This window comes from Nostoc sp., assembly GCF_036917615.1.
Lineage (GTDB): Bacteria > Cyanobacteriota > Cyanobacteriia > Cyanobacteriales > Nostocaceae > Nostoc.
Genome location: NZ_JBALCZ010000084.1, coordinates 1 through 115,343, shown reverse-complemented (window position 1 = coordinate 115,343; position 115,343 = coordinate 1). Strand labels below are relative to the sequence as shown.

Annotated in this window: 101 protein-coding genes and 6 pseudogenes; 58 read left to right on the top strand and 49 right to left on the bottom strand. The window is 43.0% G+C overall.

Annotated features, from left to right (window positions below; translation table 11 throughout):
• Positions 1-2,066 precede the first annotated feature (2,066 nt).
• Both V7K85_RS30675 and V7K85_RS30670 read left to right on the top strand, forming a co-directional pair.
• A complete protein-coding gene (locus tag V7K85_RS30675; protein ID WP_334819579.1) occupies positions 2,067-2,228 on the top strand; it encodes a hypothetical protein in 162 nt (53 codons plus the stop codon).
• A gap of 157 nt (positions 2,229-2,385) precedes the next feature.
• Positions 2,386-2,616: a hypothetical protein gene (locus V7K85_RS30670; RefSeq protein ID WP_334819577.1), complete on the top strand. Its 231-nt coding sequence runs from the start codon at positions 2,386-2,388 to the stop codon at positions 2,614-2,616.
• Between the two features lie 170 nt (positions 2,617-2,786).
• Here the strand turns inward: V7K85_RS30670 and V7K85_RS30665 are convergent, their stop codons facing one another.
• The 3 genes from V7K85_RS30665 to V7K85_RS30655 form a co-directional block, all read right to left on the bottom strand.
• Positions 2,787-3,125 (bottom strand): ribulose bisphosphate carboxylase small subunit, encoded by a 339-nt coding sequence (locus V7K85_RS30665; protein WP_334819575.1) that lies wholly within the window; start codon positions 3,123-3,125, stop codon positions 2,787-2,789.
• A 46-nt stretch (positions 3,126-3,171) separates the two neighbouring features.
• The gene (gene rcbX, locus V7K85_RS30660; protein WP_334819573.1) at positions 3,172-3,579 is read right to left on the bottom strand and encodes a RuBisCO chaperone RbcX; all 408 of its coding nucleotides are present in this window, start codon (positions 3,577-3,579) and stop codon (positions 3,172-3,174) included.
• A 93-nt stretch (positions 3,580-3,672) separates the two neighbouring features.
• Positions 3,673-5,103 (bottom strand): form I ribulose bisphosphate carboxylase large subunit, encoded by a 1,431-nt coding sequence (locus tag V7K85_RS30655; RefSeq protein ID WP_334819571.1) that lies wholly within the window; start codon positions 5,101-5,103, stop codon positions 3,673-3,675.
• Positions 5,104-5,945: 842 nt separating this feature from the next.
• On the opposite strand from V7K85_RS30655, the gene V7K85_RS30650 reads away from it, so the two are divergent.
• On the top strand, positions 5,946-7,052 hold the full coding sequence (locus tag V7K85_RS30650; protein WP_334819569.1) for a ligand-binding sensor domain-containing protein: 1,107 nt from the start codon (positions 5,946-5,948) through the stop codon (positions 7,050-7,052).
• Between the two features lie 106 nt (positions 7,053-7,158).
• Positions 7,159-7,929: a 3-methyl-2-oxobutanoate hydroxymethyltransferase gene (gene panB / locus V7K85_RS30645; protein WP_334819567.1), complete on the top strand. Its 771-nt coding sequence runs from the start codon at positions 7,159-7,161 to the stop codon at positions 7,927-7,929.
• Positions 7,930-8,002: 73 nt separating this feature from the next.
• On the opposite strand, the gene V7K85_RS36720 is transcribed toward panB, so the two are convergent.
• The gene (locus V7K85_RS36720) at positions 8,003-8,215 is read right to left on the bottom strand and encodes a DUF6887 family protein (protein WP_442940634.1); all 213 of its coding nucleotides are present in this window, start codon (positions 8,213-8,215) and stop codon (positions 8,003-8,005) included.
• Between the two features lie 127 nt (positions 8,216-8,342).
• Between V7K85_RS36720 and V7K85_RS30640 the strand changes: the two genes are divergently transcribed.
• From V7K85_RS30640 to V7K85_RS30610, 7 genes are all read left to right on the top strand, one after another.
• Complete coding sequence (locus V7K85_RS30640; RefSeq protein WP_334819565.1) at positions 8,343-9,026, top strand: hypothetical protein; 684 nt, start codon at positions 8,343-8,345, stop codon at positions 9,024-9,026.
• A gap of 450 nt (positions 9,027-9,476) precedes the next feature.
• Positions 9,477-10,793, top strand: a complete 1,317-nt coding sequence (gene trmFO / locus V7K85_RS30635) for an FADH(2)-oxidizing methylenetetrahydrofolate--tRNA-(uracil(54)-C(5))-methyltransferase TrmFO (RefSeq protein WP_334819563.1) — start codon at positions 9,477-9,479, stop codon at positions 10,791-10,793.
• 231 nt (positions 10,794-11,024) lie between these two features.
• Positions 11,025-11,165 (top strand): hypothetical protein, encoded by a 141-nt coding sequence (locus V7K85_RS30630; RefSeq protein ID WP_334819561.1) that lies wholly within the window; start codon positions 11,025-11,027, stop codon positions 11,163-11,165.
• 257 nt (positions 11,166-11,422) lie between these two features.
• Positions 11,423-11,824 (top strand): fasciclin domain-containing protein, encoded by a 402-nt coding sequence (locus V7K85_RS30625; RefSeq protein WP_334819559.1) that lies wholly within the window; start codon positions 11,423-11,425, stop codon positions 11,822-11,824.
• A 204-nt stretch (positions 11,825-12,028) separates the two neighbouring features.
• A complete protein-coding gene (locus tag V7K85_RS30620; protein ID WP_334819557.1) occupies positions 12,029-12,364 on the top strand; it encodes a hypothetical protein in 336 nt (111 codons plus the stop codon).
• Positions 12,365-13,373: 1,009 nt separating this feature from the next.
• Positions 13,374-13,559: a hypothetical protein gene (locus V7K85_RS30615; RefSeq protein WP_334819555.1), complete on the top strand. Its 186-nt coding sequence runs from the start codon at positions 13,374-13,376 to the stop codon at positions 13,557-13,559.
• A gap of 122 nt (positions 13,560-13,681) precedes the next feature.
• Positions 13,682-14,425, top strand: a complete 744-nt coding sequence (locus V7K85_RS30610) for a calcium-binding protein (protein WP_334819553.1) — start codon at positions 13,682-13,684, stop codon at positions 14,423-14,425.
• Between the two features lie 102 nt (positions 14,426-14,527).
• On the opposite strand, the pseudogene V7K85_RS30605 reads toward V7K85_RS30610, so the two are convergent.
• From V7K85_RS30605 to V7K85_RS30570, 8 genes and pseudogenes are all read right to left on the bottom strand, one after another.
• Positions 14,528-14,620 (bottom strand): annotated as a pseudogene (locus V7K85_RS30605) (GNAT family N-acetyltransferase); the annotation flags it as partial.
• Positions 14,617-15,972: a UDP-N-acetylmuramoyl-tripeptide--D-alanyl-D-alanine ligase gene (locus V7K85_RS30600; protein ID WP_334819551.1), complete on the bottom strand. Its 1,356-nt coding sequence runs from the start codon at positions 15,970-15,972 to the stop codon at positions 14,617-14,619. The pseudogene V7K85_RS30605 and the gene V7K85_RS30600, both read right to left, overlap by 4 nt.
• A 210-nt stretch (positions 15,973-16,182) precedes the next feature.
• Positions 16,183-16,629 (bottom strand): tellurite resistance TerB family protein, encoded by a 447-nt coding sequence (locus V7K85_RS30595; protein WP_334819549.1) that lies wholly within the window; start codon positions 16,627-16,629, stop codon positions 16,183-16,185.
• 176 nt (positions 16,630-16,805) lie between these two features.
• The gene (locus V7K85_RS30590; protein ID WP_334819547.1) at positions 16,806-16,943 is read right to left on the bottom strand and encodes a hypothetical protein; all 138 of its coding nucleotides are present in this window, start codon (positions 16,941-16,943) and stop codon (positions 16,806-16,808) included.
• A gap of 451 nt (positions 16,944-17,394) precedes the next feature.
• The gene (locus V7K85_RS30585) at positions 17,395-18,315 is read right to left on the bottom strand and encodes a histone deacetylase family protein (RefSeq protein ID WP_334819545.1); all 921 of its coding nucleotides are present in this window, start codon (positions 18,313-18,315) and stop codon (positions 17,395-17,397) included.
• A 73-nt stretch (positions 18,316-18,388) separates the two neighbouring features.
• Complete coding sequence (locus V7K85_RS30580) at positions 18,389-21,022, bottom strand: EAL domain-containing protein (protein ID WP_334819543.1); 2,634 nt, start codon at positions 21,020-21,022, stop codon at positions 18,389-18,391.
• Between the two features lie 611 nt (positions 21,023-21,633).
• The gene (locus V7K85_RS30575) at positions 21,634-23,493 is read right to left on the bottom strand and encodes a ShlB/FhaC/HecB family hemolysin secretion/activation protein (RefSeq protein WP_334819541.1); all 1,860 of its coding nucleotides are present in this window, start codon (positions 23,491-23,493) and stop codon (positions 21,634-21,636) included.
• 402 nt (positions 23,494-23,895) lie between these two features.
• A complete protein-coding gene (locus V7K85_RS30570; RefSeq protein ID WP_334819539.1) occupies positions 23,896-25,668 on the bottom strand; it encodes an SWIM zinc finger family protein in 1,773 nt (590 codons plus the stop codon).
• Positions 25,669-26,157: 489 nt separating this feature from the next.
• Between V7K85_RS30570 and lpdA the strand changes: the two genes are divergently transcribed.
• From lpdA to V7K85_RS30550, 4 genes are all read left to right on the top strand, one after another.
• A complete protein-coding gene (gene lpdA / locus V7K85_RS30565; protein WP_334819537.1) occupies positions 26,158-27,588 on the top strand; it encodes a dihydrolipoyl dehydrogenase in 1,431 nt (476 codons plus the stop codon).
• A 287-nt stretch (positions 27,589-27,875) separates the two neighbouring features.
• Complete coding sequence (gene trpC / locus V7K85_RS30560; RefSeq protein WP_334819535.1) at positions 27,876-28,766, top strand: indole-3-glycerol phosphate synthase TrpC; 891 nt, start codon at positions 27,876-27,878, stop codon at positions 28,764-28,766.
• A 242-nt stretch (positions 28,767-29,008) separates the two neighbouring features.
• Positions 29,009-29,260 carry a DUF5340 domain-containing protein gene (locus V7K85_RS30555; protein ID WP_069072137.1) on the top strand — a complete coding sequence of 84 codons (252 nt, stop codon included), beginning with the start codon at positions 29,009-29,011 and terminating at the stop codon, positions 29,258-29,260.
• Between the two features lie 462 nt (positions 29,261-29,722).
• Complete coding sequence (locus V7K85_RS30550) at positions 29,723-30,391, top strand: carbonic anhydrase (protein ID WP_334819533.1); 669 nt, start codon at positions 29,723-29,725, stop codon at positions 30,389-30,391.
• 300 nt (positions 30,392-30,691) lie between these two features.
• On the opposite strand, the gene V7K85_RS30545 is transcribed toward V7K85_RS30550, so the two are convergent.
• Together V7K85_RS30545 and V7K85_RS30540 are read right to left on the bottom strand one after the other, a co-directional pair.
• Positions 30,692-30,850 carry a YqaE/Pmp3 family membrane protein gene (locus V7K85_RS30545; RefSeq protein ID WP_334819531.1) on the bottom strand — a complete coding sequence of 53 codons (159 nt, stop codon included), beginning with the start codon at positions 30,848-30,850 and terminating at the stop codon, positions 30,692-30,694.
• Positions 30,851-30,976: 126 nt separating this feature from the next.
• Positions 30,977-31,324: a translation initiation factor gene (locus V7K85_RS30540; RefSeq protein WP_334819529.1), complete on the bottom strand. Its 348-nt coding sequence runs from the start codon at positions 31,322-31,324 to the stop codon at positions 30,977-30,979.
• 288 nt (positions 31,325-31,612) lie between these two features.
• Between V7K85_RS30540 and trpB the strand changes: the two genes are divergently transcribed.
• The 5 genes from trpB to V7K85_RS30515 all read left to right on the top strand — a co-directional run bounded on the left by trpB (position 31,613) and on the right by V7K85_RS30515 (position 35,399).
• The gene (gene trpB / locus V7K85_RS30535; RefSeq protein WP_334819527.1) at positions 31,613-32,848 is read left to right on the top strand and encodes a tryptophan synthase subunit beta; all 1,236 of its coding nucleotides are present in this window, start codon (positions 31,613-31,615) and stop codon (positions 32,846-32,848) included.
• Positions 32,849-32,902: 54 nt separating this feature from the next.
• The gene (locus V7K85_RS30530) at positions 32,903-33,124 is read left to right on the top strand and encodes a hypothetical protein (RefSeq protein WP_334819525.1); all 222 of its coding nucleotides are present in this window, start codon (positions 32,903-32,905) and stop codon (positions 33,122-33,124) included.
• A gap of 185 nt (positions 33,125-33,309) precedes the next feature.
• On the top strand, positions 33,310-33,597 hold the full coding sequence (locus V7K85_RS30525) for a hypothetical protein (RefSeq protein WP_334819523.1): 288 nt from the start codon (positions 33,310-33,312) through the stop codon (positions 33,595-33,597).
• Between the two features lie 238 nt (positions 33,598-33,835).
• Positions 33,836-34,363 carry a CAP domain-containing protein gene (locus V7K85_RS30520; protein ID WP_334819521.1) on the top strand — a complete coding sequence of 176 codons (528 nt, stop codon included), beginning with the start codon at positions 33,836-33,838 and terminating at the stop codon, positions 34,361-34,363.
• Positions 34,364-34,850: 487 nt separating this feature from the next.
• Positions 34,851-35,399 carry a CAP domain-containing protein gene (locus V7K85_RS30515; protein ID WP_334819519.1) on the top strand — a complete coding sequence of 183 codons (549 nt, stop codon included), beginning with the start codon at positions 34,851-34,853 and terminating at the stop codon, positions 35,397-35,399.
• A gap of 673 nt (positions 35,400-36,072) precedes the next feature.
• Here V7K85_RS30515 and V7K85_RS30510 read toward each other — a convergent pair.
• Positions 36,073-36,480, bottom strand: coding sequence for a transposase (locus tag V7K85_RS30510; RefSeq protein WP_334819751.1), 408 nt, complete (start codon positions 36,478-36,480; stop codon positions 36,073-36,075).
• A 306-nt stretch (positions 36,481-36,786) separates the two neighbouring features.
• Here V7K85_RS30510 and V7K85_RS30505 point away from each other — a divergent pair, with 306 nt between their 5' ends.
• Entirely contained in the window at positions 36,787-37,416 is a 630-nt protein-coding gene (locus V7K85_RS30505) for a ribonuclease H-like domain-containing protein (RefSeq protein ID WP_334819517.1), read from the top strand.
• Positions 37,417-38,057: 641 nt separating this feature from the next.
• Here the strand turns inward: V7K85_RS30505 and V7K85_RS30500 are convergent.
• Together V7K85_RS30500 and V7K85_RS30495 are read right to left on the bottom strand one after the other, a co-directional pair.
• Positions 38,058-38,504 (bottom strand): annotated as a pseudogene (locus V7K85_RS30500) (rhodanese-like domain-containing protein); the annotation flags it as partial.
• A 382-nt stretch (positions 38,505-38,886) separates the two neighbouring features.
• Positions 38,887-39,033, bottom strand: a pseudogene (locus V7K85_RS30495) (NACHT C-terminal helical domain 2-containing protein); the annotation flags it as partial.
• Positions 39,034-39,130: 97 nt separating this feature from the next.
• Here V7K85_RS30495 and V7K85_RS30490 point away from each other — a divergent pair.
• The 3 genes from V7K85_RS30490 (at position 39,131) to V7K85_RS30480 (ending at position 41,770) form a co-directional block, all read left to right on the top strand.
• On the top strand, positions 39,131-39,256 hold the full coding sequence (locus V7K85_RS30490) for a hypothetical protein (RefSeq protein WP_334819513.1): 126 nt from the start codon (positions 39,131-39,133) through the stop codon (positions 39,254-39,256).
• Positions 39,257-39,915: 659 nt separating this feature from the next.
• Positions 39,916-40,635, top strand: coding sequence for a response regulator transcription factor (locus V7K85_RS30485; protein ID WP_334819511.1), 720 nt, complete (start codon positions 39,916-39,918; stop codon positions 40,633-40,635).
• Positions 40,636-40,783: 148 nt separating this feature from the next.
• Positions 40,784-41,770 carry a protein rep gene (locus tag V7K85_RS30480; RefSeq protein WP_334819509.1) on the top strand — a complete coding sequence of 329 codons (987 nt, stop codon included), beginning with the start codon at positions 40,784-40,786 and terminating at the stop codon, positions 41,768-41,770.
• Positions 41,771-41,825: 55 nt separating this feature from the next.
• Here the strand turns inward: V7K85_RS30480 and V7K85_RS30475 are convergent, their stop codons facing one another.
• Entirely contained in the window at positions 41,826-42,314 is a 489-nt protein-coding gene (locus V7K85_RS30475) for a hypothetical protein (protein ID WP_334819507.1), read from the bottom strand.
• Between the two features lie 398 nt (positions 42,315-42,712).
• Complete coding sequence (gene pdxA / locus V7K85_RS30470) at positions 42,713-43,801, bottom strand: 4-hydroxythreonine-4-phosphate dehydrogenase PdxA (RefSeq protein ID WP_334819505.1); 1,089 nt, start codon at positions 43,799-43,801, stop codon at positions 42,713-42,715.
• A gap of 206 nt (positions 43,802-44,007) precedes the next feature.
• On the opposite strand from pdxA, the gene petM reads away from it, so the two are divergent.
• From petM to V7K85_RS30455, 3 genes are all read left to right on the top strand, one after another.
• Positions 44,008-44,112, top strand: a complete 105-nt coding sequence (petM, locus tag V7K85_RS30465) for a cytochrome b6-f complex subunit PetM (protein ID WP_109009093.1) — start codon at positions 44,008-44,010, stop codon at positions 44,110-44,112.
• Between the two features lie 301 nt (positions 44,113-44,413).
• A complete protein-coding gene (locus tag V7K85_RS30460) occupies positions 44,414-45,412 on the top strand; it encodes an SDR family oxidoreductase (RefSeq protein ID WP_334819502.1) in 999 nt (332 codons plus the stop codon).
• 130 nt (positions 45,413-45,542) lie between these two features.
• Positions 45,543-46,460: an NAD(+) kinase gene (locus V7K85_RS30455; protein WP_334819500.1), complete on the top strand. Its 918-nt coding sequence runs from the start codon at positions 45,543-45,545 to the stop codon at positions 46,458-46,460.
• Positions 46,461-46,474: 14 nt separating this feature from the next.
• Here the strand turns inward: V7K85_RS30455 and V7K85_RS30450 are convergent, their stop codons facing one another.
• Entirely contained in the window at positions 46,475-46,630 is a 156-nt protein-coding gene (locus V7K85_RS30450) for a hypothetical protein (RefSeq protein ID WP_334819498.1), read from the bottom strand.
• A gap of 140 nt (positions 46,631-46,770) precedes the next feature.
• Between V7K85_RS30450 and nblR the strand changes: the two genes are divergently transcribed.
• The 3 genes from nblR (at position 46,771) to V7K85_RS30435 (ending at position 48,849) form a co-directional block, all read left to right on the top strand.
• On the top strand, positions 46,771-47,457 hold the full coding sequence (gene nblR, locus V7K85_RS30445; RefSeq protein ID WP_334819496.1) for a response regulator transcription factor NblR: 687 nt from the start codon (positions 46,771-46,773) through the stop codon (positions 47,455-47,457).
• 148 nt (positions 47,458-47,605) lie between these two features.
• A complete protein-coding gene (locus V7K85_RS30440; protein ID WP_334819494.1) occupies positions 47,606-48,112 on the top strand; it encodes a DUF192 domain-containing protein in 507 nt (168 codons plus the stop codon).
• A gap of 509 nt (positions 48,113-48,621) precedes the next feature.
• Positions 48,622-48,849, top strand: coding sequence for a DUF2949 domain-containing protein (locus V7K85_RS30435; protein WP_012410503.1), 228 nt, complete (start codon positions 48,622-48,624; stop codon positions 48,847-48,849).
• 509 nt (positions 48,850-49,358) lie between these two features.
• Here the strand turns inward: V7K85_RS30435 and V7K85_RS30430 are convergent.
• Complete coding sequence (locus tag V7K85_RS30430; protein ID WP_334819492.1) at positions 49,359-50,513, bottom strand: pyridoxal-phosphate-dependent aminotransferase family protein; 1,155 nt, start codon at positions 50,511-50,513, stop codon at positions 49,359-49,361.
• Between the two features lie 1,662 nt (positions 50,514-52,175).
• Between V7K85_RS30430 and V7K85_RS30425 the strand changes: the two genes are divergently transcribed.
• Together V7K85_RS30425 and V7K85_RS30420 are read left to right on the top strand one after the other, a co-directional pair.
• Positions 52,176-52,415 (top strand): hypothetical protein, encoded by a 240-nt coding sequence (locus V7K85_RS30425; RefSeq protein ID WP_334819490.1) that lies wholly within the window; start codon positions 52,176-52,178, stop codon positions 52,413-52,415.
• 14 nt (positions 52,416-52,429) lie between these two features.
• Positions 52,430-52,978, top strand: coding sequence for a hypothetical protein (locus V7K85_RS30420; RefSeq protein ID WP_334819488.1), 549 nt, complete (start codon positions 52,430-52,432; stop codon positions 52,976-52,978).
• 65 nt (positions 52,979-53,043) lie between these two features.
• On the opposite strand, the gene leuS is transcribed toward V7K85_RS30420, so the two are convergent.
• Positions 53,044-55,662 carry a leucine--tRNA ligase gene (gene leuS, locus V7K85_RS30415; protein WP_334819749.1) on the bottom strand — a complete coding sequence of 873 codons (2,619 nt, stop codon included), beginning with the start codon at positions 55,660-55,662 and terminating at the stop codon, positions 53,044-53,046.
• 176 nt (positions 55,663-55,838) lie between these two features.
• Here leuS and V7K85_RS30410 point away from each other — a divergent pair, with 176 nt between their 5' ends.
• The gene (locus V7K85_RS30410; protein WP_334819486.1) at positions 55,839-56,294 is read left to right on the top strand and encodes a gamma-glutamylcyclotransferase family protein; all 456 of its coding nucleotides are present in this window, start codon (positions 55,839-55,841) and stop codon (positions 56,292-56,294) included.
• A gap of 16 nt (positions 56,295-56,310) precedes the next feature.
• Here V7K85_RS30410 and V7K85_RS30405 read toward each other — a convergent pair whose 3' ends face one another.
• The 3 genes from V7K85_RS30405 to V7K85_RS30395 form a co-directional block, all read right to left on the bottom strand.
• Positions 56,311-56,925, bottom strand: a complete 615-nt coding sequence (locus V7K85_RS30405) for an anti-sigma factor family protein (protein WP_334819484.1) — start codon at positions 56,923-56,925, stop codon at positions 56,311-56,313.
• Positions 56,926-57,082: 157 nt separating this feature from the next.
• A complete protein-coding gene (locus V7K85_RS30400) occupies positions 57,083-57,739 on the bottom strand; it encodes a sigma-70 family RNA polymerase sigma factor (RefSeq protein WP_181928358.1) in 657 nt (218 codons plus the stop codon).
• Positions 57,740-58,107: 368 nt separating this feature from the next.
• The gene (locus V7K85_RS30395) at positions 58,108-58,260 is read right to left on the bottom strand and encodes a hypothetical protein (protein WP_334819481.1); all 153 of its coding nucleotides are present in this window, start codon (positions 58,258-58,260) and stop codon (positions 58,108-58,110) included.
• Positions 58,261-58,289: 29 nt separating this feature from the next.
• Between V7K85_RS30395 and V7K85_RS30390 the strand changes: the two genes are divergently transcribed.
• Positions 58,290-58,442: a hypothetical protein gene (locus V7K85_RS30390; RefSeq protein ID WP_334819479.1), complete on the top strand. Its 153-nt coding sequence runs from the start codon at positions 58,290-58,292 to the stop codon at positions 58,440-58,442.
• Between the two features lie 97 nt (positions 58,443-58,539).
• Positions 58,540-59,511 carry a L,D-transpeptidase gene (locus V7K85_RS30385; RefSeq protein WP_442940633.1) on the top strand — a complete coding sequence of 324 codons (972 nt, stop codon included), beginning with the start codon at positions 58,540-58,542 and terminating at the stop codon, positions 59,509-59,511.
• A 59-nt stretch (positions 59,512-59,570) separates the two neighbouring features.
• On the opposite strand, the gene V7K85_RS30380 is transcribed toward V7K85_RS30385, so the two are convergent.
• The 10 genes and pseudogenes from V7K85_RS30380 to modA form a co-directional block, all read right to left on the bottom strand.
• Positions 59,571-60,110, bottom strand: coding sequence for a late competence development ComFB family protein (locus tag V7K85_RS30380; protein WP_334819475.1), 540 nt, complete (start codon positions 60,108-60,110; stop codon positions 59,571-59,573).
• Positions 60,111-60,231: 121 nt separating this feature from the next.
• Positions 60,232-61,167 (bottom strand): M23 family metallopeptidase, encoded by a 936-nt coding sequence (locus V7K85_RS30375; protein WP_334819473.1) that lies wholly within the window; start codon positions 61,165-61,167, stop codon positions 60,232-60,234.
• A 790-nt stretch (positions 61,168-61,957) separates the two neighbouring features.
• Positions 61,958-62,650 (bottom strand): DevA family ABC transporter ATP-binding protein, encoded by a 693-nt coding sequence (locus V7K85_RS30370; protein ID WP_334819471.1) that lies wholly within the window; start codon positions 62,648-62,650, stop codon positions 61,958-61,960.
• A 133-nt stretch (positions 62,651-62,783) separates the two neighbouring features.
• Complete coding sequence (devC, locus tag V7K85_RS30365; protein ID WP_334819747.1) at positions 62,784-63,956, bottom strand: ABC transporter permease DevC; 1,173 nt, start codon at positions 63,954-63,956, stop codon at positions 62,784-62,786.
• A 96-nt stretch (positions 63,957-64,052) separates the two neighbouring features.
• A complete protein-coding gene (locus V7K85_RS30360; protein ID WP_334819469.1) occupies positions 64,053-65,252 on the bottom strand; it encodes an ABC exporter membrane fusion protein in 1,200 nt (399 codons plus the stop codon).
• 769 nt (positions 65,253-66,021) lie between these two features.
• A complete protein-coding gene (locus V7K85_RS30355; protein ID WP_334819467.1) occupies positions 66,022-67,989 on the bottom strand; it encodes a hybrid sensor histidine kinase/response regulator in 1,968 nt (655 codons plus the stop codon).
• A complete protein-coding gene (locus tag V7K85_RS30350; RefSeq protein WP_334819465.1) occupies positions 67,986-68,462 on the bottom strand; it encodes a response regulator in 477 nt (158 codons plus the stop codon). The genes V7K85_RS30355 and V7K85_RS30350 overlap by 4 nt, the downstream gene beginning before the upstream one ends.
• Entirely contained in the window at positions 68,459-70,843 is a 2,385-nt protein-coding gene (locus V7K85_RS30345) for a PAS domain S-box protein (RefSeq protein WP_334819463.1), read from the bottom strand. Before V7K85_RS30345 ends, V7K85_RS30350 begins: the two co-directional genes overlap by 4 nt.
• A gap of 4 nt (positions 70,844-70,847) precedes the next feature.
• Positions 70,848-71,021 (bottom strand): annotated as a pseudogene (locus tag V7K85_RS30340) (helix-turn-helix domain-containing protein); the annotation flags it as partial.
• Positions 71,022-71,586: 565 nt separating this feature from the next.
• The gene (gene modA / locus V7K85_RS30335) at positions 71,587-72,390 is read right to left on the bottom strand and encodes a molybdate ABC transporter substrate-binding protein (RefSeq protein WP_334819461.1); all 804 of its coding nucleotides are present in this window, start codon (positions 72,388-72,390) and stop codon (positions 71,587-71,589) included.
• A 94-nt stretch (positions 72,391-72,484) separates the two neighbouring features.
• Between modA and V7K85_RS30330 the strand changes: the two genes are divergently transcribed.
• Positions 72,485-72,928, top strand: coding sequence for a TOBE domain-containing protein (locus V7K85_RS30330; protein ID WP_334819459.1), 444 nt, complete (start codon positions 72,485-72,487; stop codon positions 72,926-72,928).
• 298 nt (positions 72,929-73,226) lie between these two features.
• On the opposite strand, the gene V7K85_RS30325 is transcribed toward V7K85_RS30330, so the two are convergent.
• From V7K85_RS30325 to V7K85_RS30310, 4 genes are all read right to left on the bottom strand, one after another.
• Positions 73,227-73,466: a hypothetical protein gene (locus V7K85_RS30325; RefSeq protein WP_334819457.1), complete on the bottom strand. Its 240-nt coding sequence runs from the start codon at positions 73,464-73,466 to the stop codon at positions 73,227-73,229.
• A gap of 83 nt (positions 73,467-73,549) precedes the next feature.
• Complete coding sequence (locus tag V7K85_RS30320) at positions 73,550-73,768, bottom strand: DUF433 domain-containing protein (RefSeq protein ID WP_334819745.1); 219 nt, start codon at positions 73,766-73,768, stop codon at positions 73,550-73,552.
• 118 nt (positions 73,769-73,886) lie between these two features.
• Positions 73,887-74,264: a hypothetical protein gene (locus tag V7K85_RS30315; RefSeq protein WP_334819455.1), complete on the bottom strand. Its 378-nt coding sequence runs from the start codon at positions 74,262-74,264 to the stop codon at positions 73,887-73,889.
• Positions 74,265-74,598: 334 nt separating this feature from the next.
• Positions 74,599-76,218 carry a cyclic peptide export ABC transporter gene (locus tag V7K85_RS30310; RefSeq protein WP_334819453.1) on the bottom strand — a complete coding sequence of 540 codons (1,620 nt, stop codon included), beginning with the start codon at positions 76,216-76,218 and terminating at the stop codon, positions 74,599-74,601.
• 194 nt (positions 76,219-76,412) lie between these two features.
• Here V7K85_RS30310 and V7K85_RS30305 point away from each other — a divergent pair, with 194 nt between their 5' ends.
• On the top strand, positions 76,413-78,068 hold the full coding sequence (locus V7K85_RS30305) for a B12-binding domain-containing radical SAM protein (protein ID WP_334819451.1): 1,656 nt from the start codon (positions 76,413-76,415) through the stop codon (positions 78,066-78,068).
• 29 nt (positions 78,069-78,097) lie between these two features.
• A complete protein-coding gene (locus V7K85_RS30300; RefSeq protein ID WP_334819449.1) occupies positions 78,098-78,703 on the top strand; it encodes a CDP-alcohol phosphatidyltransferase family protein in 606 nt (201 codons plus the stop codon).
• A gap of 334 nt (positions 78,704-79,037) precedes the next feature.
• Here the strand turns inward: V7K85_RS30300 and fdhD are convergent, their stop codons facing one another.
• Complete coding sequence (gene fdhD / locus V7K85_RS30295) at positions 79,038-79,877, bottom strand: formate dehydrogenase accessory sulfurtransferase FdhD (RefSeq protein ID WP_334819447.1); 840 nt, start codon at positions 79,875-79,877, stop codon at positions 79,038-79,040.
• A 143-nt stretch (positions 79,878-80,020) separates the two neighbouring features.
• On the opposite strand from fdhD, the gene V7K85_RS30290 reads away from it, so the two are divergent.
• Both V7K85_RS30290 and V7K85_RS30285 read left to right on the top strand, forming a co-directional pair.
• Positions 80,021-81,202 (top strand): serine hydrolase domain-containing protein, encoded by a 1,182-nt coding sequence (locus tag V7K85_RS30290; protein WP_334819445.1) that lies wholly within the window; start codon positions 80,021-80,023, stop codon positions 81,200-81,202.
• A 592-nt stretch (positions 81,203-81,794) separates the two neighbouring features.
• Positions 81,795-84,017, top strand: a complete 2,223-nt coding sequence (locus V7K85_RS30285; RefSeq protein WP_334819443.1) for an FdhF/YdeP family oxidoreductase — start codon at positions 81,795-81,797, stop codon at positions 84,015-84,017.
• Positions 84,018-84,451: 434 nt separating this feature from the next.
• Here V7K85_RS30285 and V7K85_RS30280 read toward each other — a convergent pair whose 3' ends face one another.
• The 3 genes and pseudogenes from V7K85_RS30280 to V7K85_RS30270 all read right to left on the bottom strand — a co-directional run.
• Positions 84,452-84,901, bottom strand: a complete 450-nt coding sequence (locus tag V7K85_RS30280) for an orange carotenoid protein N-terminal domain-containing protein (RefSeq protein WP_334819441.1) — start codon at positions 84,899-84,901, stop codon at positions 84,452-84,454.
• Between the two features lie 699 nt (positions 84,902-85,600).
• Positions 85,601-85,906, bottom strand: coding sequence for a hypothetical protein (locus V7K85_RS30275; protein ID WP_334819439.1), 306 nt, complete (start codon positions 85,904-85,906; stop codon positions 85,601-85,603).
• Positions 85,907-86,193: 287 nt separating this feature from the next.
• Positions 86,194-87,283 (bottom strand): annotated as a pseudogene (locus V7K85_RS30270) (adenylate/guanylate cyclase domain-containing protein); the annotation flags it as partial.
• Between the two features lie 235 nt (positions 87,284-87,518).
• Between V7K85_RS30270 and aroA the strand changes: the two are divergent.
• The 3 genes from aroA (at position 87,519) to V7K85_RS30255 (ending at position 91,764) form a co-directional block, all read left to right on the top strand.
• Positions 87,519-88,799: a 3-phosphoshikimate 1-carboxyvinyltransferase gene (gene aroA / locus V7K85_RS30265; protein WP_334819437.1), complete on the top strand. Its 1,281-nt coding sequence runs from the start codon at positions 87,519-87,521 to the stop codon at positions 88,797-88,799.
• 595 nt (positions 88,800-89,394) lie between these two features.
• Entirely contained in the window at positions 89,395-89,946 is a 552-nt protein-coding gene (locus tag V7K85_RS30260; RefSeq protein ID WP_334819435.1) for a PEP-CTERM sorting domain-containing protein, read from the top strand.
• A gap of 228 nt (positions 89,947-90,174) precedes the next feature.
• Positions 90,175-91,764 (top strand): alkaline phosphatase D family protein, encoded by a 1,590-nt coding sequence (locus V7K85_RS30255; RefSeq protein WP_334819433.1) that lies wholly within the window; start codon positions 90,175-90,177, stop codon positions 91,762-91,764.
• Positions 91,765-91,924: 160 nt separating this feature from the next.
• On the opposite strand, the gene V7K85_RS30250 is transcribed toward V7K85_RS30255, so the two are convergent.
• Complete coding sequence (locus V7K85_RS30250) at positions 91,925-93,607, bottom strand: DUF262 domain-containing protein (protein WP_334819431.1); 1,683 nt, start codon at positions 93,605-93,607, stop codon at positions 91,925-91,927.
• A gap of 774 nt (positions 93,608-94,381) precedes the next feature.
• On the opposite strand from V7K85_RS30250, the gene V7K85_RS30245 reads away from it, so the two are divergent.
• The 4 genes from V7K85_RS30245 to V7K85_RS30230 all read left to right on the top strand — a co-directional run bounded on the left by V7K85_RS30245 (position 94,382) and on the right by V7K85_RS30230 (position 96,266).
• Positions 94,382-94,561, top strand: coding sequence for a chlorophyll a/b-binding protein (locus V7K85_RS30245; protein ID WP_190892099.1), 180 nt, complete (start codon positions 94,382-94,384; stop codon positions 94,559-94,561).
• Positions 94,562-94,969: 408 nt separating this feature from the next.
• On the top strand, positions 94,970-95,293 hold the full coding sequence (locus V7K85_RS30240) for a hypothetical protein (RefSeq protein WP_334819429.1): 324 nt from the start codon (positions 94,970-94,972) through the stop codon (positions 95,291-95,293).
• A gap of 167 nt (positions 95,294-95,460) precedes the next feature.
• The gene (locus tag V7K85_RS30235; protein ID WP_334819427.1) at positions 95,461-95,682 is read left to right on the top strand and encodes a hypothetical protein; all 222 of its coding nucleotides are present in this window, start codon (positions 95,461-95,463) and stop codon (positions 95,680-95,682) included.
• Between the two features lie 287 nt (positions 95,683-95,969).
• Positions 95,970-96,266: a hypothetical protein gene (locus V7K85_RS30230; RefSeq protein WP_334819425.1), complete on the top strand. Its 297-nt coding sequence runs from the start codon at positions 95,970-95,972 to the stop codon at positions 96,264-96,266.
• Between the two features lie 710 nt (positions 96,267-96,976).
• Here V7K85_RS30230 and V7K85_RS30225 read toward each other — a convergent pair.
• Positions 96,977-98,194 carry a glutathione S-transferase family protein gene (locus tag V7K85_RS30225; protein WP_334819423.1) on the bottom strand — a complete coding sequence of 406 codons (1,218 nt, stop codon included), beginning with the start codon at positions 98,192-98,194 and terminating at the stop codon, positions 96,977-96,979.
• 283 nt (positions 98,195-98,477) lie between these two features.
• A complete protein-coding gene (locus V7K85_RS30220) occupies positions 98,478-98,696 on the bottom strand; it encodes a hypothetical protein (RefSeq protein WP_334819421.1) in 219 nt (72 codons plus the stop codon).
• 1,013 nt (positions 98,697-99,709) lie between these two features.
• Here V7K85_RS30220 and V7K85_RS30215 point away from each other — a divergent pair.
• Positions 99,710-100,441, top strand: coding sequence for a hypothetical protein (locus V7K85_RS30215; RefSeq protein ID WP_334819419.1), 732 nt, complete (start codon positions 99,710-99,712; stop codon positions 100,439-100,441).
• A gap of 434 nt (positions 100,442-100,875) precedes the next feature.
• Here the strand turns inward: V7K85_RS30215 and V7K85_RS30210 are convergent, their stop codons facing one another.
• Positions 100,876-101,031: a hypothetical protein gene (locus tag V7K85_RS30210; protein WP_334819417.1), complete on the bottom strand. Its 156-nt coding sequence runs from the start codon at positions 101,029-101,031 to the stop codon at positions 100,876-100,878.
• Positions 101,032-101,659: 628 nt separating this feature from the next.
• On the opposite strand from V7K85_RS30210, the gene V7K85_RS30205 reads away from it, so the two are divergent.
• The 7 genes and pseudogenes from V7K85_RS30205 to V7K85_RS30175 all read left to right on the top strand — a co-directional run bounded on the left by V7K85_RS30205 (position 101,660) and on the right by V7K85_RS30175 (position 108,653).
• On the top strand, positions 101,660-103,501 hold the full coding sequence (locus tag V7K85_RS30205) for a vanadium-dependent haloperoxidase (protein WP_334819415.1): 1,842 nt from the start codon (positions 101,660-101,662) through the stop codon (positions 103,499-103,501).
• Between the two features lie 63 nt (positions 103,502-103,564).
• Positions 103,565-104,413 carry a hypothetical protein gene (locus tag V7K85_RS30200; protein ID WP_334819413.1) on the top strand — a complete coding sequence of 283 codons (849 nt, stop codon included), beginning with the start codon at positions 103,565-103,567 and terminating at the stop codon, positions 104,411-104,413.
• Between the two features lie 9 nt (positions 104,414-104,422).
• Positions 104,423-104,578, top strand: a complete 156-nt coding sequence (locus V7K85_RS30195) for a hypothetical protein (RefSeq protein ID WP_334819411.1) — start codon at positions 104,423-104,425, stop codon at positions 104,576-104,578.
• Positions 104,579-104,795: 217 nt separating this feature from the next.
• Entirely contained in the window at positions 104,796-105,926 is a 1,131-nt protein-coding gene (locus V7K85_RS30190; RefSeq protein WP_334819409.1) for a tetratricopeptide repeat protein, read from the top strand.
• A gap of 36 nt (positions 105,927-105,962) precedes the next feature.
• A complete protein-coding gene (locus V7K85_RS30185; protein ID WP_334819407.1) occupies positions 105,963-106,235 on the top strand; it encodes a hypothetical protein in 273 nt (90 codons plus the stop codon).
• Positions 106,232-107,242: an aldo/keto reductase gene (locus tag V7K85_RS30180; RefSeq protein WP_334819405.1), complete on the top strand. Its 1,011-nt coding sequence runs from the start codon at positions 106,232-106,234 to the stop codon at positions 107,240-107,242. The genes V7K85_RS30185 and V7K85_RS30180 overlap by 4 nt, the downstream gene beginning before the upstream one ends.
• Before the next feature lie 421 nt (positions 107,243-107,663).
• Positions 107,664-108,653 (top strand): annotated as a pseudogene (locus V7K85_RS30175) (aldo/keto reductase).
• Positions 108,654-109,314: 661 nt separating this feature from the next.
• Here V7K85_RS30175 and V7K85_RS30170 read toward each other — a convergent pair.
• The gene (locus V7K85_RS30170) at positions 109,315-110,154 is read right to left on the bottom strand and encodes a class I SAM-dependent methyltransferase (RefSeq protein WP_334819403.1); all 840 of its coding nucleotides are present in this window, start codon (positions 110,152-110,154) and stop codon (positions 109,315-109,317) included.
• 248 nt (positions 110,155-110,402) lie between these two features.
• On the opposite strand from V7K85_RS30170, the gene V7K85_RS30165 reads away from it, so the two are divergent.
• From V7K85_RS30165 to V7K85_RS30155, 3 genes are all read left to right on the top strand, one after another.
• Entirely contained in the window at positions 110,403-110,591 is a 189-nt protein-coding gene (locus V7K85_RS30165) for a helix-turn-helix domain-containing protein (RefSeq protein ID WP_334819401.1), read from the top strand.
• A 643-nt stretch (positions 110,592-111,234) separates the two neighbouring features.
• Positions 111,235-111,906, top strand: coding sequence for a response regulator transcription factor (locus V7K85_RS30160; protein WP_334819399.1), 672 nt, complete (start codon positions 111,235-111,237; stop codon positions 111,904-111,906).
• A 138-nt stretch (positions 111,907-112,044) separates the two neighbouring features.
• Positions 112,045-113,853, top strand: coding sequence for a sensor histidine kinase (locus tag V7K85_RS30155; protein ID WP_334819743.1), 1,809 nt, complete (start codon positions 112,045-112,047; stop codon positions 113,851-113,853).
• A gap of 142 nt (positions 113,854-113,995) precedes the next feature.
• Here V7K85_RS30155 and V7K85_RS30150 read toward each other — a convergent pair whose 3' ends face one another.
• Positions 113,996-115,195 (bottom strand): ShlB/FhaC/HecB family hemolysin secretion/activation protein, encoded by a 1,200-nt coding sequence (locus tag V7K85_RS30150; RefSeq protein ID WP_334819397.1) that lies wholly within the window; start codon positions 115,193-115,195, stop codon positions 113,996-113,998.
• Positions 115,196-115,343 lie beyond the last annotated feature (148 nt).

The following is a 115,343-nucleotide window of genomic DNA, read 5'->3' as shown; positions in this document are numbered from 1 at the left end:
ATGAGTATTGAAGAAGCGGTAGAGGGCAGAGTTTGCACCTTTTGCTAAATCCTGATGATCGTACTCTTCCAGGTAAGGAATCGATGGTAGCATCCACATCCACACCTGCCGTGCCTTCAACCAGTGCTGGGGATGCATCCCGATATCGGCAAACAGCGCACCGTAATCCTCAACCGTGTCAAACGAATCCCCTTTTTCTGGAGGTACGCCCATTAAGGGTTCTCCAATTACATTCTGAGTTTCCGGCTGAAGTTGGTGTACGCAGTAATCAAACAACTCAAAGAAAAAGTCATTTACGCTGTTAATTGCTTCCCCGAAGATGTACTCTAATTCAGGTTCTTCTAGCAACAGGCGCTTCAAGAACTTTTCCATCTGCAATTCTTTCCATGCCCGCAGCTTGTTCCAAGCGTCTTTGACAATCACTTCTTCTTGCGGCGAGAGAGGAACAGATTCTGGCATCTCGAACTCGCCCTCTGTCTGAGTTCCTTTGCTCCCCGTGCGGCGAGTACCGTTTTGATTACCCAAAATTGTAAAGCTGCTGCTACTTCCCTCAGTGCTACTTTGAGTCAGGCGAGTTTTTAGCTTCAATTGGGGTGCCTGGTTCCAAGTTTTAATCGGAAATTCTAACTCAGTGCTGCGCTCTCCATTCAGGCACTCCTGGGTGGCAAACGCGACCGTTCCAGCATCCTGCCAAGGTTGAGTGATGTCCCCTTTCCGGTAACGCAAAGTAATGGCGATCGTGCAGTCTCCCTTGTTTTTCAAATCCACCAACCAACTGGGTTGCGTGCGGTTCAGCAGATCCCTTGACAACAAGCTTTGTCCCTCTTCGGAAACTACCTGCAAATGGCATTTATACTTATAATTATTGTCAGCCGGGAAATCAAGTGCAGAAACTTCGGTTAGGTGGATGATTCGTTGATTGTCATTCATGCTTGGAAAGTCAATGAGTTAAAAAACTGTGTAGTTAAATGTACTGAATCGCCAGAAATTTTATATTTTTCTTAATTTACCCTAATTCAAAGATAAATAATAAAATTTGATTTATAAAGTAAACATAAAGACGCGGTTTGAGAGTTGAGGTAATACTCAAGAGACGAGATCACAAAGCATTAGTCCGATCATAGCTGCAAAAATTATTATGCCAACTTACATCTGGCAATAAGTAAGTTGGCATAATAAAACTAACCTATGTAAACAAATATAACTAGGCTAAAATCCTTTTCCCTCACCACTGCTGTTGCCTTCTGCCTGCCTTATCCCAACGACAAATATTTACGCCGACCTACTTAGTTTATAATCCTTACTCAGGTATTGATCACATCGTAATTAATCCAAATTACGTTCAACTATCCATCGTCTCGGTAAAACCTAGAACCCAATTTAAGCGGTGGTGAGCGTCATCAACTCCAACAGTCAGTAAACCAAAAAGTTTTTTAGAAGCTCTACCATGTGGACATTTAAACCAAAGCCAGGGTTATCACAAAACAGCTCCGTGGTTCACAGCCCGTTGTACAAACAGTGCTAATTTTCACTTAGAGGGTGTTTCTAAAATAAATATGCCTTTGGCGTCTCCCTTTGGGAGAAGACTCGCTAACGCTTCTCTACGAGACGCGCAAGGGACGCTATCGGTGCAGCATCCAAATTATAGGCAATAACATATATAAATAGTTATAAGTGGGCGATCGCAAAATTAACGCTGCCTATGAACAGACAAAACAAGCCAGACTATAATTATCGCAAAAATGATATTACCCCTTTGTCGGGTGACACTTCACAATACAACCCGTAATCTTACCGTCAGTAAACCAAAAAGTATCGTAAACTACAAAAATTTCGAGAATCGCTCTTTTAGAAAAAACTTTTTGGTTTACTGAATTTGATAATAATTTGCAATTAAGATGTCATTTTTTATAAAGTAAATTATCAGGTAAATAAGAAGATTTCTTATTGACTTGTAATATATATCTGCGTTATTGACGACAATCGCATAAGTGATTTAGGCTTCCCTCTCCTCAAATAACCGCGATTTTCAGAGAATTTTTTCTCAACCAGGTGAATTCAGCAAGATGGATGATTACAACTTAGATACATCCGTCACTTGCAAGTTTGCGACAGGTAGCATCGCCCATCAACTCCTCATTGGCTTCGATTTATTTCGAGAGGTTAGCCGATATGAGGGTTCGACTCGTGCGATCGCATCACTTGATCTGTTTAATTCAGTCTACTAATGTCTCAACCCCCGATCCCAGAGATACTCAGTTTTCCATTCAAACTGGCGAACAACGCTTTCGCCATATTGAAGTTTAGAATTTTGATTTTAGATAATTTAGGAGCATTCACCATAAATCAAGACGACTTTCAAACTAATTCCTGTTTGTACCAAGATTGGGAGATATAGGTGATCGCGCTGGCGACCTTGCCAACTCCTACGATATTCCTAGCTATCTTCGCTTCGATAGTTCAATTTTCTACCAACGGGAGAACTGGCGAGTGCAACTGAACTTCCGTAATTTGTTCGACACAGAATATTATCTTGGCTCACCAAACAGCGATCGCTTAGGTGTGATTCCTGGCGCACCTTTCAGTATTGTGGGAACACTTTCTGTACAGTTTTGATCAGCATTAATACTCTCTTAAAAAAAGCAGAGGCACTCAGAGAATAACTCCACGCCCCTTTGCGTAAACCTCTGCGTCCCTCTGCGTTTCAAAATAAATCTAGTAAATAGGATAGGCAGATAATTCTACCTCTCCTATTGCATAAACCAATTAATTAAAGCTTGCTAACTTTAGTATTTGTTGGCTTTGTTGGGTTTGTGAACAATAAAGCTGAGAATTTGGCACTGCTTGATGTTGTCAAAACCCACAACACGGATATAGCTGGTGTTGAATTGAGAACGGCATCCTTGAACTTCGCTCAATACTTCTTGAGTAGATTTAGCACCGAACAGAGGCAGCTTCCACAGTGTCCAATATAATTCTGTTGGCTCAGAAGTTTCGTTAAACTCGATCGCTGGAATGTAACCTTGATTCAAAATGTACTGGATCTGCTTGGCAATTTGAGCGTCAGACAGAGGGGGCAGATAAGAAAGGGTTTCGTAACGACGCTCTTTTGGTAAAGTTTGCATAGCTTTTGATAATGGGTTGCGATTTTTTACTACTAGGTTGACCGAACTAATTGGATAAGTTATCCAAATTCGGATCTGAAGTTGCTTGCTGTTCTGGTTGCAGACTGGGGTTAGATGTGTCTATTTGTGTGATGCGTTCTAAATGCTGGCGACGCTGTTCCATGTTGGCTTGCTGAATGCCAGTGCGAACCATTTCCGGTAAAAATTCAATGATTTCTTCGGCAATGTGTTCTCTGACAGTCATGATTCGCAAAGCCAAATCTGGTTTTTCCCGCAACAGTTGCTCAATGTATGATTCCCCATTCTGAATTTTGCCAGACGAAAAGTTATGCAGCCAAAGTTCTAATGGAGGATTCGTTTCACCTAGCTGTGCCAGTACTGTCCTTAGAGCCTGATAAGTCAGGTAGCTTTGGAGAGTCTTGGCTGTGTCCTTGGCAATTTGCTTAAGATTCATGCTTGACCCCAGCCCTAAAGAGTTATGAGTTATGAGTTATGAATTAATGCAAATCTTAACTCTTAACTCTTAACTCTTAACTGTTAACTCAGATCAGACGGTATCCATTGCTTCAAATTCAAACTTGATTTCTTTCCACAGTTCGCAAGCAACAGCCAGTTCAGGAGACCACTTAGCAGCTTCGCGGATGATATCGTTACCTTCACGAGCCAAGTTGCGGCCTTCGTTACGAGCTTGAATAACTGCTTCCAAGGCAACGCGGTTAGCGGTTGCACCAGGAGCATTACCCCAAGGGTGACCCAGAGTACCACCACCGAATTGCAGTACGGAGTCATCACCAAAGATTTCTACCAGCGCGGGCATGTGCCATACGTGGATACCGCCAGAAGCAACTGCCATTACACCAGGTAGAGAAGCCCAGTCTTGCGTAAAGTAAATACCACGAGACTTGTCTTGCTCAATGTAGTTTTCACGCAACAGGTCAACGAAGCCCATTGTGATGCCGCGCTCACCTTCCAACTTACCAACTACGGTGCCGGTGTGGATGTGGTCACCACCGGATAACCGTAGAGCTTTAGCCAATACACGGAAGTGGATACCGTGGTTCTTTTGACGGTCAATTACAGCGTGCATAGCACGGTGAATGTGCAGCAGGATACCATTGTCACGGCACCAACGAGCCAATGTAGTGTTGGCGGTGAAGCCTGCGGTGAGGTAGTCATGCATGATGATGGGCTGTTTGAGTTCTTTAGCGTACTCAGCCCGTTGCAACATTTGTTCACAGGTGGGGGCGGTGACGTTTAGGTAGTGACCTTTAATTTCACCGGTTTCTGCTTGGGCTTTGTTGATAGCTTCAGAAACGAACAAAAAGCGATCGCGCCATCTTTGGAATGGTGCGGAGTTGATGTTTTCGTCGTCTTTGGTGAAGTCCAAACCACCGCGCAAGCACTCGTATACAGCGCGTCCGTAGTTCTTAGCGGAAAGACCCAATTTGGGCTTAATTGTACAACCCAGCAAAGGACGACCGTATTTGTTTAACTTGTCGCGCTCAACTTGGATACCGTGAGGAGGTCCTTGGAAGGTCTTGATGTAAGCTACTGGAAAGCGGATGTCTTCTAGACGCAGTGCCCGTAGAGCTTTGAAACCAAATACGTTACCGACAATTGAGGTCAAGACGTTGGTTACAGAGCCTTCTTCAAACAAGTCCAGAGGATAGGCAACGTAGCAGATGTACTGGTTGTCTTCGCCGGGAACTGGTTCGATATCATAGCAACGACCTTTGTAGCGATCTAGGTCGGTGAGCAAGTCTGTCCACACAGTTGTCCAAGTACCTGTGGAAGACTCAGCCGCTACAGCCGCACCTGCTTCTTCGGGAGGAACACCAGGCTGGGGTGTCATGCGGAACGCAGCTAGAAGATCGGTATCTTTTGGTGTGTAATCGGGTGTGTAATAAGTTAGTCTGTAATCTTGAACCCCGGCTTTATACCCAGATTTGCTCTGAGTCTTCGTTTGAGCGTAAGACATATTTTATCCTTCCCTGAAATCACTCTTTTTAATTATCAAATCACGTTTTGTGCAACTTCCCCTCATCCCGCTCTTTCCCCCTTCAACCAGGGGAAGATCAGGAAAAATTTTTGTTAAGGGTTGCCTTTAGCAGAGGTTAACAGTTTTTTTTGCGGCGGACACTTTGGTAGCGGTGGTAACCCTCCTCACCAGTGTTCTCACCTTCTAGGGGTATACGACCTAGCGCTTCTACTGTTCCCTCTTCCTACGAATCAAAATTCTTTTTACCTCTTCTTCTCACCCAACTAAACCTTCTCAATTTCATCAAAACTTCCGCGTTTTGCAAGCAGCATTTAGATAATGCCCTCACAAATCAGGGTATTCAGGGGATTGGGCTGGCTACCACACATTCTCGCCTCTACACTCCTTCTATCTTCCCCGTTGATGGAAAAGATACCACAAAAGAATCTACTTGACACAGATTTAGCAGAGTGATCAGCGAAAGATAAAAAATTGCACACCACGTAATTTGTAACTTGTCTCACAATATATCAAGAATTCGATAAGTTATTCTTTGAAAGTTTTTAACTTAACTATATGAATTTGTTATTACAGAAAGATTTAAACATTTTGTTACAAATACTTTACAAAGTGTCATCAATAACTGTAAGGAAGCTTTTCGGCAGTGGGGAGCAGGGAGGAAAGAAGTAATTTTTAATTCTCCCCCTTGCACCCAGCAAGAACTGCCGCTCTGCCTCTTCTGCCCAATCCCGATTGAATTTGAGAAAAATTGCCTATGACGTTTAAAAAATCCCAGCTAGGGGAACACTGGAATTAACCCAAAGCCAGTTTAGGTAAAGGCTATGGGTACTGTCTCTAAAGGAAATGTCACCGTGGTATTATTTTACAAGCGTACTAGTTTATTGATTACTTCTATTTTGCTGGGGTTGATAGGTTTGCCAAGTATGGGATGGGCACAAAAAACCTCTGACATTAATTCATCTGATGTAACCCCTGCTTACCCACCTTCCCCACCGCCACCGCGAGTAGAACCTTTACGCGATGATCGGGGAGTGCAAGAACATTCGCCAGAAACTGATTATCGTGTTGGTAACTTACTGGGAGATGTTACAGGCAATCTTTGGGTAGGTTCTTGGCGGGGACTATCGCGGATTGATCCTAAAACCGGCAAGATTATTTCTCGTGTTAATTTTCCGAATGTTAGCATTGGTGCTTTAGCCCAAGACAAAGTTGGACGCTTGTGGGTGGGAAGTTATGAGGGACTGATCCGAGTAGACGCCCGCACTAATGAAATCACCGCGCAGAATTTATTTTTACCTTCTAAACGGGTGTTGTCGCTATTACTTGACAAGCGAGGTTATTTGTGGACTGGAACTGATAGCGGTTTAGCTCTAATTAGTCCCGACCAAGGCTTGATTATGACAACATTAAAAAATCTGCCTGGTGTCAGCGCTAACACCCTAACTTTAGATGCTGAAGGTCAACTGTGGGTTGGCACCCTTGATGGATTAGTGCGGGTAAATACTGCTAGTGCTGCGATTATGAAGCGGATTGCCGATTTACCAGGGACGACTGTACAAGCCTTAGCTATTAGTCCAGAAGGATTAATTTGGGCGGGAATGCCAAATAATTTGCTAGTTATTAACCCAAAAACTGGTGCAGTGTTGCGGTCTGTGACTCGCCTACGTGGGCGTAACGTGACAGTAGTACGTTTTGCTAAAGATGGTAGTGTTTGGGTCGGGACTAACAATGGTTTGTTACGATTAAATCCAAATACAGGAGCTGTGTTAGACCCAGAAGTTGCTGGACTCCCTTCTAGTCGGGTTCTTGCCCTTGCACCTGATATCGCTAATAAATTATGGATTGGCACTAGTGAAGGTCTAGCTTGGTTAATGCCCAAAACGAGTAGTGCAAAACCCCATATTGCTTTCAGTCGCGCTGTTAAGTAGGGATTAAGTATTGGGTATTAGGAAAATTTATTCATAATACCCAATACTTAATAACCAATACCTAATCCCCAATCCAAAATCCAAAATCCAAAATCTAAAATTGGCAATGGCAATCACTACCCAGCAATTAATTCAATGGAAACAACAGGGACGTTCAATTGTGGCGTTGACCGCCTGGGATTATGCGATCGCTCAACTCCTCGACGCAGCTGGTGTAGACTTAATCCTCGTGGGTGACTCTATGGCAGTAGTTTTAGGGTATGAAACAACACTGCCGATAACTTTGGATGAGATGATATACCACGCAAAATCCGTGCGTCGAGGAGTTAAACGCGCATTAGTAGTTGTAGATTTACCATTTTTGACGTATCAAGAAAGTCTCCAGCAAGCAATGCACTCAGCTGGGCGGGTACTGAAGGAAACGGGCGCTCAAGCGGTAAAATTGGAGGGTGGCTATCCCGCGATCGCAGAAACTATTGCTCGTTTGGTAGAAGCCGGAATTCCGGTAATGGGTCATGTAGGTTTGACACCGCAATCAGTACATCAACTTGGTTTGCGACAACAAGGGAAAACGCAAGAAGCGAGTGAGAGGATTTTACTTGAAGCGATCGCTCTGGAACAAGCTGGTGTATTTTCTCTAGTGTTAGAGCATATCCCCGCAGATTTAGCAATGCAGATCACACAAAAACTGAGCATTCCGACAATTGGTATTGGTGCAGGGACTCACTGCGATGGACAAGTTTTAGTTACCTCAGATGTCATCGGACTTGCCGAGAAGCATCCACCATTCGCCAAAGTTTATACAAATTTGCGCGAGACGATTACCAAAGCCGTGCAAGATTATGCCGTAGAAGTGCGCGATCGGAAATTTCCATAGTAGTAGAATTTGAGTTGAGTCAAAATTGGCGCAAATGCTGAGAGACATGGGTGTAAATCCAGAGGAGTAAGCCTCAACTTGAAGAATTTTGCTTTCTTTGATTTGCTTGCTGAATGCGCTGCCTAATTGCTTCTTGTGCTATGCGAATATTTTCTTCTATTGGTGTACCATCTTCAGTCGCCATTGGGCGATACCATGTTGCTTCAGAGTCGGGAGGATTACGGCGGCTAAACAGAACACGAATAGCTTCATCATTATCTCGTTGTGCAAGTACATAAGCTGTCAGTTAATAGCAGGGATTGATGTTGTGAAATTTGTTGAAGTTCTTTACAAAGACACAGCAGGTCAAGCCCAGAAGCTTGTCTTCCAAGTGCAAAATAGTAAATTAGTTATACTCCCTTGAAAAAATTAATATGCACAATCAATCAATTGATAAAACAGAACCTCCAATCGCACCTCTAAATGACACCTGGGCAGGTAAAAAGAGTGCTGGTAAGTGGTTTATAGTTCCACCATTCGATTTTACTTCCCTCTCTATTCAATTAGTCAATGCTTGGTACATCGATAGCACCATAGGAACTATAGATGCTTTTGACGAGCTAGCAAGAGTTTGGGAAGTTTTCTTTAGCCCAAGCAGTGAATCAGATATTAAAGGAGTGGTGCTGGAGTGGCAACCAGGAAACTCCTATGAAGAATACATTGAACAGGTATTAAAAGCCATAGGCGAGTATCCTGCTGCCATTGAAGAGCTAGTGATGCAAGTCGATCTGCTGGTCTTTGTTCGCACTGAAGAATACCCCCATCAGCCAATTCGAGCCTGGGTGAGATACTTAGGCGAGTTGATGATTCGTGGTGGTCCAGAGTACGGAGAGCCATATCTCTGCTTATCTATGCATCACACACTTTTCTATCCATTTTCCTATCATAACGGCGCAAACAATAGCGAACTGTACTCACTCAATCAGCCGCTACTGGAAAATGCCCTACGACGTTGGGAGGAACGGTTTGGTTCAATAAGCGAAGTTGAGGGTTTAAAAGGAATTTATGAATACGGATTTAAGCCAGAAAAAGAATGGGCTGCAAAATTAACTGATTGACAAAACAACAGATATAATTCAGCCTTTGATTTACCAGTTTAGGGTTTTTGGAGTGGAAGTAAGGGTTTTAACTTCTCCCACTGTTCTGTACCTGTCGTCCTCGATTCATCAATACACTATGCCTGTGATCGCCTGTTTTTTAGGATACAACGAGTTTGAAAACACGCCTTATAACCTTGTCTACTTAACTAGTGGAGTTGTGACGGCATAGCTCCAAAAACTGCAACCATTCACCTAACACCAAAGGTGCGATCGCGCAGTTAGAGTTTTTGCCCAACGACGTTGGACAATTAGTGGTTAGCATCCTCCTGTTTATTTCAATAATTTGCTAGCATCGTTTTTGTATTTAGTACAAAAGTTTAGACTCAAACTCAGCAACACTCTACTTGTTGATGCGTCCTAGCGCTGATGCTGATGGATACTTATGATATAGGAACTAAAAATTTAACTATGGAACAACAACCGATACAAGTAATTGGAGGTGGACTAGCTGGAACTGAAGCAGCTTGGCAAATAGCCCAAGCTGGAGTGCCTGTAATTCTCCATGAAATGCGTCCAAAGCGCTTCAGTCCTGCTCATCATACCGAACATTTGGCAGAATTAGTATGTAGTAATTCCTTTGGGGCAATGGCAAGCGATCGCGCGGCTGGATTATTGCACGAAGAATTACGCCAACTTGGCTCTATCGTCATTTCTAAAGCTGATGAACACGCCGTTCCTGCGGGTGGGGCGCTAGCCGTCGATAGAGGACAATTTGGCCAAGACTTGACTCAAACTTTAACTAGCCATCCTTTAATTGAATTTCGCCGGGGTGAAGTGTCTGCGATTCCCGAAGGAATTGTGGTTTTGGCGACTGGGCCTTTAACCAGCCCCGACTTGGCCCAAGATTTGCGCCGCTTTACCGGGATGGAATACCTTAGCTTTTTTGATGCGGCTAGTCCGATTATTGTGGGAGAATCGATTAATCGTGACGTTGCTTTTATGGCATCACGTTATGACAAAGGTGAAGCCGCTTATCTCAACTGCCCAATGAATAAAGAGCAGTACTTGCAGTTTCGAGAAGAACTTTGTAAAGCTGAACAAACAGAACTCAAAGGTTTTGAACGCGAAACGGCGAAATTTTTTGAAGCTTGTTTACCCATTGAAGAACTAGCACAACGCGGGGAAGATACCATGCGCTACGGCCCCCTAAAGCCAGTGGGATTGTCAGATACTCGCACAGAGGAACGTCCTTATGCTGTGGTGCAGTTGCGACAAGAAGATAAAGCCGGTCAACTGTGGAATATGGTAGGATTCCAAACTAACCTGCGCTGGGGTGAGCAAAAGCGAATATTTCAGCTAATTCCAAGTTTGGAAAAGGCGGAGTTTGTGCGGCTGGGAGTGATGCACCGCAACACTTTTATTAATGCTCCTCAGCTAATGCATCCTACTCTGCAATTTAAAGAGCGTCCGACATTGTTAGCAGCTGGACAGTTAATTGGTACTGAAGGCTACACCGCAGCCTCTGCGGGTGGCTGCTTGGCGGGAATTAATGCAGCGCGGTTAGCTTTGGGTAAAGAACCTTTGGTTTTACCACCAACAACAATGATCGGTGCGTTATTGGAATTTATTAGTTCCGCTTCGCCGAAGCATTTCCAACCAATGCCGCCCAACTTTGGGATTTTTCCGGAACTGGGTGCGAAAATCAAAAGTAAACAGGAGCGTTACGGACGTTACCGCGATCGCTCTTTAATTGATCTAGCAAACTGGAAAGCTAATCATAATTAATCGGCATGGGGCACAAGAGGCGAAGGGGCACAGGGGAAAGATTTACTGCAATTTCCCCTCTGCTCCCTATTTATACCTTCAACACCCAGGCTTCACGATTTTCAAGACTAACAAAAGACGTTGGTACGATTTCGAGATTCACTCCGAGGGCTTTGAAAGAGTTAGAAAGTCAGTTTCCTCAATAGAGGGGTAGCAAAGACGTGTTTTTGAAACATCCATACTTGCGAAGCGATGAGTTTTATCCTAGACTACTTCGTTGTAGTCAATTTTCATCCTGGGGCGGTAAGACTTCATCTTGACAGTATAATCGAGCATTTGAATGAAGCGATCGCTGATAATCTGCCCATAATCTCAGTAGTGTATATCCCCTGACCCCATTTTATTAGAACATAGAAAGCCCAACCCACCGATAACAGTTACATTACTCCAGTTCCCAGAATTGCATACGTGCGATCAGACATTTGTTCTATACAGGAATTTTCCTAGAAACATCATCAGGTGATGTCTGACGGGAACTATACGTCTACGTGTAGTTTATTCAGCGTCTGATTTGAAATTTTTTTATTTAATAAAACTTAAAATAGGTTTATTATCCTTTAAAATCTTTTGCAGATATTTAGGTAAGATATATGGCTGATATTGTTGATATTGCAGTTACGGCTGAGTCTTTCAAAACACTGGTGGCGGCTGTACAAGCTGCTGGTTTAGTAGAAACATTAAAAAGTCCTGGTCCGTTCACTGTCTTTGCACCAAATGACGATGCTTTTGCCAAGTTACCAGCGGGAACTATCCAAACTCTATTACAGAATATTCCCCAGCTAACGCGGATTTTAAAGTATCATGTCGTTCCAGGAAAGCTGCTAAAAGCTGATTTAGCACAACTCGGTACGGTTAATTCTGTGGAAGGTTCACCCATTAGAATTGATTCTTCTGATGGTTTTGAAGTGAAAAATGCCACAGTTTTAGCAGCAGATATCGAAGCTGATAATGGTGTGGTACACGTTATCGATACGGTGATTTTACCAGGTTAATTCAGCCAGGGTGGGTGTTTTCCACCCTACTTATCCAAAATCTTTATAATTAACTAACTATTGGTAGGATCAAAACGCAGCTAAATAGTTTAACTTATGTTATATTTGCAATGTGATTACTCACTAAGATGTTAATGTATATTTCGTTATTTTAAAATACAATAAATTAAATTCTTAAAAAGCTAACACTATCCCAAGAAATGAATGCTCGATTTTAACAGCTTAGTTGAGTTCTCTCGTGGCAACTGCGTAAGTATTTGTACATTTCTCGTACCAGCGAACTTGCTTGTCACAATTTTAACAATGAGCTTGGTAGCGTTACGTCGCCCATCATATCAAGTGTGGCAATCTGCTGGAATTGCTAGCTTTTTCGCTTCTATAATGATACTTCACGTATATACTTGGTTCATGATTGGCGTGGTCATGGCTCCTACTTATATCTTGCTATGGCTAGCAATCACTTGTTTGGTGACTAATTTGGCAGCAATTCTTTTTCAAAGACGCTACGGTAACAGTCCTAGTCTTTCCAACAACGCCTGAAATCTATACATACTCTTGCTCGCACTATTTCTCAAACTCGCTGGTGTAACTAGTGCGTAAATGCGTAGCGGTGAAGGGGTCGCAATCTTCTCTACCTTGGGCTGTACCTTCTCGCAGAGAAGGAAAGGCAGTTCCCCCTCGTTAGCGCAGCCTCTTCTCTACGAGAGGCTATGCCAACGAGTCTTGTCTGCGATACGCTGTTCGCGAACGAACGTCTTGCGACCCCCTCACCCGTCAGCGAGTCTTGTCTGTCACACGCTGTTCGCGTTCGAGCGTCAGGGCTTGTCGGTAGACATTGCTCTCCAAATTTTAGATTTAAGACGATTTAAAATTCTGTACCCTTGCTTTGTGGTGCTGTTGGTAACAGCCGCAATGACTCGATTCCTGCTGCGTCGCGTAAGCTAAATCTCAACTTAGTCTTCAACTTATACAAACAGCTTTTAATATTATCATCTTAAATAAATCAGTATTCTCGCAGTTGTGGGTACAAATCTATCTAACCAAAGACTCGGACTATCAGTTAAATATTTATCTTCATAGCTAAAGATTAGACCAAGGGTATAAGTTTTTAACCCTGCTGTTCTAATTTTTGAAAGTGGTTTGACAACAATGTTTTTTGCGTTTCAGGTTCAGCTTTTCAGAGATAATTCTAGTGGTGCAAGGGCTAACTTATATACTAAGTTGCGGAAAACCGCAATGATGAATACCACATTAATAATGTAAATAACAACACTTAGCATCAAAAATTTTTGAGTATATTATCTTTTCAATTGCTGATCTAGAAGAAATAGATTTGACAAGTTGCTATGAGTTTCGATTAGCCACGCTACTGTACTCAAGTGTAGTCATAGAGATATTAATGTAGGAACAGAGATTTATGACATCAACGACAATATACACTTACGATGTCAATGGCAAACTGATATCTGAGAACATAGATAGATAACAACAGTGATGGGACAACAGACTCAGTTATTAGCTACGGCTATAATTTGACATCATTATAGGGTTGACGACAACGGAGATGGCATCGCTGATGATGTCGAAATCTATACTTATGATGCCAACAGCAACAGGATATACTCTAGTCATGACAACAATGGCGACGGCATCGCTAATTATACCTCAACCTATACTTATGATGCCAACGGCAACCAAACATCCTATAGCTATGACGACAACGGCGACGGCATAAATGATCACATTATAAGCTATACTTATGATGCTAACGGTAACAAAACATCCGAAAGTAATGATGACAGGGGCGACGGCATCACTGATACTCTCATAACCTATACTTATGATGCCAACGGCAAGTTGACATCTCAAAGCTTTGACTACAAGGGCGACGGCATCATTGATGAAGTCTCAACCTATACTTATGATCCCAACGGCAAGTTGACATCCCGAAGGTATGACGACGACAGCGACGGCATAGTTGATAATGAAACCTATACATATGGAGGCGCATCCGTTAGCTATGACTTCAATAATTATGGTGTGATTGATGCGGTTGGCAGCTACAGCTATGATTTTAGCGGCAAGCTGAGTTCACAGAAGATTGACAATAATCATGATCGGATCATTGATGAAGTGACTGCTTACAGCTACGATGCTAACGGCAAACTCACTGCACAGTTAGTTGACAAAAATAATGATGGCATCGCTGATCAGATTACCACTTACAACTACGATGTCAACGGCAAACTAACTTCCGCAGATATTGACAATAACAGCGATGGGATCACTGATGCAGTTGCCAGTTATCTGTTTGATGCCAATAGTCAACTGATCAGCAAGATTACCACAGAAGCAAATGTGCCAAACATTACCTTAAACGGTGGCAACTGTAAAGATAAACTGACTGCTGGGGCTGGTAATGACAAAATTTCTGGTAAAAACGGTAACGATCAACTCTTTGGATTAGCAGGAAATGACAGACTATCTAGTGGTAACGGTAATGACATCCTCAACGGTGGCGCTGGTGGTGATACCCTCACAGACGGTAATGGTGCTGATAAATTTGTGTTTAACAGCCTAAGTGATTCGCTACTCACTTAGCTATTGTCTAAGTTTAGTTACTTCAAAAAATTTGCTGGTATTGGCGGGTTGGACCCACGAATATATCAGCTCATATCAGAAAAAGCGATCGCTTGCAGGTCAAACTTCACGATCGCTAGCGTATTGATCAACCATTGGCCAATCTGATTCTACAAAGTCTCGTAGTATGAGACGTTGGGTTTCTAGCGGTATCATTTAGTAAATTCTGCATATAACTGATTGACTACCCGATCTAGTCCCACAGAATGGGCGGCTTTGAACAATAAACGATCGCCTGCTTGCACAAATGTCTTCAATCTAGCCACCAAATCAGCATGAGTTGCAAAGCACTCTGATGGGATACCTTCGGCACTAAGGGCGATCACTTCGGCATCTTGTCCATCTACCAAAACCAACAAGCCGTCTAAATTCAACTTTCGCACTGTTTCTCCCACTCGCTGGTGCAACTGCTGCGATCGCTCTCCCAACTCTTTCATTGCACCCAATACGGCAATCTTCCGCTTTCCGGGTGTGTCTGCCAATAATTGCAACGCTGCTATCATCGCTTCTGGTGCAGCATTATAAGTTTCATCTAAGATTACCACATCATTGGGTAAGGTAAACCGCTGCGCTCGCCCTGTGGGCATATCCACTATCACACCTGTTTTGAGGCTTGCCCAATCGATCCCCAACACTTTTGCCACCGCTAAAGCTGCCAAAAAATTAGTTGCATTGTGACGCCCAGGCAACGGCAGAGGTAGTTGGATTCCCGCAACTTCCACAGTCTGGTGATCAATTAACTGCCCTTGGATATCCCCGCCAGAAAAGCCGTAAGTCAAAACTTCTCCGTGCCCAACTTTCGCTGCTGTGGCCATTAATAAAGGATTGTCGTGGTTGAGAATTGCCACACTATCAGCAGGCATTTCGGTTAACAACTCACATTTTGCCTGAGCGATCGCTTCTTCAGAACCCAGTAACTCAATATGTGCCGTCCCCACATTGGTAATCACTCCAATTGTTGGACGCGCTATTTGCGTCAGTTCGGCAATTTGTCCTCTACCCCGCATCGCCATTTCAATCACGGCATAGTCATGTTCTGCGCCAAGTTCTATGAGAGTTTTCGGGACACCGATTTCGTTGTTGTAATTTCCATAAGTTTTGTGAACTCGTCCCTTTGTTCCTAAAACTGCGGCGATCAATTCTTTGGTTGTAGTTTTGCCCACGGAACCTGTAACCCCAATTACAGGAATGTTAAAGCGATCGCGCCACCATCTGCCAATTTTTTGATATGCCTTGAGGGTGTCTTTCACCTGTAATACAGGAAATCCGGGATTTTCGTATTCAAAATCCACAATTGCAGCTATTGCACCCTTTGCGATCGCAGTTGGCACAAATTCATGTCCATCAAACTTATCGCCTCGGAAAGCTACAAATACTTCACCTGGCTTCAGGGTACGGCTATCTGTTTGTATACCGCTACTTACTTGTGTTAAAGCAGTTTCAGATAAGTTTACAGTCCGAGCCAAAATAACTTCAACCAGTTGGATTAGGGTGGCAGAACAACGCATAAGTAATTTACAATTTAAAGTTCAAAATTATAAAATCGAATTATGACACAACACTGCATTGAACAACAAGATTTGCGACTTTTTCGAGAAATCGCAAATCTAAGCCTAGTCACAATAACACCAAAAATAGTGCCAAAGAAGCTTAACTCCTTTGGCACACTTTGTTTATCAGCTATTTATATAGTTTAATTAGGCATATGTTCTATCGCCCTATCCCCGGTTTTTAATTAAGATTACTTGCACAATTTGGATAGCTATCTCACTAGAAACACCTAAAGCTTGATATAAATCATTTAAGAAGTTTTTTTCTTCTTCAGCGACAATACCTTCAGCTAGGACTAAATCGGTAGCTACTGCAAAGGCTGCTTCCCGTAAGTCTTGAGATAGAGAATCTTTTGCTGCATTAAATAAAGCATTAAAACTATCACCCTGGAGAATGCCCAAGATTTTGTCAAACAGCCTGTTCATCATCTCATGGGAATAACTTTTAAAAAGTTTCGTCCGGGACAGCATAGAAGTGATAGAATTTGCCTGCTCAACAGAAAGATAACCGTCTGAGGCTGTTGCCATTAAGATAATGACAGCAAAAGCTTCCTCTGGATTAAGTGCTGCTTGGGTTTGGCTTTCTGTACCCAACACAGCGTCGAATAGACCCATTGTAGTAGCTCCTTAGTTAGAGTCCCAATAGCGCTACAGTTACCTGTGTGTTTGGTAGATTTCCAGGTAAGACTGCAACGCTGTGAGACTTTCATACTTTAGTGTTCCCAGGATTTATTCACGGCGAACACCAGCACCCAATGGTTTTGGCAAAAACTACATTGCCATCTGTAAACTTAGCCTTCTCCTGTCTTTTCTATTGTTTCAATTACCGCCAAACCTATACCAGAAGCTGCTATTAACAGTACTGCTGATATCAAATAGGCGTTGGTCAGCATCTGTAGGGCTTCATCGAAAAAAATGTAGGTGGTCATTGCTTCACCTTTAAATTTGTGCTGCTAGTACTTTTTATTTCTCCACACCCCGATAGGTGAATTTCGGTGAGAAATTGCTAGCAATTGCATCTTAACAAAACTTTAGCTCTTTCAGAACACTGCTCAAACTTTTTATTTTTGAAGATTTGATGAATTGTAGGGAGCACTTGTAAAATAAATTACTTATATTGAGTTGATAGCAAAAGTTTTTTCCCCTGAATTTACGTAAAGATGGTTATATAATTAGTTAACTAAGTCACCAATAATCATGACAATAAATATGCACAACTTGCCTATTTTTGCAGACTATGTTCTGAAATCTAAAGGATGATATAGAAGAAGATTCCCGACTTCTCTAAGAAACCGGGAATCTGAGCCACAAATCAAATAGGATTACTATAATCTCAGTGCATATAGGAAAATTACTTAATCAGGAATTCCGAGGTTCCACTTAAAGTAAACAGCGTTCAATCGTCGCTACAACTGATTGAGAAAGAGTCTCAAAGTCGTAACCACCTTCTAAGCCAAACAGAATTTTACGAGTTAACCCTAGACAATAATCAGTAAATAAAGCGTAGTCTTCTGGCTGCAAATTGATACTTGCCAAAGGATCTGCTGCATTAGCATCGTAACCAGCACTCACAATCAGTAAATCTGCCTGAAAGTTGGCTAAAAACGGTACAACCTGTCTTTCAAATAGTGGCTGATATTCTGCAATATCACTACCAGGGCGTACTGGTAAATTTAATACATTATTATGAAAGCCGCGTTCTGTCGATCTTCCAGTACCGGGATAGCATGGGTACTGATGTAGGGAACAGTAGGCGATGCGTGCTTCAGTTTCGACGATCGCCTGAGTACCATTACCATGATGCACATCCCAATCTAGGATGGCGACGCGGTTAATTTCGGGTTGTTCTAGAGCAAATAAAGCTGCGATCGCTGCATTAGAAAATAGGCAAAATCCCATCCCCGCATTACTTTCTGCATGGTGTCCTGGGGGACGCGCCACTACAAAAGCCGGATTAGCAGACTTTAACACAGCCTCAACTCCATCTAACCAGGCACTGACTGCCAACAATGCCACATCATAACTGCGCGGGGAAACTGGCGTATCTCCATCCAAAGGGCCGCCGCCACTAGAAGCGATTTGCCAAAGTTTTTTGATATAGGCTGGGCTATGCGCTTTAACCAACACAGACATCAGTGATGGCTGTTCTGATGCTGGTGTAGGCTGACGCCAGTCAATTTGATCTGCGAATTTAGCTGCTTTTAGGGCAGTGGCGATCGCGATCAAGCGTTCTGGTCTTTCGGGATGGTATTTTCCAGTCTTGTGATCTAAAAATTCGTCGGAATAGATGACTGGCAGCATAGAACGAAAAAGGTTGGCAGCAGGACAATGAATGCTATTGTATCGTTACTAGTAAAAACAGTTTTTCCTTGTGCTACATTGGTCGTTTACTTTCGAGGATTTCTGTTGCAATCTTTGCAGAAAGCGGCCGGTAGAATAAAAAGCCCTGTACATCGTCACAGTTGATAGATTTCAAGAAATCCAGTTCCTCTTCTTTTTCTACCCCTTCGGCTGTCAACTTCAATCCCAAGCTCTGTCCCAAGCCAACTATCGCCTTGATAATATGAGCTACTTTCACATCTTGCGTCAAATCTTGAATAAAAGACTTATCTATTTTCAGATTGTGGAGTGGCAAAAGCTGTAGGCGCGAGAGCGAGGAATGACCCATACCAAAGTCATCAATGGAGATATAAACACCCATCTGCTGTAGATTTTCTAACACCGTTCTGGTAAAATCTAAATCCTCAATGGCTGTGGTTTCGGTAATTTCTAATTCTAAAAAGCGGGCTTCTAGCCCCGTTTGCTCTAAAACTTCGGTTATAGTCTTTACCAATTTGGGTTGGCGGAACTGCTTAAGAGAAAGATTGACAGCGATCGTCATAGGTGGCAATCCTGTATCTTGCCAGGTTTTATTTTGGCTACAGGCTGTCCGCAGCACCCATTCGCCGATGGGGACAATTAATCCACTTTCTTCGGCGAGGGGAATGAACACATTGGGTGCGACCAACCCCATCTCTGGGTGCTGCCAACGCAACAGAGCCTCCATACCAGTAATTTCTCCTGTGATAATGTTCACGCGAGGCTGATAGTACACCATAAATTCTTTGCGTTCTAGGGCATAGCGCAAGCTTTTTTCTAAAGTCAGGAGTTCCGGATTTTTAGCGCTCAGGGAAAGACTGTAGAATTGGTAGTTATTCCGACCTTTGTCCTTGGCGTAGTACAAAGCGGTATCTGCGTGCTGGATTAGTGTTTCGGCGTCAGGACTGTTGTTATCAAGCAATGCAATACCGAGGCTGGCAGTCACATAAAGTTCATGCTCTTGGAGATGGAAAGCATCTTCTAAAGATTGTAAAATTTTGTACGCCACCAGGGTTACCTCTTCAATATCATTGACTCGCGGGAGTAAGATAGTGAATTCATCACCTCCCCAACGGGCTATGGTGTCTTTGCCTCTGAGTGAATCTTTTAATCTTTGAGCAACGCTTTGTAACAATTCGTCTCCCAGAGTGTGCCCTAGAGTGTCATTGATGACCTTGAAGCGATCCAGGTCAAGGAAGATTACAGCTAAACTTTCGCCATTTTGAGTAGCGTTGGGCAGGGTTTTGTCGAGCAGATCGTTAAATAGTAGGCGATTGGGCAACCCTGTCAGCAGGTCATGGAGGGCTTGATAGCGAATCTTTTCTTCTACTTGCTGACGCTGCCGCGCCCCAATGATACTGGCGGCCATCGTCAAAAGGGTAGATTCTTCGTGCCTTGACCAATGACGCTCAAAGGTGCAGTCTGCCAAGCCAAGGTAACCCCAGAACTCGTTCTCCAACCGGAGAGGTACCAACAAAAGGGATTGAATGCCATCTCGAATCAAGAATTCTTGTTCGGCGACAGGAAATTTTTGGGTGAGTCCGCTAATCGACTGGCCGCTAGAGAGAACAGTGTACCAACGGGCTAATCCAGAAACTTGATAAGGCTGATTCTGCCAATGGTGGTGGGTAGATTCAATAAAGGAGTGCGTCCATTCAAACCGCAGGCTGACTGCTATTTCCCCTGTAGCAGGATGGGGATGGTTTTGAAAGAGATAGGCACGATCTGCCTTGGCAGCTTCGCCCAATAAAGCTAGAGCTCGATCAATACCAGTTTCATAATTCATTTCCCCTAGCAAATAATTGGCGGCTTCCGCAACTGCCTGTAACAAGCGATCGCGCTGGCGCAGTTCGGCTGTGGCTTGCTTTTGCTCTGTAATATCCCTAACAATAAAAGTTCTAATTAAATCACTTTCAGGAAGGTAAAGAACGGATTGTTCAAAAACTTCTGTGCCTACTTCCACCTCCCGCACAAAAGAATTTTTTTCGAGATTGTTAACTGCACTCAGGAGTCCTGTTAAAATCGGGTGTGCTGTCCCAACTTCCCGAAGTTTGGGAAACTTGAGAGCGGCGGCTGGATTGAGATAAGTTACTGTTCCCTCAAAATCTATTTCAATAATTGGATTGGGGATGAGTTCAGGAAAGGATGCTAGGCGAGCTAGGGCGGACTCACTAGCTGCTTCAAAGGTAGGAGCGACAGCTAGGGTTTGAAAAGGATTGGCAGGACTGGCTTGCTCTGATAGAAAACTAGATAAGTCTTCAACATCACAAGATTCAGAAAACGCTTGTTCTGAGATGTTGGAAATAGCATAATATTTAGCTTGAGCTTGATTGCTGCCAAAGGCAATGACATCTCCGTTTCTAAGATTATGAGAGAAGCATTTAGTGCCATTCACAAATAAGCCATTAGTACTTGCTTTCCCCTTGTAGTTGCCATCAATAATCTGGAAGCCGTATTGCTCAGTCTCTGGAACAGTTACTCGCAATAAAATCGCATGTTGCATTGATACTGATCGGGAAGCCAAGACAATAGTGTTTGCGGAATGCCGCCCCAGAGAATAAGTAGTCTCTTGCAAGGGGATAGTTCGTCGCCCTTCCAGGTCTTGGATGACCAACAGATGGCGTATTTTTTCCCGCTCATTTCCTAGCATGGCTGTTCCTCAAATTCTCATATCTTTATGTCTTAGTCTGAAAAATACTACTCCCAGAAGTGCAGCCTGAAAGTCTGAACTTATGGAAAAATTTGCTCAATCAAAGTTGTCACCGTCTGTGAACCCAAAATTGGTATGAGGGTGCCAACCAGCCATTCTCTTCATGATTGACCTTCTGGAATGAGATGGCTAATTGCACAATTCAGTTTTTGCGGTAGAAGTTCTAGCTGTTTTCTCCACTCATACATAAGTTATAAACTTTGTCCTTTCGTCTATATCATCCAACCTTGTCTTTCTTAGGATACCCAGAATAAAATCAAACACTGAATAGAACACATGGTATATTTGCGGATTTTTATTCTGAGTAGTGGGAAAATTCCGAATTATAAAAATAACCGGATGAATTTTATTTTTTAATCAGTCAAATAGTAGTGCTTCAGTGAATTTTACGAAATAAATAGGAGCAAGGTAGGAATTAAATTAATTAGGTGCATTCCACTGGGTAAAAAATACCTGACGATTGGAAATCGCACGCCAGTAGCTTCAATGGCGGCAACCCCCCTTTGGCGCAGCCCAAAGTAGAGAAGGAAAGGAGAATGAACCCCTAAATTTTAAAAAGGATTATAGAATAAACTAAAATACAGACCGTTTTCTTGTAATGTTCTCTCATTTTCATTTGAGTTAACAGATACTAAAGGAATGCCCCAATCAAGACGAACGGTGAAGCGATCGCCTTGTGACCAACGCAACCCTAGACCAACAGCAGCTAGAGTATTATGTTCGGGATTCTCTCTACCAGAACTGTTCCAGCCAACACCGAAATCTACAAAGGGGATAACCTGTAACATACTATTTATCTGGGGTAAGCGCAGAATCGGTACTTGAACTTCAGCAGAAACAAAAGTGCCATTATCCGTCAGCAGGTAATCTTGACGGTAGCCTCGAACGCTATCTTGCCCACCCAAGCCAAATTGCTCTAAAGGCACAAGTGTTCTGGATGCTAGTTGCGTATTTAAATGTAATAACAATAAGGTTTCAGGAGCCAAAAGGCGTACCCACTGCGCTTGCCCTTGCCAAGCAAAAAAACGGCTATCGGGAGGATTTTGATTAATCGTGGCATTCAACACATCTATGCCCAAACTGAATTGAGAGCGTAGGGCGATGACTTCATGGCTGTTGCGACTCGTCCATTCTTGAAAAAATCGTAACGCAGATACCCTGGTGCGTCCCTCTTCATCAGCGCCTAAACCAGGGAAAGGCAGTCGCTCTCCCAAAGGGAAATAGGAGGCTTCACTTTCCCGTCGCGAAGCTGTTAACCCAAGGACGAATTCTTGTGTAGGAGTTTGAACTATTGGCTGGCGGAATGTCAATTCGTAATAGCGAGAAGCCGATTCGATATCTAAAACGTTGAAAGGAGGTTCAATGACATTACTCGACGTAGTGCCATAGTTGAAGGTGAGGGTTCCGTTTTTGGGATTGAGTGGTAATGTATAGCTGGCATCAAAGGAGTTGCTACCATCGGTATTAGTGTAAGCTACACCCAAAGCATCTCCCAGTCCCAGTAAGTTGGCTTCATTCAATTGTAATCGACGTCGGAAACTGCCAACACTAGGCGATCGCCCATTATCAAGAACTATTTGGCTACTAAGGGTTTTTGCCTCGCTGATCTTGACTTCTAACAGACTCGTACCAGTCTGCGATCCTGTTGAGAGTTCAGCAGTCACGTTTTGAATCAAAGGATTTTGTTGCAAAAGTTGCAGTGCCTCTAGTAGACGCTGGCGATTCAGAGGTGGTGATGTCGCTATTGCTAGTCGGCTGCGGATATAATTCGGATTCAACCGCCGAGTCCCAGTTACCTGGATATCTTCTAATTTACCTTCGATTACCTGAATTTTTACAATATAGGATTTGAGTGCTTCTAATTTACCTCCGACTACCTGAATTTTTACAACACGGGATTGGATTGTTTGGGGTGGAATCAAGGCACCAGAAGTAATGTAACCATTTTTGACGTATAGTTCAGTGATTTTAGTCCGTGCTTGAAACAATTCACTCTGTGAGATCGGTCGTTTGGTAAATTCAGCAGTGGCGAGAGCTAACTCTTTGGGACTGAAGACTGTGCTACCAACAACTTCAAACCGTTCAACAACAATATTTTCAGGAAAGTTGCCAGGGACTGGTTCCTCAAGTGTGGGAGTTGGGGCAGAGGGTGGAAATAGTTCTGCTGGTGGGGGGAGTGGCTGTGGCTGTTCAGGTGAGGGAAGTGGAGGAGGAAGTAGAGGAGATGGGGGTGGTTGGACATCCTGTGGTGGTGGGAGTTGTTGTTGTGACAGGATGAAATTACTAGTTGGTAATTGTGTAGTATCAACAGCCTGAGCTTTCAGTGGATTAGAGGATATGCTGCTGAGTAATAGAAGCATACTCAGCGGTAAGCAGGACACTATAAGATTCTGAGGATATTTATTAATCATCACACTGGATTATTTTTTGTCAGAAACTATAGGATTATACGGCGACTGCTTCAGATGTGAATCTTACTTCATCTTTTGTCGCTAAAGTTTATATCTTGGGCAAATCCAATTTAAAAGCTAAATCATCTGGTTATTGCAGACTTAAAAGTATCGATGGTGTTCGATCTGCATAAGCAAGCATATATGTTGTAATTATTTGTTGCTGCCGGAGAAATAGACCTAGAGTATTTGGATGAATCAGGGTTTTGTGTATGGTGCGATCCAGGTTACACTTATTACTTCAGAAGGTAAGCAAAAACATTTAGAGCAAATAAAAGTGTTGTAATGGCAGATTAAGCATTATCGAGTTTCTTCAGCCTCTAATCCTTTTTGTATATGGTTTCTGGTTACAAACAATAGTTCTCACTCCATACCCCTTTGCTTAAACATTCCCATCAGTTTATGTTTACGAATGTGGGTTTGTATCAAGTTTTCCCGATAGCTTAACCAGTCAGCTTTCTTCCCAGATTCCAAGTAGGCATTACGTGCCTTTTTCAACCATTCAACCGCGTAGTAGTAGTATTCGGCTTTACCTGCATCCATAATCTTTTCGGCACGGCGACGAGCATTAGTAATCACCCAACCAGGATTGTGAGAGATAGCAGCATCCATGACTCGGTGAATCAACTCTGAATAATAAGAACTGAGTTCACTGACGATCGCAATTGCATCATCAATTAGTCCTTCAGATAAAAATATATCCACCTTGGCTGATTCTGTTCCCCAACTACCATAAGTACGGACAATTCTCAGCAAGTCTGTTTTGAGACTTTCCCAGTTTTCCCCAGCCAATTCTTCCATCTTTTGGTAGTCAACAAAGCAAGGCTTCACTTGAAAAGCAGCCTTGATTGCTAATAAAGCAGCTTCACTATTACCCCATTCAAGAGCCAAATCACTTGTCCAAATTCCCAATTCATACTGACAATTACCCGGTAAATTTAATCCACTCTGGGCTATATCTAGCGCTTGCTGTAATGCCCCCTGAACGCTAAGTGTTTTCGCTAGGGCAAAGGCTTCTTCCATTGAGTTCATCTGGGTTTGAGCAGCATCAATTGCTTCTTCCACCCTGCCCAAACGCCCTAGCATTGTCAGATACTGCTGGGTTTGCCCTTCCGCTGCTGCTAAATACAAGTATTCTTGGTAACGTTCCTGACGTTCGAGAATTTTCAGCCGAATTAGTGCTAAATCATCTGCATAGTCTGGCACGTCTTCTTCCCAAGCTCCCCTTTCGGTGATATTACCTTGGAGAACTTGTACCAGCGGCGGATAATCCCAACCTTGGCGTAAAGCCTCCATAATCATGCCAAAATCAGCATTCCACTCATCTTGCCAGGCTTCCAAATTTATTTGAATATCAACTTTTTCTTCTGGGGTGAGTTCCACACTGAGAATTGCTTCACACCAGGCATTATTTAATTCCCCAACAATTTCATCGTTTTCAGCACCGTATTCTGCAACATTATCCCAATTCTCCACACAGGTAGATGTAATCACTTCCAAAATAGCGATCGCATTTTCACCCTCTCCTCGTTCGCTAAAATCTACCGCAGTTTGCACTACACTCAGCAATTCTTCGGCAATCGGGTCTTCTTCGTACCCCTCCTCAAAGTAGCGCACGGTATCCCGGAGAATCTGCCGCACTTGCCCCCGAAAGGGAGCCGGATCAATAGTACTGCGGCGCAAGGGTTTTGTCGTTTCCTGGACACCAGGATTAGTCATCCAGCTAACATGGCGGTCAATCGCCTCAATCAGTGGCGGGTATTGTGTTACCAACTCTTGCAGCAGCCTTTGGGTTTGGATCTGATCCAGGCGTTCAAGTAGTTGTTCTAGAGTGGGGCGCTGCTCAATATTTTCTGAGTTACGCGCACAGACGAGCATCGTCGCTACAATGTGTTTGCACCACCCTTCAAAGTCGTAAGCACAAGTGCAGTTGACTGAGGTTAACCCACTGCTATCGAAACTCAGATTGACATGATAAGGTCTAGCTTCACTGCCGACAACATCTGCCTGAAGTAGATGACCACGTTGGGTAACAGCATTGACAGCACCTGCCTCATAGTATGCCTCGCCCCGCTGGAAAGATTTGGCGTTGGCATGACGGCGGATAGTAAATTCACTAATTTGGGGAATAGACATCGAGCGATCGCCTGTGTAAATCCTCTGGATGAATCTTAAATCCAGCTTAGGTCTTAGGCTAACGCGCTGTAAAGAAATTCAAAGTTATGGGCATGGGCCAAACAGGGCATTGGAAGCTTTGAGGTTCTGAGATCGATGAATCAGTATCAAACTCTCCCCTGCTCCCCTACCTCCCCACTCCTTTAGAGTATAAAAAAAATAAGTATCTAGATTTGACTATAATTACTGAAAACGTCCATCTTTTCGCCAGAAGTGAGTGAATCATAATTTTAGTTAGCAACACCTGAACCTTAAATCAGTAAATAGTTATCAGGCGTATGGTAGGAGATTTAAATCAGTTGCCTGTTCCTAGCGATCGCTGATAACTGTATGCTGGGAGCTAAAACCCAGCAACAAAACTGACAACTGATAAATGATAACTGTTAAAGGGGTTGCGCTGATTGTCGGTCAAGTTGAGAATAAATAGGCGAAGCACACGGGGAAACTAACGTGAGTGAAGGATTTGATTACGATTTAGTAATTATCGGCGCTGGTGTAGGCGGACATGGCGCAGCCTTACACGCCGTAAGTTGTGGTCTGAAAACAGCGATTATTGAAGCTGCTGATATGGGAGGAACCTGTGTTAATCGGGGCTGTATTCCTTCTAAGGCGCTGCTGGCGGCATCTGGACGTGTGCGGGAGTTACGCAATGCCCACCACCTCAAGTCAATGGGAATTCAAGTTGGTAGCGTGGAATTTGATCGCCAAGCGATCGCCAATCATGCTGATAATCTCGTCTCGAAAATTCAAGGCGACTTAACCAACAGCCTCAAACGTCTAAAAGTCGATATTATCAGGGGTTGGGGAAAAATAGCTGGAGCGCAAAAAGTCTCTGTCACTGGAGACGGTGGTGAAAAAACCATCACAGCCAAAGACATCATCCTTTCGCCAGGTTCAATTCCTTTTGTGCCTCCAGGGATTGAAGTAGATGGCAAAACTGTTTTTACCAGCGATCAAGGCGTCAAATTAGAGTCGCTACCAGACTGGGTGGCGATTATTGGCAGTGGTTACATCGGCTTGGAATTTTCTGATATTTACTCAGCTTTGGGTTGTGAAATCACCATGATTGAAGCCCTAGATCAGCTAATGCCAGGATTTGACCGCGATATTGCCAAACTTGTCGAACGAGTGCTGATTACTCCCCGCGATATTGAAACCAAAGTGGGGATATACGCCAAAAAAGTCATCCCTGGTTCACCTGTGGTAATTGAGTTAGCAGATTTCAAAACCAAAGAAGATGTAGATGTGATCGAAGTAGATGCTTGTTTGGTGGCTACGGGACGCATCCCGGCGACGCAGAATCTCGGTTTAGAGTCTGTGGGTGTGGAAGTTGATCGGCGGAATTTTATCCCAGTTGACGATCGCATGGCAGTGCTATCAGCCGGTGAAGTAGTGCCGCATTTGTGGTCAATTGGCGACGCTAATGGGAAGATGATGTTGGCACATGCGGCTTCTGCTCAAGGCATCATCGCTGTGGAAAATATAGTTGGGAGGGAAAGAATAGTAGACTATCGCAGCATCCCCGCAGCGGCGTTTACCCACCCAGAAGTCAGCTATGTGGGCTTAACGGAAACCGCAGCTAAGGAATTGGGACAAACCGAAGGGTTTGAAATCGCCACAAGTCGGAGTTACTTCAAAGGGAATTCCAAAGCGTTGGCAGAAAATGAAGCCGACGGTATTGCCAAGGTGATATATCGCAAAGACACAGGAGAAGTCTTGGGCGTCCACATTTTCGGACTGCACGCCTCAGACTTAATTCACGAAGCGTCAGCGGCGATCGCTAACCGTCAATCTGTCCAAAGCCTTGCACATCTAGTTCACGCTCACCCGACACTTTCGGAAGTCCTGGACGAAGCTTATAAACGAGCGATCGCCATCTAAAACTTAGGAGTTAGAAGTTAGGAGTGAAGAGTTAATAATTCCTAACTCTGTCAATTTTAGATTTTGCGTCGCACCTTTGGTGCGCTTCCAGCGCAACTTGGATTTTGGTGAAGCAGCGCGGTGTTCTCCCAAGGGGAGAGGCTAGCGCCAAGGGGGTTTCCCCCATGAGTGACTGCACCAAGCCGAAGGGATTGAAGAAAAAATCTAAAATCTAAAATCTAAAATCCAAAATTGAATGACTCCTAACTCATAACTCCTAATTCATAACTCCTAACTTAGTACTAATTATGCAAATCCGTCGCCGTTCACCTAACCCAGCTATTAATGTATCCATATTACGTTATCAGGCTGCCGTGCCTGACGGGGCGCCAAACAACATCTTGGAGGAAATTGTCTGGCATAAAGAAGTAGAAGTTGACCAAATGCGGGAAAGGCTGCCTTTACGGGAATTGCAACATCAGGCACTCTTAGCGCCACCAACCCGTGATTTTGTCGCCGCCTTGCGCCAAGGTAAGACTAAGCCAGCATTGATTGCGGAAGTTAAAAAAGCTTCACCAAGCAAAGGCGTTTTACGAGAAGATTTTGACCCAGTAGCGATCGCCCTATCTTATCAGCAAGCCAAAGCTAGTTGTCTTTCTGTGCTGACGGATGCCAAGTTCTTTCAAGGTAGTTTTGACAACTTAGCTAAGATTCGGGCTGCCGTAGATTTACCCTTACTGTGCAAAGAGTTTATCATCTATCCTTACCAGATGTACTTAGCGCGGGTTCAAGGTGCAGATGCTATTTTGTTGATTGCGGCTATCCTCAGCGATCAATATTTGCAATACTGCCTGAAAATTGCTAAAAAACTGAAAATGGCAGCTTTGATTGAAGTCCATAGCTTGGCAGAACTTGACCGTGTGTTAGCTTTAGATGGGGTCTGCTTAGTAGGAATCAATAATCGCAATTTGGAAGATTTCTCTGTTGACCTGCAAACTACTTGCCAACTTTTAGCAGCAAGGGGTAGCCAATTGCAGGAGAAAAACATCCTTGTTGTCAGTGAGTCAGGACTACACAACCCAGATGATTTGAGTTTGGTACTTACAGCAGGTGCATCTGCTGTACTCATTGGAGAATCTTTGGTAAAACAACCAGATCCCGGCGCTGCGATCGCCCATATCTTGCCGAGGAATTTCTGAAAGAAACACCTTCAAAGCCCTCTTAGCACAGGATAATTACACAAAATGGTTGGGCGATCGGGCAGACTATGCGTAGATACGCAGCAGTTTGCCGCCTGATATGATCAATATCTTTGTCAAATCTTCATCACCACTCGTATCAAAGCTATAAGCAATTAGTTCTTTCATATGTAACAATTCATTCACAAGAGAGAAAATCTGACTAATACAAAATCCCAAATATGAAATCAAAATTTAACTTCATGGAGCAAATTCCTCTACCTTCACCTATTCACTACGAACTTATACTTCAACTCTTAGAAAGACAAACCATGTTAGCAGTAAATGATAATCCAGATTTACGGCATCAGGTGAATCAACTAATTATTACTCTCCGTAAAGCTGCTGTGCAGCAAAAGCGACTAGAAGAAATTTGCGAGTTTTCCTCTGTAACTATTGATCACCGTTGGTCAATCAACCATCATAACGATAGCAAAGTTGTTGCCCCCGATTGAAGCTGATAACTTAATATCTCAACCTCAAATTTGGCATCTTTGTTAAGTTATCTTACCATCATCAGAAAGTGGATTTAAGTGGCCAGTACTTAAAAGTTCCGCCATACTTGCTTGACTAAAATGCACAGTTTGGGGTGTGATTTAAAATGATTCTGGGTATAGAACTTTCTCTGTGCAAAAATATCTATAAATCCTAGATGAGGATTTGAAATCGCCAGTCTCAACGTTCAGATTTTAGTTTATATAAATTTTACTTTATTTAGCTTGTTTCATAAACTTATACATAGTAGTTTTTATCTAACCACTAAGCTTTTTACAATTTATACAAGAATTATATTAATGCTGTAGAAAAAAATTGTCATTTTTATAGAAATTTGAGATTGTAGAAAGTTCATATTGATTTAAAGTCAACTGTAGATCAGCTAAAATATAGATGAGATTCTCTCTCGAATTTGACGAAAGATGAAATATAACAGTATTCATGAACTCCTCAGAAATAATCAGGCTTGGGTTGCCGAAAAACTAGCTCTAGACCCAACTTACTTTCAGGAATTATCTAGCGGACAAACACCTCCTTTTCTATACATCGGGTGTTCTGATAGTCGTCTGGCATTAACAAAGTTTACCCGTACAGAACCAGGAGAGTTATTTGTACATCGTAATATTGCCAATCAAGTTTCTCTGACGGATATTAACTTTTTAGCCATTTTAGAGTATGCAATTTTACATCTTCAGGTGGAACATATTATCGTTTGTGGTCACTACGATTGCGGAGGAATTAAGACGGCTTTAGAAGGGAGAACTATTGGAATTCTTGATAACTGGGTAAATCCAATTCGGGAACTGTATTTACAAAAACAAGAAGAAATTAATGCCTTGCCAACAAGAGAAGAACGTCTGAATCGTTTGGCAGAAATCAACGTTGTGGCGCAAGTGAAAAATCTTTACCAAACTCCCATCATGCGTCAGGTACTCCATGAGCGAAAAGCGCCTATGGTTCATGGGTGGGTACTAGATATAGGCACTGGATTGATTAAAGATTTGAACGTCTCAACTGAGCAATGGCAATTGCACATCTGCCCCTTGCTTCTAGAGTTTAGACTCTACGCCATGTTAAAAAATGAAAGTTAATTTGGTATTTTCTGCTACAGAAAGTTCTACTTTGGAGACATGAGCAATCATGTCTTTAGAGTATTTATTTGAACTCAAAGAAATAGTTACCTTTTCGCTATAATCTTGTAATATCTCCATCCAAGTTCAATAGGGTTGGGTTAGAGCCACAAAAAATATATTGCGTAGGTTGGATTGAGGAACTGCTTGTGTTCCCCCTGAATTTTTTTCGTTTCCATGCAGAGCATGGAAATGCATTCATTGAGGCTCTGACTCAATTTATCACTGGATGTAGAGCCTCCAAGCTAGCCCTGCAAATAATTATTTCTTAGAAATTATCCACACTGCATGAATAATCCCAGGAATGTAACCAAAAAGCGTTAAAAGTATATTAATCCAAAAGTCTATACCAAAACCTACTTGCAAAAAAACTCCCAAAGGCGGTAAGAAAATGGCACACAGAAGACGAACTAAATCCATTTGAACCTCCTGTTAATTTCACAAAAGACAGCTTGTCGACGAAGTGATTCACCACTTACCTCTCAAAGATAACATTGCCACTCTCGATCTAGGTCACGGTTGAGATCCGGTAAACCGCACTCAAGATTAGCCACCACTAATTTTGGCTTTATAACCTAGCTTGGTCAAAATCTCGACAATTTTCTGCTTGTGTTCGCCCTGAATTTCAATTTCGTTGTCTCTAATTGTCCCACCTGTCCCACACTGGGTTTTCAACTGCTTCACCAAATCTGCCAAAGTTTCTGGTTTGGCTTGAAAACCGCTAATCACTGTGACGGTTTTGCCTTTGCGTCCTTTGCGGGAAGCTTGTACTTTGAGATTTTGTTGTTGTGGGGGCAGTTCTGAAATTGGTCTTTCTGTGGCGGCGGAGTTGTCGTTGCCAAATTCGCGGTAGACAAAGCTTTTGTCAGAAGATTTGGGATTGGAAGAAGACATAAAATGAATGTTTAAGAAAAATTTCAAAGGCAGTGGAAACTTCTACGCAACCATTCTGCTGGGATATCAATTTCTAGGCTAACATCACAAATTCATTGCAAGGGATTGGGCACAAGAGGCAGAGGGGCACGGGGACTCGAGGCCCCCACGGAGTGGGGATTGGGGGAGAGGGTGCACAGGAGAGTAATTTTCCCCCTGCTAAGAGCTCCCCTGTTTTTTCCCCAGTTCCCAGACATGCCCCAGACTTTTCTATAATAATTAAGTCATTCCCGTCATCAAAATCAAATCGTGACTACCACTCCCCTATCTCCAAGTTCAACTGCTCAGGTTCCCGATACGCTAGGTCGCTTTGGACGCTTTGGTGGTAAATATGTACCTGAAACGCTGATGCCTGCTCTTGCTGAACTAGAAACAGCTTATCAGCAATACCGTAATGACCCTGGTTTTCAAGGAGAACTACAGCAGTTGTTGCGGGACTACGTAGGACGCGCCACACCATTGTATTTTGCTGAACGCCTGACTGCTCATTATGCCCGACCCGATCGCACGGGTCCGCAAATTTACTTAAAACGCGAGGATTTAAACCATACTGGCTCTCACAAAATCAATAATGCCCTTGGTCAGGTATTGTTGGCAAAGCGCATGGGCAAGCAACGGATTATTGCCGAAACGGGTGCTGGACAACATGGAGTTGCTACAGCCACAGTTTGCGCTCGTTTTGGGCTGAAATGCGTAATTTACATGGGCGTTCATGATATGGAACGCCAAGCTTTGAATGTGTTCAGAATGCAATTGATGGGAGCAGAAGTGCGCCCGGTGGAGGCGGGAACGGGAACCCTGAAAGATGCCACTTCTGAGGCGATTCGCGATTGGGTAACAAATGTGGAAACGACTCACTACATCCTGGGTTCGGTAGCAGGGCCCCATCCTTACCCGATGATGGTACGTGATTTTCATGCAATAATCGGCCAAGAAACTCGCGCCCAAGCAATCGAAAAGTGGGGTGTATTGCCTGATATTCTCTTGGCTTGTGTGGGCGGTGGTTCCAATGCTATGGGACTATTCTATGAGTTTATTAATGAGTCTTCTATACGGTTTATTGGGGTTGAGGCAGCAGGAGAAGGTGTCAATACCCAAAAACACGCAGCAACCTTGACAAAAGGGCGAGTTGGTGTACTGCACGGAGCAATGAGCTATCTCCTGCAAGATGAGGATGGGCAAATTATTGAGGCACACTCAATTAGTGCGGGGTTAGATTATCCCGGTGTAGGCCCAGAACATAGTTATATGAAGGATACTGGTCGCGCCGAATACTATAGTGTGACGGATGCAGAAGCTTTAGCGGCATTTCAGCGATTGTCGAAATTGGAAGGGATTATCCCGGCATTGGAAACAGCCCATGCGATCGCCTACCTCGAAACCCTGTGTCCCCAACTAACCGACAGTCCCCGGATTGTAATTAACTGCTCTGGACGCGGCGATAAGGATGTACATACAGTAGCCAAGTTCTTAAATGATGCGTAAATATACATAAAATTTTGGAAAAAAGCAATAATGGCTCAATAATTCCAACACGTGATGCTATGGCAACCCACTCACGACGAGTTGGCACGCCCAAATTTTGTGCAAAGTCTGACAATGCATATTTTCAGGAATATCTTTCCTGGTAATAAAGTACTTTATGAAAAACTAGCCAAGCCGAAGTTTGAACAAGAACATCAGCGTCCTCCCCAGAATCGTTATGAAATTCGGGAAGTAATGCAGCACGAACCCTACTATCGTTGGACGGGTGTCCAATGACCTGTTTAAAAATGGTAACTCAGGCAGCCAAGACACTTGGTTTGTAGTTGCTGTAACTAAGTAAGCAGAGGAAGTATACCAATTCGTACTTCTTTATTCTTTAATTCGTAATTGAGAAAGTCGGATTTTATCTGGGTTTCTTTTTTTTGTGTGTGTAGTCTTATTTTTGGATAATTGGTATTAGGATGCCAAAAATAGCTAAGGGTAAACGACCTGTTTACTTAGACAATCCGCAAATCGATAAATTGTTGGCGATCGTTATGGCTTTGACTGGTGAAGTATCCGTGCTGCGTAAGCGGCTAGACATCATTGAACAGTTGTTAGAGGTAAAAGGTATTTTATCGCCTACTGAGATTGAAGCTTACGAGCCGGATGCCAAGGTAATTAAAGAGCGGGAACAGTGGTGTGCAGAATATATTGTGCGGGTGTTACGCCTGATACAGGAGGAATTACAAATCCGCAACCAAGTCTAGTTTAAATTACGCAGAAATTTAGGTGAAGAAATCCATACTATCTGTATATAAATAATCATACTAATAGTAAATATAAATTTTTTATAAACAGCACAATTTCTTCGTAAAATCGTGCATGTAAACGTTTGCTGGTAGTTTTTGAACATAAAACGCCATAAACAGAAATATATAGACCGATAATCAATTTGTCACATTGACATTAGTTTAGTTAGATTGTCTTGAACTTTACTTTCAGCAAATGATTAGATCAACAATCTACGGCGTTGCTTTAGGCACTATTTTTCTCAGTAGTGGATCCTTCGCTACTCCTGTAACAAATCCAACTTTTACACCGCAGTCTTCACATGTATCAAGTGATACTGTATATATCGCAGCATTTAACAGCGACACTGCTGCTCTAGAACAGTCGGTTTTCAACCAAATTAATAACTACAGAGTTTCCCAAAAGCTAGCAAAGCTGACTCGTAATTCTGCCATTGATAATCAAGCCAGGATTCACAGTCAGGACATGGCTAAGGGTAAAGTTCCGATTGGACATACGGGATTTTTAGAACGTGTTAAGGCAATCGGTATTTCTTACAAAACTGCTGGTGAAAATGTCGCTTACAACTATGGATATAGTGACCCTGCCACAATAGCTGTTCAAGGCTGGCTCAAAAGTCCAGGGCATCTAGCCAATATCATAGGTAATTATGAGAAAACGGGGATTGGTGTCGCCAAGAACAGTAGAGGCGAAATCTACTTAACACAACTTTTCCTTCGGTGATAAGTAAGTGGGCGTGAATAATTAAAGGTTTGTAGTAAGCGGCTCTAGCTCTATTTTCAGGACTGAAGCCGCTTACTACGAGCCTATTTAATTAATGTTATATTGCGTAACTTAGTTTTATTTATTCTTGCCTACTTACTTAGATTTGGGAAAATTTAGGTTTTTTTCTCAAATTCCTCAGACTTAACCCTACTAGCAAAGCTTTTGCGAGATGTTGAATAATGTAGTTTCAATGACATTTGTCTATTGAAACTACATTATTTTTCTAGTAATTCATGAAAATCTTAAATTATCAGCCAAAATAACCGTGATTTGATCAAGCTGACCTATTGAAGTATTGACAATAGTTCAGATTATTTGTAGTTCCTATCCAAGAATCTAGCCAGATTGCCGAAATTCATCAATCCTTAATAGTATCGTGGTATATATTGTCGGAACAATAGGGTAGAGTAGAAGTCTTATATATCTACACATTACGCAATTCTCCATGTTCCGACAAACTGCTTTTGGCATCGCTTTAAGTGCGCTTGTCCTTGCTAGTGGATTAACGACTGTTCCGATTCCAAATTATCCTTCTACGAATACATCCACCCGTAATAAGCTGTTGTCGCTTTTTTCCAGTCAGGTTGCAATATCGACTCCTACTTTTAAAACTACGGAGTTAGAAAAATCAGTTTTTGACCAAATTAATCGATATCGGGCTTCAAAAGGACTGCCAAAGTTGATCTTAAATGCAAATATCACTCGACAGGCAAGAATTCATAGTCAAAACATGGCTAAAGGTAAAACCCCATTTAGCCATCAGGGGTTTGAACGGCGAGTCAAAGCTATCCCTATTCGCTACAACAGTGCGGCGGAAAATGTTGCTTTCAACCGGGGATATAGCAACCCTGTAGACGAAGCTGTTACTGGTTGGGTCAACAGTCCCGGACATCTAAAAAATCTTAAAGGAAATTACAACCTCACTGGAATTGGCGTTGCTACTAATAATCAAGGCGAAGTCTACCTGACACAAATGTTTTTCCGCACTAGGTAGATTTAATTTCTAATTTTTTTACACAATAATAATGTAGTATCTGACAATTGACACTCTCCCACCAAGCTACCCTGTGGTGGGAGATTCTTGTTTCAAAGAAAGTGTGCTTCTTAGTACAAGAACTAAGGGCGATCGCTTGTGTGGATGGGGAGTTGCTTCAATGGCAGAGGTAGTGATTACACTTAGAGAAAAATCTAGTTTTTATGTGTGGGAGCATCTTGCTCGCTGCTGGTAGTAGAAGGCAAGATGCCCGCACTACTCCAGGTTTCAAAATGGACAAGGAAATCGTATATTATTTTGCCTAAAGTTTTTTTTAAATACTTTATTATGCTGTTCAAAAGCTGTTACTTGATGTATCTTTTCAAATAGTGGATATTTTGCCCAGTTTGCAAGGAACTTTCAGACTCGGAGGCGGTTAACATTGTGGGCGGCGGCGGTGTGGTTACCGGTTCAATGGCCGATGGAAAATCCACTGATATTCACGGGAAAATGGTTATTTTTACGTAGAGCTTGATCATAACTACCGTAATTGCTGAAATCATCAAAAAACTCTGCCGCATTTGTGCAACCTTGGGGTTGTCATGAATTGTAGCGCAGAGTATTTAATGTTCGCTGGGTATCTGTGGGAGGAAACCCATCACATTAATAAGTAGATGGACAAAAATATTTACCGTCATTGTGAGCCAAGCGTACTCCAACTCTTGGAGACGCTCTGCGAACAAAGAAGCAAGCTACGCAAAGCGTCTCGTTGGCGCAGCCTCTGGTAGACAAGAGAAGCAATCCCAGCCCTTGTGATTGCTTCATTTCGCAACTCTTGGAGACGCTCCGCGAACGCTACATACCCTACGGGAAGGCTTACGACAACGCAATGACATTGTGTAATTAATTCTGTCCGACTACTTATCGCTTCTAAGAGAAATGTCCAGTACGATTCAATATTCAGAATACAGCACATCGCTGTGTACCAATTCAAGAAATGCATGATTTTTGGCAAGTCTTGGTGGGCAGCAGGTTCTATGAGATAGTGTACGTGGTTTGACAGAATGCATAGAGCATATAGCTTAAAACCATATTTGTCCAAAGCCTTCTTGATATTATACAAAAAGACCTCCTGACATTCTCGTCGCGCCAGGTTAAACTAGCGGTTGTTGCAGCGAGTAGTAACGTGGTAAAAGAATCCTCGTTGAAAATTTCTCGGTTGGCGACTCATAATACCATTAAACTTTGAAAATTATTTTTACGCCTTTCCAAGTACTTTACACTTAATAGAAACCCGTTTTTTTTGTACTTTTTTATCTCAATTTTAGAATTGTAACGAACAAAGTGCAGTGCATCGTGTGATTGCTTTGATATACTTGCAGTCTTTCATTGATCATAAAGAGGGAAGATGACATTACAAGATTTTCAGGTGAGCGATCGCGACCTTAGTGAGGCAGTCCTTGGACAGTATTTAGAATCTAGGGCGATCGCAGTTGATACAGAAACGATGGGATTATTGCCACAGCGCGATCGCTTGTGTCTTGTCCAGCTGTGCAATCTAGAAGGAAAAGTGACTGCAATCCGTATAGCCAAAGGACAAGCTAATGCTCCAAACTTAAAAAAACTCTTGGAAGCGGCAAATGTCGTAAAAGTGTTTCACTTTGCTCGCTTTGACCTTGCCACTTTACGAGCCAATCTGGGGATTCAGGTTCAGCCTGTTTTTTGCACCAAAATTGCTAGTAAGTTAGCCCGTACTTACACAAATCGCCACAGACTCAAAGATGTGGTGCAAGAGTTAGAACAAGTGGAACTGGATAAAAGCTCTCAAAGTTCTGATTGGGGTAATGCCGCTAGTTTATCTGAAGCTCAATTGAGTTATGCTGCCAATGATGTGCGCTACTTACTTAGTGTGCAGCAGAAGTTAATAGAAATGCTCAAACGAGAAGAACGTTGGGAAATTGCTCAAGAATGTTTTGAATTTCTGCCAACAATAGTTTCCTTGGATTTGTTGCAATTTAAAGATTTGTTTGAACACTGATAAAACAGTAAACCTCTTGCAAAAGTTATATTTCTAGAGGAAAAGCCTCTGGAGGTAGAATATTTTGTCTCCTGATTCAAACTTCTCACACGCCTTTTCTTATGTTCAACGCCAAGGGCGAACGGTAACTCCTTCTCCTGGACGCTATCACGTAGCTTGATTCCTCGTAGGGGTACGGGGAATGGCTAAAGCCGCATCTCAGAGTGCTCTGTGAATTCAGACTTATTTCCTCACGAGAAATTGATATTTTGCAAGAAGTCTATCGCTGATTTACTAAGTTATTTTATGCCTAAGAGCTACCATTGGAATCATCTGAACCTTTAGGAGTTCTAGATTCACTAAATGTCTTGCTTGACGTCACTGGCTTTCTCTTGAATGCCTTGCTTGACATCACTGGCTTTCTCCTTGACGTCACTGGCTTTCTCTTGAATGTCTTGCTTGACGTCACTGGCTTTCTCTTGAATGTCTTGCTTGACGTCACTGGCTTTCTCCTTGACGTCACTGGCTTTCTCTTGAATGCCTTCCTTCAAGTTACCGGCTTTTTCTTGAATACTTTCCTTTAGATTAGTGGCTCCCTCTTGAATGCCTTCTTTGAGGTTACTGGCTCCCTTTTTAATGGCTTCCGTCGGGCTAGTGCCTCCCTTTTGCTGAAGCTCTTGATTATTTTTTAGCCGATCTACGATATTGTAGTCATCTGCACCTGGAGGAGTTTTTGATTCAACAATCCCTTCTGTTGGGCCACCGATGTCCTTCCAGGCAGCAAGACCACCTTTGAGTTGGGAGACATGCTCAAATCCATTAGAACGTAGTTGTTGTGCGGCTTGGGCAGATTCTTCTTCATTAGCACCGTAAACGTAAATATCACGGCTCTTATCCAAAGAAGGTACTGCACGCTTTACCAATTCATCTATTGGCATCGGCATCGCTCCCATAATGTGACCTTGGTTGAAGGTAGGGCGATCGCGCACATCAAGTATTGTAAAAGCTGGTTCGCCCCATTCTAAACGAGTCTTCAAAACGTGAGCATCAGATTCTGCTTCTATTGGTGGCTGTGGGGGAATGATGCCGCCTGCTAAATTGTTAGTCATAATTATTCCTTAGTAACGATATTAAAAGCAATTTAACGGACTAAACATATTTAATTTCTCTTTCTCTGGGATGAATTTACTAAAAATATCTCCTGAGATAGAGTGGGTAATCTAAATATTTTCTACCATTTAATCCATTGCAAATACAGTCAACTTAGACTACTGGAAGGCAGCTGTTTGTATGAATTTAATTAAACATATTTAAAGTTTAGATTTTTCACCTTTAATTATTAAGACACATTATCATTAAATTTAAATTGATTAAATTTACTACCTAATTAATCAAAAATCGTCTAAAAATTCAAAATATTCAGCGATTAGTACAGGAATTGCCTACCTTTTCAATATCTGCGCTCGCTAATAATAACGTCTCTTCAATCTCTTACCGCACTATTGGAGTGACACAAGCAGCACTATTGAGATAATTTTTCAGCAATTTCTTGACATCGTAATATTGCTGAAGCAATTCTTTTTGCTGTTCGTTGAACTGCCAGTCGTAACCAATATTGCGATACTTAATCAGCATATTTCTTAATTGTTCACTCTAGGCTTTACCTTAGCTTGCCACCAGTCCCTAATTTTGACGCACTTCCCGTACTAGTGTATCGAGTTAGGAGTTGCCTCAAATGCCACATCTTCAGGTAAGCCAGCAACCTTTTGCCAAGATAACCCTAGCTGTTGGCAAATTTACACAAAACAACAGCGTGAAACCGACTCACCTGCAAAAAATTTGGAAACTGCTTGATGTGTAATGGCTAAAGCTGTTGCTAATTTATGCTAACTCCAAGTTTTCTCTTCTGTTAAAGCTGTTTTTGCTGCCTTAATGCCTTCTGGTGATGCTCTTAGTCCTTGGCTTGTCATAGTCTCAGACTGAAACTTGTAGTATAATATATGCTTAAGAGGGTAGCTACATGTAAATGCACCAGGGTAGATTTTCGTAGACCTTCTTCAAGAGAGCATACCCGTTGGCTAGAGTACAGTTGAGTCGGTAGGAGTCTAGAATCTAGATTGGCTAATAAATTAGTTTGTGAGCCTTTGTAGAGACCTAATTAATCAGGGAGGGCATTGCTCTTTTAAAGTTGTAGCAATTGCCATCGCTTCTGAATGTGTCTTTGGACTATTTGCGATTACGGAGATGGTTTTCAATTACACTTATCCTAAGTTAAGAAGGTTTAAATTATACAATAAAAATTCAAAATTATACAAAAATCATACAATACTTATACATTTTATCGGCATTACGATGGCTGAAGTTTTCATAAACTTCATGGGAAATTAATTGTACACAAGTACTACAGTAGCGATCGTACTCAGTAGAGACGCGCGTGAATGTACTCTCAACAGAAACACGTAAAGCAAAAGTGGCGCAACAGCGAATCAGCGAATCGCCCAATCTACAATAGGCAGCATTATGGTTATAGTTACCGCTACTACTCCCAAAATTATGATCGTCGATGATGACTTCGGCGTCCGAAATCTCGTCTATCGTTTTTTAAGTCGGAAATATCAAATAGAGTCGGCAGCAGATGGTAAGACTGCCTTATCGTTGTTTGAGCAATTCAACCCAGCTTTAGTGATTCTGGATTGGAATTTGCCGGATGTTAATGGTTATAGCCTGTGCCAAGAAATGCAGAGTCGTACTAATGTTTTAGTGCTGATACTGACTAGTAGGACTGACGAGGCTGATAAAATTAAAATCTTAAGCGCAGGTGCTGATGATTTCATGACTAAACCATTTAGTCTTGCAGAAGTTGAAGTTAGAGTAGAAGCTCTTTTGAGACGGATACGCTACATCAACCCCTCCCCAACACAACGTATTGTCTTCAAGCAGCTAGCAATTAATCCAGAGGGTCGGGAGGTAACACTTAACGATAAAACTCTCGCCTTAACAGCGCTGGAATTTAATATCTTACATTTTTTGGCAAGTCATCCTAATCAGGCCTGGAGTCGCCCACAGCTAATCCAAAAAATCTGGGGTTGCGACTACGTAGGAGATGGCCGCGTGGTTGATGTGCATATTGGTCAGCTTCGCAAGAAGATGGAAGTCGATCCCAGCATACCGGAGTTTATTAAAACTGTGCGGGGCTATGGTTACAAGTTTGAAGCGCCCGACGAAAATACTAATTTCTGAGCTTCACGATTTCAGGAGTACTTCATAATAATGAATGACTCAAACAAGTCAGCATTAGTCTTATTGCTTACTTAAATACTTTTACTGAGGCTTGACCGGATAACTTGCGTTAATTTGGGACGTTGATACAAACTGATTTGGTGATTTCGTGTCTGCTCAAGCCTCAGACAGTAACTTTATTGCTTTTAATATATCGTCTCAAGATAAGTTCCAACAACATCAAAATGTACAGAGCTTATCCGAAGTTTCGCCTATAGGTAAAATTTGGGACAAGCACAGAGCTAATACTGATAAAGTCTTGCATTATTACGCCAAAGCAGAGGAAGATTATTTTCAGCAGTATGCTTGGCGGATGAGAATCTGTTCCGAGTTGCTGGAATTTCAATTAGTGCCAGATAAATCGGAAGGTATTCTCAAGTTAAAGCTATTAGATGCCCGATTCTGTCGGGTTCGTCACTGTCCAGTTTGTCAGTGGCGGCGATCGCTCATGTGGAAAGCAAGGGCTTACAAAATTATCCCACAGGTTGTTACTGATTACCCCAAGCACCGTTGGCTATTTATTACTTTGACTGTAAAGAATTGTCAAATTAAAGAACTCAAGGAAAACTTGGATTCGATAAATAAAGCTTTTAAGCGATTCACTGAATTGAAGGCATGGCCTGCAAAAGGTTGGGTGAAGTCCACAGAAGTAACTAAAAGTAAAGATGGAGTCTCAGCACACCCGCATTTACATATTTTGGCAATGGTACCGCCTTCGTATTTTAGTCATGGCTATCTTTCTCATGCCAAATGGGTAGCGTTGTGGCAGCAGTGCTTACGGATTGATTACCAGCCTGTTGTTCATATTAGCGCGATTGCAAAACATCATAACCCTTCACTACTCATCCCAGAAATTCTCAAATATCATGTGAAAGAGTCAGATTTAGTGGGTGATAAAGAATGGTTTTTAGAGTTAACCCGTCAACTGCATAAAACTAGAGCGATCGCTGTTGGGGGTATACTCAAACAGTATATGCGGGAATTAGAGGAGAAAAACCAAGACCTCATTAATGAAAGTGAAGAGATAGATGAGGTGGATAGAGAAAGTTTGTATTTCCGATGGGAGCGCAAGTTACAAAGATTTAATATAGAGTGACATCAGCGATATAAGAACAGCCCCATAATCCTTACAGGAAAGAGATTACATAAATTTAGAACCGTAGATGCTGTGGCTTAATCCGGCGAAAGGATAAAGACCAGCGTTCAGATACAACCGGAAGTAGTTCATGGGGAATACTAGAATCAAACTTGATAACCTGACCATCTTCAAGGTGATGTTCCTGATTATCGATGCACAAAGTAGCACGTCCAATATTGACTAATACTACTAGAGGTTCAAAAACAGAGTGGTCACAGTGTTCTTTCATGCCACCACCTGGACGATAATGGCAGAGTAAGGCACAATTCCATCCTGGAAAAATGCGATCGCCAAGTCGATTAACCCTCGCATCCCAATGTCCTTTCTTAATTACCGCATTAGGCAATAGTATTACCTCATATCCAAACCATTTGTGAGTTCGATCAAAAGCAACCCGACTAGAAACCATTGACTTCATGCTAAATTGATGATTACACCAGTCATAAAGACTTTGAAAATCACGACGAACGTATCCAATAGTTTTAGTTTCAACTAAATTCATTATTAGCTCCTAAAATTTTAAACTTTGAAAATCCAACTAATTACACCTTCCCTTCGCGCGAAGCGTTAAGGAAAAAATATTTAAAGACGTATTGACACCATGACTATTGGAGTACAACTCTTTATTGAGAAGAAAAAATATTTAAAAGCGTATTGACATCACGACTATTAGAGTAAAACTCTTTATTTCATTGCAATTCAGAGATAGTAAAAAAGAAGTTCTACAATTAAGCGAGTAGATCAATGCATCCTTCACAATTCTTAGGCGTTAGCCTATGTTTCCTATGAGCCAAAAAGCACAAAACAATAAATACCAGTCGCCCGAAAAACGGATGGCTGGCATTTATAAATTGCCTTTACTTTAAACTAGGAAATATCTTCGATAATTAAGTTATAAAATTAATTTTTATTAGCCAATCTTCGACTAACCAACTCAGCCGCTAAATGTATTGCTGCTTTCATACTCGTAGCATCAGCAATTCCTTTACCCGCAATATCAAACGCTGTTCCATGATCGGGTGAAGTCCGAACGAAAGGAAGACCAATAGAAGTATTAACTGCCCGATCAAACGCCATCAGCTTCACAGGAATTAAGCCTTGGTCGTGGTAAAGTGCCAAGTAGGCATCAGCTGGATTTTGTACTAAAGAATTTCCATACCAAGCTTGACCAGGCTTAACCCACATCGTATCTGGCGGTATCGGCCCATCTAGTTGCAATTGTGGACGGTTTTGCCGCTCTTGCTCTAACCAGGCAATTAGCCAATCCTGTTCTTCATGTCCAAGTTGTCCCTGTTCGCCACTGTGGGGATTTAAACCTGCGATCGCAATTCTCCCTCTATCTATACCAAAATCTTTCTCCAAACACTCCACTAGCAAATCCAATTTCTGTGTCAATAACTGCGGTGTTAATGTCTCAGCTACTTGACTTAGGGGAATATGTGTGGTAGCAAGTAAAGCGCGGAGTGTCCAACCAGTATGGGGCGATCGCGCCACAAATAACATCCCAAAACGGTCAACACCTGATTTTTGTGCCAAAAGTTCCGTTTGCCCTGGATAATTATACCCTGCGGCTTTCCAAGCAGATTTAGCGATCGGTCCGGTGACAATACCATCAAATTTACCAGCGAGTGTTTGAGCGATCGCATATTCCATATACGCAAAACTAGCTGCACCACTTGCTGCATTACCTTTTCCTGGGATGATTTCACCTTTAATTTCCCCATCCAACAGCACATCGCTGACTGACAACTCCTCTGGATTTACCAAAGGTGCTAAATTTCCAGTTAAATTCAGTTTGCGATAAATCTGTGCCAGCAAATCCCGGTTACCCACAACTGTAACGTCATATTTTTGACTAATTTCCGGATCTGCTAAAGCTTTCAAAATCACCTCCGGCCCAATCCCCGCCGGATCTCCCAGCGTCAGCGCCAAACGCGGATGATTCTCTTTGCAAAAACTTACTAAATTACTTTGATTATTTTGATACATAAAATCTCTTCATAATTATTATTATCAATTTTCCCTAATTTCCCGATCTCCCTTCTCTCAACAGTAGGGATTGCCTCCTAAACCAGTAGGGATTACCTGCTAAACTAGTTTAAAATTATTTACACAGGTCTAATCCTACAGCAACCATTGAAAAGCTTCTGGTAGACCTAGTTTACACACCACTTTGCATAAGGAGAATCACACCAATGGGCGGCGAAATTTTGAATGCAGCTCTATTGTCCTTCGGTTTAATCTTCGTGGGCTGGGGCTTAGGTGCTTTGTTACTGAAAATTCAAGGTGGAGAAGAATAATTGAGTGCTGAGTTAGGAGTTAAAAGTTAGGAGTTAGGAGTTAAGAGTTATTATTCTCCCCAATCTCCATTCCCCAATCCCCACTCTCCATTCCTTTTTCATCAAAAAGTTCTGAACGCCCCAAGCAAGCGCTCATACTTTTCGCTAACTGGGAAAAAAGCTTGTCCGGTTACCGGACAGCCATTTTCCCATAAGTCTATCCAGATAAATTGATTTTCTGAGAAAAGATGTAAACTTTTGTTTGCATAGGTTATTCTGATAACATTCTTTTCATAAAACATTAAAATTTATTACAACCCTCATGACATTATTAATCGTCGGTGCCACTGGCACCTTAGGAAGACAAGTGGCTCGTCGTGCAATCGATGAGGGGTATAAAGTACGCTGTCTTGTTCGGAGTAGTAAAAAAGCAGCTTTTCTCAAAGAATGGGGTGCAGAACTCGTACCGGGAAATTTGCGTTACCCCGAAAGCCTAGCGGAAGCATTAGAAGGTGTAACCCAAGTTATTGATGCGTCAACATCTCGCCCTACAGATTCACTGAGTATCAAACAAGTGGACTGGGACGGCAAAGTAGCATTGATTCAAGCAGCAAAAGCAGCAGGTGTAGAGCGTTTTATCTTCTTTTCGATTTTAGATGCTGATAAATACCCACAAGTGCCGCTAATGGAAATTAAGCGGTGTACAGAAATCTTCTTGGCTGAATCTGGCTTGAATTACACCATCTTGCGGCTAGCTGGGTTTATGCAAGGATTAATTAGTCAGTATGGGATTCCGATTTTGGAAGCGCAGCCAGTTTGGGTGACTGGCAATTCTTCTCCCATAGCCTATATGGACACTCAGGACATTGCTAAGTTTGCTATCCGAGCATTGAGTGTACCCGAAACGGAAAACCAAGCTTTTCCTGTAGTCGGTACTCGTGCATGGAGTGCAGAGGAAATCATCAACCTGTGCGAACGCTTATCTGGAAAAGACGCCAGGGTAACGCGGATGCCCATAAACTTACTGCGTGCCGTGCGGGGCTTAATGCGGTTCTTTCAGTGGGGATGGAACGTAGCGGACAGGCTAGCGTTTACAGAAGTCTTAGCTAGTGGTAAACAGTTAAATGCTTCAATGGATGAAGTATACACAGTTTTTGGTTTAGATCAGCAACAAACCACAACGCTAGAAAGCTATCTACAAGAGTACTTCAGCCGAATAATGAAGAAGCTCAAAGAGGTAGACTACCAGAAAAATAAAAATAAAAAGCAGAAACCTAAAAAAACTCCTTTTAAACAGTCTTCAAAAGTCAATAGTCAATAGTCATTAGAAAATAGACATTAGTGGTAAAACTCTAGACTCTGGATATTTGACTCTAGATTAATGACTACATGACCAAAAATGTGTAAGGATTACATAATACAGAGCATCGCCTAAACTTGGATATTTGAGTGTGCCGAAAGCAGGCATTATCTACAATGACGTTAAACCGATAGCGGGCCGTGTCGCTATCGAGTTGAAAGACAAGCTAACCGCTGCCGGTTGGGATGTGTGTATCACATCGAGTATCGGTGGGATACTGGGCTACTCTAACCCGGAGAGTCCTGTGTGCCACACCCCCATTGATGGTCTGACACCCCCTGGTTTTGACTCAGATATGGAGTTTGCAGTGGTATTAGGGGGAGACGGCACTGTTTTAGCAGCGTCTCGTCAAGTAGCACCCTGTGGTATTCCACTGCTAACAGTGAATACCGGCCACATGGGATTTTTGACAGAAACTTTCCTGAATCAATTGCCCCAAGCACTAGAACAGGTGATGGCGGGTAAGTATGAAATTGAAGAACGAGCCATGCTCACCGTTAAAGTGTTTCGGGGAGATTCAGTGCTGTGGGAAGCTCTGTGCTTGAATGAAATGGTGCTGCACCGGGAACCTTTGACCTCTATGTGCCATTTTGAAATTGCCATAGGGCGTCATGCGCCAGTAGATATTGCGGCGGATGGTGTAATTGTTTCTACGCCTACTGGTTCCACAGCTTACTCATTGAGTGCTGGTGGGCCAGTGGTGACTCCTGGCGTACCTGCTTTACAGCTAGTACCCATTTGTCCTCATTCTTTAGCTTCTAGAGCATTGGTATTTCCAGATACTGAATCGGTCAACATCTACCCAGTCAATATTCCTCGGCTGGTGATGGTAGTAGATGGCAATGGTGGGTGCTATATCCTACCAGAAGATCGAGTATATATGGAGCGATCGCAATATAGTGTCCGATTTATTCGCCTGCAACCGCCAGAGTTTTTCCGAATTTTGCGAGAAAAATTAGGTTGGGGTTTGCCACATATCGCTAAACCAACTTCTGTAGAATTGCCGTAGTCAGGAGTCAGGAGTTAGGAGTTGGGAATCATTAGTTTTTTCTCTTCCCCTGCCTCCCCTGCCCCTTGCCCTTCTTCCCAATCTGGTGATTTCTTTCCAGAATTACTGGTGTAGGGATGGTATTTGGAGTTAGTTATTAAGATTGCATCGGAGAATTCGATGGCTGACACCTGAACGTGCTAAAACATCCTTAGCAGCGTGTCAAATCAGGATTGCTCCATCACTATAAACTCTTAATTGCGCTTTTAACTGATGTAAAGATTTTCACTGGAATATCTTTACAATCCCAAATCCAATATCCCAAATTGTTATGACAGTTGCTCAAAGTCCCTGTGTTTTGGTGATTGAAACCGATGAGAGCCTAGCAAATCAGCTTTCTTGCGATTTGCTAGAAGCCGGCTACGAATCAATTTTGGCTCATGATGCGACAAGTGGTTTGCAACACTGTCGCGATCGCCAGCCTGCTTTAATTGTTTTAGACCGGATGCTAGCTGGAGAATCAGGACTCTCATTGTGCAAAAATCTCAGAAGCACTGGGATGCGATCGCCTGTGTTAATTTTAATGGCAAGGGATACAGTCGATGATCGTGTAGCTTGTCTAGAAGCTGGAGCGGATGATTACATCCTCAAGCCTTACCGCTCGGAAGACTTTTTGAAGTTGATTCGCCTCTACTTAAAACCCGATGTGGATACCACGGAGCAGTTACGCTTTGGGGATTTAATTTTAGACATAGCAACTCGCCGTGCCATACACAACGGACGGGCAATTGATTTAACAATGAAAGAATTTGAACTATTAAAATTCTTAATGGAACATCCTCGTGAGGTGTTAACCCGCGAACAAATTCTGGAAAATGTTTGGGGTTACGACTTTCTGGGTGAGTCGAATGTAATTGAAGTGTACATCCGTTACTTGCGGTTAAAAATTGAAGATGAAGGTCAAAAGCGCCTCATTCAGACAGTGCGAGGCGTAGGGTACGTTTTAAGAGAATCCTAGTACACTGTGGCGTCAGTTTGCCTACCTCGTTACCTCGTTAAGAGCTCACACTGGGAATGCACATTTGGGGGCTGCTGCCTCCCACCCCAGCGGTTTCTGCCGACAACACTGTAAAATTGAAATCTAAATTACAAAATCGAAAATGATTATGACTCGTCGGCTAAGTTTGCTCTCGATGTTGCTGAGTATTTTTCTGATGGGCTGTTCTGTGCCAACAACAGCTAAACCTGCCAACCTCATGTCTGGTTCTCAAACTCCAGCACCAGAGAGTTTAGGTCAAACACTACCAATTTCTGCAAAAGCCATTGTTCCTAATGGCACAACGATTCAGTTAGAGGTAGCGCAAACCCAAGAACAGCAAGCGATGGGGTTGATGTATCGACCAGCGTTGCCAGATGACCGAGGGATGCTGTTTGGGTTTCCTTCAGCACAACCAGTCCAGTTCTGGATGAAGAATGTACCTGTGGCCTTGGATATGGTATTTCTACATAAGGGTGTAGTTAAATATATTCAGGCTGCTGCACCTCCTTGTGCTAGTGAGCCTTGTCCTACCTATGGCCCCAATACACCAATCGATAAGGTGATTGAACTTCGCTCTGGAAGAGCTGCCGAATTGAAGTTGAAAGTGGGCGATATTGTCAAAATTGAGTTTTGAGGCTCCGGTACTTTGCGGGGATAAAGATTTGGATGGTTGCTCTGTTCAGAGCCTATACTATCGAAATATATGTTTTTTTTGTAAAAAATGTCACCTATTGTGGTAAAAATTCATCTGTAACGCTACTATTTAAAAACTGTGGTAATAATCTAAAATTCTACTGTCTCCAACCTGAAATCGCGGTCTTAAGGTTTGGTTGCAAAAATATTCCCTTCGGCGTTAGTGTAAATAGTCGCCAATAAGAGAGTATAGGCTATGGAATCTTTGTTACTACATGTGTAATTAAATAAAGCGCAAAAGTAAACAAGATGGAGCCAATTTAACTAGGTAAAAATACTGCTTGAGAATCGAGCAGATGATTTGTACGAAAATTTCTATTTTTCAGAACCTTTATGAGAAGTCTCTCTTGAAGGCAAATCAAAAAACCTGTGCTGGGGTGTATAGCCGATAACGGCACAGTGACAGATAAAATACTGGCTACTGGCTACCGAGCAATAGTGAACTGATATATGACAATACATTCTGCACAAGGAGGTGAGATACAAATGTCACCATCAAAATATTCTCGACTGATTCATTTTTTGCAAGAAGATTTGGCAATTTCCACAGCATCACTGGCGGTGGCGCTTCGGCATCGGGAACAAGATCCAGGCCCTTTGGCAATGATTCTTTGGCAGTATGGGTTGATTACTCTAGAGCAGTTAGAACAAATTTATGATTGGCTGGAGACGGCATAGCTAAGAAATTCAAAATTCAAAATTTCAAAATGTTCGCGTCGCGTCTCTTAGAGAGAAAACCCAATCGTGCTAGCACGCCACGGCGTAAATAGAGCAACCATTTAAAATCCCTAAAAAGCCCATTCCATAATACTTTTGACTTTTACTTCTCTACGAGAGGCTGCGCCTTAAGCGTAGCTATGCCGCAGGCTTTACGGCTACGCTCAGTACAAGTGACTTTTGAATGAGTGACTTCCGCCTTGCGGTACTAGCCTCTTAGCTATTGATTGGATGCAAGATTAATAAGAGTAGCTGATAAGTAGCTGATTCAGGAGAATCTAGGCGTGTCACATCCACTCTAGCTTGTGCAAAGGTTGATATATAAGAAATTTGTCTTTGGCGGTTTCTAACTCATATATACATAAATCAAGAGAGCGAGTTGATAATTTAACTCGCTCTCTTGATTTAGTGGTGAATAATCACAACTGAGTAATGAATAAAAATCATACTCATCACTCATGACTCAGTATTCAGGACTGACTAAACACTCTAACTGCTGCTGCTACACCAGATCCAGGGGTGAAGTCTTCGTAGCCAAGTTCTCTTAGGGTAACTTCTAAAGATGCTATGCAGCTGAGGATATCGCGATCGCTCACAAAACCCAAGTGACCAATGCGGAAAATTTTGTTAGTCAAATGGTCTTGACCGCCTGCTAGGGCAATATCAAAGCGCTTTTTCATCAAAGACCGAATCTTATCCGGTTCAATTCCCTGCGGTGCTACAGCCGTAATCGCCGGACTGGCGGAACTATCTGCCGCCAACAAGGGTAAATTCAACCCTTGAATGGCAGCGCGGGTAGCATTCTTGAGCCGTTCGTGTCGAGCAAATATTGATTCCAAGCCTTCCTCTTTCATGATTCGCAACGTGGTATGCAGCGCTACGATCAAGTTCACAGGCGGAGTAAATGGAGTTGTATTTTTGGCTGTGGCTTTACGATATTTGCCTAAGTCCAAATAATATTTCGGTAGCTTTGCAGTTTTGTAAGCTTCCCAAGCTTTCGGGCTGACACAAATAAAACCCAATCCCGGCGGAATCATATAAGCTTTTTGGGAACCGGAGGCGACTACATCCAAACCCCAAGCATCTACGGGTAGATTGAACGCACCCAAACTAGTCACGGCATCAACGATAATTAAAGCTTCACCGTGTTCTTTGACGTGGTGGTTGATGGTTTCTAGGTCATTCAACACACCTGTTGAGGTTTCGCTGTGGGTGATGATTACGGCTTTAATTTGCTTTTGGGTATCTGCTTGGAGTTTTTCGGCAAATACTCCTGGGTCTAAGGGTTTTCCCCATTCCACCTTAACTTCTTCTACATTTAAACCGTAGGCTTGACCAATTTCTACCCAGCGTTCGCCAAACTTACCATTAGAACCAACCAAAATGCGATCGCCTGGAGAGAGAAAATTAATTATTCCAGCTTCTACAGCACCAGTACCGCTGACATTCAACGACAGCACATCACTTTGAGTTTGGTGTAGCCACTTGAGGTTTTCCGTCACCTCTGCCAATATGTTGCTAAATTCACTGGTGCGGTGTCCAATCGGATGCTTGGCTAATGCCAGTAAGGCCGCTTCTGGCACCGGGGTTGGCCCAGGAATCATCAGCATCAGCTTATCGTTCATGTGTCTATCCTAAAAGTCAAATAAAAGTCAAAATTGTGGGAAGTTCGTTCAGTCTGGTAGCAAATTCTAGATATTCATTTACAAATTACACTCAGTTTGTCACCAGTCTTGTTGTATATTTTCCGAATCCATAGGAATACTAGAGTGGGAGTTAATGATCGGTCAGCTTCACCTTTGTAATTTATATGAGACTCCAACTCAGATGAAACCTCTGTTTCAGGCAATCTTACCACACACCTAGACGCGGGGTTAAGGCGTCTGCTCGGACGAGAGCGGCTATTTTAACTTAGCGTAAAGCATTTATCTAGACTCTTACAATTTTAGGCACAGGTATGATAAATTCTTAAATCTTACCCATAATCCGCTTCTATTGTTTTTATAGAAACACGTAAAATCCTCTCGAATATCGCGGAAATCGTCGGTGAAAAAGCTGTGTTTTGCTTCAACGAAGGAAGTAACTCCCTACACTATGCGGATGACTTGCATGTCACTGTTTGCGAAGAGATAGAAGATACCCAACCCAAACTTTTCAATCTGCTTGGGTCGAGGATTTGTTCTTAAGTTCGCATTCTCTAAAGAATACCTCCATCCATTCAGGAGGTCATAATTGATTGCAGTCAAAATCGCTTCGATGCCAATATCCAAGCCTTCTCTGCCTTACTTGATGGCGATTCTCTACTAATAGTTTACAGTGCATTTACGGTCGAATTTGAGATATTTATGCTACTAATTGCTGCACATTGTGGAACTGCACTCAGTGGTAGGCGATGCCATTCGCGGAGCGTCTCGTAGAGAAGGCGGGCTACGCCTACGCTAAGAAACTATAAGTTTTTATACTATACTTACAAAATTGCTACAGTCGTGCTTAGTCTTATTAGTTACCATTCATCGTGAGTCGTTTTTAACTAGGGTCAGTTCATAAACTGTCACTCACTAGCTCCCCGATTTTCTTGTAAAAGAGATATTCTTAGTTAGTGCAAGGAGTGATACCATTTCACCACATGTTTGTCACAAGTTATCCCCGCAATACTCCCAGATCGGGGAGTGTTGCAGATTTCAAATGTTACATCAAACGAGTGAGTTGGTATAAGCTTTTACGAAAAAGCGCTTGAGTGAGCAAAACTCTCAAGCGCTTTTTCGTGTATAAATAAGACAGTCCTACTCTCTGGACGCTCATATAGATGTTATTAAATACAGATATACCAAAGAAAGAAACTACTGTTACAATACTTCTTGCAACAGATGTTTCATAGCTTTAACATCCCTATAGAAGAATTAAAAAGTGACTCCTATAAGACTCATCCAGGCGGAGCAGATAAACTAGCAAGACGCGCCATATACGCTCTGGAAATGCACAAGAAATAACAACAGTAGCGAGAAAGCCTACAATTGGTATATTAATTCAGACTGCTATCCAATGTCTCACAGGTAGCAAGCCTGCCACAATTAAAGAAATTATACAGACTTGATCACCACAACGTCAAACACGATTTAAATCCTTACGATAACCGCAAAGGCAATGGTCGCAAAATTGATTTAAAAATCGATTTAGTAGCACTTGTAGGAAACGGGCAAAAAATGATTTAGCAATGTGTACTCTCCGTCTAATACCAAGTTGTAATAGATAGTATTATTTAGAGGAAGTAAAATCGGTGTACAGCGATGCTTCGTACTCGGATGAATATCTTTCCTGATTTGGATTATGCAGAGTTGACCCAACGCTACCGTCGTTGTCGAGACGTAAAAGAACGCAGCCGATGGTTAGTCATTCGTCTGTTGAGTCGACCAGAAAAACCAATGAAAGTAGAGCAAGTAGCTGAAATTACAGGTAGGAGATGTCGGGATAGATCGAATTCGGTCTGCCACTCTCTGAATATACAAAGTCCATTGCTCAGACATTAGGAAGAATAAACACGATGAAAAGAGTTATCTTAGGGTTCTTACCCTGGATCATTTATTCTGTGTTGGCAAACAGAGGGGAGAGTGGTATCCTCCACGGGGCAATTATTGCACTCGTCCTGACGCTCATTCTTGGACGTGAAAATTTACGTAAAGGCTTCATTTTAGATTGGTGTACGGTTGTCTTTTTTGCCTTCGTTCTAGTTGTGGGTGTTTACTTGCGGCATCCTTTCATCACGCAACATCCAGGACTTTTTGCTGACGGTGCCTTGGCGGTGATTGCGATTGGCTCCTTACTCGTGGGTATCCCATTTACGATTCAGTATGCCCGTGAGCAAGTTACTCAAGAACATTGGAATAGTCCTATTTTTATTCGCGTGAATCAGATTCTTACCCTGACCTGGGGGATTGCCTTTGCGCTGAGTGCATTGATCAGTTGGCTGCTGCCGCTCAACGTTTCTACGATTCTACACATTGTCCTGGTTGCGATCGCCATCTTGATGACAATACGCTTCCCCGCTTGGTATCGCAATCGGGCATTAAAAAATAGGAATACAGAGTTATGAATTCAGATGTGATTTAGCAATGGTTGGTCAGCATGAACGCCTACCGTGTTCTCTTCCCTCTACTCTTAGCTAACTACAAAATTCACCAACTTTCCAGGCACCACAATTACCTTTTTAATCTCTTTGCCTTCGATGTAACGCTGGGCAATTTCTGATTCACGGGCGTATTTCTCCAACGCTGCTTTATCTGCTTGTGCTGGTACTTGAATCGCGCCGCGAGTTTTACCCATAATTTGAATCACTAAAGTGATTTCATCAGCGACCAAAGCAGCCGGATCAAATGATGGCCAAGTTTGAGTGTGAACTGAATCACTTTGACCCAATAAATGCCACAATTCATCAGCAATGTGTGGTGCAAAGGGTGCTAGTAATACCACCAAAGTCCGAATACCTTCTGCATAAATTAGTGAATTCTTGCCGTCGGCATCACTTAGGGCATTACTCAACTTCATCAATTCGGAAATAGCTGTGTTGAATTGATATTCCTCTTCCACGTCTTCTGTCACCGCTTGAATAGCGGTGTGAATCGCCCGCCGCAATTCCTTTTCTGCCTTAGTTAAATCAGATTGGGCTTTCTTACGGGATACCCCAGCCGCAACATAATCCGTCACCAAACGCCAAACCCGATTTAAAAAGCGGAATTGTCCTTCCACATCGGCTTCATCCCATTCCAAGTCTTTCTCTGGCGGCGCTTTAAATAAGATGAACATTCGCGCTGTATCTACACCGTATTTGGCAATTACATCTTCTGGTGCTACACCGTTGCCTTTTGATTTAGACATGGTGGCGTAGAGACGTTGCAATGGTTCACCTGTCTGGGGGTCACGGGGGTCGGCTGAATTGACCAGATTAGAAGGAATCCATTTATCTTTACCGCCCTTTTTGGGATTTAAGTAAGTTAAACCTTGCACCATACCTTGAGTTAACAGGCGTTGGAAGGGTTCGTCAAAGTTTAACAGACCTCTGTCCTGCAGAACCTTAGTGACGAATCGCGAATACAACAAATGTAAAATTGCGTGTTCAATTCCACCTACATACTGATTCACTGGCATCCAGTCGTTAATTTTACTGGAATCGAAAATCTGTTGTTCATTTTTAGCGTCAGGGAAGCGCAAGAAATACCACGAGGAATCAATAAAAGTATCCATCGTGTCGGTTTCCCGCTTCGCCGGAGTGCCACAAGTTGGACAAGGCACATTTACCCAGCTTTCCAACTGAGTCAAAGGTGAACCGCCACGTCCAGTAAATTCCACCTCTTCCGGCAACTGGACTGGTAAATCTTTATCAGGAACTGGCACTATCCCACAGCTAGGACAGTGAATTACAGGTATCGGTGCGCCCCAGTAACGCTGCCGCGAAATCAACCAATCCCGCAAGCGATATTGCACGCGCACTTTACCAAAACCTTGTTTTTCGGCGTATTCAATTATTGCTTGTTTAGCATCTGTGGAAGTCATACCAGTAAAAGGCCCAGAATTAATTAAAATTCCTGGTTCAGTGTATGCCTCGTTATAGTCAATTTGGATGAGTTGTGTAATTTCATCTATCTCTGATGTTGGAGTTAAGTCAAAACCTGCAACATCATCTGGGGAAGCGATGACAAAATCAACTGGCAAATCGTAATTTTTGGCAAACTTAAAATCCCGGACATCGTGTGCTGGTACACCCATCACTGCCCCAGTACCATACTCATACAGTACATAGTCAGCAATCCAAATAGGGACTTCTTCCCCTGTAAATGGGTTAATTGCCACCCCACCAGTTGGGATACCCCGCTTGGGTTTGTCTTCAGCGGTACGTTCCAACTCACTTTGATTGGAAACCTCTTTAATAAAGACTTCTACCGCCGCTTGTTGTTCTTTTGTAGTGACGCGCTTTGTTAAGGGATGTTCTGGTGCTAACACTAGGTAACTGACACCATAAACGGTATCTGGGCGTGTGGTGTACACGCCGATTTTTTCATCTACCCCAATGATCGGAAATTCCAAGTAAGCGCCTGTCGATTTACCAATCCAGTTTGCCTGCATCGACTTGACGCGTTCCGGCCAACCTGTCAATTTATGCAAGTCATTGAGCAATTCTTCGGCGTAGTCGGTAATCTTGAAAAACCACTGCCGCAATAATTTACGCTCAACTATTGCCCCACTGCGCCAAGAACGTCCTTCGTTATCGACTTGCTCGTTTGCCAATACAGTTTGGTCAATGGGGTCCCAGTTTACCCCTGCTTCTTTTTGGTAAGCTAACCCCGCTTGCAAAAACTGCAAGAAAATCCATTGCGTCCACTTGTAATAGTCTGGTGAACAGGTAGCAAGTTCGCATTCCCAATCAATCGATAAACCAAGACGTTGTAATTGCTGCCGCATCTGGGCAATATTTTGATAAGTCCACTTTGCTGGCGGCACACCACGGTCAATGGCGGCGTTTTCTGCTGGTAAGCCAAAGGCATCCCAACCCATTGGGTGTATTACCCGATACCCTTGCATTCGTTTGAGGCGGGCAATCACGTCGGTAATTGTATAATTACGGACGTGACCCATGTGTAGGCTGCCTGATGGATAAGGGAACATGGATAAAGCGTAAAATTTTGGCTTGTTGCTAGCTGTAGGTGTGTTATCTAAGCCAAGTTCTACCCATGTTTTTTGCCATTTTTCCTCAATCGCTGCTGGGTTATATCGGGAATCCACCAAAAATTCTCCTACTGGGTCTGTAATCCTATTCGCCTCCATATTTGGAGGTCAACCTGTTAGGTTAACCTATATTGTAAGTCAACTACTCAGATTTATCTAATTGAGCATCAGCCTAATTATGCCCAAACTGTTAGCCTTTCAGATATAGCGAGAGTCACTTGATGAAGGTTTAGATGGTTGAATCAAATATAAAATTTTCTGATTTGGTGTGGGTTTTTGTTTACGGCACACTTAAACCAGGTGAAGCTAACTATAAAAGATACTGTGCTGGCAAGGTAGTAGATGTCAAAAGAGCTTTTGTACAAGGTAAATTGTTTGCTCTACCAATGGGCTACCCAGCAATGACGCTAGGGGATAGCCAAGTTTATGGATATTTACTCTCTTTTTCTAACCTAAGGATTTTAAATGAGCTAGATGTGCTGGAAGATTACCAGCCCAATAGACAAACACCAGAAAACCTCTATAATCGACAAATGATCGAGGTTTATGAGCCACAGTCGCTCTCTCTGGGTTGGACTTGGGTTTATTTAATGACTCTAGAGCGAGTTAACCAATTAGGAGGCTTCCTCCAACCTGACGGCTGGTGGAGCGGCTGTGGTTTAACTGCAAAGTACAGTTATGATCTGTGAACTGTTAACTTTGCAATTAGTTTATGTCCTGTTTGGGGTCATGCCGTTGCGGCTGTACCTGATAGATTGAATTTTCTGGAGAGGCTACTGCTGCTTTCGGAATTTCAATTACCGGGTTATTTAGTCCCACCATCAGAGGGGAAGGTGGAACCATAGACACTGAGGACGTTTGTATTGGTTCTATTTGTGGTCGTTGTGCCAGTTGCGATGTCCTCGAACCACCAGGTACTAAGCCAGATACTGCGCCGATCACACAGGCAGCGACGGCTGCACCTCCCACCATCCAGTTTAAACGGGAACGGCGGCGCAAACGTGTCAATACTTGCTGAACTCTTGCTTCTGGTGACTGTTGGGCTGTTGGCACTGGGAGAGTCCGCAAGCCTTGGCGCAGCTTTAAAAGTCGGGCATACAAGCATTGAACTGAGGCATCATTTGCCAGCCATTCTTCTACTTGCTTGCGTTCTATAGCCGTGACTTCACCATCGAGATAAGCACTCAATAACTCGAAGCGATCGCGCTTCACCATATCCATAAGACCCGTTGATTCATTGGTATGATTGGCCATTCCATCTGGCAAATCTTGAGGAAGTTGCAAAGCAGAACGGTCGTAAAACTGAGAATCAGTAGTCATCTTAACATTATTACCAATTCATACACGGGTAAACTGGGCGGGAATTTGGGGAAAATTAGCCAATTTTCCTCCTCAGGGCAGAAGCGATCTACGTCTTTATGGGAATTCTTAATCTATGCTTCAATTCTGCCATTGGGCAGAGGCAATATCGTGTAAATTAGGAGTCTAAATAATTCTGCAAGTGAGCTTGCAGCCTCGATCTAGCTCTGGCTATTCTTGATTTCACAGTTCCTAAGGAAACTCCAGTGATTTCGGCAATTTCTTCGTATGCCATGCCTTCGATTTCTCTGAGGACAATAGTAGTACGAAACACTTCTGGTAAATCCGCGATCGCCTCCCGCAGTTGCTCGTAAAATTCTCTAGTTGTCAGTTCTTCTTCCGGACCTGGGGTATCGCCGGCGATTTCCCAATCCATCTCGCCGTCCTCTAATGAACGGGGAGCATCCAGTGACAAAGGACTCATAACCCGCTTACGTTTCCGCAACTCGTCATAAAACAAGTTGGTGGCAATGCGGCTTAACCAGCCCCGAAATTTAGCAGGCTCTTGTAATCGGTTAATATTCCGATACACTCGAATCCAAACTTCTTGAGCCAAATCGGCTCTGTCAGCCCAATCTGGAGCCAGGTGGTATAGAACTCTATCAACTTGACTTTGATAGCGGCGTAATAGTTCTGCAAACGCAACACGATCTGGTCGCAGTCCCGCTTGGCAGCGCAAAATTAAATCGTGGTTAGGGAGTTTGTCAACTTGCACTGATGCTTCTGGATACTTTGCATCAACCGTTGACCAGGATACAGTGATCGACTGACTCATAGATCGTACTGGCTCTAAATCATCCCTATCTATTAGACCTGCTAATGGGACAGAAGTTCCATGCTAAGGTGACGGATTTCTGACTGGAACACTGAGGCATACAATTTTGGATACATTTATAGCAATAAGGAGAGCCACTTTTTCCTTATACTGTTCGCATAGTTGCCCTTGCACTCATCAACTAACAAAGGCGCAGCAATATGCACATTTTGGTACTTTTAGCAACTGAGTATATACGCTTGATAAAAATAATTAAATTTGGTTATAAGGATGAAGATAAAAATTTTGTAATTTTCACTTCTTGATCCCTTTAAAATTCAGGCAATAATTTCTGGAAGTTGGGTTGCTGTGGTTACTATAATGGTGATTTATTTTTTTGATTTTGTGATTAGCATAGTTGCTGATTGTTCTGGTTGTGGCCCGTAGATAGCACCAGAGTTATGTTGCTCTGGTACGCGAACTTGAATAAAGAAATTGAGAGAAAATGTAATTGTGACTGCTAGCAATAGTTTTTCAAACATGGTTTTTCTCCCACCTACACCATTAATGATTGATTGCTACATTTCAAAAGTTCCACCAGAAAGTCCGAGTATTGGCTTACAACCCCCAGAACTTTGGAGGAATGAGATTGGTCACTTGGAGTTTTGCTGCTGGGACAATTCGCATAGTCTTAGTTTGCCCAGAGGTGTTGGCAGATTTATAACGGAAATGATAAGTATTGATAAATTTTTGATAATCGGATGATGAACGCATCCAATTGCTCGGCTGGATATGTCAGGGATAAACAATAGGCGATGGCAATGGTAAGAAACGAATCTGTAGGGCGTATGGTAATGTTGCTTTGTTTTGGCACAGCATTTTTATCTTTAGCTGTCCATTGGCGCATTACTACGGCCCAAGGGCAGTCTGAGAAGTCTGCATCTACTTCGATGCGGCGAGATGCTACCCTAAGCAATCCTAAGGGAAGCCGCCCAGAGGGAGTCTACAAGAATCTTTCACAAGTGAGTTTAGGGGAAATTGTGCTGGGTGCATCTGTGCCCTCTGGTGAAGTCACCCAAGGCTCAACTGCCGAGAGGGCGTTTACACCAAAGTCCTCTGCTATTGGATCTGGTACTAAGTCGAAAATAATTAAGAACAAAGCAGCCAAAGGAACTTCTCGGCGCCCAATTGCTCAAAGAACCCCTACACTCATGTCTTCTGGTATTAAGCCTCAAACTAAGTCGAAAATAATTAAGAATAATGTAGCGAAAGCAACCGACCTCCCAACTAAGACGCGGCTGGTGGCGCAAGCAGAAACACAAAATCCAGTTGCGGATAGTTGGCCAAAAACTCTATGGTCTCAGGCTTCAGCCCAACAAATACCATCTAATCGGCTGGCAAATGCCAAGAGGCAAGTAGTGGTTGATTTAAGCGATCGCCGTACCTATGTATACGCAGGAGATGAGGTGATAGCCAGCTACCCTATTGCTGTAGGTAAAAAAGGTTGGGAAACGCCCACAGGTTCTTTCCAGGTGATCCACATGCGACATTATCCAATTTGGCGGCACCCGATTACTGGCAAAGTATTTGAGGCTGGTACGGATAGTCCCTTGGGAGACAGATGGATTGGTTTTTGGTCAGATGGACGGAATGAAATTGGCTTTCATGGCACGCCGGATATTGACCTGGTAGGAACGGCTGTATCCCACGGCTGCTTAAGAATGCGTAATTCTGATGTCAGATTGTTGTATGAGCAAGTGAGTTTAGGGACAACAGTGTTAGTACGTGATTAATTATAGAGTCATTGGTCATTAGTCTTTTGTCTAAAACAAATGACTAATGACTCTTAAAGTTATAATTTTTGCTCAAAGTTAGGTGCGTATGCTTGGAGTAAAGCACTAACTTGGCGTACAACTTCATTGCCAGTGTTTTTGCCCAAGGCTTGCCGTTCTGGGAAGAAATTGGGTCGATCAAGGTAACGGTTAATCGCCTCACTTACTTGCTGAGAAATTAATTCTTGCAGTTGTGCCTGAGCTGTTTGGCGCTGGAAGCTAGCACCTTCTTCTGTAGTAGCATACAAAGGTGGTAGCCGATTGAGAGCGTAAGCAGCAATATCCCCGACATCCAGAGAACTTTCACTAGTGGCTTCAATTTCTGCGACTCGGGCGATCGCTTCCGTTAGTACCAATTCTTCCATGACGTTAATGAATTGTTTGCGAGGTACCGCCACTACCTCACCAGTTAATAGCGCACCCATTAGCCGATCCAGCGCCATATACTCTTCAATTGAGAGTTCCGAGGCATTGTCACAGATTCTACCGACTTCTGCTTCCATTGCTGGTGTCAAAAAACCATCCTGGAGAGCTTGTTCTACAATTTTTTCGATACTCATAACGCTTATCATCATTTATGTTAGCCAAGCAAGGTAGGGACGGTATCAATCCAATTTATTTTTCCTAATTCTCAGCAAAAAAAACAAAAATTATGCACAGACGCGATCAACTCCGCTTCTACTAGTTAACGACCTTAGTTCGCCAAGGTGTTGGATCAACAGATTGTCCGTTGACATACAGACCCCAGTGTAAATGTGGCCCCGTGGCAGCACCTGTTGAACCTACTGCGCCAATTAGTTGACCAGCTTTCACAAAGTCACCTTCTTTAACGTTAATCCGACTCAGGTGCATGAAAATACTAGTTACTCCTTGACCGTGGTCAATGCCAACTACGTTACCGTGTACCCGAAATCCTTGGGATACCCTACCTACCAAAGCAACTCGCCCAGCGGCTGGGGCAATTACTGGTGAACCGGCAGCACCAGCGTAGTCAAGGCCACGATGATAGTAGTCTTTTGCAAATGTACCATTATAGTAGCGTCGTACACCATAGTTTGTACTCATCCGCCCGGCATTTGGCTTTAGGAATACTCCATTCCAATACTTTTGTGGTGTTTGTAACGCCTTAAAAGCTGCCACGCGCTTAAGTTCATATTCTGTGGCATCCACTCCGGCTTTGCCAGGTGGCAAAGTAATGCGTTGTACGGGGAACTTGCGATTAAGCACATTCACAGCTAAGTTTTGTACCTGACCATCTCCTGCAACCCGAAGTGTTCTAGTACCAGCTTTTTCTAGTGGAGTTGTGGGAACAAAAGCCCGATACTGATTGGGCGCAATTTCAAACGCTGGGTATGTATTCTTACCACTAGCTACTGTTGGATTTGTACCATTTTCCGGATTATTTAAATTAATCTGCACCGATAGTGTATCCCCTAATTTAGGATTAGTTGGACTCACCTTTACTTGTAAAGCGTCTACAGGCAATGCCAAGGTGAGAGGGAGAACAGCAAATATTCCCAATAACACATTTATTGCACGGCGATTGGCTGTCAAAGTTTTGACATTAGAACCGAACAACTTTTTGTTTGAACTGCTAGCGCTATTCTCAATAATCATAGAGCTACAAAAAATCCCTTGCTTGTGTTGGAAAATAGACTAGCTTATTACTACTAGTGTTTCCTGTTTGAAGCCGATGTTATTGAAAACCATAAATGTTAGGAAATCCTCCAGTAACTTATGGATTGGAAGGGCGAATTATTTAAACTGTAATTTTAGAGAATTGATTTTAACTCTAATAACCAAGGTATAGGACATTAGCAATCAGCATAAAATTTAACTATATTGATGGCAAAAACGCTCTCGTGACTTGCCATAGGTGTCACTTGTTAAGCAACAAAAAAAACTCGTTGTGGTTACAGCCATTACATAAGAATACTTAAACTAAATCTTGGAATCAACAGGACACTTATTCAACTGGACACTAATATCACACTGTTAGGTTAAAATCGCTATAGGGAAATTACGCAAACTAGGTAAGTAAGTCGGCGAGGAGAAATCAAACTATATTAAATAATGTAAATATCTTCAAATCCGCTCGTAGTGTTCGCAAAGCGTCTCGTAGAGAGCGGCTCCAACCCTGTCTTCTCTACCAGAGGCTATGCCAACGAGTCAGACGCTACGCACAGTCGCTCTAAGCGTTCAGCGTCTCTAAGAGTTGCCATGTCCCAGGCTTTACGCAATGCTTACGAGCGTCACCCGTCCCTTGCGCGTCTTTGTCAGGAGAAGGGTAAGCGCTTTAGCCCCAAAAAACCATAAATATAAATAATGCACAAATTTAGTTTTGCGAGGTCACACTTAAGATTTACTTGATAAATCAACTCTAAATAATGGAATGGGTTGATCAACTTTAGACTGATAGGTTTACTTTTGACTTGAGTTTGCCATCTTCCATGTGAACAATGCGATCGGCAATGTCTAGGATGCGGTTGTCATGAGTAACCATCAAGATGGTACAACGTTGTTCTTTTGCCAGTTTTTGGATGAGATTGACTACATCTCGTCCCGATTGACTATCAAGGGCGGCGGTGGGTTCATCCGCTAGGATTATTTGAGGATGACTGACTAAGGCGCGGGCGATCGCTACTCTTTGTTTTTGTCCCCCAGACAATTTATCAGGATAGTAATGCAAATGATTTCCTAATCCTACCTGTTCTAGCATTTGGGCTGACCTAGCTCGCATCTTTTTTAACCCAAGATATTTGTGCAATTCCAAAGCCATTTTGACGTTTTGGAGTGCCGTTAAGCTACCATGCAAGTTATGTGCTTGGAAAATATAACCGTTATGGCGTCGCGCCTGTACTAGTTCTTCAGCACTAGCACTACAAAGTTCTCGTCCCAACACCCGCAAACTACCAGATTGGGCAGAACGCAACCCACCCACTAAGGTCAGCAAGGTAGTCTTTCCAGAACCAGAGGGTCCGGTCATGATAATAATTTCACCGACGTTAATCTCCAAGTTGATGTTAGATAGAACTTGCTTGCGGAGTGAGCCGTGACCAAAATGCTGGTTGAGATTCTGAATGGAGATGACGGGAAGCATAACAATTTTGGATTTTTGATTTTGGACTTCGGCAACTCTTAGAGACGCTCTTGCGTTCGCTCAGTCGAACGATTTTAGATTCGGGATTGTTAATCTATCCCAATGCCCAATGCCCTATGCCCCATGCCCATTTCTAAAACATATCAGCGGGGTCGGTGGCTTGGAGTTTGCGGGTGGCGATCGCACCGGAAATTGCACACATAATGATAGTCAGCACCAATACCTGCAATGCCCGAATCGCAGTCATATACATGGGCAAATTTGTGGCAGTGCGAGTCAGTTGGTAAAGTGCTAAGGACACTCCTAATCCGGGGAAGAAGCCCAGTGCTGCCAAGATCAAGGACTCTTCAAGCACCACACCTAGCAGGTAATAATTGCGATATCCGATTGCTTTGAAGGTGGCGTATTCCCGAACATGGGCATTTACATCGGTGGAGAGGACTTGATAGACGATAATTACGCCCACCACAAAGCCCATCGATACACCCAAACTGAAAATAAACCCAATTGGGGAATTTGTTCTCCAGAAATTGTTCTCAAATTCAATAAATTCGGCGTGGGTTAATACTCTGACATCATCTCTCAGGTAGGCTTTGAGCATAGCTGCCACTTTTTTCGGGTCATAGCCTGGTTTAAGAAGAATCAAACCTAGACTGACACTGCTGGACTGTCGCCCAGAAAATAGCCGCAAAAAGTTTTGATCGCTGGTGATTAAGTTGCCATCAGAGCCAAAGGAAGCCCCGACTTGGAATAAGCCACTAATGGTAATTGTGCGCCGTTCTATTTCGGTGGTTAGGGTTTTACCTTGGTCAATTTGAGCGATCGCTTTTTGATAATCTCCTCTTGCACCACGGTCGAACAAGACGGTATCCGGCATTTTGATCGCTTGCAATTGCTGGTTAACATCTGGTAAGTCAAAAGCTGGCTTGTCTGGGTTAAAGCCGATAACTAATACCCCCGTTTCACGATGTGTTTGGGGATTCTTCCAGATTGTGTTGTTGAAATACATTGGTTCCGCCGACTTTACCCCTGGTATATCCATTGCTTGGTAAAGTCGCCGACGAGAAAACGTAGACAAGCTTGGCAGGTTACGGGCTTGGGAACTGGTTAAAACAATGTCTGCTTGCAAACTGCGATGTAGTCTGGTATTACTGTCATACAGCGCAGTTTGAAAGCCTAGCTGCATGAACATAAGAAGATCCGCAAAGGCAATGCCTGACAATGCCACTAAAAGACGGCCTTTTTCATGATTCAGTTGTAGCCATCCTAAAGGTGTTCGCCGTCGTAGTTGTTTGATCAATTGCATCATAAGAAGTGGAGAGTGAGGGCGTAAGGAGGCAGGGGAGAGTTAGAACTGGATTCATCCACCTTATGTCTCCATTCCCAATGCCCCATGCCCTTTTCATAGTTCAATTACTGCTTTAACTTGCATATTGGTTAAGGTGGCAGCTTTTCGGCTGGAGGCTTCATCTAATCGGATATGGACTTCCACTACTCTGTTGTCGATATTGCTGACGGGATCTGTGTTAATGACATTCTGCTGTCGCACTTGCAAGCCTTTGCGATCTACGATTCCCTGCAATTTAATCGGGAGGTAATCACCAAATATTCGCACTTGCTGCCCTGAATGCACTTTGCCGATATCGCTTTCGTAGACTTCGGCTATGACATACATCTGGTTGGTTTGTCCGATATCAGCAATGCCATCATTTGAGACTAATTCGCCAGGATAGGTATGGATCTCGAATATCTGTCCATTTTGAGGTGATCGCACCTCAGCTTGTTTCAAATTGGCTTTTGCTAGATTCATCGCTGCTACGGCACGATTGACTTCTGCTTGGACAACTTCTACATCCACTCCTCGGACTTCGGCGATTTCATCAAGTGTTGCTGTGGCTTCTTTGATCTGTTGCTGGCTAGTTGATTGAGTACGATTTAACTGTGCCTGTGCTTCTTGCAGGCTTTTTTGGGCGGTTTCCAAGTTTAAACGCTTGTTATCCCCTTGAGAGGCGGAAATTGCGCCCTGTTGAGATAGTTGCTGATAGCGTTCGTCTTCTGCTTGGGCGTTACGCACTTCGGCTTGTAATCGCTCAATTGTCGCTGCTTGGGTATTAATATCACCTTGGCGTTCTGCTTCTAGGCGGGCGATCGCAGCTTTTTGGGCGGCAATTTCACCGGGTTTGGCACCTGCTCGGATGCGGTTTCGGTTTGCCTGGGCTACTTTCACTTGTTCCTGCGCCTCTTTTAATGCTGCTTGCAAGCGATCGCAGCTGTTCAAAATCGCAATCACCTGTCCTGCTTTTACCCTATCCCCCTCCTTCACTAACAACTTTTCTACCCGACTTCCTTCTGCGGACACCGCAGCAGAGAGTTTTATTACCTTTCCTTGTGGTTCAATCCGTCCTAAAGCTGTTACTGTTTTTAACTGTGGCAATTGTGTTGCTGGCACTTGTGCCTCTGGATTTGCATAATTTTGCCAGCGTTTTACTATATAAAAACTTATTCCGCCAACCAATAAAGATGCAATTATACCTATAGCAACGGATGGACGCAGAATAAACTTAGGGAACGTTCTGTACCCTAGCTTTGAGTTTCGCACCATAGATTACCTCTTAACTAGTGGCGCAGAAAAAACTAAATAGATTAAGTTTTTCTCCTTACCTCTTTGCTAATTTTTAGTTCCTTTGTTAGTTATTGTTGATTTATCAAAACAAATTTCATAAGTCATAATTCAGTATGAATTGGAGTCCGAGTGGCAGATGAATAAACGGTGTTTTTGCACCCCGACTAAATCTTCTCCTTCCCTACAACGTGAATTCGACGAACCTCTCCCTGTCTTGAACTAAAGTTCAAGTCTGTCCCTCTCCGAGTCGGAGAGGGACAAGTTTTGCGTAGTAAAATCAGGGAGAGGTCTTTTGATTTGTGTGACATATTGAACTCACGTTCTACAGGACACTGCGCGAATAAAGACGCGCAAGGGAGGATTTAGTGGTAGTTTTAAACCCCTTGATTCATACACCAGTGCGTACAGAATTCATGGCTTTATTCTGGCGACTGACGTCTTAATTGTTTACTGATAACAAAAAGCCACTCTTCAATATTAAAAGACTTCTGTTCCTGACGAACTACTTTGGTTTTTTGAAAGTACTCAGGTATAGTAAACGGTTTCAAAATTTCGGGTTGTAACAGCGCCAACAATCAACAGGCAAATTCAGTCATAAGGAAATATTTTTTTATGAAAAACAAATAAATTTAAATTCCTAAAAAATATCTTTAAATTTGATGTCTAGATAATTTTTAGTGATATATTTTACTCCGAAAAGTTATTTTCCTGAGTTGTATTTTAAATTAACCAGGTTTCTAACAAACACCTAAGTAGATTGGACTAAATTAGAAATCGCCATGAGCAATTCCTCTGGTGCTACAGGTTTAACGATGTGCTGTTGAAACCCTGCTGTTAGTGCTTGCTGCTGATTGATTTCGCCTGCATAAGCAGTTAGAGCGATCGCTGGAATCTGTTTTCCCCCTACTTCTGCTTCCAGTGTTCGCACCTGTTGCATCAGCATATAGCCGTTCATCTCTGGCATCCCAATATCGCTGAGTAAAATATCTGGCTTTGACTGTGTTAGCGCTTGTAATGCTTCATCTCCTGATGCTACTGCGGTGACGATCGCTCCAAACTGCTCAAGCACAAAGCTGAAAAAGTCGCGGGTATCAGTATTGTCATCCACAATCAGCACTTGTATTCCCATTAGGGGAGAGGAAACAGGAACCTCAGTTGAGGAATCGCTATTCGTGTCATCCTTGATTATTGTCCCGTCCTTGATCAGCGGTAACTTAACTGTGAAGATAGCTCCTTTGTCCTCGCCAAGACTTTCGGCCGAAACAGTTCCACCGTGCATCTCGACCAAGTGACGAGCGATCGCTAGACCTAACCCTAGCCCACCAAATTTTCTAGTTGTGGTACTGTCACCCTGACGGAAATAGTCAAACACATAAGGTACGAAGTCAGGGTGAATGCCCTTACCTGTGTCGCTCACCGTAATCTGCGCTTGAGCGTCGATGCACTCCAATTGCACATTTACTTTTCCTTCAGGCGCTGTAAACTTGACGGCATTAGATAACAGATTCCAGAGGACTTGCTGTAAGCGGGCTGAATCACCCAGAACTTTCCCTATTGGGTCAAGCATCGTCTGAATTTGAATGGTTTTAGCCTCTGCTGCCAAACGCACTGTGTCCATTGCTGCTTCAATGGTAGATGCCAGATTGACTGGGATCATGTTGAGGTTGAGTTTACCTTGGAGGATGCGAGAAACATCTAGTAAGTCTTCAATTAGTTGAGCTTGTAATTTGGCGTTGCGTTCAATAGTTCTCAGTGCTTTTTGAAGCGCTAACTCATCAAATTTACGGCTCTGCAACAGTTTTGCCCAACCAAGAATTGGATTCAGCGGCGATCGCAATTCATGGGAAAGTACCGCCAAAAACTCATCTTTTATCCGGTTAGCAGCTTCTGCTTCCTCCCTAGCTTTTTGCTCGAGTTGCAAAAGGCGATCGCGTTCTTCTTCCGTGCGTTTGCGATCGGTGATATCAGTTAGCATAGCGATCGCACCTAAGAACTCACTCTGTTCATTTAAAATCGCTCTAGCAGAAATCAGTGTCCAGATGTACGAACCATCCTTGCAGCGCAATCGACCTTCTTTAAGATCACTCCCTTCTCGCTTCAGCCATTGCAGTTTCTTTTGGGCTACTATACCATCAGCCTGATCCATAAAATCAAATATGGAACGACCGAGCATTTCTTCTGCCGGATAGCCCAACATCTGTGACAACCGCTGATTTACGTACTCTGTTTGGGTTTCTTGGTCAATCAACCAGATTCCTTCATAAGAGGTATCAACAATTCTGCGATACCTGGCTTCACTCTTCTGTAAAGACTCCTCTGCTTGCTGGCGCGAACGCCGCTCTTTAGCTTCCCGCAATGCCCGTTGCACCGAGGGAACTAACCGCCCTAGCCGTTGCTTCAATACATAATCGGTTGCACCATTCTTCAAGGCTTCGACCGCTAATTCTTCGCCCAGTGCGGCAGAAACAAAAATAAAAGGAACTTCAGGAGTGCGATTTCGGGCAATTTCCAAAGCAGAAATTCCATCAAAAGATGGCAGGGCATAATCGGAAAGAATTAAATCGAAAGTCTCTGATTCCAGAGCAGCTAAGAAATCAGCGCCGGTTTCAACTCGGATCAGTTCGCAATTAATTCCCCCTTCAGTTAGCATTGCTTGGGCTAGCTCTGCATCTAACAGACTGTCTTCCAAAAGCAGGAAACGGAGCACATTCATCATTTCCTCTCCTGTTGACGATAAGGCGCCGGAGGTAGAGCACCAACAGGAGGCTGATTGATCACTGCCCAAAACAGTCCCACACCCTTAATAGAATCGACAAAATCATGGTAATCTACTGGCTTAACAACATAGGCATTAACCCCTAACTCGTAGCATCGAACTAGGTCTGGCTCCTCACGGGAAGAGGTGAGTACGACGACTGGAATCACTCGCATAACTGGGTCAGATTTGAGTTGTGCCAGTACTTCTAGTCCATCGATTTTAGGTAGTTTCAAATCAAGCAGCACTACAACAGGATAGCCTTCCATTCGCAACCGAAACAACCCTCGGCGATAAAGATAATCCAGTGCTTCTTCTCCATCACGTACCACCACCACTTCGTTGGCCAGATGATTTTCCGACAAGGCAGCTAGGATTAATTCTGCATCGTTGGCACTGTCTTCAATCAGCAGAATTCGCTTGAGTTCTTTCATTCACTCTCCTTTGTCAACAACTTAGGTAGTGAGAAATAAAAGGTGGCTCCACTGTCAACTACAGCCTCTGCCCAGACTCGACCGTTATGTCGATGAATAATGCGTTGCACGTTTGCCAATCCAACACCTGTTCCTTCAAATTGTGAGTCGCTATGCAGGCGTTGAAATACTCCGAATAGCTTGTGGACATATTGCATATTAAAGCCTACGCCGTTATCTTGGACAAAAAAGACAACTTCGTTTTCATTGTCACTACTTCCAACAGTAATTTCTGCTGAGTTTCGAGTCTGGGTATATTTTACGGCATTGCCCATCAGGTTGCGAAGCACGAGCCGCAGCATGGAGGGGTCGCCTTGGACTTCTGGCAGTGACTCGATCTGCCAATGAATTATGCGTCCTTGGGTTTCTGTGAGCAAATCGCGTTTTATCTCTTGCACCAGTTGCTCCATATTCAGGTTGATGTAGCGCATTTCGGTGCGCCCCATGCGCGAAAATGTCAGCAACTCATCGATCAGTATTCCTGCCTGTTTTGCAGTTTGGGCGATTATCCCCAAATAGCGCTGACTTATTTCATCTAAGCTTGTTGAGCTATGCCGCTTCTGAAGCAATTCTATAAATCCGGCGATGTGGCGAAGCGGTGCTCGCAAGTCGTGAGAGACTGAATAGGAAAACGATTCCAGTTCTTTGTTGGCGGCTTGGAATTGGAGGGTGCGCTCTTGAATCCGTTGCTCCAGCATTTCGTTCAGTTGTAGTAGGGCAGCTTCGGCAACTTTGCGATCGTGAATGTCGCTGGCGATGCCCACCCACTTGATAATTTCTCCGGCTGCATCTCGAAATGGTAAACCGCGCACAATATGCCAACGATAGCTCCCATCAGAAACTTGACGAAAGCGAATTTCTATTTCGTAGTTTATCGCGTTAGCAACAGCCTGCATCGAAGTTTTTAAGACGCGATCGCGGTCATCGGGGTGAATGGCATAAATCCAGCCATAGCCAGCGGTTTGCTCCATTGTCAGTCCGGTGTAGTCTGACCAGTATTGATTGCAATAGGTAATACCACCAGGGCGATCGCCCATCCAAATAGCCTGTGGCGACACTTCCGTTAAAATTCGGTATCGCTCCTCGCTGTCATGTAGCGCAACTTGTGCCAACTTGCGATCGTGGATATCAACACAAGAGCCGATATAGCCGAAAAACTCCCCTGTTGGTGCCAAGTATGGTACACCAGTATCCAAAACCCAACGGTATTCGCCATCAAAGCGTTTGAGGCGATATTCCATTGTAAATTTTTGTTGGGCATTAAAGGCATTAACGTATGTATCTAAGCAACGCTGAAAATCATCAGGATGAACACCTTCAGCCCACCCATTGCCCATTTCTTGCTCCAGAGTCCGTCCGGTAAAATCTAGCCAGAATTTATTAAAGTAATAACAAAGTTTGTTAGTGCTAGACATCCATAGCAGTACGGGAGCGGTGTCTGCCATCTGGCGAAAGCGGGCTTCACTTTCACGCAACGCTGCTTCTGCCTGATTGCGTTCGCGTAGCGCAGCTTGTTGTTCGCTGATGTCAGTGATCAACGCTGCATAACCTTCAACGGTTCCCTGTTTATTAACCTGGGGAACAAAAATAGCATTAATATAGCGTGTATCACCATCTTTATAAGGCATTTGACTTTCAAAAGTCACCTGCTCTCCTGCAAGTACCTGTTCCACATAGGGACGAACTCCTTCATAGGCGGGTTCACCCACAACTTCCCAAAGATGCTTTCCATAGATATCTGCCGCCGGATGCCCAAACCACTCTTGATATGCTCGATTGTTGAAGCGATAGCGTTGTTCTGAATCTACAAAGGAAATCAGAACTGGCAGCGTATCTGTAATCAGGTGAAGTTGTGTTTCTCGTTGCCGCAGTGCTTCCTGATTGGCCTCTGTTAAGCGATCAAACCTTGCCTCACTTTCCTGGAGGGACTTCAGGCTCGCCTCAGCTTTTTGTTGGGCTGTGCGGCGTGATTCGTTGAGCGAACTGATTAACCCTGCTGTCAGCATGAACACCACCAACGGTACTAATCTGTTCAGATTTGTAATGTTCTGCGGCTCAAGGGGCTTGAAAAAGAAGTAGTTGATTGCCAAAGTAGACAAAACGATTGCAAGTAGCCCTGGCCCTAAGCCACGGTACCAGGTACTCACCATGACCGCAGCAAAAAACAGCGCCGCAGGTGTCGCGGTCAGGTATGGATTAAGCAGCAGAGTTACCGCCAGTGCTAAGGCAACAGATAACAAAGCAATAGCATAGTCCAGCAGTTGTTCCCGGATCAGTGTGTTCTTTTCGCTACCGCCAGCAAATATATTTTGGGGTTCAGATGCCCTCACTTTATGACTCATAACCCTAATCTGCTTCTGGAAAATACTGACTCAGCAGTCTTTTGCCGGGTTCACCCATCTTCGGTAACATTTCTTCTATTAGTTTTATCGCTATCTGTGAAGGCGCTGTATGCCCATTCTCCCAACGATTGACTGTTTTAAAGGAAACTCCTAATCTCACAGCAAACTGTTTCGGAGAAAGATTGAGTTGCTACCGAAGCTCCGGAATTAAATTTAAAATTTCCAGCCGCTTTGTTACAGACATTTCTGTATTTTATCCCCATAGGATAATTAAGATAAGACAGGTGTCCTATTCTTTGTCTCTTACTTAGGGAATATTTTCTCCGTTTTCGTCTCTAACGGAAGCGTATTAGTTCAGAGGATGTTTGAAAAGTTTTTTGCTGTGATTTTAGGCACTTATTGATCCCCCCTAACACAATACGGTTCGGTTAAGCTGCACAGTCCTTAAAGATCCCCCAACCCCTCTTAAAAAGGCTTGCTCATAACCCTCTTTTACCCCCAATTTATCGGGGGTCGCCGCAGGCGGGGGGATCTTAACCGAACCGTATTGTAAAGTCGAGATCAGAGGATGCTTAGAAAGTCTGAGCGCTCTCTTTTGGCGCTCAGACTTTCCGCAAAATTCACATATTCAAGAGAGTTTCAGACTTTTATTTAAACTTTGATTGTAGCAAGATCCCGCAGGAGAACTGAACGGAGTCGAAGCCTAACCGTTCAGGACGAGCTAGGTGTTGACGTTGCGGGTCTTAAACACTTTCATTTACCATAAACCCATATTTTTTGAGTATAATCTTGACTTGACTGCCAGATAAAAACTGGACAAATTCCTTGGCAGCAGAAGTATTTTTACTACTCTTGAGCACAGCCATTGGATAGACAATCGGTGAGTGAGACTTATCGTCAGCAGCGACTACAATTTTTACCTTCTTGGAGATTTTGGCATCAGTGGCATAAACTAAACCCGCTTCGGCATTACCACTTTCTACTGCTGCCAAAACTTGACGCACATTGTTAGCAAAGACCAATTTTGACTTGACCCGATCATAAATTTTCAATTTATTTAAGACTTCCTCCCCATATTGCCCTGCGGGTACACTTCTGGGTTCACCGATCGCAATTTTGTTAATCTTACTATCTGTTAAATTGTAGAAACTACTGATGCCAACAACATCCTGAGCCACAATCAAGACTAGACGGTTATTTGCCAGGTTAGTACGGCTACCTGGTAGCAACAGTCCTTTTTGTTCCAAGGCATCCACTTGCTTTTTGCCAGCAGAAATAAAGACATCCGCTGGCGCACCTTGCTCAATCTGTTGCTGCAAGGCACCAGAAGCCCCAAAGTTATAACTAATATTGATATTTGATTTACTTTGTTGGTACAAAGGTTTAATTTCTTCCAGCGCATCTTTTAAGCTGGCAGCTGCTGACACGAGTATGTTGGTGTTTGACTGTGCTATTACAGGAGAAGGAGTAACCAATGGTAAACCAATCGCTAGCAGTAAGCCAGCAAATGCTATACCCAGAAAGCCAAAAATTTGTCTTCTTTTCATAGAAAAGGTGCTTGAGAGGTTTTTTTACTAAAATTGATGCTACGTAGAATCGTAACAATAATACCAAGATTTTCCCAACTATATCGGTAAAATTATGCCTAGAAAAGAACAAGGGTGGGTCACATTCCAAACCTCAGAAGAGGAGCGAAAGATTTTGGAAGAGTTTTGTGGCCAGTCTCAGCGAACCAAGACCGAGATTCTTCGAGAACTGGTACGTGGTCTTAATCAACACTCTTCACCATCAAATTTGCTACCAACCATAAACACAGAAGAGGAAGATATCTACACTCAACAGCCTGAGATAGAAACTAGTATTCAAAAGAAACCACTCAAAGTTAGCTCCCGCAACATTCTGAAGGGTGTTGTTAAGCGAGTTGTCAGCGGAGCTGTTAATAGTGAGGTGACGCTGGAGATTATTCACAAAGTTGAGTTAACTTCGATTATCACCAGAGTCTCGGTAGAAGAGTTGGATTTGTTTGAGGGGAAAGAGGCTTATGCCGTTATTAAGTCCAACGATATAGTTATTGCCAGGGAATAGGCTGTTGTAGCGAGAATGATTTGAGACATTACCTTGTTAAGAATCTCTGACTCGAGTAGCACTAAGTTATGACACAGCCCTTGCCCTGACGGGTTAAGAGTCTTAAAACTCTTAACCCGTCCTGGAAGGTTCCGCCTCCTCTTTCTTGACAAGAGGCAGCAACCCTCTCGGAATACATTAAGAGTCTTAAGACTTTTAACGAGGCAACACAAGCCTTTGGGTTTTTCTTAGTGCCATTCGCTTCGGAGTCAATTTCACAATCTTGATTTCGGTGTCGGCTCAATACCTAGATGATATTTTATTCACTCACCACCGTGGCTGTACCCTTTGGTGGTGTGTCGAGAATTGCCAAAATTTTAGGAATCAGCCCGCTCATATCTGCTAATCGATTCGATGGTGCTTGCAACACCAAAACAGCTAAATATAGAACTGCCAAATTTTGCTGAAACGGTAGATTCCGATCCACCGTAATAAACACATCAAATTCAATTTCGGCTAAACGCAAGAGTTCTCGATCTTTGATGCCAGCCCAACCCATCTATGGCACCGTTTTTACAATATGCCCAGACAACTGCCTTGCCAGTTTTCGGTCAATACACTCGTCAATCAAAATATTCACAACTATGCAACCAGCTTCAGGATCTGCGCTTGTGCGGCTTCCAGAAAAGCAATCAACTGTTCTCGTTTCACTGTGGGAAATCCGTCTAGAAAATCATCAATGGAATCTCCCGCCTTCAAATAATCCAGCAGGGTTTGCACAGGTACTCGCGTTCCTGCGAAGACTGGCGTACCACTCATCACATCTGGCGATGCGGTAATGATTGCTGACTGACTCATTATCCCCCTTATAAAAGCATTGCAAGTCGGCTATCTCATTCTAATAACTGCCCTGACTCAAGCAGTAGTCACAGCGTTCGCTCTCCCTCGATGCGCCTGTTGTGCAAGGTTTACAGCCATTTTACCAACCTCTTGCACCTATTTTTCTACACACATAGGTCATTCCCATTCCACTAGCAGATTGTGACTTAAAGGTTATTTCTTCGGGTGTCTCATCTTGTCCTAATAGTTGCCCTGACTCGCTGTAAGTTTCCATATTAGTCATTGTTAATCGAGAGTCCCCACATGCAGCATAAAAAGTTATTTTAAAAATTTTGCTTGCATGATGTGTTATTAACTTAAATTCAGTTCCTTCAATTTCTTGTGTATCAAGCAGGATGGGTTCACCTGCTTTGTTAGTACCCAAATATCTATATCTTTCAGCCTGTTGTGCATTTGCACTTCCAGATATTAAAATTCCAGTGATTATAATGAATGCTGTAATTTTATTGAGGAACATATATTTTTTGGGTTGTTTAGCTGTTTTTAGCTTGACCCTAATATTTTTTTAAATCCTCGGTGATTACATCAAAAATTGTATAAAGACTCGGTGAACTGTTTTATTTTGCAAAGAAATAATCAAACGCGAAATCCTAATTTTTTCGTTGTTTTTTAACCTTCGTTGCGATCAAGAGTAATTGCTTCACTACGCTTAGTGCCATTCGAGCCAGAGACTCTTAAGCAGGTTTTAAAGGGGTTTTGGCTTAAGTTGACACTAATGAAGATTGCTGTGCCCCTACCAACCTATTTGTATCATTATTAAAGTGAAACGATATTAACCCTAGCGTATTGGGTTAAGTTTTGTCGTACTCTATTTGTCCATAGTCAAGTTTAATAATTCGGTTTGCTAAATGAAAATAGCGATCATCGTGGCTAATCACCAGGACTGTTTTGCCCCGCGATCGCAGTTCTGGTAGTAGTTGAGTGTAGAATATTTCCTTGAATACTGGATCTTGATCAGCTGCCCACTCATCAAATAGATAAATTGGTCGATCTTCCAAGTACGCCGTGAGCAAAGCTAGTCGTTTGCGTTGTCCTTGAGAAAGAGCAGTTGTAGAAAGTTGCCCATTTTCAACTTTCACTTTCTGATCTAGTTGCAGTTCTTTTAAATATTTTGTGGCTTGAGTATCCAAATTAGAATTTTTTAATCCTAAAAGTTCTTCAAATAAATAAAAATCTGAAAATACCACGGAAAAATGCTGGCGATACCATTCTCGGTTATGTTCGTTAATTAACTCATTATCAAACAAAATTTCGCCGTTTTCAGGGATGTAAAGTCCGGTAATTAGTTTCGCTAATGTAGATTTTCCGCTACCATTACCGCCGACAATAAAAACTAATTCTTGAGGATAGAGTGTCAGGTCGATGGGGCCAAAGATAAAACTATTGTCTTCTTGATCTGTGTAGTAAGTGTGGGTAACACTTTTAAATTTCAAGCTGTGCCAATCAAATTTAAGGGCAGGTGGAACAGTCGATATTTCAGTTCGACTAGCTAGAGATAAACCCAGTGACTCGATTTTTTGCAAGGCAATGCTGGCTTTGCTTAATAGGGGAAATTTGCTGATGATGTTATCCATTGGTAACACCAAATAAGTCAAAATCAAAATGTAGGCAGAGAGAGTTTGGGGATTGATGGTAAGTAGATTAGGCAGCGCGAACAGTACAAAACCGAGGGCAAAAAAGAATACTAGTTGACCCCAGCTTGAAGTTGTGGCAAAAAGGGTTAGACCGTTAACGTTGTGATCACGGAACTCGTTAGCAGTTGATTGCAGTTTTTCTTCTAAAAAGTCTTGACGCCGACTGTAATTCAGCTTGAGTTCCTTGACTCCTTCGGTAATGGTGCGAAAATGTTTAAATAGGTGATCTTCATCTTCACGAGCCAGGGCCAGCAATTTCCCTCCTCTATTGAGTAGCCACTGACAACTAGCGATCGCTACTACTGAAATTCCACAAACCATCAGCAGTACTAACCAAGAGAGCCAGGTTATATATGCTATACCACCCAGGACGATCGCTAGATTAATAAAGATAAAAGGCATCTGATAAACAGCATTAGCAACCGCCTGAATATCTTCTGTTAGAGTTGCCAATAATCGAGAATTCCCTAAGCGTTCCAGATGACTCAACTCGGAAGCGAGAATTTTACGACTCAAACGCATCCGTAATTGCAAAACTGCATTCTGAGAAAGGCGAATCAGCATCACTTGAGAAATGATACTGGTAATCAGGGCAACCATTGCCAGCCCCGCAAAACCCCAAATTATGGATGTGAGGCGGGAAGTGGAGCTGCTACTTGCAGCACGGCTAATTAGGGCAATCAAGCCAGCACTACTACCACCACTCAGGAATCCCGTAGCGATCGCGATCGCTACCATCCCCCACGAAGAACGCAAAAGAAAATAAATTAAATTCATGATAGATGCCTATGCCCCATGCCCTATTTTCAAGATAGTTGTTTGCAGACCAATTTAAGTTGCGCTTCTAGGGTAAGTTTTCTATCTTACAGTTAAAAATTTCTGGAATATCACGGTAAGCTAGTTGGAATTACAGCTGATTATGTCAATAAATTGTCAAGTTAGCTGCTCAGTTTTCCGGGGTGAAATTTGCGATGACTGTGAATATGAAGTCTTTGGATAAACAAATTCATGTAGCGGCCGATTCAAAAACCGCTGCTGTCACTCAAGGAACCCGCTACGTTCCTTCGCACCATCGACGCATCCTCTGTATCTTTCCCAAGTACAGCCGTTCCTTTGGTACTTTTCATCACGCCTACCCACTCATGGGTAATGTCCGGGCTTTTATGCCACCCCAAGGTATTTTAATTGTGGCTGCCTACTTACCTAAAAAATGGGAAGTGCGGTTTATTGATGAGAATGTCAAATCAGCAACTAGGGCTGATTACCAATGGGCTGATGTGGTGATTGTGAGTGGAATGCATATCCAAAAACCACAGATTAATCAAATTAATGAACTTGCTCATCGAGCCGGCAAAATTACAGTTGTGGGTGGCCCCTCGGTATCTGGTTGCCCAGAATATTATCCGGAATTTGACATTTTAAATTTGGGTGAATTGGGAGATGGAAGCGATCGCATGATCGAATATCTCGACCAAAATCTGGAACGTCCTCAAGCGCAAATTCGCTTTGAAAGCAAGGAACGTTTGCCCCTAACAGAGTTTCCCACTCCAGCTTATCATTTGCTGAATATCAATGATTATTTCCTGGCAAATGTCCAGTTTTCCAGTGGTTGCCCTTATCGCTGCGAGTTTTGTGATATTCCAGAACTCTATGGCAATAGCCCCCGGATGAAAACACCAGAGCAAGTAGTCGCGGAGTTAGATGCAATGCGGCGATCGGGCAATCTGGGAGCAGTGTATTTTGTTGATGATAACTTTGTTGGCGATCGCCGCGCCGCCATGAAGTTAATTCCTCATCTGATTGACTGGCAAAAGCGCAATGGCTACCCCATCCAGTTTGCCTGTGAAGCAACGCTCAACCTAGCTCAAAGTCCAAAACTGCTGGAGATGATGCGCGAAGCCTATTTCTGCACAATCTTTTGTGGGATTGAAACACCGGAACCACAGGCTCTCCATGCTATTTCCAAAGACCAAAATCTGAGTATACCGATTTTAAAAGCGATTCAGATTTTAAATAGCTATGGCATGGAAGTAGTATCAGGAATCATCATTGGGTTAGATACAGATACACCAGAAACAGCAGACCGAATTATCGAATTTATTCGGGCATCCCAAATTCCGATGTTGACAATTAACCTACTTCATGCGCTACCTAGAACTCCTTTATGGCGGAGGTTAGAAGCAGAAGGACGACTTGTCTATGATGAAAGCCGCGAATCAAATGTGGAATTTTTGATGCCCTACGAGCAAGTTATTGAGATGTGGCGGCGCTGCATCACAACTGCTTATGAGCCGGAATTTTTATATCAGCGGTTCGCCTACAACATGGAACACACCTATCCAAACCGCATCGAAGTACCCAACAGCCCAGCTCGCGCTTCTGGAGCTAATATCCGCAAAGGTTTAACTTATTTAAGCAATATTTTGTTGCGAATAGGCGTATTTAGTAACTATCGTCAGACTTTCTGGAAAATGGCCAAGCCAGCATTGAAAGCAGGTAATATTGAAAACTTGATTCACGTTGGACTTGTCGGACACCATTTGATTAAGTTTGCTCAAGATTGCGCCAAAAACGAAGAATCGGCTTCCTTCTATTCTCAAAAAATCCTTACCAAAGTTCGTAGCTAACTGTTGCTTTATCAAATTCAAGTTCATCTATGACCACAAAGCCTTGGGATGCTCAACTTGCTTACTGGCTAGTTCGACCTCTAAAAGACAGTTGGGTGAACCCCAATCATCTCACCACAGTGCGACTTATGACAGGGTTGGCGGCTGCTGTAGCGATTGCGGTTGGCGATGCTATCTCGGCTAACATTGGGGCATGGCTATTTGCTTTATCCAACTTTTTAGATCACACGGACGGTGAATTAGCTCGTTTGAGTGGGAAAAGCAGCAAATGGGGACATCAGTATGACCTCGCTAGTGACGCCATCATCCACATTCTTTTGTTTGTATGTATTGGATATGGTCTTAGGGAGGGAAAATTTGGTTGGTGGGCGTTGCTTATGGGGATATTATCTGGCGTGTCTGTTGCTTGCATCTTTCATTTGCGAAACCAAATGGAACAGCGTTTAGGTAAAGACGCCAGCCGTCAACCAAATTTCGCTGGGTTTGACATTGAAGACGTGCTGTATTTGTTTCCGATAGTTACCTTACTGGATGGACTAGAGCCGTTACTAATGGCAGCTACAATTGGGGCCCCAACCTTTGCTGTATGGGTAATTTGGCAATTTTGGGCACTCCCGCAGTCTGAATCAAACTAGGATAACGGAGCATTGCAATACGGTTCGGATAAGACTCGATCCCCCCAACCCATGCCACTTGCTCCACTGCGAGGCGCTATTCCAGACACCTTATTATTCTGAGGATTTCTTATTTTCCTCTGCTTATACCATTTCTTTGTGAGGCTGCGCCAAATTTTCTTGGCTTCTTATTTCTTTCTTTGTGTCCTTCTCTACGAGACGCTACGCGAATGCTTGCTTTGCGGTAGCCTGCGGCAAGCCGCTCCGCGTCTACGTTCCTCATGTAGTTTGGCGCATCTTCATACAGAATTGGTATTAGAGTGATGGAAGAGCGATAACTTGGCAAAGGTATTGCTTAAGCCCCGTTTATTCTTTGCAAACCAGTGTAAACATTGAACCGTTCTCCGCGCAGGAATCCAATTAAGGTAATCCCGAATTCCTTGGCGACAGACACCGCCAAACTACTAGGAGCAGAAACAGAACAGACAATTGGAACTCCAGCAGTTGTAGACTTTTGCAAAATCTCAAAACTAGAGCGTCCGCTGACCAGGACAATACAATTATTTAAAGGCAACTCGTCACTGAGCAAAGCTGTACCAATCAATTTATCTAAAGCATTGTGTCGCCCAACATCCTCCCGCAGGTTTAACAGTTGTCCTTGAGCATTGAAGGTAGCCGCAGCGTGCAAACCCCCTGTAGCAGTGAAGATACCTTGAGCAGCCCGGAGCTTATCAGGTAGGCTGTAGATGATCTCAGGTGTTACCGTTGGGCCAGAAGGAATCACTGGACATCCTCGCAGACGCAAAGCCTCAAGGCTAGCTTTACCACACACTCCACAGGCGCTACTAGTGTAGAAATGACGCTCCAAAGGCTGTAAGTCTGGAATCAACCCATCGCGGAGTTCTACATTTACGATGTTATGGCGTTGCTCACCATCTACTAATTCATCTACGCAGTAGCTGATGCGTCGGATATCTTCCCTGCGGCTAACGACTCCTTCACTGTAAAGAAAACCAGCAGCTAGTTCAAAATCTGCCCCTGGTGTCCGCATAGTTACAGCTACCGTCTTCTGGAGAGGAACAAGGCGAATTTCTAAAGGTTCCTCTGTGGTGAGTTGGTCTAAACGAGGCCGTATTTGACCTTTTTCTACCACCCAGACAGTGGCTTTGGTTTTGCTTTTAATTAGCGTCCTCATATTTGTGATCCTTGGTGAATTGAAATTTTGATACTAATCTGGAAACAGAGTAATGCTATTTGTATATCAGATGTCAGGTTGATGCTCACTAACTAGTTTGTGCGATTGAGCTAGATCGGCTAGGTTTCTGTTTAGGAAGTAAAATGAACCTAAAATTTTTGGCTTTCCGCAAAATTTTATTTGCAATAGTCTTTGTGATTTCCCTTGGTTTTGCAGGATACTTAGTGGGTAATAACATTAGTCAGAGCCTAATTGGAAAATCTCTTGCTAAACAAGTCATGTCTACCTCCACCGTAGGAAAAAGTTCTCAACTACAGAAGCTTTTAAATGAGATAATTGTAGAACAGAAAATACCTGGTGCAGTAATGTATATTACTACACCTAAAGGTTCTTGGCTGGGAGCATCTGGTGTCAGTAATTTGTCAACTAAAACCAGGATGAAACCCACAGATGGCTTTTCTATTGCCAGTATGAGTAAAACTTTTGTGGCGGTGGTTGTGCTGAAGTTAGTGGAACAAGGGAAGATAGAATTAGATCGGCCGATCGCTACCTATCTCCCAAGAGACATCAGTCCTCATATTGTCAACAGCGATAAAATTACAGTTCGTCAACTGCTCAACCACACCAGTGGTGTTGCTGAATACCTAGAAACAAAAGAGTTTATTCAAGCTACTGCGAAAAGAAGTCGCTCACAGCCTTGGACAGCCAGAGAAGCTATTCGGTATATGTACCAAGAACAACCGCGTGCAAATCCCGGAGAAAAATTTATTTATACTGATTGCAACTACATTCTTTTAGAACTGATTGTGGAAAATATAACTAGGGGAACTCTGGCACAAGCAATCCGCAGTCAGATTTTAAAACCATTAGGATTAAAACATACCTTCACGGAATTGCGCGAACCGACAATTGGGGAAGTAGCTACAGGTTATGGCGATCGCAATCACGATGGTAAGCTAGATAGCTACGCCGAAGTCAATGATGGCAATGGTTTGGGAGATGGTGGATTGGTTTCAACAGCAGAGGATTTAGCCAAGTTCGCCAAAGCGTTATTTGCCAAAAAAACCTTACTTTCCTCCAAGATGATCAAAGAAATGCTGAAATTTAAAGATAATGGCGAAGGCTATAGTTATGGGTTGGGTGTAGAACGGTTCTCATCTCCTTTGGCAAAAGCAATTGGGCATAGTGGTACAGCCTATGGCTTCATAACATTGCTGGCATATCTCCCCAATCAAAATACCACTATAATAGTGCTGCTAAACGATCAGAATGTTGATATTAAATCAATAGCTAGGACAGGTCTAGAGGTTGTCGAGAATAAATGATCGTAATTTGTAATTATGCTTGTAAAGCTGGCATTATAAATTTTTTCGGACAATGTTCAGTTCTGGCAATTTGGCTGCTAGGCGTTCAGCGCGTTGTCGTTCTTGTTCAGCGATTTCTTCAAATGGAGGAATTAGATTTCCTTCCACAGTTATACATTTACGATGTTGTAGGACTACTCACCATTAACTGAGTCATGCACACAGTAACTGATGCGTCGGATATCTTTCCTACGGCTAATGACTTCTTGACTCTAAAGGAAACCAGCAGCTAGTTCAAAATCTGCCCTTGGTGTCTGCATAGTTACAGCTACCGTCTTCTGGAGAAGAACAAGGCCAATTTCTAAAGGTTCTTCACTGGTGAATTGGTCTAAACGAGGCCGTATTTAACTAGGACTTACGCACTGTACAAATTAAATCATGGTATACATTTACCATGCATAGGTAACAGCTTACTGTTGAGACGGTGCTAACCCACTACTGCCATCCAGAAATAGTCAGCGCCGAATGCCAGACTTTTAAAATTCTGCTACTTAAATGCTACTTAAAACGGTAGCCTAGAAGAATCACTTTTCTCACTCCACAGGGGCGCATCATGTTGCCGAAACCCAAGAAATATTGGACACCTCAGCACTGGGCAAGTTGGAAGCCTTTTGGCATTGGCGAACAGTACCCCAATAACTATTGGGAGGTCTTTCGGGCAATCTGGCTGTCTCGTGACAAACTACCCTATGCGTGGAATATTCTTGATAAAGGTGTTTGTGATGGTTGCGCTCTCGGAACAACCGGGATGAAAGATTGGACTTTAGATGGTATCCATCTGTGCAATGTTCGGTTGCGGCTGTTGCGGATGAATACTATGCCAGCTTTTGACCCTGTACTATTGGAGGATGTCTCGCAGTTACAAAAGCAAAAAAGTGCCCAATTACGAGACTTGGGACGGCTTCCTTACCCGATGATCCGTCAACGAGGTGAAAAAGGCTTTCGCCGTGTAAACTGGGATGAAGCTTTAGGGGTAATTAGCGATCGCATCCGCGCTACTACACCAGAGCGCCTCAGTTTCTATATTACCAGTCGCGGTACTGTCAACGAAACTTATTATGCCACCCAAAAAGCTGTGCGGGCAATGGGAAGCAATAATGTTGATAACGCTGCCCGCATTTGCCATTCTCCTAGCACGGCGGGACTGAAAGCTGCTCTGGGTGCCGGGGCTACCACCTGTTCTTATAAAGACTGGATTGGTACTGATTTATTAGTCTTCATTGGCTCCAACGTTGCCAATAATCAGCCTGTTACCGTCAAATATCTCCATAACGCCAAGAAAGCTGGCACAAAAATTGTAGTCATTAACACTTACCGTGAGCCAGGAATGGAGCGCTACTGGGTGCCCTCAATTGTGGAAAGTGCCCTTTTCGGTACAAAGTTTGCCGAAGACTTCTTCTTAATCAACATGGGCGGGGATATCGCATTTTTAAATGGCACAATTAAACATATAATTGCTAACAACTGGGTAGACCAGTCATTTATTGATTTGTACACAGATGGCTTTGCCGAACTCAAGGCATCGTTAGAAAGCCAATCTTGGGAAGAATTAGAGCGGCTTTCTGGCACATCCCGCGAGGAAATGTACGCCTTTGCCAAAATGGTCAAAGAAGCGAATAAAGCCGTATTTGTTTGGAGTATGGGCATTACCCAGCATGAATGCGGTGAAGATAATGTGCGAAGTATCATCAACTTAGCTCTCACCAAAGGTTTTGTCGGTCGGGAAGGCTGCGGTTTAATGCCAATTCGCGGTCACTCTGGGGTACAGGGTGGTGCAGAGATGGGATGTTACGCGACAGTATTTCCTGGTGGTAAACCTATCACCGCAGAAAATGCTGCCCAGTTGAGTCAACATTGGGGCTTTGAAGTGCTAGCAAGTAAAGGTTTAATTGCTCCAGAAATGATTAACGCCGCACATCAGGGGCAATTAGATGTGTTGTTCTCTGTGGGAGGAAATTTCCTAGAAGTGCTGCCAGAACCGGATTATGTGGAAGCGGCGCTCAAACAAATACCGTTGCGGGTACATATGGATATTGTTCTCTCCAGCCAAATGTTGGTGGAACCTGCTGATACTGTGGTGCTTTTACCTGCGACGACTCGCTACGAAATCCCAGGAGGAGTCACAGAAACTAACACCGAACGCCGGGTAATTTTCAGTCCAGAAATTCCGGGGCCGCGCATTGGGGAAACGCGTCCAGAGTGGGAAGTGTTTTTAGAATTGGCAAGGCGCGTGCAACCAGATTTAGCAGATAAGCTGGCTTTTGCTGACACAGCTGCTATCCGTCAAGAAATTGCTCAAGTCGTCCCACTATATGCCGGTATTCAACATTTACAGCAGGCTGGTGACCAGTTTCAGTATGGCGGGTCACATTTGTGCTTTGGTTGGAATTTCCCGACAGCGGATGGTAAGGCACACTTTGGGGTATTATTGCCACGCCAAAGAGAATTACCAGAAGGTTATTTCCTAGTAGCAACGCGCCGAGGCAAACAATTTAATAGTATGGTGCAGGAACGCAAAGATGCAATTACTGGGGCAATGCGAGAGGCGGTGCTAATGAATGCTACTGATGCGACACAGTTGGGTTTAAGAGATAGCGATCGCGTCATTCTTAAGAATGAGTTAGGCGAGTTGTTCTGTCAAGTCTATATTGCGCCAATTCAGTCAGGAAACTTGCAAGTACATTGGCCAGAAGGAAATGTGCTACTAGATAAAAGTAAGCGATCGCTTGAAGGTGTGCCTGATTATAATGCGATCGTGCGCTTGGAAAAAATCTAAATCAAGTGTCATTTTCTCCGTTTTAACACTCCCAACAGCATATCCACTAAACAAAACCTAGTTATTGATAAAGTGGATTCTATCTTATCAAAGAAAAACAGAGGCACGCTTAATTATATAGCGGTTCTCAATTGCATGGAATACAGACCTAACAAGAACAGCCCCTTCCCTACAAGGGAAGGGGAGTAAGATTCCAAACCTCTCTCCTTTTAGGAGAGAGGTTTGGAGAAAGGTCAGAATGTATTGCATACAAACGAAAAGCGCTATAGTTTAGCCATATTAACTTGCATGAAGACTACCACAAAGATGAGCATCTCTGCGGTAGTTCTAAGTTAACAACTATTAAAGTAAAGCAAAAATAGCCAGGTCTAGCTTAATTTGCTACTTTCAGTTATCCCCAATTCTAGAAAGCTATTGAGAGTTCTTGGATTTGACTAACCCATTTCTTGCACCACAGTCAGCATGAAATTAATCCGCTCCTCAAACTGTATATTTTTGATCAATGCAACAAATTCGTCCGTTTCAGCAGGTGGTTGATAGTCAGACGGCACTGGAATGATGGTTCCATTCTCCATTCCTTGTGCCAGCAGCAACCAAACGTCTAATCTGGAATTGGCACTTAGAGCATTATAGGCTTGGCTAATATTATTAGCTGCACCATTAATAATGTCGCGTTGTGCTTGCAGTTGCTCTTCATGAGACCAGTCCAGGAATTGGTCAAACACCGCTTTAGCAGGAACTTCTATCCTTTCAGGGGGTGCCGGCTGTAGCTGCTCTTTAAGATCGAGGTAACCGAACCAAAGTAAGCCTAGCTGAGTATCTACATCAAAGTGTTTAAAACTTTCTAAAGCCGGTTTTGTTGCTTCATCAGCTGTGTAAGTCATAAAAAACTCCAATTAAGTTAAGGGTATTCTGATTTCTTCAGTTACTGAAATAAGAAAATTTGCTTTCAGTAGCTTCATATAACTTAACAAACAAATAGAGATGGATAACTCTACTTAGGGTAAGAGTTGGACTCACTACATAAGACAGAGATAGATAATTTAAGTTGCTACTTACAAAAATGCCTGCTTCGATGTATGGGAAAGCAAAGATAAAAGTTAAAACTTTAAGTAACGTTTGTGACTGTAAAGGTTTTGATTATATCGAGACATTATCCGCTTCTCTCCAAATAAACAAAAGTTCTACTCTAGTAATTGTCTTGCTGGTCAAGGACTTGAGTATCAGAGGCTGTTTGAAAAGTCCTCTTGTCGGTAGCAAAACGTTTTAGATCCCTCTAAATCCCCCTTCAAAAGGGGGACTTTGATTCCGGTTCCCCCCTTCAAAAGGGGAGCCAGCGCGGTCTTGGGGGTTTCCCCCATGAGCGACTGGCGTGGGTTAGGGGGGATCTAGAAGTGCCTAAAGTCACAGCGAAACACTTTTCAAACAACCTTTCAGCCTCAACCTTCCCAATATTTTGGAGAGCCTGTTTAGCTTTAAAGCTGACACTCGGTGTCAGCAACTCTTGCCTTGGGCGCAGTAGTTCAAATAAAAATCCCTGCCACAGTGGACAGGGATAGTAATTTTTAGCTAAGGCTTGTCTGCTAGCTAACAAAATCTTTGTGGGCAGCGACAAGCATCTGAGCCTGCCTTAAAACGTTTCCGAATAAATAAAAAGGAATCTGCCAAGCTGCAACGGTAACTTCTTTGACTATATCCTGTACACTAATTGCGATTAATTCATGCTCTGGCGGCTCTCCCTCAATTGTACCAGACCAAGTAAAAGCTAATAAGAAATCATCGTCTCCAGGCAAGGATGCAATCAAGCATTCTTCTGGTGTTGGCTGGCAAATAATTCCATAATCATTTGCAAGTTCTACTAGTCTTTGAAATTTGTTTACGTTCGTCATCTTTCTTTGGGATGTAATTTAATCTCAGTTTTAGAAGAAATCAAATTTTTATCTCCATAACTCAAGTGAGTTGCTATATAGCAGAAATTACGAATTATTAATGATTCGGTCAGAGTTATGAGTTGTTGGAGTTAAATCAGGCTTAAGTCCAAAATCTTACCGCGATCGCCTGCTTGTATCAGCAACAATTGTTACTGTTTTAAAAAAAGCTAGATTACCTACTTTTTCGGTTGACCGTATTTACATGTACCTCCCTTCGTTACAATTTCAATATTGATACCCTAATCTCACCCAGGCTGACAGAGTGCATTAAGAATTGCGTAGACGCCTAGCGGCTTGTCGTCAGACATCGCTTTTGGGAGAACAGCTGTAAACCGAAGTAGAAAAACATGCTCGTCAACATTAGATTGTTGGATCACTTTGGCATAGATATGTTCTTCTTCTGTAGCCAGTCCTGTTTCAATTAATAACTTGAGTTTGAGATTACTCAAGAGGTCTAAATAGTGTGACAATCGCAATTGCGCCCCTTTTTATGAGAGGCTAATCAATGCTCATAAAAATACTGTTCCCACGACATGTTTTCCCTGCAAAATACTATCTTCCACAGGTACTTCTTGATTGAGAATGACGATTTTTTCATCATCTTGAGGCAAGAATAAATTATATTGACCACTAATGCCACGAATTTCACAAATTGTCACAGGGTGTTTCATTCAATACGGTTCTATTTCTAGTTGTCCAGCAATTTGGAGGTCAATATTGGCATCTTTCCAGGTATTTTCGGAAATTCAAATCTGTCCTCCCACTGTATAAGACTCAATTCGGGCAGCCAAATTAACATGACTGCCAATAACTGTATATTGAGCGCGTTTTTGAGAACCAACATTTGCCGCTACCGCCTCGCCTGTATTAATTCAAATTCCCATTTCGAGGATTAGGAAATTCATTTGCTGATGAAAGTTTGTTGACTTGCAGCATTGCCAATTGCATGGCAACAGCACAGGCGATCGCTCGTGGAGAATCATCTTTGCGACTAATTGGCACACCAAATATCACAAAAATGCCATAAGCCATAAACTCATTAATTGTGCCTTTCTACTGGTTAATCACATCCTTGATTGCTCTCAGATAAAGATTCAAAATCTTTACTACTTCCTCAGGTGGTAATTGTTCGGAAATAGCTGAGAATCTTCTTAAATCAGACACGAGAACCGTAACTTTTCTGCGTTCTCCCCCCAGCTTTAACCCAGAAGGAGTTTCCAGGATATTGGCGACAACTTCATCAGTCAGATAGCGACCGAGGGTTTTTCGCATCTCGGTAGCACTTTGGGCAATATACTGAGTGAGTGCGATCGCAGAACCTGCGAATGCCAACAAAATATAGAGATGCTTTACTCCATTTCATATTGATAATGCCTGGGTTCTAGATTAGTCAGGTGAATAAATTAAGTATTCCCAAAAGCAAAATCAGATTTTCCACTCAATTACGAACTATTGGGCATGGAGCATCGGTCAATAATCAATAATCCTTCTCCCCCTGCCCCCCTGCCCCTTTTGGTCACAATATGGCAATATATAAAGTTGTAGCTGACCGCCTACGTAGAGGTTTAACGTGGATACCATTGCAATTCCTGCTCTAAATCGGCCAGTGGATGCCACGGTAGAAATTCCCGGTTCTAAAAGTCTTACCAATCGGGCGTTGCTTGTCGCTGCTTTGGCGCAAGGTGACTCCATTTTAGAAAATGCCTTATTTAGTGAAGACAGCGAGTATTTTGCCAAATGCGTAGAGCAATTGGGCATTCCCATTACTTTGAATCCTCATCTGGCACAAATCCAAGTCGCGGGAAGAGGAGGGGACATTCCTGCTAAACAAGCAGATTTATTTGTGGGTTTGGCAGGCACAGCAGCACGTTTTATCTCGGCGCTGGTGGCATTGGGTAACGGCGAATATCGCCTAGATGGCGTTCCTCGGATGCGAGAACGACCAATGGGTGACATGCTGACGGTGCTGCAAACGGGTGGAGCAACCGTTAACTTTGAGGGAAACTCCGGGTTTATGCCCTACACCGTGTATAGCCAGGGATTCGCTGGCGGGAATTTTCGCTTGAAAGCCAACCAAACAAGTCAGCAACTTTCGGCGTTGCTGATGATTGCGCCTTATGCTCAACAAGATACGAGCATTGAGGTTGAGGGTACACTGGTTTCTCAGTCTTACGTCAAAATGACCTGTAGCCTAATGGCAGATTTTGGCGTAGAGGTGATTCAAATCGGCGAGAATCAATTTCAGATTAAAGCAGGTCAGCGTTACCAAGCTCGACATTATACAGTAGAACCGGATGCGTCAAATGCTTCTTACTTTTTTGCCGCTGCCGCCGTCACGGGTGGACGGGTGCGCGTCAAACATTTGACTAAACAATCCTGTCAGGGTGATATTCTGTGGCTGGATGTTTTAGAACAGATGGGTTGCCAAATTAATCACTCCGATGATTACACTGAGGTGACAGGGCCAAAGCAATTGCAAGGCATCGACATTGATATGAATGATATATCAGATTTGGTGCAAACATTAGGAGCGATCGCGCCTTTTGCCAGTTCACCTGTTACCATCCGCAATGTGGAACATATTCGATATAAAGAAACCGATCGAATTCGAGCTGTGGTTACAGAGTTGCGTCGGCTAGGAGTTGAGGTTGAAGAATTTGCAGATAGACTGAAAATTGAGCCTGGCCCGATTACCCCAGCGGCGATTGAAACCTATCACGATCATCGAATGGCGATGGCTTTTGCTGTCACTGGCTTGAAGGTTCCAGGAATTGTAATTAAAGATCCTGGCTGTACAGCGAAGACTTTTCCAGATTATTTTACCCGATTCTTCCAAATGTTAGAACAATAAGAGATTGACTAGTATTCTCGTAGGGTGTGTTAGAGGATGTTTTAAAAGTCCTATTATCGGTATCAAAACGTTCTAAATCCTCCTAAATCCCCGTTTTTAAGGGGGACTTTGATTCCGGTTCCCTCCTTTATAAGGGGGGTTAGGGGGGATCAATAAGTGCCTAAAATCACAGCCAAACACTTTTAAAACATCCTCTTATGCCGTAGGCTAACGCACCAACTATTTTTACCTTTAAAAGCAGCGCTACTAACCTTCAAGAATAGGGTTGAAACTCCTGAAACTGTATGTGTAACAATCACTCCAAAACTTTTAACAGAAATATCTTAGTTATCCACTAAGTCTTTCATTGGGAAATTTAAATTCTATTTTATTTTACCTCTAATTAAAGTCTGCTTAAACTGATGATTCTAAAATAGGTTGACTCCAAATAATTGGAGAATTATTGATTTTTCTTAAGAATGGAAAAATCATTGATTTTTATCACTTATTAAAACAGTGATGAATACCCATTTTGGAAATAAGCAAGTTAGAAAGAAACTATTTCTATACCTTGCAGTGTGCATTACTTACAAAAGTTTATGTGAGGAAAACTGAGATGAAATTGGTTTCACAATTAGTGCTTACTGCTGCTACTTTGACTTTAGTTTTTGCTACTGTAGAGGCAAAATCTGCATCTGCTGCAATTATTAATTACGCTTTCACAGTTGATAGTCCCGTAACTAAGGGAAATGGCTTTTTTAGCTTTGATGACTCAACTTTCAGTAATGAAGATAAGCCTGTAGCTACCATTAAGTCGCTCTCTTTCCAATTTGACGGTGACTCTAACGTTTACACTGAAAAAGATGATATTAAATACCCAAATTTTCCTCTTGTCTTTCCAACCACATCCTTAACAGGAAAAACATCTTTAGGATTAGACTATCTGTTCAATGATAAATCTAATCCTTCCAGTTCTATAAGTTACGAAATTATTGGTGAGGATTTGACAATTTTTTCTAGAACTTCTCCAGATGCAAAACTCATATCAGGTAGAGTTTTGTATACACAAGTTCCTGAACCTACGCCTTTAGTTGGTGCTCTCTTTGCTTGTACTTTGGGCTGGATGATGAAGAAAAAAGTAACATCAATGAAAAAGGTTATATTTTAACCTTGGTTAAGTTGATATTAACGCTTTCTTTGCCAAGGATTAATCTCTTACTAATAAGCTTTTATCTGGCAAAACAACATCTAATACATTGATGCCAGAAGAAAAAAATTAGGGATTAAAACCTGATTTTAGGAAGGGAGTTAGTTACCAAGTTTGCCTAAGACCACCCTGCCTTCTTCGTGTTAGCTGTTGCTGCGTTTTAACTTACCTGTTAGTCAGGAGTAGAAAATGGTAGATTACCGGAATTTTGAGCAGTTCCTACACAGTCGAATCAAACGACGCAACTTAATTATCGGGGCAGGAGGATTGTCTGGTTTGGCGATCGCTAACCAATTTTATGATCAAAGAGCGAGCGCTAGAAGCAGATTTTCCAATTATCCTTTCACTCTGGGTGTAGCATCCGGTGATCCCTATTCTAGCAGCGTAGTGATCTGGACTCGTCTAGCTCCCGAACCCTTAAACGGAGGTGGAATGCCACCTGCTAATGTGCCAATTCGCTGGGAAATGGCAACTGATCCCGATATGAAGCGTATTGTCTCCAAAGGTACAGTACTTGCAACTCCACAACTAGCTCACTCAGTTCGAGTTGTGGTAGAAGGACTGCAATCTGATACTTGGTACTGGTATCGGTTTCTTGTCGGCCAAGAAGCTAGCCCCATTGGTCGCACTCGTACAGCACCTTTAGCAGGTGGCTACTTAAATAAATTAAACTTTGCCCTTGTCTCCTGTCAGCACTATGAGCAGGGGTACTATACTGCCTACAAATATATTGCCCAGGACGACCTCAACTTGGTAGTGCATGTTGGAGACTACATTTATGAAGGAGGAATCTCAAACAATCGCCCCAGACAGCACAACAGTGCAGAAATTCTGACTTTGGAAGATTACCGCAACCGTCACGCCCTCTATAAAACCGATTCCAATCTGCAAGCAGCTCATGCAGCGTTTCCCTGGATTGTTACCTGGGATGACCACGAAGTGGAAAACAACTACGCCAACGACATCTCAGAAATTGATACTGAACCAGACCAGAATCGGGCAATCTTCCTCCAACGGCGGGCTGCTGCCTATCAGGCTTACTACGAACATATGCCACTGCGCCCCTTCTCGCGTCCGGTTGGCCCCGATATGCAACTTTTCCGTCGGCTTTCCTTTGGTAATTTAGCCACCTTCCATGTCCTAGATACCCGCCAATATCGCACCGATCAGCCCTGCGGTGATGGTACTAAAGAACGTTGCCCAGAAAATTTAGATCCGAATGCAACGATTACTGGCAAGCGTCAGGAAGATTGGCTATATGATGGTCTAAATAGCTCACAGGCTAAGTGGAACGTTTTGGCCCAGCAAGTTGTAGTTGCTCAGATAGACATGAAACCAGGGAAAGGCGGAACCTACAGCATGGATAAGTGGGATGGTTATGTGGCTTCCCGCGATCGCCTCATGCGTTTCTTAGAACAGCGCAAACCATCTAATCCAGTAGTCTTATCAGGCGATATCCATTCCAACTGGGCAATGAATTTAAAGGCTGACTTTAATAACCCAGAATCTACTACAGTCGGGAGTGAATTCGTCTGTACTTCAATAACCTCCGGTGGAGATGGCGCAGATACCACCCCAAATGTTCAAGCTTACTTACCCGATAACCCACACATTAAGTTCTTCAATGGTCAACGGGGGTATGTTCGCTGTGCGCTGACTCCCACAAGCTGCAAGACAGACTATCTAGTTTTATCAAACGTCACGACTCCATTTGGCACGATTAGTAAGCGGGCTTCATTTGTGGTTGAAGATGGTCGTCCCGGAATACAACAAGTCTAATCGTTTAATTCCCAGGTATTGAAACCAGATAATCACAGATGGATACAGATAAATACTAATGATTTATCTCTGTCCATCTGTGTTTTCATTTTCAGAAAATTGACTTTTGCAAGTCGATGCTTCCTAGCGTCAACCCAATCAACAAAATTAGCGATCGCACTTACAGCCGCCATATTTTTCTTAGGCTTTGCAAAGAATCTTCTTGTCGCTGCTCAATAACTGCTGGAGTCCATTCAGATTGTTGTAAAACTTTGGTTGTCAGAACAAAAGGCACGATACTTGTATTGCTAACAAAATATTTCTTTTTCTTTTTATCAAAATCGTAGTTTTGCGCCTCAGCATTCTTCTTTCGAGAGAGCAACGTCAAATTACCTATACGATGCACATACTGAATACGCTCCTTATCATTCGGGAACCATTCAAGCCATATACTCCCTTCACTGGGATTTTGAGGAAGAACATGCTCAACCGTAATAACTGGATAGTCATAAGTCGCTTCCCCTTCGGAAAGTGCAGAGTCAAGGCGCAGAAGAACATATTGTCTAATTCGCTGGATTAAATATAAATCTCCATCAAGCGTTTTAATGATTCGATTGATTTCTTCAGGAGTTAGCTGTAAGGGTGACTCAAATGCATAGAGATCAATATCTCCTTCAATAGCTGTAATAAGTTTTGCATACCGTCGTATACGATCATTGATATCTGCCCGTAAAATCATTAAACCTGCTGCTAATCTTTCCAGGTCAGTAAAAAAACGCTTTAATTTCTCAGGAGCGTGGCTATTCTTAGAAAAATAGAGAATTGCTGGTGGAATCCAATCAACGTTGTCTATTTGATTCAACCATCGAAGCAAAGAATTAACAATTTTTGCATCTTTATCACTTTGGTAATTTGCTGTTTTGATAATCTCTAAAGCATCAGAATAAGGCTTTAGTACCTCATTAATAAATTTTTCTGGCTCTTTCTTGGGCAGTATATGTTTGCGAAACTCATTAAGGGCTGTCTCACTCAGTTTTGCCTTACGGTCAATCATGCGGATATGGGCAAATAGTTCTTGAAATGTCTCTCGACCTAAATCTTCTTCTTCAGTTTCCCAGATTCTTGTATATTTTTCCTGTTGAGATTGAGGAATTGCTCCAATAACCTCTGATTTAAGAAAATCACTGAGCGAGAGGTCTAGACCACGGGCATTTAGAATAGAAAATATGCGATAAGCCGAGTCAAGATCAGGCGTGGAAACAACTACTAAAAAACAGCGTGTCATTAAATAACGAACAAAGCGCTCTCGGTGCTGCTCAGAGAGTTGAATTAGTTCTTTAAGAAAATAGTTTGCATTTCCCTGAATATTTTTTTGGCTATCTGTCAATCGTGAACTATCAAGCTTCAAGAGTTCATCTAATCCTTTATCATTTTGGATATAGCAACGGAAAAAATCTTCATCTCTTTCTCGTACTTTGAGGCGATAATGATCGTCGGGTACATCTACAAAGTCATTACCTTTTTGATAAATAAATTCTGTAATTTTTGATGCGCTATTTGCATTTACCAAACTTCGTAGAACAGATAAAAGAATTGTCAGAGTCGTCAGACGTTGCTGACCATCTACTACATCAGCCTCACGTTTCTCACCTTTAATCAGGACTATACTTCCCAAAAAATAAGGGTTGGCATCAGCTATGGCTTCTGAGCCGTCTCCTAGAAAAGACAACAAATCAGTTAACAACTCACTCGCTTGGTTTTTTGTCCATGCATAAGGACGCTGATAAGCCGGTATGGAAAAGGCGAAGTCGTTACTAAAAACCTTGAATAGTGCTTTCTCTGTGGCGTGAATGGCTACTGGCATAAAATTTCAAGTACTACCTGAGTATAATCTGATGCAAATTCCCTAATCAAACGCAGTTTAACTCACTCATTACTGCGATCGCCACAAGACTAAATTAACTCAAGTTACCTCACAGATAATCTGCTGCATAGAGGATATGGAGTCCCGCGTTGGCGTAGCCTCTCCTTTAGAGAATCGCTGCTAGATCACCCTGCATAAGCCTATTACATACAATGAGCGAACCTACGGTTTTTTTGCTTTTAGGACTTACGCATCAAGTACGAAATATAGGGGCAATAGCCGCTTCTCTACGAGACGCTCCGTGTAGCTTGCTTCTCAGTATGAGTACGCGTCTACATGAATTGCCCCTACAGGAAATCGAGGCTTTCACTACCTTTTTGCGTAAGTCCTGGCTTTATTTTGGTAATTCTAAAGGCTTGCTCTTAAAGTTTGTTTTCCCCCTTTTTAAGGGGGGTTAGGGGGAATCTTCGAGTTTGAAAACAGTCCCTAACCCCTCCCAAATTTAGGAATACTCCCCTAGTCCCAGAGCGGCCCCATCAACGAGTATGTATGGTAGAAGACTCTGACGCTCTTACCCCTGCTCTCAAGCAAGCTACGCTCAGCGTGCCCCTCTCCCAACTTGCTAACGCTGCAATCTGTTGAATTCTCCCTGGACTGTGTAGCTTTTCTTCAGCTTTTCTTTATTCACTCAAGGTTGCATTTTTTTAAACATCTGTTACATTACTTTACAGACAGTTACAACTGCTACAACACTTGAACTTTGGAGTTTTACTCATGTCAGGTTTTAAGAATCCTGCGCCTATTGTTTCAGAAGATCCTAATGCTGTGCGTTTTGGCTTCACTCCTCAGAGTGAAAATTGGAATGGTCGTCTTGCAATGATTGGTTTTCTATCTGCAATTTTGATTGAAGCTTTTTCTGGTCAAGGCTTACTCCATTTCTGGGGCATCCTCTAAATTGATGTAGGCTTTTTCGCCTTTACTTGACAACTCATCTCATGTCAGGCGAATTACTTGTGATTCCTACATGACCTCTCCTTCAGCCTCTTCCCTAGTAGGGAAGGCAAGCCTGTAGCTTTAGCTATAAGACGGGGTGACGTTCTCTTATTATGGGCAATTCAACGGAGATATCAGATTGAAAATCTCTTTCCCTATCCCCTGTTACCTATAGCACTTCTTGTTTGAATGTAGTACACCACGATAAACGGTAAGGGCACAGCAATGCTGTGCCCCTACGAACACTTGTATTTGACGCAAGCAATAACGGCTATATTTTCTATTTTCAAGCTAAATATCAGATTTTTCCGGTTGAGCCAAAATATAAGTGAATAATTACTTTACATCGAATATGTATAGCTAAAACTCATGGAATTACCCCAACGCGTATCAGTCCGCTACAAAGACGCGTCCTTCAATACTAATGAAATCCGCTTGAGAACCTTCAGGCTTGGGTTACAAATATGGGAAGAACAAACTAAACCTAGAAAAACAGAACTTTATCAGTTTATATCGTCTTGCTTGAAACAAGTTGACCGCCAAGATCGTTTTATGTTTTCTCTGCTGTTCATAGAATTAACAGACCTTATACGCAATTCTTCGCTGGAAAGGGCAACGAAAGAGGTTTTGATTAAAACAGCTTTTAGGGAGTTTGCTTGTGCGATAACAGACTTTGAAGACGTTGACAAATAAGGTTGGTCATGGTGGTGCTGGTATTGCGTAGGTGTACCCAGGCATCGCCCTGAAGTCAGCTAACCTAATTGAATAAGATATCTATAAGTAAGCAGCTTTCCAATCATAATTAGTTTTTTTGCTGAATGCGCGGATAGGTAGGTGTTGGGGAAGGGGTGACTAGAAAAATGGCTGAATTGCCTTATCTGCAAGAACTTGAGAGCGATGCCTGCGGCGGGCTACGCCTACGCATTTCTAAACCATCCGCGCACCTTATGTGGACTACTTTTCAGCCATTTGCCTCTAGCCAAATCACAACTCCTCGTGTTAGGATTTCTGCATTCGCGCAACCAAACCTTGAAAACCAAATAAGACAAGCCTTTCAGAAGCAAGCGATTACAATTACCTAAAATCCCTATTAGGGATTGAAAATCTATCCCCGCATCACTTGGCGATGGTTTTAAATAATCACCTCTAAATATAAGAATTCAACTTGAGTTTTACTAGGCATACTGAGGGTAGAACCCATCTCAGGTAAGCTTTCGACCGTTATTCGATTTCAAAAATTAAATATAAATCCTAGTATTAGTGACAAAAGTAACCATTTAAACATGACTTTTATCACAGGCGTGTACCTGATCATTCCGATTATATTGAGAGTACACAAATCAACTAATGCAAGGCAGATAAAGGATATATGAATCGCTTTAAATCTATTCTTCTTGGAAGCTTATTAGCAGCTGCTTCAATTACTGCTCTTTCTCAAAATGCTAATGCTGCTGAATTTAAATCGGAGCATGATCATTTGAATCGCAATAGTGTAGCTTTTAATAACAGTCGAGTCCAACGCGAACATCAAATCCGTGAACAACGCGCTCGTGAATTGCGTGAACGTCAAGCTCGTGAACGACGCGCTTATGAATGGCGTGAACGTCAAGCCCGTGAACGACATGCTCGTGAATTGCGTGAACGTCAAGCTCACTTTCATCGCTAAGAAAAGAAATTCTCGCTCATATTACCTTAGGAGAGTATTGCTACTCTCCTTTTTTTTCTTGGCATAAATTTGCTCAAATGTCATTGAGCCAAGATCAGCACTCAAATGGGAATTAAGGCTATAAATGCCTGTTATAGCAGTGGACAAAGCCGTTAGGACAAGTTGGCGGTAGATGCTTTCAACAAGCGTACATTGTGAATTGATTTTTGTCCTAAGCTTCCTGTCCGTTGCTATATATATAGCTTTCAGCTTTTTACTTTCTCCTGCTTTACCCAAATATAGAGAAGCTATTTTGATGTCCCGCACTCAAATGGTATTTTGGAGGAGTCAACAAGCAGGGTGGTTTCATACAAAGAAAGAAAAATATATAAGTCTTGATTCTCGTTTTGTGACATGGCTTTTTACCCCGCTTCCATTCCTCTCCCCGAAAGGTCAAGAGGCTTTGAAACCCAGTTTTAGTTTTTTCTCTGCTTGTATGAAACCCACCCTGTTTTGGAGGAGTCACAAGGGGAATTAGTTTAGCTTGACATGTCAAGACTCATCCAGCCAAATTTAGATGCATTTGTCCTGAAACATAGAAAAATCTGCTCGATTTGTGTTGTAAGAGTTTTCTTCCGAATCAGACATCCTCTTAAAAAAAGAGGTGGTAGCTAAAAATTGTCTAGACTACCACCATGCGAAATAGAATCTTAACCTGTCACGAGCGATCGCTAATAGAGAGCTGCCAACACCTTATCTGCTGCTGCGCGGAATGCAGTTGCTGCACCAGCGCTCATGTCCCGTGGCGCACAGATGCGATTTCTCACATAGGCGAGTGTGATGGCTCCAACCGCAGACACAATCGGATCGGCATTGTCTTTACCGCCCACGTGCCCCCACGGTAATGCTGCACCATTGCCATTAATCAGATAGTCAGCCAGCAATCTGAGGTGAAAATTAACCGCTTCTTTAACGGCTGTTGTGTCACCATTGACCGCCAATGCTTGCACCCCAGAGTTTTTTAGGATGTCTCCTAAAGCAACTTCTCGATTATCAGTCAACCTTTCAGCCGCTTCTGCCCGAAATTGAATTTCCTGGCTAGCTCCTGGGTCTGGGGGCAAGGGATTGCCGATTGGTGTCACGCCCCATCGCCGACGCAGGAGTAAATTGTTGGTGGTATCATCCGATTTGACGCGGTGATAAGCGGGACGCTGTTTGAGTGCTTCAAACCAAGCGTTGATGCGAGGATACCGGGGATTTCCCTTGAGTTGATATCCCCGATAAACGGGTAAGTTAGCTGCCAAGCGGTCTAAATGGGGGCTATAGGTAATGTCTACCACACTAAATGTTGATAAAAAGTAGGGGCCAGGATACTTTTGGAGAAGTTGCTCCAGTTCGTCTAATTTTGCCTCAAAAGCTGTCTTTAAGTTTACTAATTCATTAGGATCTTCAGGGGCTTGTCTTAGAAATTTGTAGGCGATATCTCTCACACCATTGGTTTCAGCATCGTCAAGCCACTGCCTAGCAATGGCGTTTTCCTCTGGGTCTTCAGGGAGCAAGGTAGGCCCAAATCGTTCTTCTAATTCTAAGAGAATGTCTTTGGACTCATAGACTAACTTTCCCTCAATTTTCGCAGCAGGGACAAGGGTTGTGGGAACTAAATCGGTATACCATTTAGGCTTGTTATTCAAGTCGATAAACTCTGTTGCAAAGGGAATTTCTTTTTCTTCGAGAGCAAACCAAACCCGTTCGCAAAATGGACACCAAGAGTTAGTATCACGGTAGAGCAGTACTGGCGGTTCTGTATCTGGCGGCAGTTTATGGAGACTGCTAGGGATGGGAGCGGTAGAAGGGGACTGTCCTGGTCTACGCACCCGTCGAGCAGGGGTATTTTTTTGGGCAATTTCTAATAGTTGTTCCCAATTAGATACTGTGTCTTGAATTGACATATCTCACCTTAGTTTAAGTTAACTTTTTTCCCGTAAAGAGTCTAGAGTAAAATAGCCTTGATATCTAACTTTCAAACTTAGGTTATGTACCTCCCTAATTTACAACTACTGTTAAAATAGCAACATTTTTCCCATTACAGGCACGTTTAATTTAGAAGCTTTTAGATTGTTAGTCAAACCCTTGATTGACTATTTCCATTTATTAATCGCATTCGTAAAGCTTCCATACTATAAAGGTTTCACGTTAACTTTCGTTGGGATGACGCCTGCACGATAAAATGTGTTAGCTACATCTTGCTGGGAAGCGATCGCTTGTTGAGAAACTGGCAGCACTTGCGATCGCTGCTTTTTTATTGGGAGCGGCGATCGCCAAACCTAAAAAAGCACCCAGTGCAAACATTGCTGAAAGACTTCGGCATAAACCTTTCTGGTTTTGCCCTACATACTCTTGCTCTTTTAACCAACCCCAACCTGGGATGAGAGAAAATAGCTGGAACTTCATAGACAAATTTCTAACTTTTGAGGATAGTAATTCTGATGGTGGAATGAAGATATAGAAAAAGATTGGCACGAAACAAAAATTTATCCGTCAACCTTTAGAACTTCAATCTAAAATATGCACAGATGTCGATAAAGATATGTGCTACAAAGCAAATTTGCGAACTTTTTAGATATAGCAGCCCTCAAGCTATAGACTGGTATGTTTATTACCATGTTTATAGGTTTTAAACAGATAAAAAGCTTAATTGTCGAACTCTAACTTTAAAATACGGTAATTTTGTAGACTTACTGTAGTTAATTGTGATTATCACATGAAAATAGTTTGAAAGCAAGATTTAATATACAGCGTTTTTCAGGTAAATGAGGTACACAGGTAGGGGGACAACAATGTTGTGCCCCTACAATAATCTGTACCTCACTAAGTTGCAATCTGCTGTATCTATTTTTTGACTTGTTTAAGCCGGCAAAATCAGAAAAATCTCTATAAATTCCAGTCAGAGAGAGGATACAAAGCTTCAGTAAAAAAATAAATAATAAACTAATAAGTGTTTAAAGTCAAGCTAATAGCTGCTAAAAATCTACAATACTTGGAATTTGATCGAGTGTAGCCCAAGAGTGAAGCAGATCATCCAATTAGGGACTGACAACAAATAAATTATCTAATCTTGTGGGGTAGACCGAAAAGTCCGCCTTTGGCTACGGGCGCTCGTGTCGCCCACCCCACAAGAAGTAGTTGAGTATTTTTTTATTTGTCAGTCCCTTAAAGCGCTACCAAAGATTAGCCATGCAGCATTGATACCCAAAGGAATAGCTAAAATAGCTTCACTAACTTTTTCAGTGTTACTCATCATCTTTAACTATTAAGATGAACTGAATGTAGTATGTTAGCAATTCCGTTCAAAATCTAGGGTTTTCCGTAGTGAAAGTTCTGTAACAGTTCGCTCATATGATTTGCCTACATGAGATAATTTCCTCTTAATTGTTTGATATAGAGAAAATTAGCTCAATATTCGTATGCAGCAAGTATCAATCGATAGTGTGGAGTTACCAATTCATCTCAGTGCTAAAATAATTGCTCGACGTTTAAGTGTCACAGTTCTCTGCCTCACCTTAGCAGGCGTTCTAAGTGGCTATTTCTGGCTCTCGGAGTTTCCCTTCCCAGCTAGCAAATGGTTTTACGAACTATTTAGCCTAGATAGAGAATTTAATATTCCTGCTTGGTATTCTTCATTCTCTCTATTATTTTGTTCGGGATTACTTAAAGTAATTACCGCGATGAAGACGAAAGACCGCCATTTTGTTGACTGGAAAACTCTATCTTTGATATTTTTCTATTTGAGTTTGGATGAAGCATTTAGTTTTCACGAGATTTTGATTATTCCGTCAGTGCGACAATCACTTCATCTCAATCCTGTATTTTTCCAAACCTGGGTTATCCCTGGTGCTATTTTAGTGGGAGTTTTTGCATTTAAATATCTAAAATTTTTGCTCCATCTGCCTCAAAAAACTCGGTATTTATTTCTGATTGCCGCAATTGTTTATGTGGGTGGAGGCTTAGGTATGGAAATGGTGGGTGGACTTTTGAGAGTAGATTTTGGGCGACACACCCTAATAACGTTAATTGGCATAATTGTTGAAGAGTTTTTGGAAATGGTCGGAATTGTAATTTTTATTTATGCGCTGCTAGCTTACCTTAGCAGCTTGAGAGAAAGCATTCAACTGAAAATCTATATATCTGAAAAGTAATATCAAGTCTGGATAATCATATGATGTCCGGTAAATCAACCAATGAAGCGATTTTCAGTTGAGTAGACTCCAAGAAAAGACCTAACCCCCTACCCCCTTCCCTAGTAGGGAAGGGGGAAATTCAAAGCCTCTTTCCTTTTAGGAGAGAGGTTTATTCATTTCAAAACTGCATTAAGCAACAATACGCTTGGGTTAAGGATAATTGTAGGTTGGGTTAAACGTAGTGAAACCCAACAAAGTCCAAAAAATGTTGGGTTTTGTCCCTCAAACGCCACTTGCTTCTCCCTACAGCCCTTTGGGCATCCTACGGCAGGTGCTAGCCTCTCACGAATGACGCGCAATGGACAAGTCGGGAAACCGCAAGGGCGCAATGGCTCCCCAACCTACGTAGGTTAAGGTTTTTGGCTTTAACTTTAACCCAAACCAAATGATCACTAGGGGTAAAATAGCGATCGCAGGTAGGCAATTGTTATTTTTTCTAGTGCTTGTGAAGCAGTTTGATTACCAGAAGCACAACCGACAAATACAAACGTCAATAGTGCTAATCCAATCAAGAAACCCCACGTTCTAAATCTCTTGAATATCATCATTTTTTACCTTTTCTCAGAGATTTATGTGATTTTTAAATTAAACGAAAGTATCACACAGCTAGCAGCAAAAAACAAGGTCTTTTCAACCTAGACCCACACGGACGGTTCGCCCACAACCAGGGCATAAAAATTTATTCCCCCGCTCTCCATCTGGCACTGCCGTAATTCTTCCGGGGCTTTCATGCTCTTGCTAAGTTTATTGTAAAAACCTCTTGATTCTGATCACTGTTTGTGAGAAAGTCTGATTTAACATCCATAAGTACGGTGATTCGATAGATTTACAGTATTTAATAGTTTGACTGGAAGAAAGTACAGCTAATATAGCGACCCTTGAATCCTGGCAACACGCCATAGGACTTATTAAGACTACGGAAGTGTAAAAGCTATGTGATAACAGCTTGAATATTAGCACTAAATACCTACATAACTCTCAGGATAAGCATATCCAGTGCAAGTTACCTTCTTGTAGAACAACCCTAGATTTCATCCCAAAATCAGTGAGATTGCCCTCTTTTTCTAGAGGTGGGTATTCCATGTATCGCTCAAAGTCATTCTAGCTTTTAGCCGCTCATGTATTTACTTATAGCTGGATTTTTGAATTATTTTTTGCCAGTGGAGAACAACTTAAATGCAAGCAGATCCCAATTCTCATCAAGATTCTCAAAAAAATGCTCAGGCTGATAATGAAATAGCAAAAACTAAGCAATCTCAAACTAGCGCAGGTAGTAGAAGATTATTCCTCGGTCGCGGCAGCAGACGTTTATTTCTCGGTCGTGCCGGTTTGTTTAGTGCGGCTAGTGTTGTGGCACGGGTTTTTAGTTCATCCCTTTCCTTGAAGAAAGGAGGAAATGTTGTCCAGGCCCAGGAACCAGCTGCAAAGTCTAACTATGGCAACCTACGTGAGAGAGCTTTTCAAGTACGTACAACAGCAGCCAAGGTTAACCGGGAAATTCCTATTCCTCCTCATCCCACCAACGGAGATGAAGCGAAGTACGCTAACAAAATTGCGACGGATACACGAGGATTGCCCCATAATCAGCTGGGCGAAGTCGATTTGAAGGCTTATCAATCTTTGATTAATGCGCTGAACTCCGGTGATCCCAACGAGTATGAAAAGATCATCCTGGGCGGCAAACGGAAGCTAGTACAACCGCTGACTCCATTAGCGATTAGCTTGAGTGGGGTGAATACTTGCCAATTGGCGATTCCAGTGCCACCCACCCTCGATAGTGCAGAGCAGGGGGCTGAATTCCTCGAAATTGCTTGGCAACAACTGTTGAAGGATGTACCCTTTAGCGAGTTCCGCAATGATACAACTAACCCGCTGATTCTGGCAGCAGTTCAGGATCTGAATCGGTTGTCAGCATTCAAAGGGCCAAAACAGAACGGACGGGTTACACCCGAACTCCTATTTCGAGGCACCGCGATTTACGTTGATGCCTCTGCTCGAACGGCTTACCACACTTTACCAGGGGTAGATGTGGGGCCATACGTATCCCAGTTTTTACTGCGTCCTGTGCCCGCAGGAACACATAGTTATGCTCAACTTAACCGTGTTCCCCTAGCTATTGCCGAAAACAGTTTCCAAACCAACTATGACGAGTGGTTGCTAGTACAAAATGGTGGCGAATCTGGTCGAACGATTAAGTTTGACTCGACCCGTCGCTACTTTATCAACGGGCGCGACCAGTCAGAGATTGCCCACACGCCACCACCAGTCTATACAAATGCTGCTTTAATTCTACTCGCCAAGCCAGTCAAGGATGACCTCCTAGCTGGTGGCGTTGGCTCACCTTACAATCCCGGTAATCCCTATAACAAGTCCAAGACCCAATCGAGTGGTTCTGGGACATTTGGCCCAGGATATTCACAATCTCTGATCGCTTGGGTTAGTCCCCATTCAATCAGAGCGGCTTATTGGCAAAAGTATTATGTTCACCGTCGTCTGCGAGCAGAGGCTTATGGTGGATTGGTTCACAACAACAAGGTGAATAAAACGAACCATCCGATTCATCCGGAAGTTTTCAAGTCAGAAGCACTTGATCGCTTCTTCAGCAAAAACAAATCCTATCTGCTACCCCAAGCTTATCCCGAAGGGTCACCGTTGCACTCTTCTTATCCAGGGGGCGCTTCGGTATCCGCAGGTGCCAGCGTCACAATCTTAAAAGCGCTATTTGATGAGAGTTATGTGATTCGGAATCCTGTAGTCCCCGATCCCCAAGATCCCACCAAGTTGATTCCTTATGAAGGGCCACCGCTGACGGTAGGCGGCGAATTGAACAAACTGGCGACAAATATTGGCTTGGGTCGTGATAGCGCGGGGATTCACTGGCGCACAGATGCAGCAGCGTCGTTGGCCCTTGGCGAAGCGATCGCCATTGGCATTCTTAAGGATGAGAAGCTAACGTTCCGCGAAAAATTTGAAGGTTTCACATTCACCAAATTTGATGGTACAAAAATCACCATTTAAAGTGGTTATATCATGCCTAATTTTCGGAAATTTTACTCGCGATGCCTGCGGCGGGCTGCGCTTATGCACTTTGTACTCTTAGGCATAGTTTTAGCGATGTCTACGACGGGCTACGCCTACGCCCTTTTTATCTACACACCACAAGCGCCTAACGCAAAAAGTACAGTATCAGCATTAGAAACATTGCAGTCCATAGAACTAGCGGAAAAAGTAGCCAAAGAAATTATTGCTGCTTGTCCCATTGTCACAGATGTTAAAAATTTAGCTGCCTACGACTCATGCGCCCAAAAACTCTCTAAGCTAAAAACCCTGCGCGACACTATGAACGCACCATTTTTATGGGGCGCTCAAAGCAAAGTTGGCAACTATAATATCAAAGATAGTCAAACAACTGCATTTGACCCCTTGGTCTGGCGTCGCATTTACCTGGCTACCTTTATGTTCAAAAGTGAACCCCAGATTGAACAGGTAAACAACTCAATTGTCATCCACCTTTCTACTCAGTTCCGCAACCAGTTTGATATTGGCGCTTATCCTTATCCGTTTTGGCATTCATCGAAAAAGTGGAATTCCTACCAGCAAAGTACTGAATTACTTCTATTTCTGGAGCAGGGAAAGCTTAAAGGAGCGCTGCGTTCAGCTGTGGTTGACCCACAACGCCCGAAGGTAAACCATGCATGGGACGGTAAGTGGGTTTGGACTGATGCTCATGGTAAGCAGCCCTATGTAACACTCTATACCCGTTTATTTTCTCCATCCAACCCACACGTTACGAAAGTTGATGCTGCTTATCGTGCATTTGAAGTCAAACTGCGGCAGAATGCTTGTGTTGTCTGCCATAGTCCTGACAACGCCAGTAAGCAGAATCCCTTATTAATCCTGAGTTATCCCAATCAGGCACTCTCTTTATGACACGAAACTGTGCGCCAAATCAAAGAGAAACGGATGCCTCCTCCGGCTGGTATTTTTGATGATCAAGAGCAAGAACAGCTAATTGAACTCGCCCAGACATTTGCCCAAGCAGGTGATCAGGCTCTCGCTTACGAAGGTGAAAAAATAACTTCTGGAAAAAACTAATACCAACAAAAGTAGTTGTGTGTCTTGGTGTTTTCAGAAGCGATCGCAACTCCTAAACTGCTTAATTTTGAGAAAAGCGATCGCTATGACAGTATATTTTGTCCGAAATTCTTAATCTAATTATTGTTAACACCAGTAATACTATTGAGATACAGTAGTTTATAGCCTAGCTTTTGCAAAGTAATGCTTGTAGCAGTGCAATGCTCTGGGAAAATCAATGGTAAAAGATGCATCTGAACTCGAAATTACTACCGACTCATCAGCAGCGGTAGATGCCATCGATAGCTTTGTTGATCAATTACTGGGTGTTGGTAACGATGCCCAAGTCATTCTCAAAGCAGTTGAGGCAGATCCGGCTTGTGCGATGCCTTCGGCGGGCGTAGCCATCGCCAACGCTCAAGCTGCCGCCTTCTATCTGTTTGCTGGTGGCTCTGTTGCTTTAACCGAAGCAACATCTTATCTGAATGTGGCAAAAGCAAACCTGAAAAGAGCCAATGATCGCGAAAAACTTTATCTCACCGCAATTGAAGCTTGGGCAAACCGAGACATTGCTCAAGCGATCGCTCACCATGAAGCGATCGCCGTTGCCTTTCCCCGCGATTTAGCCTCGGTACATCTGGCCCAATACCACTATAGAAATTCCGGCAACAGTCAAGGGATGCTGCGGATTGCCGAAAAAGTTTTCCCTGCGAATCGTGATAACCCTTATATGTATGGGATGCTAGCCTTCGGGTTAGAAGAGTGTCATCGCTTAGACGAAGCAGAAGAATATGGGCGACAAGCGATCGCTCTGAAACGAGATAACCGTTGGGCACACCATGCCGTTGCCCATGTATTAGAAACTCAAGGACGCCTAGAAGAGGGGGTTAGCTTAATGGAAAGTCTTAGCGATACTTGGGAATATGGTAGCTCGGCTTTTTATGGACACCTTTGGTGGCATACATCCCTTTACTACCTGGATATTGAAAATTTTCCCAAAGTACTAGAAATATATGACACGCGCATTTGGGGACGTGCCAAAAAAGACAATGGACGTGAGCAGATTAATGCGATCGCATTATTGCTGCGGCTGGAGTTACGCGGTGTAGATGTCGGTTCGCGCTGGCAGGAACTTGCTGCTTACCTGCAACCACGGCTGGATGAACACGTCCTCGCCTTCCTGGATTTGCAATATATCTATGCACTTGTGCGGGGCGGTAAGGATGATTGGGCGGCACAGATGTTAGAGAGTATGCAAACTCATGGAGAGAAAGTCTTACCCTATGCGCGTCGGACTTGGGTAGAGGTGGCAGTACCGGCTGCTAGGGGGATGATTGCTCATGCTCGTGGGGATTGGGAGAAGGCGTAGGCGTAGCCCGTCGTAGACATCGCTCAACTAGAGCCAGTGTTACCCGATTTATACTCCACAGGTGGATCTCATGCTCAACGAGATTTATTTGAGCAAATTTATCTTGATGCACTGATTCGCGATCGGCAGTATCACAAAACCTTGAATGTCCTGGAAAAGCGCAATGCTGCCCGTGCCAATATTCCAGTGATACAGCGTGAATTAGCTAATACTTACAGCCAGCTAGGACAGATCAATGAAGCACATCGAGCCTCTCAACTTGCTTTAGAACTTTCACAACGTTATCAAAAAGTAGAGCAAACAGTATGACGACATACGTAAATCTCGGAAAAAGTGGACTGAAAGTGTCACGCCTGGTTTTGGGTACTATGACCTATGGTTCTCGGAAATGGCGAGAATGGGTACTGGAAGAGGAAGAAAGTCGCCCGTTTATTAAACTAGCTTTGGAATTGGGGATTAACTTCTTTGATTCCGCCGATGTTTACTCCTTAGGTGTCAGTGAAGAAATCTTGGGACGGGCGCTTAAGGATTTTGCCAAAAGAGATCAAGTTGTCATTGCTACCAAAGTCTTCAATAAAATCGGTGATGGTCCCAATGATCAAGGGCTGTCTCGCAAACATATTTTTGATGGCATTGATGCCTCATTGCGACGGCTACAGACAGATTACGTCGATTTGTACCAAATTCACCGTTGGGACTACGAAACACCAATTGAGGAAACCCTAGAGGCACTGCATGATCTAGTGAAATCAGGTAAAGTTCGTTACTTGGGAATCTCAAGTGTTTACGCATGGCAGTTCGCCAAAGCCCTTTACACGGCTGACAAACACGGCTGGACTCGCTTTATATCTATTCAAAATCACTACAACTTAGTTTATCGAGAAGAAGAGAGAGAGGTGATACCTTTATCTCTAGATCAAGGAATTGGGATCATTCCTTGGAGTCCTTTAGCACGAGGCTTTCTGGCAGGGAATCGCAGCAAGCAAAGCTATGGCGAGACACTACGGGCTAAAACTGATGAATTTGCTCACAATCTCTACTATCAAGATTCGGATTTCCAAATAGTTGATCGCGTCGTAGAGTTAGCCCAAAAACGCGGTGTTAAACCAACACAAATTGCCTTAGCTTGGTTGTTGCATCAACCAGGTGTGACGGCTCCGATTGTTGGTGCTAGTAAAATAGAGCATCTCAAAGAAGCAGTGGAAGCTGTGGATTTGAAGCTTTCCGATGAAGAGCGCAAATTCCTTGAAGAACCTTACACACCCCATCCCATCTTAGGACATCAGTATCCAACCGCCTCTGCCAGTCGCCCATAGCAATATCTAGTACTGACTTACTTTTCACGTCGTCTGGAATAAATCATCAAGTGACCTAACCCCCTAGCCCCCTTCCCTAGTAGCAGGAAAGGGGGAAAATTCAAAGCCTCTCCCCTTTTAGGGGCTACGGTGTACACACAAGTCCTGAAAACCCAGTTTGATGAGGTTTTCCTCATTTTTCCTCGTTCCCATACTCCGTATGGTGAATGCATTTATTGAGACTCTGACTCAATGTCTAACTTGAGGCAGCAGCCCCTAATCAGCTATTCCCATGCTCTGCATGGGAACGAGAGAACAATGGTCAATCGAGCTTTTTTCGACTTGTGTGTACACCGTAGCTTTCTAAAGGAGAGGACTGAAAGTGAGGTTTTCCAGATAAAAGTGAAAAGTCAGATCCCCAATCCCTAATCCCTAAAAACTTATGACATATGTAAATCTTGGCAAAAGTGGACTGAAAGTATCGCGCCTGGCTTTAGGCGCTATGACCTATGGCTCTCGCAAATGGCATGAATGGGTATTAGAAGAAGAAGAAAGTCGCCCATTCATTAAACTGGCTTTGGAGTTGGGGATTAATTTTTTTGACACCGCTGATGTATACTCCTTGGGTGTCAGTGAAGAAATCCTCGGACAGGCGCTTAAAGACTTTGCCAAAAGAGATCAAGTCGTCATTGCTACCAAAGTCTTTAGTAAAATCGGTGATGGTCCCAATGACCGAGGACTATCTCGCAAGCACATTTTTGATAGCATCGATGCTTCATTGCGGCGACTACAAACGGATTACGTCGATTTGTACCAAATTCACCGCTGGGACTACGAGACACCAATTGAGGAAACCCTAGAGGCACTGCATGATCTAGTGAAAGCAGGTAAAGTTCGTTACCTGGGTATTTCCAGTGTTTACGCATGGCAATTTGCTAAAGCCCTCTATTTGGCTGACAAACACGGTTGGACTCGCTTTGTGTCGATCCAAAACCACTACAACTTGGTTTATCGCGAAGAAGAGAGAGAGATAATACCCCTATCTCTAGACCAAGGGATTGGGATTATTCCCTGGAGTCCTTTAGCACGGGGCATTCTGGCGGGGAATCGTCAAAAAGAAGGCTTTGGGGAAACTGTACGGGCAAAAACTGACGAATTGGGTCATAGCCGCTACTATCAAGATTCGGATTTTCAAGTAGTCGATCGCGTCGTAGAATTAGCCCAAAAACGCGATGTTAAACCAACACAAATCGCCCTAGCTTGACTATTGCATCAACCAGGTGTGACGGCTCCGATTGTTGGTGCTAGTAAGATAGAGCATCTCAAAGATGCAGTTGAGGCTATAGATTTGAAACTTTCTGATCAAGAGCGAAAGTTCCTTGAAGAGCCTTATCAACCTCATCCCATCATTGGGCATCAGTACCCAGCGTAGCAGATACTGAGGATTGGGAAAACATTCTTGCCTAATCCCTAATCCCCAATCCTCAGACAATACTTGTGATAAATCCGTAGTTGATCAAAAATCAATAATATGAGTGCCAACAGAACTGGTTATTTTTGACTGTGACCAGAAAGAAAAAGGTACAAGCCCCTAAATTTATTTATGGAAAATAAAAAAATGTATTTCGAGACACGTAGTACAAGAAATACTACGTTAGTTGACTCAGAGCAACTAAATAAATGATGTTCTTGGCGAATTAACAGGGGGTGTTACCAGTCTGGTGATTATCTGTCACTGAGGTTACACTTTCTGACATTAGCGATCGTAAACTCTATTAAGCAGAAGCAATGGGAGCAAGTGCTTTCTGAATTTGATCAGTTGGCATTAGCTGATCGTAAACTGATACCATAATTTTGAGCTTCGGCGTGTAGCAATTTCTTCAGCAATTCAACAAGCTGTTCACTATTTAATTTTTCAATTTGAGATCAGGAGACGCTGAAAATCATGCAATCATATGTTCTTTTTAACTTTAATGGAATATTGTAGCTTACTTAAACAGTGGTGTAGTTTTTCGGTTTTTTGATAGAAATCTTATGAAATAAAAGGCTTAATTTCAGTATAATTTTATATTCAAAAGCTATTGGATAGTTACTTACTCCTTCTTCGCCGTAACCAAAAAAGAACGCCGCACACCTTTGATTTCGCGTGGAGCCAATTGAACAGCATATCTACCATAGTTAGCCCTGATCTCTCCCGGTTGAATAACTGAAGCATTCCAACCATGCTCGGCAAATAATTGTTCTGGTTCGTCTGTGCCAAAACGCCAATGCTTGCTAATCAAGCCATTTTGGTGTTGAGAGCCAACCCGCCATGACTTGACACTGACCAAATCAACCCCCAAGTAGCCGCCATCTGTACTTAACTGGCTAATTGTTTTGAGTAATTCATTTACTTGGGCTTCGTTCAGGTACATCAACAGCCCTTCCATTAGCCAAAGTGTAGGTGCGTTAACCTCAAAGCCTTGTTGTAAAAGCAAATGTGACCAAGGCTGCGTTAAGTCAGCAACGATCGCATGGCGATGACAGTTGGCTGGTTTATCTTGCAGGATTGCTTCCCTGTACTGAATCAATTCAGGTAAATCTAGCTCGTACAAACGTGTCTCAGGTGGAAAAGGCAGACGAAACGCTCTTGTGTCTAAGCCAACTCCTAAAAAGACTATTTGATTAATTTCGGGCAACACAGACAAGATAAAGTCATCGAAAAAGCGGGTACGCACTGCAACAAACTGGATGCGAAGCGCCCTACCAAGGGGGTTGCCGCTATCCTCTTGTTCCCATTTGTCTAGCCAAGCTTGTCCTGTTTCTCCAACTAATTGTGCTGCGAGTGAATCATCAAACAGATGGTCTGACCTGTCGGTTTCTATTGCACGTTTAACTGCCATTACTAAGGCTGTGCGGCAAACCTCATCTTTAATCTCAGGTATTTCACTCATTACTTGGAGCTTCAGTAATTGCCGTTGCAATAATAATTTAATTTTATCACACACTTTATAAAAAATTTGACGCGGAAAAATATTTTTGCGCGTATCTACTGAACTTTTTCCAGTTTATACATGGCTATTATGTAGCAAATATATAGCCCCTGTTACTTAAGCTAGTGGGTAAAGTTTTAAAGCTAAATGACTATTAAATAATCCTTAGCTATCAAACAGCCAAAGGCAAGCCGCAAATCATTCGTGATTTGCGGCTTGCCTTGGGGCTAACGCAAGAACAGTTTGCACCAACTCTCGGTGTGACATATACCACGATTAACCGTTGGAAAAATGGACGCTCAACGCCGTCGCCGCTAGCGATGGACAAGATTGAGGGGATGTTGGAAAAGATGGGTGACGAGGGTCAGGATTTGTTGGCTAAGTATTTACCAAATTAGCCGCTTGCTCAGTTTTGGTGTGAGCGATCGCAGACTGTTTAGAGATGAATTATAAATCTGCAATTCACTTGGTTTAGCCAATATTTAGTATTTGCTAAATTGTCAGCATAATTTCTAATTGACAAAAGTCAGATTATCTTAACCTCTCATCGATGGCGATCGCCTGAGCCGTCCACTGCTTAATAACATAAATGCCTGTAATTCTTATGGAGCAAAGGTTACAGCTTTTTTAGTTTCATTTAGCCGTGACCATTTTATAGCTTAGATCGACGATTTGTATTATTACACTTAAAAAAAACTTAAACTTACATTTAGTAGCTATCCTTATTATCCGCCAGGGATTTAAAGATCCGGTTAGCGAATTCGGAAAACCTAACCCCCCAGCCCCCTTCCTACCTCCCTGTATCCCCCTGATGCGGGGGAAGGGCAGAGGACAAAGCCTTTTCTTTACAGAAGAGGGAGTTTAGAAGCCCCTCTCCTTACAGAGGAGGGGTTAAATCCCTGGTGGTTAGAAAGGTTAGTGCAAGATTTCAGTTAAAGGAAAAACATGGATTTTTCGAGCCTTTTCCCCTTCCCTCTTCTCTTTTTCTCTATCACGATCCGATGAAGGTAAAGTAACTTTGTCAACTTCGAGGTTTCAACGATGAGTCAAGATTTACTAGAACAAGGGACACTCAAAATACTTGTGGTGGATGACCACGAACTAATCCTGAGTGGAACGCTCGACTTGCTCAAACGCCACTACCCACAAGCCGAAATCCTCACCGCCAAAACAACCCAGATTGCTCTCCAGCGGGTCGAAGCATTTGGGCCCGACTTAGTTATTATGGATCTTTCCCTGCCAGAAACTTCCGGGGACACTGCTGAAATCAATCGAGGCATTAAAAGCTTGGGAACGTTAATGAAAAACTATCTCACCCTCAATCTGGTCGTGCAAAGCAGTTATGTCAAAGCACTGGTGCGGATTAAACCAGACATTGATGCTCATGAAGGAGGGTTCACTGTAGCGGACAAAGGACTTTCCAGCCAGGAGATGTTGAGCCGGATTGACTTGGCACTCAAAGGAGTCACACATACCAAAGACCTCAAAATGCCACCAAGAGAAGTTAAGCCAGAGTGGATAGAGGTACTCAATCTAGCCTTTGAAGAAGGATTGGAAGATAAAGTGATTGCCGAACGGATGCGAGTAGCACCTAGAACGATACGCCACTACTGGACTAAAGTTCAAGACGTTTTAGGCGTTTACCCGGAAGATGGCAAAAGTCTCCGCATTCAAACGGAGAAACGAGCCAGAGAAGAGGGGTTTATTGATTGACCAAATTTGTTAAGGAGGAAACTGTTGTTACCCGGTATTTGGAACAAATTTAAACAAGGAATTACCATCTGGTCTGTAGCAGCACTGCCAGGAATTGCTGTTTTGGGACTGGTTATCCTCCTTCGCTTGAATGGGTGACTGCAATTTATAGAATGGGTAACTCTCGACTCCTTTCTTTGCCTGCGCCCTTCTGAATCTATTGACGAACGAGTTGTTATTGTCGGAATTGATGAGCAGGATATCCGACGGATAAGAAATTACCCCATACCAGATCGCGAGATTGCCAAACTGCTGAGAACGTTGCAGAAGTACCAGCCCAGAGTGATTGGTCTTGATATTGTTAGAGATATACCCGTTGAACCCGGTCATGCTGAACTGGTTGCAGCCTTTAAAGACATCAAAAATCTTATTGCGGTTGAAAAAGTCTTACCGGAAGTCATTAAGCCACCCCCCGACTTACCCTCAGAACAAATCGGTTTTGCAGATGTCCTTTCCGATGATGATGGCAAAGTCAGGCGTGCAATACTTGGAACGAAGAGACCTGAAGACGATAAAAAATATGCATTTTCCCTGCCTTTACGGCTGGCAGAAACGTATCTCAAGGTTGAAGGCATTGAACTGAGCAATGGCATTGGCGATCGCGATACGATGCGGTTTGGTTCCACTGAACTCCCTCGTTTTTTGCCCAATTCTGGGGGCTACGTGCGAACTGATGATTTTGGAGTTCAGCTACTCCTCAATTATCGCAACGGTCAAGAAGGATTTCGCACCCTATCGCTTAAAGATATTAACGATATCGAAACCAATCCCAATCTGCTGCGCGATGCCTTCAGTGGACGCATCGTTCTGATTGGGGTAACTGCTCCTAGTATTAAAGACTTTATTAATACCTCTGCGATCGCTAATTTGCAACCGCCTGGGAAAATTTATGGGGTAGAATTTAATGCCCATGTTGTTAGCGAAATTGTCAGTGCAGTTCTCAACGGACAACCCCTTTTGAAAACCTGGTCAGAGGGTTGGGAATATCTTTGGATTATCGGTTGGGGCATTTTAGCCATTTATCTCGGTCGGCTGACTCAATCTCCATTGAAAAACCTTGTCTATGTTGCCGTTGCCAGCCTTAGTTTAGTTGGAATTGGTTATACCTTTATCGTCAGGGGATGGTGGATTCCAATAGCGCCAGCTTTATTAGTTTTAGTCATCAATGGTGCAATCTTCAGTACTTTTTATCAATACGACCGATTTTTGAGGTCTCAGATTGAGATCCGCCAACACACCATTGAGCGGACATTTGTTGTAATCCATAATGGACCCCTGCAAACACTAGCCAAGATTTTGAGGCACGTTCAAGACCAAGATTTAGAACAAGATCAATTGCTCGAAGACCTGAAAAATCTGAACTACGAAATTAGAGAAGTTGGCGAATACCTGAAACTAGAAGCCCTAGACCGAGAGGAAAGTCTCCGTCTCGGCAGTGGTCTCATCCTAGACTTAAAGCTGCCAATTCGTGACCTTCTCTATGAAGTCTACAGCCATACACTCCAGCGAAACTTTCCCTGCTTTAAAACGCTCAAAGTTAAAGCCTATTCGTTCGCTCCGATTGAGGAGCAATACTTGAGCATCGAGCAAAAGCGAGAACTCTGCCAATTTCTGGAAGAAGTGCTGTGTAATGTCGGGAAACATGCCAAAGGAGTGACTCGCCTCAGTGCTACTGGCAAACAAAGCGAAGGCTGGTACACTTTAAGCATTAAAGATAATGGGGCTGGCATTCACTCGTGTTATGAAGGGCAAGGAACGAAGCAGTGTCTAAATATAGCCAGACAATTAAAAGGAAAGTTTCAGCGAAAGTCTCTCGGAGATAAAGGAACTGTGTGTGAGTTAACTTGGTCTATTAGCAGTAAAAACTGGATTCTTGCCCACATAAGACATAATACCAATTTAATGTGAAGCTGCATAGAAAAGGGCTTCTAGGATAAAGTTATTAGACAGACAGACATAACTTGTTCAAGCGTAAGTTGATCAAACAGTTTATGTATCCGTCAACTCAAAATTGACAGACTACTAGTTCTTAAAGGATGTTTAAAGCATTTTAAAACGGCTGATAGCGGACTGAAAAGTAGAGACCGTTTTCTTGCAGCGAATTGCCCCGATCGCCAACTGAAATTAAAGGAATGCCGTAGTCTAGGTGCAACGAGAAATCGGGGATAATCAGCCAGCGCAAACCCAGTCCTAAACTGCTAATTGTCGCCGGATCAGGGTCAATTTCTCGATTATTCCAGACCGTACCGATTTCAAAAAAAGGCACTAACTGTACTACTTTGGGGTCTGATGTCAGGGGAACGCGAACCTCGACTGAACCCAGGATACCATTGTCGGCAACGAGTTGGTTTTGTCGGTAGCCTCGAACTGTAGCGACTCCACCTATACTGAAGCGTTCCAAAGATAGCAAAGAATCTGGGGTTAGCTGGGCATCAATTCGCGCTACTAGCAGATTTCTGGGTGACAATTGCTGCACCCACTGAAATTGTCCCAACCAGGAAAAAAATTGCCCATCAGTACCTGTGTTATTAATGGTTGCATCAAACGCATCTATCCCTAGACTGAATTGAGACCGGGCAGCTAAGACTCGTCTGGTGCCGCGATTCACCCAATCTTGAGAAAACCGAATCACTGTAGCTTTGGTTTCCCCATGTTCCGCACCTTCTGTGAAGGAATAGGGAGTGTCGTTGAGTATATACGTTTGGCTGCGACGCAGGTCTAAGGATAAGCCGAATGCAAATTCACTAGTTGGTGTTCTTGTGATTGGCTGACGGAAACCAAGGGAATAGGTTTGAGCCTCACTTCTGATACCTAACTTCCGGAAATCTTCTCCAATAATGCGGCTGTCGTCATTGTTATAGCGGAAGCTAAGAGTACCATTGCGAGCATTGACAGGGATGGTATAATTGATGTCGTAGAGGTTAAGTCCTTTAGTACGACCGTATCTGGCACTGAAGCGATCGCCAAATCCCAACAGATTATCATGATTGACTTCTATGCTGCCTAGTATCGAACCAATGCTGGGAGATTGGTTGTTATCTATGGTGAAGCCAGTATGAAAGGCAGGTGCTTCTTTGAGACTGACCCGTAAGATATTGTTCCCCGGAGTGCTGCCTGCGGCTAACTCGGCATTCACCTCCTCAATGAGCGGATCGAGTTGCAAGAGTTGCAAGGCTTCTTTTAGGCGTTGCTGGTTTAAGGGAGTAGACGTGGCACGTTCGAGGCGCGATCGCACGTATCCTTGTCGCAATCGCCTTAACCCACCGATTTCAATCTGCTCGAGTTTGCCCTCTACAACTTGAATTTGGACAATACGTGCGATTCGTTGATTAGTAAATCACGGTAACCAGTCCGTAAATAGCTAATCCAGCCCGACAGCAGATTACTGTCACTAAAGG

Excerpts from the sequence above, each read along its gene's own strand:
- V7K85_RS30345 (WP_334819463.1), bottom strand. The coding sequence starts at position 70,843 with ATGAGTCATAAAGTGAGGGCATCTGAACCCCAAAATATATTTGCTGGC.
- V7K85_RS30405 (WP_334819484.1), bottom strand. The coding sequence starts at position 56,925 with ATGACTACTGATTCTCAGTTTTACGACCGTTCTGCTTTGCAACTTCCT.
- V7K85_RS30375 (WP_334819473.1), bottom strand. The coding sequence starts at position 61,167 with ATGATTATTGAGAATAGCGCTAGCAGTTCAAACAAAAAGTTGTTCGGT.
- V7K85_RS30675 (WP_334819579.1), top strand. The coding sequence starts at position 2,067 with ATGGATGATTACAACTTAGATACATCCGTCACTTGCAAGTTTGCGACA.
- fdhD (WP_334819447.1), bottom strand. The coding sequence starts at position 79,877 with ATGAGGACGCTAATTAAAAGCAAAACCAAAGCCACTGTCTGGGTGGTA.
- V7K85_RS30240 (WP_334819429.1), top strand. The coding sequence starts at position 94,970 with ATGGAATTACCCCAACGCGTATCAGTCCGCTACAAAGACGCGTCCTTC.
- V7K85_RS30290 (WP_334819445.1), top strand. The coding sequence starts at position 80,021 with ATGAACCTAAAATTTTTGGCTTTCCGCAAAATTTTATTTGCAATAGTC.
- V7K85_RS30440 (WP_334819494.1), top strand. The coding sequence starts at position 47,606 with ATGACTCGTCGGCTAAGTTTGCTCTCGATGTTGCTGAGTATTTTTCTG.
- V7K85_RS30515 (WP_334819519.1), top strand. The coding sequence starts at position 34,851 with ATGTTCCGACAAACTGCTTTTGGCATCGCTTTAAGTGCGCTTGTCCTT.
- rcbX (WP_334819573.1), bottom strand. The coding sequence starts at position 3,579 with ATGAATCTTAAGCAAATTGCCAAGGACACAGCCAAGACTCTCCAAAGC.
- V7K85_RS30160 (WP_334819399.1), top strand. The coding sequence starts at position 111,235 with ATGAGTCAAGATTTACTAGAACAAGGGACACTCAAAATACTTGTGGTG.
- V7K85_RS30420 (WP_334819488.1), top strand. The coding sequence starts at position 52,430 with ATGAAAAGAGTTATCTTAGGGTTCTTACCCTGGATCATTTATTCTGTG.
- V7K85_RS30400 (WP_181928358.1), bottom strand. The coding sequence starts at position 57,739 with ATGAGTCAGTCGATCACTGTATCCTGGTCAACGGTTGATGCAAAGTAT.
- V7K85_RS30555 (WP_069072137.1), top strand. The coding sequence starts at position 29,009 with ATGGAGCAAATTCCTCTACCTTCACCTATTCACTACGAACTTATACTT.
- V7K85_RS30280 (WP_334819441.1), bottom strand. The coding sequence starts at position 84,901 with ATGACTTACACAGCTGATGAAGCAACAAAACCGGCTTTAGAAAGTTTT.
- V7K85_RS30640 (WP_334819565.1), top strand. The coding sequence starts at position 8,343 with ATGCACAATCAATCAATTGATAAAACAGAACCTCCAATCGCACCTCTA.
- V7K85_RS30380 (WP_334819475.1), bottom strand. The coding sequence starts at position 60,110 with ATGAGTATCGAAAAAATTGTAGAACAAGCTCTCCAGGATGGTTTTTTG.
- V7K85_RS30655 (WP_334819571.1), bottom strand. The coding sequence starts at position 5,103 with ATGTCTTACGCTCAAACGAAGACTCAGAGCAAATCTGGGTATAAAGCC.
- V7K85_RS30545 (WP_334819531.1), bottom strand. The coding sequence starts at position 30,850 with ATGGATTTAGTTCGTCTTCTGTGTGCCATTTTCTTACCGCCTTTGGGA.
- V7K85_RS30550 (WP_334819533.1), top strand. The coding sequence starts at position 29,723 with ATGAAATATAACAGTATTCATGAACTCCTCAGAAATAATCAGGCTTGG.
- V7K85_RS30580 (WP_334819543.1), bottom strand. The coding sequence starts at position 21,022 with ATGCTAGGAAATGAGCGGGAAAAAATACGCCATCTGTTGGTCATCCAA.
- petM (WP_109009093.1), top strand. The coding sequence starts at position 44,008 with ATGGGCGGCGAAATTTTGAATGCAGCTCTATTGTCCTTCGGTTTAATC.
- V7K85_RS30525 (WP_334819523.1), top strand. The coding sequence starts at position 33,310 with ATGCCAAAAATAGCTAAGGGTAAACGACCTGTTTACTTAGACAATCCG.
- V7K85_RS30620 (WP_334819557.1), top strand. The coding sequence starts at position 12,029 with ATGCTCGATTTTAACAGCTTAGTTGAGTTCTCTCGTGGCAACTGCGTA.
- V7K85_RS30170 (WP_334819403.1), bottom strand. The coding sequence starts at position 110,154 with ATGAGTGAAATACCTGAGATTAAAGATGAGGTTTGCCGCACAGCCTTA.
- V7K85_RS30215 (WP_334819419.1), top strand. The coding sequence starts at position 99,710 with ATGCAGCAAGTATCAATCGATAGTGTGGAGTTACCAATTCATCTCAGT.
- V7K85_RS30485 (WP_334819511.1), top strand. The coding sequence starts at position 39,916 with ATGGTTATAGTTACCGCTACTACTCCCAAAATTATGATCGTCGATGAT.
- devC (WP_334819747.1), bottom strand. The coding sequence starts at position 63,956 with ATGCAATTGATCAAACAACTACGACGGCGAACACCTTTAGGATGGCTA.
- V7K85_RS30225 (WP_334819423.1), bottom strand. The coding sequence starts at position 98,194 with ATGTCAATTCAAGACACAGTATCTAATTGGGAACAACTATTAGAAATT.
- V7K85_RS30275 (WP_334819439.1), bottom strand. The coding sequence starts at position 85,906 with ATGACGAACGTAAACAAATTTCAAAGACTAGTAGAACTTGCAAATGAT.
- V7K85_RS30600 (WP_334819551.1), bottom strand. The coding sequence starts at position 15,972 with ATGCGTTGTTCTGCCACCCTAATCCAACTGGTTGAAGTTATTTTGGCT.
- V7K85_RS30260 (WP_334819435.1), top strand. The coding sequence starts at position 89,395 with ATGAAATTGGTTTCACAATTAGTGCTTACTGCTGCTACTTTGACTTTA.
- V7K85_RS30245 (WP_190892099.1), top strand. The coding sequence starts at position 94,382 with ATGTCAGGTTTTAAGAATCCTGCGCCTATTGTTTCAGAAGATCCTAAT.
- V7K85_RS30315 (WP_334819455.1), bottom strand. The coding sequence starts at position 74,264 with ATGTTCCTCAATAAAATTACAGCATTCATTATAATCACTGGAATTTTA.
- V7K85_RS30665 (WP_334819575.1), bottom strand. The coding sequence starts at position 3,125 with ATGCAAACTTTACCAAAAGAGCGTCGTTACGAAACCCTTTCTTATCTG.
- V7K85_RS30325 (WP_334819457.1), bottom strand. The coding sequence starts at position 73,466 with ATGGGTTGGGCTGGCATCAAAGATCGAGAACTCTTGCGTTTAGCCGAA.
- V7K85_RS30355 (WP_334819467.1), bottom strand. The coding sequence starts at position 67,989 with ATGATGAATGTGCTCCGTTTCCTGCTTTTGGAAGACAGTCTGTTAGAT.
- modA (WP_334819461.1), bottom strand. The coding sequence starts at position 72,390 with ATGAAAAGAAGACAAATTTTTGGCTTTCTGGGTATAGCATTTGCTGGC.
- V7K85_RS30590 (WP_334819547.1), bottom strand. The coding sequence starts at position 16,943 with ATGACCACCTACATTTTTTTCGATGAAGCCCTACAGATGCTGACCAAC.
- V7K85_RS30305 (WP_334819451.1), top strand. The coding sequence starts at position 76,413 with ATGACTGTGAATATGAAGTCTTTGGATAAACAAATTCATGTAGCGGCC.
- V7K85_RS30385 (WP_442940633.1), top strand. The coding sequence starts at position 58,540 with ATGGTAAGAAACGAATCTGTAGGGCGTATGGTAATGTTGCTTTGTTTT.
- trpC (WP_334819535.1), top strand. The coding sequence starts at position 27,876 with ATGCAAATCCGTCGCCGTTCACCTAACCCAGCTATTAATGTATCCATA.
- V7K85_RS30505 (WP_334819517.1), top strand. The coding sequence starts at position 36,787 with ATGACATTACAAGATTTTCAGGTGAGCGATCGCGACCTTAGTGAGGCA.
- V7K85_RS30200 (WP_334819413.1), top strand. The coding sequence starts at position 103,565 with ATGCACTTTGTACTCTTAGGCATAGTTTTAGCGATGTCTACGACGGGC.
- V7K85_RS30395 (WP_334819481.1), bottom strand. The coding sequence starts at position 58,260 with ATGTTTGAAAAACTATTGCTAGCAGTCACAATTACATTTTCTCTCAAT.
- V7K85_RS30540 (WP_334819529.1), bottom strand. The coding sequence starts at position 31,324 with ATGTCTTCTTCCAATCCCAAATCTTCTGACAAAAGCTTTGTCTACCGC.
- V7K85_RS30220 (WP_334819421.1), bottom strand. The coding sequence starts at position 98,696 with ATGAAGTTCCAGCTATTTTCTCTCATCCCAGGTTGGGGTTGGTTAAAA.
- V7K85_RS30255 (WP_334819433.1), top strand. The coding sequence starts at position 90,175 with ATGGTAGATTACCGGAATTTTGAGCAGTTCCTACACAGTCGAATCAAA.
- V7K85_RS30410 (WP_334819486.1), top strand. The coding sequence starts at position 55,839 with ATGGTTGAATCAAATATAAAATTTTCTGATTTGGTGTGGGTTTTTGTT.
- V7K85_RS30180 (WP_334819405.1), top strand. The coding sequence starts at position 106,232 with ATGACGACATACGTAAATCTCGGAAAAAGTGGACTGAAAGTGTCACGC.
- V7K85_RS30300 (WP_334819449.1), top strand. The coding sequence starts at position 78,098 with ATGACCACAAAGCCTTGGGATGCTCAACTTGCTTACTGGCTAGTTCGA.
- V7K85_RS30430 (WP_334819492.1), bottom strand. The coding sequence starts at position 50,513 with ATGAACGATAAGCTGATGCTGATGATTCCTGGGCCAACCCCGGTGCCA.
- V7K85_RS30310 (WP_334819453.1), bottom strand. The coding sequence starts at position 76,218 with ATGAATTTAATTTATTTTCTTTTGCGTTCTTCGTGGGGGATGGTAGCG.
- V7K85_RS30190 (WP_334819409.1), top strand. The coding sequence starts at position 104,796 with ATGGTAAAAGATGCATCTGAACTCGAAATTACTACCGACTCATCAGCA.
- V7K85_RS30575 (WP_334819541.1), bottom strand. The coding sequence starts at position 23,493 with ATGATTAATAAATATCCTCAGAATCTTATAGTGTCCTGCTTACCGCTG.
- V7K85_RS30350 (WP_334819465.1), bottom strand. The coding sequence starts at position 68,462 with ATGAAAGAACTCAAGCGAATTCTGCTGATTGAAGACAGTGCCAACGAT.
- V7K85_RS30490 (WP_334819513.1), top strand. The coding sequence starts at position 39,131 with ATGCCACATCTTCAGGTAAGCCAGCAACCTTTTGCCAAGATAACCCTA.
- V7K85_RS30650 (WP_334819569.1), top strand. The coding sequence starts at position 5,946 with ATGGGTACTGTCTCTAAAGGAAATGTCACCGTGGTATTATTTTACAAG.
- V7K85_RS30250 (WP_334819431.1), bottom strand. The coding sequence starts at position 93,607 with ATGCCAGTAGCCATTCACGCCACAGAGAAAGCACTATTCAAGGTTTTT.
- pdxA (WP_334819505.1), bottom strand. The coding sequence starts at position 43,801 with ATGTATCAAAATAATCAAAGTAATTTAGTAAGTTTTTGCAAAGAGAAT.
- V7K85_RS30330 (WP_334819459.1), top strand. The coding sequence starts at position 72,485 with ATGCCTAGAAAAGAACAAGGGTGGGTCACATTCCAAACCTCAGAAGAG.
- V7K85_RS30205 (WP_334819415.1), top strand. The coding sequence starts at position 101,660 with ATGCAAGCAGATCCCAATTCTCATCAAGATTCTCAAAAAAATGCTCAG.
- V7K85_RS30530 (WP_334819525.1), top strand. The coding sequence starts at position 32,903 with ATGCTATGGCAACCCACTCACGACGAGTTGGCACGCCCAAATTTTGTG.
- V7K85_RS30230 (WP_334819425.1), top strand. The coding sequence starts at position 95,970 with ATGAATCGCTTTAAATCTATTCTTCTTGGAAGCTTATTAGCAGCTGCT.
- V7K85_RS30370 (WP_334819471.1), bottom strand. The coding sequence starts at position 62,650 with ATGCTTCCCGTCATCTCCATTCAGAATCTCAACCAGCATTTTGGTCAC.
- V7K85_RS30435 (WP_012410503.1), top strand. The coding sequence starts at position 48,622 with ATGACAATACATTCTGCACAAGGAGGTGAGATACAAATGTCACCATCA.
- V7K85_RS30625 (WP_334819559.1), top strand. The coding sequence starts at position 11,423 with ATGGCTGATATTGTTGATATTGCAGTTACGGCTGAGTCTTTCAAAACA.
- V7K85_RS30460 (WP_334819502.1), top strand. The coding sequence starts at position 44,414 with ATGACATTATTAATCGTCGGTGCCACTGGCACCTTAGGAAGACAAGTG.
- V7K85_RS30235 (WP_334819427.1), top strand. The coding sequence starts at position 95,461 with ATGGCTGAATTGCCTTATCTGCAAGAACTTGAGAGCGATGCCTGCGGC.
- V7K85_RS30285 (WP_334819443.1), top strand. The coding sequence starts at position 81,795 with ATGTTGCCGAAACCCAAGAAATATTGGACACCTCAGCACTGGGCAAGT.
- panB (WP_334819567.1), top strand. The coding sequence starts at position 7,159 with ATGGCAATCACTACCCAGCAATTAATTCAATGGAAACAACAGGGACGT.
- V7K85_RS30210 (WP_334819417.1), bottom strand. The coding sequence starts at position 101,031 with ATGATGATATTCAAGAGATTTAGAACGTGGGGTTTCTTGATTGGATTA.
- V7K85_RS30630 (WP_334819561.1), top strand. The coding sequence starts at position 11,025 with ATGAGTTTTATCCTAGACTACTTCGTTGTAGTCAATTTTCATCCTGGG.
- V7K85_RS30585 (WP_334819545.1), bottom strand. The coding sequence starts at position 18,315 with ATGCTGCCAGTCATCTATTCCGACGAATTTTTAGATCACAAGACTGGA.
- trmFO (WP_334819563.1), top strand. The coding sequence starts at position 9,477 with ATGGAACAACAACCGATACAAGTAATTGGAGGTGGACTAGCTGGAACT.
- V7K85_RS30360 (WP_334819469.1), bottom strand. The coding sequence starts at position 65,252 with ATGGTGCGAAACTCAAAGCTAGGGTACAGAACGTTCCCTAAGTTTATT.
- V7K85_RS30425 (WP_334819490.1), top strand. The coding sequence starts at position 52,176 with ATGCTTCGTACTCGGATGAATATCTTTCCTGATTTGGATTATGCAGAG.
- nblR (WP_334819496.1), top strand. The coding sequence starts at position 46,771 with ATGACAGTTGCTCAAAGTCCCTGTGTTTTGGTGATTGAAACCGATGAG.
- V7K85_RS30475 (WP_334819507.1), bottom strand. The coding sequence starts at position 42,314 with ATGAATTTAGTTGAAACTAAAACTATTGGATACGTTCGTCGTGATTTT.
- V7K85_RS30595 (WP_334819549.1), bottom strand. The coding sequence starts at position 16,629 with ATGGGTCTATTCGACGCTGTGTTGGGTACAGAAAGCCAAACCCAAGCA.
- V7K85_RS30520 (WP_334819521.1), top strand. The coding sequence starts at position 33,836 with ATGATTAGATCAACAATCTACGGCGTTGCTTTAGGCACTATTTTTCTC.
- V7K85_RS30570 (WP_334819539.1), bottom strand. The coding sequence starts at position 25,668 with ATGTCTATTCCCCAAATTAGTGAATTTACTATCCGCCGTCATGCCAAC.